This is a genomic window from Pseudomonas sp. PSB11, assembly GCF_014596605.1.
Taxonomy (GTDB): domain Bacteria; phylum Pseudomonadota; class Gammaproteobacteria; order Pseudomonadales; family Pseudomonadaceae; genus Aquipseudomonas; species Aquipseudomonas umsongensis.
In genome coordinates, this window is record NZ_NOIO01000020.1 from 1 (window position 1) to 115,343 (window position 115,343).

Consider the following 115,343-nt stretch of genomic DNA (forward strand, 5'->3'; position numbering starts at 1 on the left):
ACCAGCACCTTCTATGACGAAAAGGCTTACTTGCAGGCTTTGACGCGGCGTGGATCGACGTTGGTAGAAGCGCCGATGGAGGTCGTCACAGGTTGACGGACAGGCTCAGGGCGTGAGGGGGCAAGAAAATCAAAAGCAACAGCCAAAGCAAGGCGGCCTGACAGCCGACCTGTTTGTCGAAGCGTGCGCTTGTGATCGTTCCCACGCGCAGCAAAGAAATGCCGCCAGGGATGCTCCGCGTTCCGCTGACGATGCATGACATGAGCCGTGCGCAACGGTGACGCGGAGCGTCACAGGATGCATTCCTTTGCTGCGCGTGGGAACGATCATCAGGTCGGGGGTAACCGGAAAAGTCAGGTCGGCTTTAAGGCCGCCTCGCTTTTGTTTTTGATCTGGGGCGCCCCGTTAACCACGCTGGCCGAACGCAGGCATTGCGCAGTGGGTAAACCGGCAGGACGCCGGTTTAGCCGCGCTGGGCCAGGGACGGCCCATCGCGGCGACCCACGGAGCAATGCCGGAGAGAGGGCATGCCGAGCCCTAGCGAGGCACCAAGTGGTGGGGCAAAGCCTTTTGCTTCCTTTTTGGCGTTTGAAAAAGGGAGTCGCTGTAAGAGCGAAACCATAAGACGCCGTTACCGCAGCAATGGATATGTACACCCTGTACACCATCAAAATTCCAATCGCCTGACACAAGGCCTTCGCGAGCAAGCCCGCTCCCACGAAGAGCCCAAGACCCGCCCGTGCTTAGTCTCAACGGACGATGAAGCCACGCGCACTGCTTTGCACAATGCTCCCCACGAAACCCTTTCAGCCAACGAGGACCCAGGCATGATCGACATTCGCGGTTTGAGCTATTTCGTCTCGCAGATCGAAAACCTCAGTCATTGGCAGCGTTACGCCGAAGACGTGCTGGGCATGCAGGTGAACCCGGCGCCAGGCGGTGGCCTGTACGTGAAAATGGACGAGCGTCCGTTTCGCATGCTGATCGTCGAAGGCGCTGAAGCGCGTTATTTGGCCTCTGGCTGGGAGTTGGCCAACGAGATGGCATTCAAGGCCGCCCTCGAGCACCTGAGTGCAGCCGGTATCGAATGGCAGCCGGGCTCCGCCGCCGAGATCGAGCAGCGCGGCGTACAGGCGCTGGTCAAGCTCACAGACCCGTCGGGCAACTGCCATGAACTGAGTTGGGGCCATCGCTCAGATTGCCTGCCATTTGTCTCGCCCCAGGGTGTGCCGCGTTTCATCACCGGTGACATGGGCTTGGGTCACACGGTGCTGCCGGCACCGAACTTCGACGCCACCCTGGCGTTCGCCAAGGATGTGCTGGGCTTTGAACTGTCGGACATTTTCAACTTCCGTCCAGACCCGTCCGTGGCGCCGATCCGCATTCACTTCCTGCATTGCCAGAACGCTCGCCACCACAGCCTGGCACTGGCCGAGTACCCGGTGCCGTCAGGTTGCGTGCACGTGATGGTCGAGGTCGATTCGATGACCGAAGTCGGCCGTGCCCACGACCGTCTGCGCGCCCATGAGGTAGCCCTGTCGGCCACCCTCGGCCAGCACCTCAATGACCGCATGACCAGTTTCTACATGAAGACACCGTCCGGCTTCGATCTGGAGTACGGCTTTGGCGGGTTGCAAGTCGATTGGGCCGAGCACTCGGCGTTCGAGTTCACCCGCGTGAGCATTTGGGGGCACGACTTTTCGGTCGGCCAACACTAAGGAATTGTCATGATGAACAAACAACTGACAGCGGCCGATGCGGTCGCTCAATTGCGCGATGGCATGACCATCGGTTTCGGCGGCTGGGGCCCGCGGCGCAAGCCGATGGCCATCGTGCGCGAGATCCTGCGTTCAGAGGTGAAAGACCTGACCGTGGTCGCCTACGGCGGTCCGGAAGTGGGCATGCTGTGCGCCGCCGGCAAGGTCAAGAAGCTGATATTCGGCTTCGCCACCCTCGATGCCATTCCGTTGGAACCCTACTACCGCAAGGCCCGCGAAGCCGGCGAGCTGGAGTTGATGGAGCTGGACGAAGGCATGTTCCAGTGGGGCCTGCGTGCCGCCGGCATGCGCTTGCCGTTCCTGCCGACCCGTTGCGGCCTGGCCACCGATGTGACGCGCCTGAACCCGCAGCTCAAGACCATCCAGTCGCCCTATGCCGATGGCGAGATGCTGCTGGCGATGCCGGCGCTCAACCTCGACGTGGCATTCCTGCACGTCAACGTCGCCGATCGCCTGGGCAACTGCCTGGTGACCGGGCCGGACCCGTATTTCGATCACCTGTTCGCCCGCGCCGCCAACCAGTGCTTTGTCTCGTGCGAGCGCCTGGAAGATCGCCTGGCACTGAGCGCCGAGCAGGCCCGCTTCAATACCTTCGAGCGCTATCTGGTGAGCGGTGTGGTGCATGCACCCCTGGGTGCGCACCCGACACTCTGCGCCCCCGACTACGGCTGGGACATGAAGCATCTCAAGGGCTATGTCGCCAGCAGCCAGGCGGAGAACGGCTGGCAGGACTATGTGCAGACCTACATCGCCGGTGGCGAGCAGGCCTATCAGGCACAGAACGGCGGTGCCGACTCCATGGGCGCCTTGCCCCTTCCCGTGTTCTGAGGATTATCGACCATGTCTGCAACCTGTGATTTCACCCTGGCTGAACTGATGATCGTCGCTGCCAGCGAAGCCTGGCGCGGCAATGGCGAGGTGATTGCCTCGGGCCTGGGCGTGATCCCGCGCCTGGGCGCCAGCCTGGCCAAACTGACCCACAGCCCGGAACTGTTGATGACCGACAGCGAGGCGTTCCTGGTCGAAGAGCCGATCCCGCTGGGCCCGCGTGGCGACTACGTACCGCGTTACTCGGGCTACATGTCGTTCGAGCGAGTGTTCGAATGCGTGTGGGGCGGACGCCGCCACGCGATGATCGGGCCAACCCAGATCGACCGCTGGGGCCAGACCAACCTGTCCTGCGTTGGCGATTATCAAAAGCCCAAAACGGCGATCCTCGGCGTACGTGGCTTGCCGGGCAACAGCATCAACCACCTCAACTCGTTCTTCGTGCCCAGCCATAACAGTCGGGTGTTCGTCAGCGGCGAAGTGGACATGGTTTCCGGTGTCGGCTTCAAGGCCGAGCGCTGGCCCGAAGGTACGCGTCGCGACCTGATGGACATCCATTGCGTGGTCAGCGACCTGTGCGTCCTCGACTTCAACGGCCCGGACCGGGCAGTGCAGGTGCGTTCGCTGCATCCCGGCGTAAGTTTCGAACAGGTCCAGGACAACACCGGCTTTCCGTTGCTCAAGTCGGCGCAGTTGCACGAAACCGCGCATCCGACCCCTGAGCAGTTAGCGCTGATCCGCCGACTCGATCCCCACGAATACCGCGCCACGGCGATAAAGGGCAACCCGCCCGGCATCCGTACGGCCTGAGACAAGGAGGCGAGCATGCACAGCAGCGACAGTGAATTCATCGTCCGCCAGGACAACGCCGTCTACGAGACGGACACCCCGGTGCTGTACAGCGTGGCCGAAGGTATTGCCACGCTGACGTTGAACCGACCGACCTTCAACAACGCGCAAAACTCGCAGATGACCTACGCCCTGGACGGCTTTTTCCGCCAGGCGGTGAACGATGACAGCGTCAAGGTCATCGTCCTCAGGGGCAACGGCAAGCACTTCTCGGCGGGCCACGATATCGGCACCCCCGGGCGCGATATCGACAAGCCGTTCGAGCGCGCGCACCTGTGGTGGGACCACACCAACAAGCCCGGTGGCGAGCAACTGTATGCCCGTGAGCAGGAAGTGTACCTGGGCATGTGCCGGCGCTGGCGCGAACTGCCCAAGCCGACCATCGCCATGGTCCATGGCGCGTGCGTGGCGGGCGGGCTGATGCTGGCCTGGGTGTGCGACCTGATCGTTGCCAGCGACGACGCGTTCTTCCAGGACCCGGTGGTGCGCATGGGCATCCCGGGGGTTGAGTATTTCGCCCATCCCTACGAAATGAACCCGCGGATCGCCAAGGAATTCCTCTTCACCGGCGACCGCATGAGTGCCAACCGGGCCTGGCAGGTGGGCATGGTCAACCGCCTGGTCAGCCGTGATGAGCTGGAGCAGGCCACCTATGCACTGGCCGCCGGCATTGCCCGTCAGCCGCGCATGGGCCTGGCCCTGACCAAGCAGGCGATCAACCACGTCGAAGACCTGCAAGGCAAACGCACGGCGATGGATGCCGTGTTCGCCTGGCATCACTTTGCCCATGCCCATAACGAGCTGTTGTCCGGTGACAAACTGGGCGGCTTCGACGCCAAGGGCATGGCCCGGGCCAATAAGCAGGCCGAGGACAAAAGCCAATGAACCGCTGGCTGGAGACGCCACTGACCGAAGCCCTCGGTTGCCGCTACCCGATTGTGCAGACCGCCATGGGCTGGGTCGCCGACGCCAACCTGGTGATCGCCACGACCCAGGCCGGGGGCTTCGGTTTCCTGGCTGGCGCGACCATCGCGGCAGACGAACTGGAAGGCGAAATCCGCAAGGTGATCGACGCCACTGGCGCCAGCAACTTCGGGCTCAATTTCCATATGTTCCAGGACAACGCCGTGCAGTGCGTCGACCTGGCGATCAAGTACCGCCTGCGCGCCGTGAGCTACGGGCGCGGTCCGGACAAACAGACCATCGCCCGCTTCAAGGCGGCCAAGGTGCTGTGCATTCCCACCGTCGGCGCCCTCAAGCATGCGCTCAAGGCCGTGGAACTGGGCGCCGACATGATCACCATCCAGGGCGGTGAGGGCGGCGGCCATACTGGCGGCGTACCGAGTTCGATCCTGCTGCCCCAGGTGCTGGCGGCGGTCAAGGTACCGGTGATTGCGGCCGGAGGATTCGCCACCGGCCGTGGCCTGGCCTCGGTGCTCGCAGCCGGTGGCGCCGGCATCGCCATGGGCACGCGGTTCCTCATGACCCGTGAATCGCCGACACCGGCCGCGACCCTCGAACGCTACCTGAAGGTCAACGATCCGCAGTTGGTGCGCGTGACCACAGCGGTGGATGGCATGCGCCACCGGATGATCGAAAACCGCTTCATCAATCACCTGGAGCAGGCGGGCCCCTTCGGTCGCCTGCGCATTGCCCTGGGCAGCGCGTGGCAATGGAAGCAGCAGACCGGCATGAGCCTGGGGCACATGGCTGCAGTCTTCATCCGCGCATTGCGTGAAGACCCCTCGCAACTGTCGCAGGTGGTGATGGCCGCCAACCAGCCGGTGCTGTTGCAGCGCTCGATGGTCGATGGCGCTCCGGACGAGGGCATCCTGCCCAGCGGCCAGGTCGCCGCAGCCATTGGCGAATTGCTCAGTTGCCGCGAAGTCATCGAAGGTATCGCCAGCGAGGCCCAGCACTGCCTGGATGCGCTCCTGGAGCGCAGCCAGACACACGCCTTGAATCAACCCGCCAGTATCGGAGAACCCCTGTGAACCAGGCATTTACCACACAACTCAATCAGGGGATCGCTGAACTGGTGATCGCCAAGCCACCGGTCAACGCACTCGACAGCCAGGAATGGCATGCCCTGGCGCGACAGATCGAAACGCTCGGGGCCAATCCCGAGGTGCGGGTGATCGTGATCCGCGCCGAAGGCCGCGGCTTTTGCGCCGGTGTCGACATCAAGGAACTGGACAAGCATCCGGAGCGGATCGTCGAGGTCAACGCCGGTAACTACGCCACCTTCAAGGCCGTGCACCGCAACCCGGTGCCGGTGATTGTCGCGGTCCATGGCTTTGTCCTGGGCGGTGGTATCGGCATCACCGGGGCGGCGGACATCGTCGTCGCCTCCGAATGCGCGACCTTCGCCCTGCCCGAAGTCGACCGTGGCGCCATGGGCGGCGGTGCGCACTTGCAACGGCTGTTCCCGGTGCAAAAAGTCCGCTACCTGTTCTTTACCGGCGACAGCATCGGCGCCCCTGAAGCCCTGCAGTACGGCTTTATCGAACGCATTGTCAGCAAGGACCAGTTGCGCGAAACCGCCTTGGGCATCGCGGCGAAAATCGCCGAGAAGAGCCCGGGCATGATCCGCATTGCCAAGGAAGCCTTGAACGGTATCGAAGACGGCAACCTGGAAGATAAATACCGCTGGGAACAGGGCTTCACCATGCAGGCCTACAGCAGCCCGGACTCCGCGGAAACGCGGCGGGCCTTCGTCGAAAAACGCGACGCCAAGTTCTGAGATAACGCCATGGACCTGACTTATACCTCCAAGCAAAACGCCTTCCGCGCCGAAGTACGGGCCTGGTTGGCGGCCAATGTGCCCCGTGAACCCTTGGCCAGCTACGACACCCGCGAAGGCTTCGAGCAGCACCGCGCCTGGGAGGCCAAGCTGTTCGAAAGCCGCTGGTCGATGGTGATGTGGCCGGCCGAACTGGGCGGCCGCGGCAGCGACCTGATCGAGTGGCTGATTTTCGAAGAAGAGTATTACGGCGCCGGCGCGCCGATGCGCGTCAACCAGAACGGCCAGTTGCTGTTGGGGCCGACCCTGATGGAGTTCGGCACCCCGGAGCAGAAGCAGCGCTTCCTGCCGCGCATGGCGGCCAGCCTGGACATGTGGGCGCAAGGCTGGTCGGAGCCCAACGCCGGCTCTGACATGGCGGCGATCACCAGCAAGGCGCTGCTCGACGGCGACCATTACGTGATCAACGGGCAGAAAACCTGGTCGACCCGGGCGATCTATGCCGACTGGCTGTTCGGCTTGTTCCGCAGCGAGCCGGGGTCGGCCCGTCACCACGGCCTGTCCTTCATCATGGTGCCGCTCGATACGCCGGGGGTGAGCATTCGCCCGATCAAGGCGCTCAACGGCAAGGACGCTTTCGCCGAGGTGTTTTTTGACGACGTGCGGGTGCCTGTGGCCAACCGCATCGGCGCCGAGGGGCAGGGCTGGCACGTGGCGATGGCCACCGCCGGTTTCGAGCGTGGCCTGCTGCTGCGTTCACCGGCGCGCTTCCAGGCCACGGCACGCAAGCTGGTCGAGCTGTACAAGGCCAACCGCGCCAGCGCCGACCGCGATCCGGGCCTGCGTGACGCCGTGCTGGAGACCTGGATGGGTGCCGAGGCCTATGCGTTGTCGGCCTACCACACCGTGGGACGCTTGAGCCGTGGCGAGCAGATCGGCGCCGAATCGAGCATCAACAAGATCATCTGGTCGGAACTGGACCTGAAGATGCACGAGACCGCCATGCGCATTCTCGGTACGCGCGGCGAGCTGGTTGCAAAAGGCGCGCAGGCGGGCGATGCGGCGGGCTGGCTGGAGGGCTTCCTGTTTGCCCAGTCCGGGCCGATCTATGCCGGCACCAACGAAATCCAGCGCAACATCATTGCCGAGCGCATGCTCGGCTTGCCGAAATAAGGAACCGCCATGGACTTCACTTTCAACGATGACCAGCTGGCGTTCCACGAAGCCATCAGTCGTTTCCTGATGACCGAAGCCGCCCCGGAAATGCTCCGGGAAATCTGGGAGACCGATGCCGGGCGCTCCCGCGACCTGCGCAACAAGATCGCCGGCCAGGGCCTGACCGCCTTGTCGGTGCCCGAGGCCGAAGGCGGCCTGGGCATGGACGACGTGACCTGGGCCCTGATGACCCAAGAGCTTGGTTACTACGCCATTCCCGACTCATTGGCCGACACCGCCTATGTCGCCAGCGGCTTGCTCGCCGCTCTGCCGGCGCAGCATCCGGCCCGCGCCGACCTGTTGCCGCGCATTGCCGATGGCAGCTTGCGCCTGGCGATCAGTCATCCGGTCAATGCCCTGGTCAGTGATGCGCAACTGGCCGAAGTGCTGATCCTCACCGATGGCGACGACATCCATGTGGTGCCGCGCTCCGAGGTCGAGGTGGAAAACCAGCCGAGTATCGATGCTTCGCGACGCCTTGGGCGGGTGACCTGGGCCCCGTCGCCGACCACTTGCGTGGCCAGTGGCGAGCAGGGACGGACCTTGCAGGCGCGCCTGCTGGACCGTGGCGCGCTGTCGGTGGCCGGGCAACTGCTGGGGCTGGCGCAGCGCATGCTCGACCTGTCGGTGGACTACGTAGCCCAGCGCAAGCAGTTCGGCAAGCCGATCGGCAGCTTCCAGGCGGTCAAGCATCACCTGGCCGATGTCGCCCGCTACATCGAACAGGCCAAGCCCGTGCTGTACCGCGCGGCCCATGCCTTGGCGCGGGGTGACGTCAACGCGGGCGCCTGGGTCTCGCAAGCGCGCCTGGCGGCCAACGAAGCGAGCTGGCTCGCCGCGCGCAAGGGTATCCAGGTGCATGGTGCGATGGGGTACACCTGGGAGGTGGATTTGCAGATGTTCATGAAACGCGCCTGGGCCCTCGATGCGTCCTGGGGCGACCGCGGCTTTCACAAAACCCGTGTCAGCGACTACCTGTTCGCCGACGCCACCGGCCTGGGGCCGGGGCATACTTTCGAGGAATGAGTCATGGCACAGGCCTACATTGTTGATGCACTGCGCAGCCCCACCGGCAAACGCAAGGGCTCATTGAGCGAGATCCACGCCATTGACCTGGGCGCCCATGTGCTCAAGGCGCTAGTGGCGCGCAACGTGATCCCCGCCGAAGACTACGACGACGTGATATTCGGTTGCGTCGACACCATCGGTTCCCAGGCCGGCGACATCGCCCGCACCAGCTGGCTGGCCGCCGGCCTGCCGCTGACGGTGCCCGGCACCACCGTGGATCGTCAGTGTGGTTCGTCGCAACAGGCGTTGCACTTCGCCGCGCAGGCGGTCATGAGCGGCACCCAGGATGTGGTCGCCGTGGGCGGGGTACAGACCATGACCCAGATCCCGATTTCTTCGGCGATGCTGGCCGGCCAGCCCCTGGGCTTTGCCGATCCGTTCTCGGGCAGCGTTGGCTGGCGTGCGCGGTTTGGCCAGCAGCCTGTCAACCAGTTCTACGCCGCACAACGGATCGCCGATCACTGGCAGATCAGCCGCGAGCAGATGGAAGCCTTTGCCCTGCAGAGCCACGAACGCGCCCTGGCGGCCATCGCCAGTGGCCGATTCGCCCGGGAAATCGTCAGCTGCCAAGGCCTGGCGGTGGATGAAACACCGCGCCACAGCAGCCTGGCGAAGATGGCCGAGTTGCAACCGGTGGACCCGCAGTTTCCGTCGATCACCGCCGCCGTGTCCAGCCAGACCTGTGACGCCTCGGCGGCACTGCTGGTGGTGTCCGAGGCTGCGCTCAAGCGCTACGACCTGACGCCTCGGGCGCGGATTCATCACCTGACGGTGCTCGGTGACGATCCGATCTGGCACCTCACCGCACCGATCGCCGCCACCCGCCGGGCTTTGGCCAAAAGTGGCCTGAGCATGGGCGACATTGATCGGGTCGAGATCAACGAAGCCTTCGCCTCGGTGGTCATGGCCTGGGCCAAGGAGCTCGATTACGACCCGGCGCGCACCAACGTCAACGGCGGCGCGATTGCCCTCGGACATCCGCTGGGCGCCACCGGCGCGCGCTTGATGACCACGCTGCTCAACGAACTGGAATGCAGCGGCGGTCGCTACGGCCTGCAAACCATGTGTGAAGGCGGCGGCCAGGCCAACGTGACCATTATCGAACGCCTGTAGTTTTTCATATGGGCCGCCGCTTCGGGCGCGCGGTCATCCAATATTTCGAGGAGTCAAACATGACGATGTGTGCAGACCGCACCGTAATCATCACCGGGGCCGGCGGTGGCCTCGGTCGCGCCTACGCGCTGGCGTTCGCCGCGCAAGGGGCCAATGTGGTGGTCAACGATATTCGCGCCGAGGCCGCAGAAGATGTAGCGGGGGAGATTCGCGCCAACGGTGGCCAGGCCATTGCCAACAGCGACGACATCACCACCCTGGCCACCGCGCAACGCATCGTCGATGCGGCATTGGCGGCGTTCGGTGAAGTGCATGTGCTGATCAACAACGCCGGCGTGTTGCGCGACCGCATGTTCATCAGCCTCAGTGAAGAAGACTGGGACATGGTCATGCGCGTCCACCTCAAGGGTCATTACTGCCTGGCCAACATCCTCGGCCGCCGCTGGCGTGACCTGGCCAAGGCCGGCACGCCGGTGGACGCGCGAATCATCAATACCAGCTCCGGCGCCGGGTTGCAGGGCTCGGTGGGGCAGTCCAACTATTCGGCGGCCAAGGGCGGAATCGCCTCGCTGACCCTGGTGCAGGCGGCGGAACTGGCGCGCTATGGCGTCACCGCCAACGCGCTGGCGCCGGCAGCGCGTACCTCAATGACCGAAAGCGCCATGCCCGACGTGGTGAAGAAACCCGAGGACGGCAGCTTCGATGGCTGGGCCGCGGAAAACGTCGCGCCCCTGGTGGTCTGGCTGGGCAGCGCGGCGTCGGCCCACGTCACCGGCCAGGTCTTCGAAAGCCAGGGCGGTCGCATCTCCCTGGGCGATGGCTGGCGCACGGGCGTTACCTGCGACAAGGGCGCGTTGTGGAAAGTCGAAGAAATCGGCGCGGCGGTGGATGCAATCCTCGCCGAAGCGCCGAAGGCGCAGAAAGTCTGGGGGAGCTGAGGGGCATATTTGGACGTGACAGTGCCGAGGGGTACGGGGTGATGTGATCGTTCCCACGCTCTGCGTGGGAATGCCGCCAGGGACGCTCCGCGTTCCGCAGACGGCGCATGACATGAGCCCTGCGCAATGGTGACGCGGAGCGTCACAGGATGCATTCCCACGCAGAGCGTGGGAACGATCGCAATTTCTGTAGGCGCGAGCAGGCTCGCTCCTGCAAAGGGATTGCGTCGCGGCCTTTCTACCCCATTTTGACGATGTGCCCACGCAACCCCTTGCGTACAACTGCAGCGTATTGATTTCTTCGGAGGTAGACGCTGTGAAACAAGCCCCCCCTTATGTTCCCGGTCATCAATTGCTGGTCGGCAAGTCGGTGCTGATCACCGCTGCAGCGGGTGCCGGTATCGGTTATTCGGCGGCCCGGCGCAGTGCAGAGGAAGGTTGTCGGGCGTTGATGATTTCCGATGTGCATCCGCGGCGCCTGGAGGAAGCGGTGGAGCGGCTCAAGGCCGAGACTGGCCTGCAGGCGATTTATGGCCAGCTGTGCAATGTCACCGTCGAAGACGAAGTCCAGGCCCTGGTGGCCGCGGCCGAGGAGGCGCTGGGCGGGGTCGATGTGCTGATCAACAACGCGGGCCTGGGTGGTCAGAAACGCGTGGTGGAGATGAGCGACGAAGAATGGTTGCGGGTGCTGGACGTGACCTTGACTGGCACCTTCCGCATGACCCGGGCGATGTTGCCCCACATGCAACGCCGTGGCGCCGGGGCCATCGTCAACAACGCCTCGGTGCTCGGCTGGCGGGCACAGAAGGAACAGGCCCATTACGCCGCTGCCAAGGCCGGTGTAATGGCCCTGACTCGCTGCAGCGCCCTGGAAGCCGCCGAGTTCGGCGTGCGCATCAACGCGGTGTCGCCATCGATTGCCTTGCACGATTTTCTCAAGAAAGCCTCCAGCGAAGAGTTGCTCGCCAGCCTGGCCGGGCGCGAGGCGTTCGGGCGCGCCGCCGAAGTCTGGGAGGTGGCCAACGTGATGATGTTCCTGGCCAGCGACTATGCCTCCTACATGGTGGGCGAAGTGTTGTCCGTCAGTTCACAACAAGCTTGAGGGTGGGCGCATGAGTCACGTTTTCAGCAGTGCCCAGGCGTTGCTTGCGGCCGAGGGCCTGGACCTGGGCCACACCGAATGGCTGACCATCAGCCAGCAGCGTATCGATCTGTTCGCCGAAGCCACCAGCGATCACCAGTGGATTCACGTGGACCCGGTACGCGCCGCCAGTGGCCCGTTTGGTGCCTGCATTGCCCACGGCTACCTGACCCAATCGCTGGCCAACCTGTTCATGCCGCAGTTGCTGATCATTGAAAACATGGCGATGGGGGTCAACTACGGCAGCGACCGGGTGCGCTTCCCGGCGCCGGTCAAGGTCGACTCGCGGGTGCGCGGCAGCGGCCAGATCCTCCGCGCCGAACCACTGGGCGATGCCGTGCAACTGACGGTGCGCATCACCGTTGAAGTCGAAGACCAGGCCCGTCCCGGCTGCGTGATCGACACCATCAGCCGCTACACCTTCAACCCCATTTGCGAGTGAGTACCCATGGACCTGAATGAAGTCGTCATCGTCGCCACCGCCCGTACCGCGCTGGCCAAGTCGTTTCGCGGATCGTTCAACGATACCGAGGCCCCGTTGCTGGGCGGCCATGTGGTGCGCGCGGTGGTCGAACGCGCTGGCATCGAGCCTGCCGATGTAGAGGATGTGATCATGGGCGCGTCGGTGCAGCAGGGCACCCAGGGCTTCAACATCGGTCGGCTCTGCGCCTACACCGGCGGTTTGCCGGACAGCGTGCCGGGCATGGCCGTGGACCGCATGTGCGCCTCGGGCCTGATGAGCATCGGCATGGCCGCCAAGGGCATCATGACCGGCGAGATGAGCATCGCCATCGGCGGCGGCGTGGAGTCCCTGTCGCTGACCCAGACCAAACACAAGAACGCTTATCGCGCCCGATCCGAAGCGGTGCTGCAGGTGATGCCCAGCGCCTATATCCCGATGATCGAGACCGCCGAGATCGTGTCGCGCCGCTATGGCATCAGCCGCGCCGCCCAGGATGAGTATTCGCTGCTGAGCCAGCTGCGCACCGCCGCCGCGCAGCGAGACGGCTTGTTCGACGATGAGATCGTCGGCCTGAGCGTGGATAAATTACTGTTCGCCGATGGCCAGCCCAATGGCCATGAGCGTGTGCAGGTGGTCAAGGACGAGTGCAACCGTCCCAATACGCGCCTGGAAGACCTGGCGGCATTGAAACCGGTGTGGAAGGACGGCAGCTGGATCGAGCAGGGCGAGTTCGTCACGGCGGGCAACGCCTCGCAATTCTCCGACGGTGCCGCCGCCAGCCTGTTGATGAGCCGGGCCGAAGCCAAGCGCCGCGGGTTGACGCCACTGGGCATCTACCGCGGCATTGCCGTGGGTGGTTGTGCGCCGGAGGAAATGGGCATCGGCCCGGTGATCGCCATTCCCAAGCTGCTCAAGCGCTTTGGCCTGAGCGTGAAGGACATCGGCCTGTGGGAGATCAACGAGGCTTTTGCCAGCCAGGTGCTGCATTGCCGCGATGCGCTGCAGATCCCGGCGGAGCGCCTGAACGTCAACGGCGGGGCGATTGCCATTGGTCACCCGTTTGGCATGTCCGGTGCGCGGATGGTCGGCCACGCGCTGCTCGAAGGACGGCGCCGCGGTGTGCGGTATGTGGTGATTGCCATGTGCATCGGTGGTGGCATGGGCGCCGCCGGCCTGTTCGAGCTGCCATGAGGCCAGCGGGACACCGACGTTCGGTCGATTAAATCCATGGGGGTCCGTCAGTCGGGCCCTCTGCTGGGGAATGGTTATGCAAAGTTGTGTGCCCAATGCACAGGTCCTGGCGCAAATGGGCCTGGACTTGGCCGAGTACGAACGGATTATTGGCAACATCTACGATTCGGCGATGGACACCCGCTGCCTGAACGATTCTTTGCGCGAGCTGAGAACCTTGTTCAAGGCCAATTTCGTGACCTTGATTTTGCGGGTCCAGGATGAGCCGCTGTTGTCGCCCATGGTGGTGGCGGGCGATGTCGAACTCGGGGAGGGCGGTATCAACCATTATGCCTACTACGCCAAATCTACCCTGTTCGACGGCCTGCCTACCGATACGGTGTTCACCGTCGATGAGCTGATGAGCGATGCCGAATGGTCCAGTTCGGCGTTCTACCTGTTGTTTTGCCAACCCCACGATTGCTATCACATGCTGGGTGCCGATATCCGCATGCCGGATGGCGGCACGGTGCGGTTGCGGATCAATCGACCCCAGGGGCACCCGGCTTTCAGCACCCTTGAACGGGCCCTGTGCGCCATGTTGTTGCCGCATTTGCGCCGGGCCCTGCACATGCATTCGCTGCTCGATCGCAGCGAGTCCCTGGGCAGCCTGTATTCGCAGACGATCAGCCGCCTGGCGGTGGCAACCTTCGTGCTCGATGAAAACGGCAGTGTGCTGCAACTCAACCCAGTGGCCAGGGAGATTCTCGACAGCCAGGACGGCCTCAAGGTGGTGGGCGGTCGGCTGGAAGCGACCTACCCCAGTGATAATCGGGAGTTGGCGCGCCTGGTTCGCAACGCCTTCCAACGTGCCAGGCAGGGCGTGGGCAAGGGGGTTCAGGTGGCGGAGGCGACGTCGATATCCCGCCCCTCGGGACAGGTCAGCCTGGGCGTGGTGGTGGAGTTGATTCCGTCCCAGGAATTGCTCGAAGGCAACGGCAAGCCCACGGTGGTGGTGTATGTGCGTGATGCGGTAAGCAAGTCGCTGGTGAGCACGGTGCTGACTTCGCAACTGTACAACCTGACCCCGGCAGAAACCACGCTGGCCCTGGAACTGGCCAACGGCCTGTCGCTGGAGGAAGCCTCGGAAATCCTCAATATCCGTCGCAATACCGCGCGTGCCCACCTGCGCTCGATCTTCTCCAAGACCGGCGTGCGGCGCCAGACCGAGCTGGTGCGGATCATGCTCAACAGCGTTGTGGCCCTGGGGGCACCGCAGCCGGCGGTGAACCCGGCCAGTGCCAAAACGCGTTAGTCCGTGCGGACGATGCTGCCGGGTTCCTCGCCTGTCGATACTGGGCAACCGTTGCGAACGTGAATAAGGAGAATAAAAATGAACGGCAGTAATCAGTCCCCAAGCTGGGCCTTGGCGTTGTTGTTGGGATGCTGTGCCATCGGCACGGTGCATGCCGCGCCAGAGGACATCGAGCGCCTGGGCAAGGACTTGACGTGCCTGGGCGCGGAAAAGGCCGGTAATGCCGACGGCAGCATTCCGCCGTTCAGCGGCAAGTGGCTGGGCGTTCCACCCCACGTCGATTTCAAGGGCACCGGCAACCACCCGGTAGACCCTTACCCGGATGACAAACCGCTGTTCGTGATTACCGCGCAGAACATCGCCCAATACAATGACTACTTGTCCGATGGGCAGAAAGCCCTGTTCAAACTGTACCCGGGCACCTACAAAATACCGGTTTACCCCACGCGCCGGGATTTTCGCTTCAACGACGCGGTCTGCCAGGCCACTAAAGAGAACGCCAAGGTGGCGCGGCTGGTCGATGACGGCGAAGGGGTGGTCGGCAAGACCGGCGGCACCGCTTTCCCGGTGCCGCGTAGCGGCCTGGAATTGTTGAAGAATGCCTCGACCTTTACCTTGCGGGCCTGGACCGAGGAGTACGTCTCCGACAACGCCTACGTGCTCAAGGACGGCAATATCAACTGGGGCCGCGTGCATTCACGCAACCTGGCGCCCGGGCTCGAACCGGACAAGATTGGCGATACCACAGGCAACTCGTCGTTTTATCTCAATGAAACCCTGTTGCCACAACGGGACAAGGGTGAGATCAACACCGGTACCGAATTCTGGAACGACAAGACTGAACCGCGCCAGGCCTGGCGCTACGATCCGGGTACGCGGCGCGTGCGTCAGTCGCCGGGGTATGGCTTCGACATGTCGTTCCCGGGCAGCGGTGGTTCCATTACCGTCGACGAGGTGCGCCTGTTCAACGGTTCGGGGCAACGTTATGACTGGAAGATCGTCGGCAAGCGCGAGATGTTCATTCCCTACAACACCTACCGCCTGCATGCCGCCAACCTCAAGTACGCCGACTTGCTGACCCCTGGCCACATCAACCCGGATGCCATGCGTTTTGAGCGCCATCGGGTCTGGGAGCTGGAAGGCACGCTCAAGCCGGGCTTCCGCCATCTGTATGGCAAACGCAAGCTGTACATCGACGAAGACACCTGGTTCCCGATGCTCGCCGACAACTACGACAACCGTGGCGAGCTGTGGCGCACCTCGATGGTCAACTATTTCTACGCCTACGAAAGCCAGCGGCCGCAAGCGGGCGTGGGCCTGTACTACGACCTCAATGCCGGCAGCTACCTGGCGTTCAACCTGATCAACGAACAGCGCAACGGCTACCTGTTGAACAAAACCGGTTTCAGCCCCCGGGACTTCGGCCCGGAGGCCGCTCGCCGCTTCGGCCAGTAATCGTCAAGCGCGGTGCCCTTGGAAACAGGGGCACCGATTGAGATTGGGTCGCGTTTGATCTAGTCCAACTGAACGATGACCTCCTGGCGCGGCTACTCAATGATGTTCGCCATGGGATCACCCTGTATTTCTTGGGGACTTTGCCTGTCCCGAAGTCTGCAATCGAGGAACAACAATGACCAAACTCGCTGAAATCAACATCGAGAACGCCCAGCGTAGCCACCGTTACGCGCGCGGCTGGCACTGCCTGGGCAATGCCGCCGACTACCGTGATGGCAAGCCCCATACCCTGGAAATCTTCGGCACCCGCCTGGTGGCCTTCGCCGACAGCCAGGGCCGCATCAGCATTCTGGATGCCTATTGCCCGCACATGGGGGCCGACCTGTCCCAGGGTACCGTCGAGAACGACAAACTGGTGTGCCCGTTCCATCACTGGAAGTACGACACCGGCGGCAAATGCGTGGAGATCCCCTACTGCAAGCGCATCCCGCCCAAGGCCAAGACCCGCAGCTGGTTGACCTGCGAGGAAAACAACCTGCTGTTCGTCTGGAACAATCCCGAAGGTCGTGCGCCGAAAGAGGGCGTGGTCATTCCGCACCTGCCGGAGATGGACGATCCGGACTGGGTGCATGACTGGAACATCGACACCATGCACATCGAAACCAACCCGCGGGAGCTGGTCGATAACCTGGTCGATGCCCAGCACTTCGGGCCAGTGCACGGTACGCCGACCAAGTACTTCGCCAACGTCTTCGAAGGGCACATCGGCCATCAGATTTTCCATGGTGACTCCGAGCGCCTGGGCGGCGACTTGATCGCGCCATCGGCCTACTACGGCCCGGCGACCCACTTCACCCATATCAGCTCGATGTTCGGCGATGTGCGCATCCACGCCATCCTGCTCAACAGCCACGTGCCGGTGACACCCAACAGCTTCGACCTGCGCTTTGGTTGCATGGTCAAGCGGGTGCCGGGCTGGACCGAAGAGCAGAACCAGGAAGTGGCCAGGGCCTATGTCCAGGGCAACCGCGACTCGTTCTACCAGGACGTGGTGATCTGGAAGCACAAGATCCGCATCGACAAACCGGTACTGGCAGAAACCGACGGCCCGGTCTATCAGTTGCGCGAGTGGTACGAGCAGTTCTTCACCGACGAGGACGACGTGCCCGCGTTCATGGCCGAGCGTCGCGAGTTCATCACGGTGGACGAGCGCTGACAGAGCAACAGGGCGCCTTCCCGAGAACCCCATCCGTCGCGGAAAGGCGCCGTTCCCAGGGCACTGCTAACGCAGTTTCGATTCAAAGGTCATGAGAGCACAGACAATGAAAATAAAAAGTCTTCTCGCCTACTACATTCCTTTTTTGATCCTGTTTTTCCTGGTGTTTACCGTACTGTTTTCCGTGCCGCCGGAACCGGCAAGCGTCAAGGCCTGCAAGCGCTACGCAAGTTGCGTGGCCATGAGTTCGAGCGCCCCCAACTGGATCAATTTTCGCTAGGGGAACTGATCGAGGCGTCAGCTTCGGCAGCCAGTTTCAATCGGTCGGCCTTGCTGATGTATTTAGGCTTTTTCGGCGCCAGTTTGGCGCTGGCCTTTTTGGCCTTCTCCTTGAACAACTGCTTCAGCTTTTTCTGACGGTTCATGTTTTTCCACCTGGCTTGTAAGTTCTTGAATGATATCAGCGTCGCCCTTGCCTTGCCCTCGTTCTTCGCCTGTAGGAGCAAGGCTTGCCCGCGAACCAGGCGCTGTGGTGTATCAGTAATACCGCGTTATCGTGCTTTGCCGCCCGCTGGCTCCTACAGGCCACAGTGGCTATTGCAAATCACCCTGCGCACACATGACAATGCGAGTCATTATCACTCGCGAATTATTCCATCGTCATGTCCGCCAACGATTTATCCCTGCGCAACGCTGTCAATGATCTGTATTGCGACCATCACGGTTGGCTCAAGGGCTGGCTGCGCAAGCGTCTGGGCAATGCTTTCGATGCGGCGGACCTGGCGCAGGACACGTTCGTTCGGGTCATCAAGGCGCGAAACGCGCTGGAGATTCGCGAGCCACGGCCCTACCTGTCGTTGATCGCCAAGGGCTTGCTGATCGATCTGTTTCGCCGCCGTTCGCTGGAACAGTCCTACCTGGAAGCCTTGGCCGCCATGCCCGAATGGCAGCAACCTTCATTGGAGGAACAGGCGATCCTGTTGCAAGCCCTGATGGAAATCGACCGCCTGCTTCAAGGATTGGGGACCAAGGTGAAGCAGGCGTTCATCCTGTCGCAGTTCGACGGGCTGACCTACCCGCAGATCGCCGAGCGCTTGAACATCAGCACGCGCACAGTCAACAACTACATGGCCAAGGCCATGGAGCATTGCTGTTTGATGCAGATTCGGCTGCAACTGGCGTGAGCCTTTCGCCTGCTGAGTTGAAGGCGATTGGCGCCGCTGCCCGGTGGTATGCCCGACTTCGGTCGGATATCGCCACCGATGCGGATCTGGCAGCCTGGAACGACTGGCTGGCTTGCGACCCTGACCATCGCCAAGCCTGGCAGCGCATGCTCGACGTGGGCGAGCAGATGGCCAGTGTGCCGGGCTCATTGGCTGCGCCAGCCTTGCGTGGCGCTGATCGATCCCGGCGCCAGGTATTGCGCAGTGTGCTGGTGCTCGTGTCAGCCGGTTCGCTGGGCGGGCTGGGCTGGCACAGCGAGACCTCGCGCAAGCTGTTTGCCGATTTTCGCACCGCAGTGGGTGAGCGCCGTGAGTTTCGTTTGGCCGATGGCAGCGCGTTGCTACTCAACACCGATACGTCGGTCAACATTCGTTTCGACGGTCGTCACCGTGTACTCGACCTGTTGCGGGGCGAGATACGAGTGACAACCGCGGTCGATCCCTTGCAGCGGCCGTTCAAGGTGCTCACTCGTCATGCAGAAGTGTTGGCGCTCGGCACGCGTTTTATCGTCCGCTGCGATGAGCAGGGCGCTGGCGTGGCGGTAATCGAGAAGGCCGTCGAGGTCCGTTCGGCTGGCGCTGGCTCGACGGTGCGCGTGGAAGCCGGCCAGTCCCTGGACTTCGATGGCCGCTCATTGGGTGTTGTACGGCGCAACGATGCTTCGGTCGGTGCCTGGCAACAGGGAAGCATCATCGCCATCAATCGTCCCCTGGCCGAGTTGCTGGACGACCTTTCGCGCTACCGCCCAGGTGTACTGCGCTGCGATCCGCGAATTGCCCAACTGAAAGTCTCCGGCGCTTTTCCCATTGATGACACTGACCTGGCGCTGGCTGCGCTGGAGAGTGGTTTCGCGCTACAGGTCACTCGGTACAGCCGGTATTGGGTCGATGTGTCGTCGCCTGCCACCACGCTTTCATAGTGAGTTGAAAAAAGTTTGTCAGCGTTTTGCACTATTGATGCACATCGTTCGGCTCATCCCTCAATGAGTTTTTACAGATCGGCTTTGGGGGAGGGGAAGCATGTTACGGGTGTACAAGCCGGGTCGTTTGGCGGCCGCAGTAAAGTTCGGGCTATTGGCGGCAACGACGGCGGGTGTCTGGTCAAGCGTAGCGTTGGCGGTGCAGTTGCCGGCGCAACAGCAAAACTCGGTCAAGTCCTTTGACATCGCTGGTGGCAGCCTGACTGAAGTCCTCAGTCATTTCGCCAGCGCGGCAGGTGCTGCGCTTTCGTTCGATGCGCGACAAACCGATGGCTTGAAATCTCCAGGGCTCCAGGGAGCGTTTGGTGTCAGCGAAGGGTTTGCGCGGATTCTGGCGGGTAGCGGACTGCAGGCCGAACCGCAGGCTAACGGTACGTATGTGCTGCGGCCGGTTCCGCAAGTCGGTTCGGCGCTGGAACTGGGCGCGACCAACATCAATGGCCAGGTGCTGGGCGCGACCACCGAAAACAGCGGCTCGTACACCACCGGAGCGGTCACCATCGGCAAGGGTGAGCACTCGCTCAGGGAAACGCCGCAATCGGTCACGGTGATGACGCGCAAGATGCTCGATGACCAGAACCTGAACACCATCGACCAGGTCATGGAAAAGACCCCGGGCATCACCGTCTACGACTCGACCATGGGCGGCAAGTACTTCTACTCGCGCGGGTTCCGCATGTCGGGCCAGTATCAGTACGACGGTGTGCCCCTGGACATGGGCAACCTGTATGTTCAGGCCGACAGTTTCAGCGGCGACATGGCGTATTACGACCGGGTCGAAATTCTGCGCGGCGCCGCGGGCATGATGAAAGGCGCGGGTGGCACCGCCGGCGGGGTGAACTTCGTGCGCAAACGCGGCCAGGCTGCCGCTCACACGGACATCACGCTGTCCGGTGGCAGCTGGGACAACTATCGCGGACAGGTCGATACCGGTGGCCCGCTGAACGAATCCGGCACTTTGCGCGGCCGGGCGGTGGTCGCGGAGCAGAGCCGGCACTATTTCGTCGACGACGCCAGTCGCAAGGACCAGGTGTATTACGGCGCGCTGGACCTTGACCTGAGCCCCGACACCACCCTCGGCCTGGGTGTCGCCTATGAAGACGTGGATGCCAGCCCTTGCTGGGGTGGCCTGCCGCGTTACAAGGACCGCAGCGACTTGAAGCTCAGCCGCTCGACCTGCCTCGATCCTGCGTGGAACACCTGGCGCAGCCAGCGCACCACGGTCTTCAGTGACCTGAGTCACCAGCTCAACGACGACTGGGCCTTGAAGGTCGCCAGTGTCTATACAAAAAACACCCAGGACATCAAGTACGCATTCGCTTCCGGCGCCGTGACGCCCGGCACCGATACCACCGGCATGCTGGGCAGCATGTACGACTACGATCAGGTCGATTACGGCCTGGATGCCTACGTCGACGGCAAGTTCGACGCGTTCGGTCAACGCCATGAACTGGTGGTGGGTTTCAATGCCAGCCGTTCGAAAAAGAACGACTTCTACTCGGTGGCGTTCCTGCCGCAGCGCCAGAATGTGTTCAACCCCGACAAGTATATTCCGGAGCCGGATGACAGCTACTTCATCGACAATTCATCTCGCGGCGGTCCGGTCGACTCAGTCACCAGGCAGAAGGGCATTTACTCGACACTGCGCTTGAAACTGGCTGATCCACTGACCGTTGTCGTTGGCGGCCGGGTGAGCTGGTACAACTCCGATACCGACTACGACTTCATCAACACAGGCACTTCGGAGCACGCCAGCACCACAGAGACCGGGCAAGTGACGCCGTTTGTAGGTGTGCTGCTGGACCTGAACGAGAACCTGACCGCCTACGCCAGCTATTCGGAAATCTTTACCCCGCAAGGCAATTACCGCTCAGAAGACGGTGCTGCGCTCAAGCCGCTCGTGGGCCAGAGCTATGAGCTGGGGATCAAGGGCGCCTGGTACGACGGTCGACTGAACAGCGCCTTCAACCTGTTCCGCACGATCCAGAAGGACCAGGCGCAGACTGATTTCAACTCGTCCTGCCCGTCCTCCGATGGTTACTGCTACGTCAATGCCGGCAAGGTTCGCGCCCAGGGTTTCGAGGCCGAGATCAGCGGTGAAGTCATCGAGCGCCTGCAAGTGCTGGCGGGTTACACCTATACCCAGACCAAGACGCTCGACGATATCGACACCAGCCTGAACGGCGCAGCGTTCAACAGTTATGTGCCGCGGCATATGTTGCGGATGTGGGGCGATTACGCCCTGAGTGGGTCGCTTGAGCGATTCACCCTGGGTGCAGGGGTCAACGCGCAAAGCGATAACTTCCGTGTTTCACCTTCAAGTGGTGAGAAAATCAGCCAGTCAGGCTATGCGATCTGGAACGGCCGTATCAGCTACCGCATCGACGACACCTGGTCCGTCGCGCTCAACGGCAACAACCTGTTCGACAAGCGCTACTACGCCACCATCGGCACTGAGACCTTCGGCAACTACTACGGTGATCCACGCAACTTCATGTTGTCGGTCAAGGCAAGTTTCTAACGACGGCAGATGCCGCAATCGTGCAGTCGTTGCAGGAAAAGCCCGGGTCGCAAGAATCGGGCTTTTCGATGGGCGTACAGGCCTACACCCTAAGTTGTGAGCCCTGCCGACCGGCGGTCTTACGCCACAGTTGCCGCGCGCTTGCGGCCATTCCAAAGCACCTCGAAACCACCCCCAAGGCAGCGTATGGCGCCGCCCGTCAGCTTTCGATAATCGCCTCCGACACCTCGTCCCAGTCGCGGAGCGCGCCATGCACAACAATAAGAATTTCGCCCATCGTTTTTTACCGGCCTTGATCGCCAGCCTGTCTGCCCTCGGCATGAGTGCCACGGCCGAAGCCGAAATCATGCTGTACGACAAGGACCAGACCACGTTCTCCACCGATGGCTACATCAACGCCTTCTATGTGAACAGCGATGTCGACCGCGAAGGGGATCAGTACGACCGCCGTCAATCGCGGGTGAAAATGGGCTTCCTGCCCAACTACCTGGGCTTCAACATGGGCAAGCAGGTCGATGACCTCAAGCTCGGCGCCCGTGCCTCGTTCTGGGTCACCATCAACGACAGTGAAACCAATGGCACCGACACCGCCATCGATGTGCGGCAGTTCTACGGCACCGTGGCCAACCCCGAGTGGGGGGAAGTGCTGATCGGCAAGGACTTCGGCCTGTTCGCGCGCTCCAACATCCTGCTCGACGAGTTGCTCGCCGGCTACGGTCAGGTCAGCGATACCCTGGGGCTGGTGGATGGTGGCGGGGTGTCGTTCGGCAACATCGGCACCGGTTACCCCTATCCGTTCCCGACCTCGCAGATCACCTACCGCACGCCGGTGATGGACGGTCTGCGCGTGGCGGTGGGGATCATGGACCCGGTGGACACCAATGACAGCAGCCCGACCGGCAAGGCCTACCAGGAGAATCCGCGCACCGAGAGCGAGATCACCTACCAGTTCGACCTCGCCGGGGCGAAGATCTACAGCTGGGTCAACGGCAGCTACCAGACCTCGGACAATACCGATTCCAGCGTCGACACCGTCACCTCCAAAGGCGTCGGTTATGGCGTGCAGGCAAAAATGGGAGGCTTGTCCCTGACCGGGTCGGGCTTCCAGGCCAAGGGCATCAACCCGTTTTTCACCAACAACGCCGGCGAACCGACCCTGCGCAACGTCGACAGTGACGGGTACCTGTTGCAGGGCTCCTACAAACTGGGCAAGAACCGCCTGGCCTTGTCCTACGGCAAGACCAATGACGATGGCAACGGCGTGGTCGGCAGTGGCGCGGACTACGAGACCCGCGGCATCGCGCTGTTCCATGACGTGAACGACAACCTCAAGCTGGTGGCCGAGTACAACCAGTTCGAAATCAACGGCCATGACAGCAGTGCGCAGAATGAAGACACCGATACCGTTGCCCTGGGGGCGGTGTTGACCTGGTAAAGCCGTACTTGAGTCATCTCCCCTGTGGGAGCGGGCTTGCTCGCGAAAGCGCTCCTCCAGTCGATATTCAAGGCGCCTGACACACCGCTTTCGCGAGCAAGCCCGCTCCCACAAGGGGGGGGTGTTTGGGAGTGCTCTGACACAGCTCTCCTCCCATTGAAGCGCCTACCTGCTACCCAAGTAGCATTCGTGGCACTCGGCTGGCTTCGTACACTCGTGCCTCATACACACGCACCTGCGAGGGGCGACTATGCAGCAGGTCCAGAACGAAGGAATCGTCAGTGCGATGTCCCAGGCCACCGATCCGCAGCAGGTGGCGCAGGAGCTGGCGCGGCAGTTGCTGCATCCGCACCTGGGCTTCGTGCTGTTTTTCTGTTCCGCCGAGTACGATTTGCAGGGGTTGGGCCAGGCCTTGCAGCAAGGCTTCGGCGGCATACGCCTGGCGGGTTGCACCAGCGCCGGGGAAATCACTGCGCAAGGATATGGGCGCAATTGCGTGACGGCGGTGGGTTTTGATCATCGGTACTTTTCCATCGCCCTGGAACTGATCGACGAGATGGAGCACTTCAGCCTGATCGACGCGCAGCAGATGGTCGAGCGCCTGGTCAACGGCTGTCGCAGCAACACCCTGGCGCCTATCAAGGGCCACAGCTTTGCCCTGACCTTGCTCGATGGCCTGTCCAGCCGCGAAGAAATGGTCCTGGCCGCCTTGAGCGCGGCCCTGGGCGACATCCCGCACTTTGGCGGCTCGGCCGGAGACGACAACTACCTGACCCACACCCATGTCTACTCAGGCGGCGGCTTTCACAGCGGCGCAGCGGTGGTGGTGCTGGTCAATACCTGGCTGGACTTTGAAGTGTTCACCACCCACCACATTCTGCCGCGAGCGGAGAAGCTGGTGGTCACCGGCGCGGACAGCGCTTCGCGGCGGGTCTTCGAACTCAACGCCGAGCCGGCCGCCGCCGAGTACGCCCGGCACATCGGCGTGCCGGTGAGCGAACTCGACCACCGGGTCTTCGCCGCCCATCCCTTGGCTGTGCGGATCAACGAGCAATATTACGTGCGCGCCATCCAGCAGGTTCATCCGGACTTGAGCCTGAGTTTCTATTGCGCCGTGGAGAACGGCATCGTGCTCACCGCCATGACCCCGGGCCCGCTGCTGCCGAATCTGCAGAGCCTGTTCGACGGCTTGCAGCAACGGCTCGGCGATCTGTTGCTGACCATTGGTTGTGACTGTTTCCTCAGGCGCCTGGAGTTGGAGGACAACGGCAGCCTGGAGCAGATCGGCAGTTTTTTGCGCGAACAGCGGGTGATGGGGTTCAACTCCTACGGAGAACAGTTCAATGGCATGCACATCAACCAGACCTTCACCGGCGTTGCCATTGCCCGCGGCCGGTCCCGTGGACAGCGCTGAACTGCGGGCGCAAATCGCCGTCCTGCAGCACGATAATCAGAAACTGCAACGCATCAATGCGGCGCTGATCGAACGCATCGAGTCCGGCATCACCCGCGGCAACGATCCGTATGCCGCCTTCCAGCATTCGGTGGTGCTGGCCGAGCAGGTGCGTGAACGCACCGATGCCTTGAACCAGGCCATGGCCGAACTCAAGGCGGGTAACCATTTGCTCAGCGACGCCCGCCTGCGCGCCGAAACCGCCCATCGCCACCTGATCGATGCCATCGAGAGTATTTCCGATGCCTTCGTGCTGTTCGATGCCGAGCAGCGCATTGTCTTGTTCAACAGCCGCTTCAAGGCGTTCTGGAGCAACAGCCGGGTGCGAATCAACGCCGGCATGCGTTTGACCGAGGTCAAGCGCCTGATGCAGAGCAACGGGTTGTTTACCGAAGAGCCTCGCGGGCATGCCGACGAAAACCTGCTGTACCGCCTGCAGGACGGTCGCTGGCTGCAAGTCAGCGAACGGCCGACCCAGGAAGGTGGGCGGGTGATCCTGTTTACCGACATCACCGACGTCAAGCTCAGCGAGACCGTGCGCCGGGAACAGGCGGTGGCGCAGAAGTCGCACTTGCTGCAACGGGCGGTCGACAACCTCTCCCAAGGGGTGGCGATGGTCAATGCCGAGGGCATTCTGGAACTGTGGAACCGGCGCTTCCTCGAGCTCAGCGGCTTGGCACCGGTGGCCGCCCATCGGCCCTTTGCCGAAGTCATCGCCGACAGCGAACTGACCCTGCTGACCCCGGCCAGTCGCGGTCCGAATGGGCGCCCTGTGCAGGAGTGCGAACAACGCCTGTGCGATGGCCGGGTCCTGGAAATCCGCACCCATCCATTGCCCACCGGCGGTTTCGTCAACACCTTCACCGACATCACCGAACGCTACCAGCACGCCGAAGCCCTGAGCGAAAGCGAGCGCTGGATTCGCTTGATCACCGACCATGTGCCGGCATTGATCGCCTACCTCAATGCCGATCTGGTCTACGAGTTCACCAATAAGGTCTACGAAGAATGGTACTGCTGGCCGCGCGGCGTGATGCTCGGCCAGAGCCTGCGCGAAGTGCACAGCGAGCAGCATTACCAGCGCCTGGAGTCCTACGTGGCCCGAGCGCTGGCCGGGGAGAGCGTGACCTTCGAATTCGCCGAGACCAACGTCAACAACCAGGAGCGCTACATGTTGCGCTCCTATGTGCCCAATCGCCTGGCCAGCGGCGAGGTGGTGGGGATCTTCGTGTTGATCCGCGACATCACCGAGCGCCGCCGTACCGCCGAGGCGCTGCACCAGGCTTATCAGAATCTCGAACTGCGGGTGCGTGAGCGCACCGCCGAACTGACCCACCTCAACGACCAGTTGCTGCGCGAAATCGACGAACGCCGCCGGGTCGAATCGCGCTTGCGTGAGGCCAAGCTGGAAGCGGAACAGGCCAACCTGTCGAAAACCAAGTTTCTCGCCGCCGTCAGTCACGACCTGCTGCAACCGCTGAATGCCGCGCGGTTGTTCACCAGTGCCTTGCTGGAGCGACGCGAGCCGATTGCCAACGAGAACCTGGTGCGCAATGTCAGCAACTCACTGGAAGATGTGGAGAGCCTGTTGGGCACCCTGGTGGATATTTCCAAGCTCGATGCCGGTGTGATCAAGGCCGATGTTGCGCCGTTCGCCTTGAGCGAACTGCTGGAAAACCTCGCCGCCGAATACACCCAGGTGGCGCGCAGCGAAGGCCTGCAACTGCATTTCATCGCCTGTTCGGCCCTGGTACGCAGCGACATCCAGTTGCTGGCGCGCATCCTGCGCAATCTGTTGAGCAACGCTATTCGTTATACCTACAGCGGTCGCGTGGTGCTGGGTTGTCGGCGTCATGAGCAAAGCCTGTCGATTCAGGTCTGGGACAGCGGGATGGGCATCGCTGAAAATCGCCTGGAAGAAATCTTCCAGGAGTTCAAGCGCGGTGATGTGCAACGCCCGGATCAGGACCGTGGCCTGGGCCTTGGCTTGGCGATTGTCGAGAAAATCGCCGGCATTCTCGGCCACCGCATTCACGTGCGTTCGTGGCCTGGCCGGGGCTCGATGTTTTCAGTGGAAGTGCCGATCAGCGCCACCGCACCCAAGCCATTGCCGAACCTGCTGATGAGCGAGCCGATGCTCGAACGACTGCGTGGCGCGCGGGTCTGGGTGCTGGACAACGACGCGACCATTTGCGCCGGGATGCGCACGTTGCTGGAAGGATGGGGGTGTCGCGTGGTGACCGCGTTGTCGGAAGAGGACCTGGCGCGGCAGGTGGACAACTACCATGCCGGCGCCGACCTGTTGATTGCCGACTATCACCTGGACAACGACCAGAACGGCGTCGATGCCGTTGCGCGGATCAATGCTCGCCGCGCTTGCGCGATCCCGGCCATGATGATCACCGCCAACTACAGCAATGAACTCAAACAGCAGATCCGCGAACTGGGCCATACCCTGATGCACAAGCCGGTGCGGCCGATGAAGCTGAAGGCGGCGATGAGTCACTTGCTCGCAAGGCCCTGAGGTCTCTAGTGTTTGCGAGGGCCTCTTCGCTGGCAAGCCAGCTCCTACAGGATGATGGTGATCCTGTAGGAGCTGGCTTGCCAGCGAAGGGGGCAACACCGTCTCAACGGCGCAGATATGACCCGAAATCGATATCCCCGGCACTCAGGATCGCCTGCACGCGGTTGTGCACGTTGAGCTTGCGCAGGATCGCCGAGACGTGGGCCTTGACCGTGGTTTCGGCGATTTCCAGGGTGTAGGCGATCTGTTTGTTCGATTCGCCCTTGGTCATGCGCTCCAGGACCTGCAGTTGCTTGCGGGTCAGGGCCTGGAGCAGTTCCGGCGGGAAGCTCGGGGCATCGTTCATCCGCCGGTGCGTACTGCTTTTTGCGGTGCGGATGATGTCCGGCGGCAGGTAGACATTGCCGTTGAGAATCTGCTGGATCGCCTCGGTCATCTGCGCACGGGGCGAGGATTTGGTGATGAAACCCACCGCGCCGTAAGTGATGGCTTGCAGGACGATCTGCTTGTCCTGCTCGGCGGAGACGATGACCACGGGAATGGTCGGCGCTTCGTTGCGCAGGTTGATCAGGCCATTGAGCCCGTGCATGCCGGGCATGTTCAGGTCGAGCAGGATCAGGTCCAGGTCATCGTGTTCCTGGGTCAGCGCGAGGGCACTGTCGAGGTCGGCGGTCTCCATCACCTCGCTACCGGCAAAGCCATCGCTGATGACGTTGTGTATGGCTTCGCGAAACAGCGGGTGATCGTCGGCAATCAGAATTTTGTACATGGCCTTTCACCTCATTATTTTGATTATGGTGTGGCAACAACACGCACGCGTAAAGCTCAGGGAAAGGGTTCGGGCTGGGCTGGCGTGACCGGTAGCCTGGCAGCCTGCCAGGCGTCGAGGCCATCGCGATACCAATACAGTGATTTATAGCCCAGGCTGGCCGCGCGTTTGACCGCATTCCAGCTCAACCAGCAATCGGAGCGGCAGTAGAAGACCAGCGGTTGCGTCGGGTTGCCGGCCGTCAGTTTTTTCAGGTTGTCGGCGAAATACGCCTGCCACTGCGGCGTCAGCTCACCGTCGCCCGTGTTGGCCAGCCAATGGCTGCCGGGCAGGTTTTCGTGGGGTTGGTCTTCGATGAAGCGGCCTTGCAGCCATTGGCGGCGGTAGACGTCGATCAACACCGGGCGCGGGTCCTGTTCAAGCAGATTTTGCAGGATGGGTGTATCGATGATGGTCGCGTCCTGCATCACGTCCGGCGTAGGGCTGCGGTACAGGTCGATGCGATAGCCGTCATGGGAAAACAGCGGGGTTTGGGCGTGCACACCGCCCAGCCACAGGCTCAGCGACAACGCAGCGAGTGTGGGACGCAACAGGTGACGTCGGGCACGCGGCATGGGGTAGGTCCTTATAGTTATGAACCCATTACATGCCAGTCGCGCTGCGTTGGGAATGCGACGATAGACAGGTAAAACCAGTACTAAAGTAGTAAGTTTTCTGTGGCGAGGGGATTTATCCCCTCGCCACAAGCGCGCTCCCCCAGGGGATTGATGGAGTCAGCTGGATTTGCGCAGGGCCGCGTGTTGTGGGTTGAAGGTGAGCACGGCGAGCAGGGCGAACAGTAGGGTCAGCCCTACGCATACCGCCAGCGCCAGCGGATTGAATCGTTCGTACAAGGCAAAGCGCACCAGCTCCACCGCATGGCTGAACGGGTTCACCGCGCATAGCCAGTACAACCACTCGCTGGCCTCGCGCATTTTCCACAGCGGATACAGCGCCGAAGACAGGAAAAACAGCGGGAAGATCACGAAGTTCATCACCCCGGCGAAGTTCTCCAACTGGCGGATCGCGTTCGACAGCAACAGGCCCAGTGCGCTGAGCATCAAGGCCACCAGCAACAGCGCCGGCAGGGCAATCAGCAAACCCATGGCTGGCGGTCGTACGCCGTAGAGCCAGGCGATCGCCAGGAAGGCATAGACCTGCAGCAGCGAGATCAGCGAGGTGGCCAGCAGCTTGCTGCACAGCAGGAAGGTTCGGGGCAGGGGGCTGGTAAGCAGTACGCGCATGCTGCCCATCTCGCGGTCATAGACCATCGACAGTGACCCTTGCATGCCGTTGAACAGCAGGATCATGCAGGCCAGTCCCGGGATGATGTAGACCTCGTAGGGAATGTAGGTGTCGTAGGGTTCGATGATGGCGATGCCCAGTGCGGCGCGAAACCCCGCGGCGAAAACCAGTAGCCACAGCAACGGCCGCACCAGGGCGCTGAGAAACCGCGTGCGTTGCAGCACCAAGCGCAGCCACTCGCGCAGCACGATACCGCGCAAACATTGCCAGTAGGCGTTCATTGGGCAGCTCCTGGAGTGGTCAGGCGAGTGAAGGCCGAGCCCAGGTCGCCACCGTGTTCCAGGCTCAGTGCGTCGGCCTGTCCGCTGGCTACCAGGCGGCCCTGGTGAAGGATCAACAAGTCATCGCCGGGCTGCACTTCGTCGAGCAGGTGAGTGGTCCAGAGCACGCTGATGTGCTGCTCGTGGCACAGCGTGCGAATGTGCAGGTTGAGCGCCAGGCGACTGGCCGGGTCGAGGCCGGCGCTGGCTTCGTCGAGCAGCAGCAGGCGCGGTTCATGCAACAGGGCGCGGGCGATTTCCACCCGCCGGCGATGACCGCCATTGAGGTCGCGCACCCGTTCGCCACGGCGCTCGTCCAGGGCCTGGCGAGCCAGTTCCGCATCGACCCGCAAGCCGGTCTGGCGGCGGGACAAGCCATGCAGCGCGGCGTGATAACGCAGGTTCTGCTCGACGCTCAGGTCCAGGTCCAGGGTGCTTTGCTGAAACACCACGCCCAGCTGTTTCAGCGCCGGACGCGGGGCGCTGCGCAATGAACAGCCGCCAACCCGGATATCGCCGTGCTGCAGGTCATAGAGCCGGGTGAGCAAAGCGATCAGGGTTGATTTGCCGGCGCCGTTAGGCCCCAGCAGCGCGGCGAAACGCCCGGGTGCGAGGCTGAAATTCACTTGGCGCAAGGCCTCCCGAGGCCCGTAGGCAAAGCTCAGGTCGCTGACTTCCAGGGCGTTCATGGGGTCACCACCACGCCCCAGGGATAACGTCCGACCTTCACTGATTTGCTGACCTTCAGGCTGTCTACATCGATCACCGAGACATCGCCGCTGACGCCATTGGTGGCGAGCAACTGCTTTTGATCGGGGGTGAAAGCCAGTTGCCAGACACGCCGGCCCACCAGCAAGTAATCGAGAATCTCGAAGGTTTTGGCGTCGACGACCGCCACGTGGTTGGCCGGGCCCAGGGCAACGAAGGCGTACTTGCCGTCGGCGCTGAGCTTGATGCCCACCGGCTGCACTTTGTCCGGGTGCACGCCCTTGATCTGGAAGTTCAGGGTCTTGAGGATGTTGCGGTGGGCGACGTCGAGAATCGTCACCGTGCCACCGATCTCCGCCGAGGCCCAGAGTTGCGAACCGTCGTTGTTGAATTCGACGAAGCGCGGCCTTTGATCCACCAGCGTGCTGTCGGCCAGGGTCTGGGTGCTGGTGTCGATCCAGTGCAGCATGTTGGTGGTTTCGCTGGTGTTGACCGCCCACTTGCCGTCCGGGCTGACGGCCATGCCTTCAGGCTCGACACCGACGTTGATCTGCCCGAGGACCTTGGACGTCTCGGTGTCGATCACCGTGACCAGCGCATCGTCTTCGTTGGAGACGTACAGCCAGCGATTGTTAGGGTGCAGGGCGAATTGCTCGGGGTCTTTGCCCGAGGGCAGTTCCTTGATGATCTTGCGGGTGGCCACGTCCATCACCTGGACCCGGTCCGAGTCGCTGGCGCAGATGTACAGCAACTTGTTGTCATGGGACAGCAACAGGCCACGGGGGCGCTGGCCGACAACGAGGGTGTCGGTGACTTGCAGGGTCTGCATGTCGATCAGGCTCAGGCTGTTGTCCTTTTCATTGGAGACCCACGCGGTGCTGGCGGCGGCATGGCCCGCGGCGAGCAGCAGGGCGCAGGAAATCAGAGTGCGGCGCATGGCAGTTTCCTTGTTGTTGTTGTTGTTGTTGTCGTCAGGGAAAGCGGCAGCTGACCTCGGGTTTGTCGTAACCCAGGCTGTCCATCTCGTTGAAGGGGTGCAGGAAGCCGTCCTGGGGTGAGGTGCTGACCAGGGCCCGCGGCTGCACGATCGGAATCGGTTGGCGCAGTTGGCCGTTCCACGGGCGGTAACTGAGCTTGCGTCCCTTGAAACCGTCCAGTGGCAATTGATCGCTGATTTCCAGGTCGCGGATCGCCATCGGCTCGGTTTGCCGCGATTTGCTGACGGCGCTGGCGATGCTGCGCACGGCGATCCAGGCCGCGAAGTCACGGTCATTCATCCAGCGCCCGGTCAAGGCTTCGAAGCGCTTCTGTAGTTGTGCGGCGCCGTAGGTTTCCACGGTCTTGTGCCAACCCACCGGGGTCAGGCCCTGGGTACCGGCAACCGGCCGCGGGTACCAGGTCTGGTACGGCACGTACTCACCGAAATCGCCGCGCTCATCGGCCACCAGCACCACGTCGTATTCGGCGGTCTGGGTGAACAACGGCATGTCGGCCTGGGCGCTGCGCCGTTGATCGTTATCGAAGCTCCAGTTTTTTTCCGCCACCAGTTGCAGGCCAAAGCGCTTGGCCGCACGGCGCAGGGCCGCAGCATAGGCTTGATCGTTGCCGGTCGGGCCAACGATCAGCAGCGCCCGCTGCCATTTGCGCACTACCAGAAATTGCGCCAACGCGTCGGTGAGCATCGCCCGGCTCGGCAGGCTATGCAGCACGTTGGGCAAACAATCGGTGCTGCGCAGGCTGTCGTCGGGGCTGCCGGCGTTGAACAGCAGGCTATCGGGCAGCGCTGCACTGAGTTGGCGCAGGCTGCTGGCAGGTGCGTTCACCACGAACAGGCGCAGGCCTTGGTCGTGCTGGTTTTTTGCGGCGCTGAGCAAGGCTTCGGGACTGTCGACACTGGCGCTGACCAGGCTGTAGGCGTGATTAAGAAAACGCCCGGTGCTGTTGCTGTCGGTGATCGCCAGTTCGGCGCCGCGCAACCCGGCGTCGCTGGGTTCGGGGATGACGTTCGACAGCAGCGGGCCTGGGGCCGGGCGATAGCCCAGGTAGCCAATCCGTACCTGCAACGGCGCGTCCGCCGCCTTGCTTTGGGTGACCAGCCCGGCGGCGCAGGCAATCGCCAGCAGGTAGATCAGGGCGTAAGGGGCAAGCTGGCGCATAGGGCACTCCATTACAGGTAGCGCCAGCATAGGAAGCCCATGCCGCCGGGGAAATATGCAGAAAGTACCAAGCAGCCAGTACCAAGGTAGTAGCCCGCGCCGGGCGGCGCGGTTTTAGCATGATCAACAACGGCCACTGCTCTGGAGGGGATTGACCATGCGTATCGTCAAGGCACTGCTCCTGCCGTTTTTGCTGATCCTGACCCTGATCGGCGTCGACCGGCTCCACGGCTCGCGTCCCGTGGCGTTGCAGGTCATGCCCGCGACACCGGGGCGCTAGCATGTCAGCCCTGTGGCGGATCAATCTGTGGGTCTGCGGTTTTTTTGCGCTGGTGACCCTGGCGTGCGTGACCTTGCTGGTGCATCAAGCGCTGCAGGACGTGGAGCGTGAGCTGCAATCGGCCGAAGCGGTGGTCGAGTACCTGAGCGAAACCGCCGAACGTGACCCGATCAGCCTGCAACCGCGGCTGACCCAAGGCCTGCGCCACGTCCGCGTACGCTGGCTGGGGCCGGAGGAACAGCCACCGCTAGCCGTGCAAGGCGGGCTCGATGCCTGGCTGGGCCGCCTGCTGTTCGCCGAAGTGCGTCATGACGCCAGAATCCTCGATCTGGCGGATGGCCGACGGGTGCAGATTGCGCTTGATCCACGGGATGAAATCGACGAAGTCTGGGACTCCGTGCAACAACTGCTCAGCCTGTGTGCGATGGCCCTGGTGGTCAGTCTGCTGACCATTCGCTGGGCCGTGCGTCGCGGTATGGGGCTGCTCGATGAGCTGCTGCGGGCGTTGCAGCAAGTGTGTGCCGGACAGCTCACGGTGCGCCTGCGTCCAGAAGGGGGGGCGGAGGCGCGGCAACTGGCGACGCATTTCAACCGCATGACCGGCGCGCTGGAACAGGCCGGTAGCGATAATGCCCGGCTGACCCAGGCCTTGCTGGCGGTGCAGGAACAGGAACGTACCCAGCTGGCCCAGACCCTGCACGACGATCTCGGCCAGTACCTGGCCGGGATCCGTGCGCAGGCGTGCCTGTTGCGCCTGGCGGCTGATCAACCGCAGACAGTCGAACGCACGATGCGCGAACTGGAGCACAACTGCGAACACCTGCAACAAGGCTTTCGTGCCCTGGTGCACAACCTCTATCCGGTGGTCCTGCAACACTTGCCGTTGGCCGAAGCCATCACGTTGCTGGTGGAGCAATGGCAAGGCCGGCAGGGTATTGATTGTCGGCTGCGGCTCAGTGCGCAGTTACCGGCGCTGTCGGGGCCGGACAAAACCCATCTGTACCGCTTGCTGCAGGAAGCCCTGACCAACATCGCCCGGCATGCCGACGCCAGTCAGGTGCGGGTGCGCCTGCAACATCACGGCGCACGCTTGCGCCTGCTGGTGCGCGATAACGGTCGCGGTGCGGAGCAACCACAGCGCCCCGGTGTCGGGCTGTATTCGATGCGCGAACGCGCCCGCAGCCTGGGCGCTGAGTTGCGCATCATCAGCCAGCCCGGCGCCGGTTGGGCGCTAACCTTGAGCGTGCCTTTGGAGGTTTCATGAGTATTCTGCTGGTCGATGACCATGCGGTAGTCCGCCAGGGCTACGCCAGCTTGTTGCGAGCGCTGTTGCCGGCAATGGAAGTACGCGAGGCGGCAACGGGTGAGGAGGCGTTGTCGCGGGTTCAGGACAGCGTGCCGCACCTGGTGATCATGGATTTCGGCCTGCCCGGCATCAGTGGCCTGGAAACCACTCGGCGTCTGCGGCAACGCCTGCCACAATTGCGGGTGCTGTTTTTCAGCATGCACGATGAACTGCCGCTGGTGCGTCAGGCACTGGAGGCCGGGGCATCGGGATATTTGACCAAGAGCTCGGCGCCAGAAGTGTTGATCGAGGCGGTGCGGCGCGTACTCGCAGGCCATGCCTACATCGAACAACCGCTGGCCACTCAACTGGCCTGCCATGCGCAACAGGACGCCAGCGACCCGCGCTTGCAGAGCATGACCCAGCGCGAGCTGGAGATTTTCGTGATGCTCGCCAAAGGCACCCCCACGCGGCAGATCGCCGAGCAGTTGAGCATCAGCAGCAAGACCGTTTCCAATCACCTGACGTTGCTCAAGAGCAAGTTGCAGGTGAGCTCCCATGCCGAGCTGGTGCATCTGGGGATTGATATGGGGGTGGTGCGCAAGGCCGGTTGACGCGCTATCACAGACAACAGAAATCCCTCTGTGGGAGCGGGCTTGCTCGCGAAAGCGTTATGTCAGCCGACACCTGCATTGACTGGCACACCGCTTTCGCGAGCAAGCCCGCTCCCACATTTGATGTATTGTTGCACTCACTTTTCCCATGTCGTCGGGCACCCCGTGCAGCCCTCCATGTTCGCATCCTGGAAATTCGCATAATGCTGGCGCGAGCCGCCGAGGTTGGCGTTTTCCAGGTTGCTTTCGCCCAACTTGGCCTCTTGCAGGTTGGCGTTGCTGAGGTTGGCGCCCTTGAGATCGGCCTTGCTCAGCCAGGTCATCTCCAGATCGGCGGCGCCCAGATTGGCGTTGTGCAACCTGGCCCCGGACAGCCGGGCGAATTGCAGGTAGGCGGCGCTGAGGTCGGCGTTCTCGAAGTGCGCGCCCTGGGCGAACAGCCCCCAGCCCTGGATTGCCACCAGCCTGGCGCCGGTGAAATCAGCCAGGCGCACATTGCTTTGTTGCAGGCTGGCGCGGGTCAGGTTGGCGCCCTGTAGCCGGGCCTGTTCCAGGTTGGCCAGGTCGAGGCGGGCGTGGCGCAGGTCGGCCTCGCGCAGGTCGGCGCCGCTCAGGTTCATGTTGCGCAGGTCCTGGTTGCTCAGGTTGGCGCCTTTGAGATTGGCGCCGGGGCATTGGCTGTGTTCGGCGATGGTGCAGCCGTTGATGATCAGTGGGGTGTCGTCGGCGTACGCTGTGGGAAGGCTCAACAGGAGCACTAGAGGCAGATAGTTCATGGCAAGGTCTCTGGCTTCCCTGTAGGAGCGAGCATGCTCGCGATGGTCTCAAGAACACCGCGGGGCACCAGACACCCCATGTCATCGTTGAGGTCCATCGTCGGAACGCCGCCCGGAGCATGCTCGCTCCTACAGGGATAGATGGGGGGTTACTTTTGCGCGGTCTGGTTATCCCAGCTCGGAATCTTGAACACCCAGAACGATCCGCCCTGGGCCACCGGCTTGGTCAACTCCGCCATGTCGCCGCCCCACAACGGCACCGCGCCGCCGTAGCCCACGGTCACGCCGATGTACTGCTCGCCGTCCTGCTCCCAGGTGATTGGTGGGGAAACGATGCCGCTACCGGTCTGGAACTTCCACAGTTCCTTGCCGGTTTTCGCATCGAAAGCCTTGAAGAACCCATCGCCTGTGCCGGTGAACACCAGGTTGCCCTTGGTCGCCAGCACGCCGGCCCAGAGCGGCAGGTGTTCCTTGTGCTCCCAGACCACTTTGCCGGTGGTCGGGTTCATCGCCCGCAACGTCCCGACGTGATCGTCGTACATGCGCTTGATGCGAAAACCCATGCCCAAATAGGCCGAGCCTTTCTTGTAGTTGACCTCTTCGGTCCAGTATTCCTCTTTCCACTGGTTGCCCGGGATATAGAACAGCCCGGTGTCCTGGCTGTAGGCCATGGGGTTCCAGTTCTTGCCACCGAGGAACGGCGGCGAGACTTCCACCGGCTTGCCCTTGGTTTCCCCCGGCAACGGCTTGGCCGGACGCTGGCCTGCGTTTTCCACCGGGCGACCGGTCTTGAGATCGATGTGGCTGGCCCAGGTGATGTTGTCGACGAAGGGGAAGGCGTTCTGCAATTTGCCGTTGTTACGGTCGACCACATAGAAGAAGCCGTTGCGGTCGGCGTGGCCGGTGGCCTTGACCGTTTTGCCGTCCTTGTCCTTGTAGTCGAACAGCACCAACTCGTTGTTGCCGGAGAAGTCCCAGGCATCGTTCGGCGTGTGCTGGTAGAACCATTTCACTTCGCCGGTGCTCGGGTCGACGCCGACCTGGCCAGAGGTGTAGAGGCTGTCGTAATCGTGTGGGTTGCCGTCCTTTGAGGTGCGCGCCCAGGTGTTCCATGGGCCTGGATTACCGGCGCCGACGATGATGGTGTTGGTTTCGGCATCGAAACTGGCGCTCTGCCAAGGCGCGCCGCCGCCATGGCTCCAGGCTTCGACCTTGCCGGTTTCGGTGGTCGGATCGTTCGGCCACGAAGGCGCCTTGACGTCGCCGGTGGGGGTGCTGTCCTTGCCGTTCAAGCGCCCCATGTGGCCCTCGACGAAAGGCCGCATCCAGACTTCTTCGCCGGTGTCCGGATCCCGGGCGAAGAGCTGGCCGACCACGCCGAACTCGTCACCGGAACTGCCATGGATCAGCAGCACCTTGCCGCTGGTCTTGTCCTTGATCAGCACCGGCGCGCCGGTCATGGTGTAGCCCGCGGCGTGGTCGCCGAACTTCTTGTTCCACACGACTTTTCCGGTGTTCTTGTCCAGGGCGATCAGGCGTGCATCGAGGGTGCCGAAGTAGATTTTGTCGCCATAGATCGCCGCGCCGCGGTTGACCACGTCGCAGCACGGGCGAATGTTGTCCGGCAGGCGATGGTTGTAGGTCCACAGGCGCTTGCCGGTCTTGGCATCGAGGGCGAATACCCGCGAATACGAGCCGGTGACGTAGACCACGCCGTCGCTGACGATCGCCTGGGATTCCTGGCCGCGCTGTTTCTCGTCACCGAAGGAGTAAGACCAGGCCGGGGTCAGCTTGAACACGTTCTTGTCGTTGACCTGGGCCAGTGGGCTCCAGCGCTGGGCGTTGGTGCCCATCCCGTACTGCAGCACGTCCCTGGTGGTCAGGTGATCGTTGGCAATGTCTTCCCAACTCACGTTACGGGTGGCGCTGGCCGGTGCGGTCTCGGCGTATCCGGCAGGGCTCAGGGACAGGCTGGCGACCAGCAAAAAAGCGTGTACGGCGACGGTCAGGGGGGAAAGGGCGGGTAGCGATCTTATTGTCATGGTTGCAGTTCCCAGTGGAGGTTTTGACCTGCACAGGGTGGGGCGCCGGGGCGGACGGCGGATACGGAAAATGTCCCGCCGTTGCCGGGAAAACTTCCCAGGTGCCACCTGATTTAGGTGTCCCTCCAAGGCCTTACTACCAAGGGATTAGGCGCCGGCCACCAAAGCAGCATGGGGTGCGCGCCACGGGGTTTCTAAGATGGCTGCCATAGCCTCTGCCAAGAGGTCTTGCGTGCAATCCTGAGGGCATAACAATGACAACAAAACGCAACGCCTTGCTCGTGACCGGGCTGCTGGCCGGTCTTATCAGTGCGGGTTCCGTCTGGGCCCACGGCAATGTGGTGCCGCAGGCCGTCGCCACCCAGGGCCTGACCCCGATCAAGGATGCCGGCGTACCGCTCGATGCCGATGGCTGGGCGGCGGTGAACCCTTACCGTACTTCCCCGGAGCACGATAAGGCGGTGGAAATCGGCGCGTCGGCCTACAACCAGAACTGCGCGGCCTGTCATGGCCTGGAAGCCAAGTCCGGTGGCATCGCCCCCGATTTGCGCATGCTCGATGTCGCGGATGCCGGTGATGAGTGGTTCGTCGAACGAGTGCGCCACGGCGCGGTGCGTGATGGTCGGGTCTACATGCCGAAAATGGCGGATTACCTGAGCCAGGAAGCCCTGTGGGCGGTGCGTACGTATTTGGACAGCGTCCACGTCGAGGAGTGACCCATGCGCCTGCTCGCGGTATTGATCAGCGCTGTGTGGCTGTGCTGCCAGTCGGTGCAGGCGCAGGTTCGCAACTATGACGAAATGATCGCCGCCGGTGAACTGAAAGTGGCGGTCTACAAGGACTTCGCCCCCTACAGTTTTGAAGACGCGGGCCACCCCCGGGGCGTAGACGTGGAACTGGCCCAGGCGCTGGCCAAGGCCCTGGGTGTGCGTTTGACGCTGATCTGGGCGCCCGCCGGGGAGAAGCTCGACGATGACCTGCGCGATTACATCTGGCGTGCCAGCCCACTGCACAACCAGCAACTGGCCGACCTGATGATGCGGGTGCCTTATGACCGCGATTATGCGCAGAAACGCAACGAATTCGGCGAGATGGAAAACGGCCATGTGGTGATGTTCGGCCCTTACCAGAACGAGCAATGGCAAGTCGCTTACGACCGCCGCCGGCTGGACAAGGTCGCCAGCGTCGCGGTGTTTGAACAGCATCCGATCGGTGTCGAGGTCGACAGCGTACCGTCGTTCTACCTGACCTCGGTGTTCAACGGCATGCTCGCCGGCAAGACCCGCCACTATCCGGGCGTGCCCCAGGCGTTTGCGGCGATGAAGGCCGGTGAGGTCGACGCCGTCATGGCCATGCGTGGCGAAATCGACTGGCAGGTGCACGAAGCCGCCGACCCGCAATTGGCCCTGGCAGAAAACGCTTACCCGAACATGGGCAAGCAACTCTGGGAGATCGGCATGGCCGTCCACGAAAGCAATCGGCAACTGGCCTATGCCGTGGAGGAGGCGCTGGAAAGCCTGATCCGCGAGGGTTCGGTGAAAACCATCTACGGCCGTTACGGCCTGCGCTACGACGTGCCCGAAATGTACCAATAGGAGCAGGCGATGAATTGGCAAAGGAGTTGTCTGTTGGCCTGCTGTTTGAGCCTGGCAGCCCATGCGGGCGCTGTCGATCCCGGCAAAGACCCGGTGCCGTCGGTGATGTGGGCCTTCTATCACAAGCAAATGCTCGGTGAGGCGCCGTTCGTGTTCGATGAGCGGGTCAAAGTGCTGGCGCCACCGTTCGCCGAAGACGCACGTCAAGTGCCGCTGGAAATCGATGCCCGAGCCTTCAAGGGCGAAGTGGTCAGGATCCTCGCCTGGGCTGAACTCAACCCCTTGCCGAAAATCGTCGATTTCCAGCCGCTCAGTGGCGTGCTGCCATGGCTGTCGATCCGCATCCGCGTCGAACAGGCAACGCCTTTGCGCGCGGCGGTACTGACCCGTGACGGCGTGTGGCATGTGGGGTCGACCCTGATCGACGCCGCGGGTGGCGGTTGCACCGCGCCAAGCGTGGTGCGCACTGAGGCGGGTTGGGAAGAGCATGTCGGTGAGGTGCTCGGTGGTCGTTATCCTCGTGGTGAATTCAGCCGCGTGCGCGTGCAGGTGGCACATCCGATGGACAACGGCATGGTCAGTGGCATCCCGGAATTTTTCCTCGAACATGCCGAGCTGCGCGATCAGCACGATCAACTGCTGGCCCGTCTCGAACTGTTCCCCGCCGTCAGCGAAAACCCCAGCCTGGCCTTTGATATCGAAGGGGCAGGGCAGACGCGCCTGTTGCTACGGGATAACAGCGGCAATCAATTCGATGCGTCGATCCCCTGAATTCAAGGAGCCTGTCATGCGTTGGATGCTGCTGTTGTTGCTCGGCCTGGGCCTGCCAGCCATGGCTGATCTGGAGTACTCGCTCAAGCCCAGGCAGATCGCCGAAGACACCTGGTTGCTGGAAGGCAGCACCGATAATTTCGCCAGGGAAAATGGCGGCAACATCGTCAACACGGCATTCATCGTTACCGAGCGCGGCGTGGTGGTGATCGATACCGGGCCGTCCAGACGTTATGGCGAGGCCATGCGTCGGGCCATTGCGGCGACCACCGACAAGCCGGTGATCCAGGTCCTGTTGACCCATCATCATCCTGATCATGTGCTGGGCAACCAGGCGTTTATCGACGTGCCGATCGGCGCCCTGGCCGGCACCACTGAGTTACTGCAAAAGCAGGGCGACGCCATGGCCGAGAACATGTACCGGCTGGTTGGCGACTGGATGCGTGGCACCGAAGTGGTGTTGCCGACGCAGACGCTGACGCCCGGTGAGAAAAGTTTTGGGAATCACGATCTGCGCCTGCTGAGCCTGGGTGGGCATACGGGTGCGGATCTGGCTATTCTCGACCAGCGAACCGGCGTGCTGTTTGCCGGCGACCTGGTGTTTTATCAACGGGCACTGACCACGCCCAACAGTCCGGGGCTATCGGTGTGGCTGGCCGATATCGCGACCCTGCAGGGTCTGCCCTGGAAGCAGATCGTGCCCGGTCACGGCCCGGTTGCCAGCGATCCTCAACCCTTCGCACAGATGCGCGACTACCTGGGCTGGCTCGATCAATTGATGCGCGACGGTGCGGCCAATGGTAGCGACATGAGCGAGATGATCCGCAGCCCCATTCCTGAGCGATTCGCCGGGATCAGCCTGAGCCGCTATGAGCTGATTCGCAGCGTCAGCCATTTGTACCCGCGGTATGAGCGTGCGCAGATGACGCGAGTCGATTCCGCCGCCAACAACTGACCCACCCCAATCCCCTGTGGGATCGGTGCTGGTCAGCATCCAAACCTGTACCAAGGAACTAGAAATCTCCACATTGCGGGCAATTGTTGTCCGGGCGGCGGCGCCCAAGAATCTGCACCAGACCGGGAAAATTTCCCGGAAATAACAAAAACTGCAGAGGAAGCCGTCATGACTCAACCCGCACGTCGCCAGCCCTTCGTCTTGAGCCTGTTGCTCAGTGCCATGCTGTTGTCCGGTCAGGCATTGGCCGGGGTTTCCGACCAGGACATTCTCCAGGACCCGAAAAACCCCGAGCAGGTCGTGACCAACGGCCTGGGTGTGCAGGGGCAGCGCTACAGCCCGCTGGACATTCTCAACGTCGACAACGTCAAGGAACTGCGACCGGCGTGGGCCTTCTCCTTCGGTGGGGAAAAGCAGCGCGGTCAGCAAGCGCAACCGATGGTCAAGGACGGTGTGATGTACATGACCGGTTCCTATTCACGGGTGTTCGCCGTGGATGCACGCACCGGCAAGAAACTCTGGCAATACGACGCGCGTCTGCCGGATGACATTCGCCCCTGCTGCGACGTGATCAACCGCGGCGTCGCGCTGTACGGCGACCTGGTGATCTTCGGCACCCTCGACGCCAAGCTCGTGGCGCTGAACAAGGACACCGGCAAGGTGGTCTGGAGCAAGAAAGTCGCCGACCACAAGGAAGGTTACTCGATCAGCGCCGCGCCACTGGTGATCAACGGCAAGCTGATTACCGGCGTGGCTGGTGGCGAATTCGGCGTGGTGGGCAAGATCGAAGCCTACGACCCGAAAAACGGTACTTTGCTGTGGACCCGGCCGACGGTCGAAGGCCACATGGGTTACGTCTACAAGGACGGCAAAGCCGTGGAAAACGGCATCTCCGGCGGCGAGGCGGGCAAGACCTGGCCGGGTGACCTGTGGAAGACCGGTGGCGCGGCGCCTTGGCTGGGCGGTTACTACGACCCGGAAACCAACCTGCTGTTGTTCGGCACCGGCAACCCGGCACCGTGGAACTCGCACCTGCGCCCCGGCGACAACCTCTACTCGTCGTCGCGCCTGGCGCTCAACCCGGACGACGGCACCATCAAGTGGCACTTCCAGAGCACGCCCCACGACGGTTGGGACTATGACGGCGTCAACGAACTGGTGTCGTTCAACTACACCGAGGGCGGCAAGGAGATCAAGGCGGCGGCCACCGCTGACCGCAATGGTTTCTTCTACGTACTCGATCGCACCAACGGCAAATTCATCCGTGGCTTTCCGTTCGTGGACAAGATCACCTGGGCCACCGGCCTGGATAAAACCGGCCGGCCGATCTACAACGAAGCCAGCCGTCCTGGCGCACCGGGCACCGAAGCCAAAGGCAGCTCGGTGTTCGTAGCGCCGGCATTCCTCGGCGCGAAAAACTGGATGCCGATGGCCTACAACCGCGACACCGGGTTGTTCTACGTGCCGTCCAACGAATGGGGCATGGACATCTGGAACGAAGGCATCGCCTACAAGAAAGGTGCGGCGTTCCTCGGTGCCGGCTTCACCATCAAGCCATTGAATGAAGACTACATCGGCGTGCTGCGGGCGATCGACCCGAAAACCGGCAAGGAAGTGTGGCGGCACAAGAACTTCGCGCCGCTGTGGGGCGGTGTACTGACCACCAAGGGCAACCTGGTATTCACCGGCACGCCGGAAGGTTTCCTGCAGGCGTTCAACGCCAAGACCGGCGAGAAGGTCTGGGAATTCCAGACCGGCTCTGGCGTGCTCGGCTCGCCCGTGACCTGGGAAATGGACGGCGAGCAGTACGTTTCGGTGCTCTCCGGTTGGGGCGGCGCCGTGCCGCTGTGGGGCGGCGAAGTGGCCAAGCGGGTGAAGGACTTCAACCAGGGCGGCATGCTCTGGACCTTCAAGCTGCCCAAGGATCTGGTAGCCAAGCACTAACTCCCCAACCCATCACAACCCCCCTGTGGGAGCGGGCTTGCTCGCGAATGCGGTCTGTCATTAGGCATTTTTGTAGCTGACACACCGCCTTCGCGAGCAAGCCCGCTCCCACATTTGGATTTGTGCAGAACCTACGACCAAATAACGAGAGTCCCTCCTGCCAACGATGCATTCGTCTGGCGTGCGGGGCTCTCTAGTATCGGTTCATCGCCTGCACAGGCATTGACCCAGACAGAGGCCCACCATGATCTACGCCCAACCCGGAACACCTGGCGCCGTCGTTACTTTCAAGCCACGCTACGGCAACTTCATCGGCGGCGAATTCGTCGCGCCGGTCAATGGCGAGTACTTCACCAACACCTCGCCGGTCAACGGTGAAGTGATCGCCGAATTCCCGCGCTCCAGCGCCGCCGATATCGACAAGGCCCTGGACGCCGCCCATGCCGCCGCCGATGCCTGGGGCAAGACTTCGGCCCAGGACCGCTCCCTGGTGCTGTTGAAAATCGCCGACCGCATCGAGCAAAACCTGGAAATCCTCGCCGTCACCGAAACCTGGGACAACGGCAAGGCGGTGCGCGAGACCCTCAACGCCGACGTACCCCTGGCGGCCGACCATTTCCGTTACTTCGCCGGCTGCATCCGCGCCCAGGAAGGCGGCGCCGCCGAGATCAACGAGCTGACCACTGCCTATCACTTCCACGAGCCATTGGGCGTGGTCGGGCAGATCATTCCGTGGAACTTCCCGCTGCTGATGGCCGCCTGGAAACTCGCGCCAGCGCTGGCCGCGGGCAACTGCATCGTGCTCAAGCCCGCAGAGCAAACGCCGCTTTCGATCATGGTCTTCGCCGAGTTGATTGCCGACCTGCTGCCGGCGGGTGTACTGAACATCGTCCAGGGCTTCGGTCGCGAAGCCGGCGAGGCCCTGGCCACCAGCAAGCGTATCGCCAAGATCGCCTTCACCGGCTCGACCCCCGTCGGCGCCCACATCATGCATTGCGCTGCCGAGAACATCATTCCGAGCACTGTCGAACTGGGCGGCAAGTCGCCGAACATCTTCTTCGAAGACATCATGAACGCTGAACCCGCGTTCATCGAAAAAGCCGCCGAAGGCCTGGTACTGGCGTTTTTCAACCAGGGCGAAGTCTGCACCTGTCCGTCCCGGGCACTGGTGCAGGAATCGATCTACGAACCGTTCATGGCCGAAGTCATGAAGAAGATCGTCAAGATCAAGCGCGGCAACCCGCTGGACACCGAGACCATGGTCGGCGCCCAGGCCTCCGAACAGCAATACGACAAGATCCTCTCGTACCTGACCATCGCCCAGGAGGAGGGCGCCGAGCTGCTCACCGGCGGCGCGGCCGAGCGCCTGGAAGGTGACCTGTCCAGCGGCTATTACATCCAGCCGACGCTGCTCAAGGGCCACAACAAGATGCGCGTGTTCCAGGAAGAAATCTTCGGGCCGGTGGTGGGCGTCACCACCTTCAAGGACGAAGCCGAAGCGCTGGCCATCGCCAACGACAGCGAGTTCGGCCTCGGCGCCGGTCTCTGGACCCGTGACATCAACCGCGCGTACCGCATGGGCCGGGCGATCAAGGCCGGGCGCGTATGGACCAACTGCTACCACCTGTACCCGGCACATGCGGCGTTTGGTGGCTACAAGAAATCCGGCGTCGGCCGGGAGAACCACAAGATGATGCTCGACCATTACCAGCAGACCAAAAACCTGCTGGTGAGCTACGACATCAATCCGCTCGGGTTCTTCTAACTCACTGACTGCACATAAACCCCTGTAGGAGCTGCCGCAGGCTGCGATCTTTTGATCTTGGAATTCACAATCAAAAGATCGCAGCCTGCGGCAGCTCCTACAGGGGTTTATGTGTGTTTCATGTATACGTTTACCCCCTACCAAAGCCCCCCCAAACCTCCTTCGAAAGTAGCATTCGGGCGCCCGGTGCCCCGTGCATTAATGGCTCTACCGGAATCGCCCGGCACAAGAAGAGGAATGACCCATGTGGACTAAACCCGCGTTTACCGATCTGCGCATTGGCTTCGAAGTGACGATGTATTTCGCCAACCGTTGATTGACCACCCGGCCAGCCGTTGCGTTGGCCGGGCCTGCCTTCTGGAGCATTGCCCATGCACATCCGCGTTCTCGGCTCCGCTGCTGGCGGTGGTTTTCCGCAGTGGAACTGCAACTGCCGCCAGTGCGCCGGTATGCGCAATGGCAGCCTGCGCTCCCGGCGTCGCACGCAGTCCTCGATTGCCCTGAGCGACAACGGGGTGGACTGGGTACTGTGCAATGCTTCACCGGACATCCGCGCGCAACTCGAGAGTTTTGCGCCGCTGCAACCGGCGCGACGCTTGCGTGACAGCGCCATCGCCGGCGTGGTGCTGCTGGACAGCCAGATCGATCACTGCACCGGCCTGTTGAGCTTGCGCGAAGGCTGCCCACATGCGGTGTGGTGCACCGAGCGGGTTCATCAGGATCTCAGCAGCGGTTTCCCGCTGTTTACCATGCTCAGGCACTGGAATGGTGGGTTGCAGTGGCAACCGGTTGCACTGGATCGCGAACCCTTCAGTATCGGCGCCTGCGCGCACCTGCGGTTTCACGCGATTCCCCTGGTCAGCAACGCACCGCCGTATTCGCCCAATCGCGGTGATCCGCAACCGGGCGACACCATCGGGTTGTTCGTTGAAGACCAACGCAGCGGCGCATCGCTGTTTTACGCACCTGGCCTGGGCCAGGTCGATGATCAAGTGCTGGCCTGGATGCAGCGCGCCGATTGCCTGTTGCTGGACGGCACCCTATGGCGCGATGACGAGATGCGTATCTGCGAGGTCGGTCAAAGCCTGGGCAGCGACATGGGCCATCTGCCCCAGAGCGGTCCCGGCGGCATGCTGGAAGTGCTGCAAGGTTTTCCCCGCCAGCGCAAGGTGCTGATCCACATCAACAACACCAACCCGATCCTCGATGAAGACTCGGCCGAGCGGGCGTTGCTGGAACGGCGGGGGATCGAGGTGGCTTATGACGGCATGAGTATTGAGCTGTAGCTGATGGCCCCATCGCTGGCAAGCCAGCTCCTACAGGTTCGTGTACGCCGCAAAACCCTGTAGGAGCTGGCTTGCCAGCGTTGAGGCCGGATCAGACACCGAAGATTCCCCGGAGACCCGCAATGACCGATACAGCCATGACCCCCACCGAATTCGAGCAGGCCCTGCGTGCCAAGGGCGCCTACTACCACATCCACCACCCGTTCCATCAAGCGATGTACGCCGGCCGCGCCACTCGCGAACAGATCCAGGGCTGGGTCGCCAATCGCTTTTACTACCAGGTCAACATCCCGCTCAAGGACGCCGCGATCCTGGCCAATTGTCCCGACCGTGAAGTGCGCCGCGAATGGCTGCAACGCATCCTCGATCATGATGGCGTGCCCGGCAGCGAAGGCGGTATCGAGGCCTGGCTGCGCCTGGGCGAGGCGGTGGGGCTCGATCGCGAGCAGATCCTGTCACAGGAGTTGGTGCTGCCCGGCGTACGTTTCGCCGTGGATGCCTACGTCAATTTCGCCCGTCGTGCCTGTTGGCAGGAAGCGGCGAGCAGCTCGCTGACCGAGCTGTTCGCACCGCAGATCCATCAATCGCGACTCGATGCCTGGCCGACCCATTACCCGTGGATCGACGTCGCCGGCTACGACTACTTCCGCACGCGACTGAGCCAGGCCCGGCGCGATGTCGAACACGGCTTGCGCATCACCCTGGCACACTACGTCACCCTCGAGGCCCAGCAACGCATGCTGCAGATCCTGCAATTCAAGCTCGACGTGTTGTGGAGCATGCTCGATGCCATGAGCATGGCCTATGAGCTGGAGCGTCCGCCGTATCACACCGTCACCCGGGACAACGTCTGGCATCGGGGGATTGCCCTGTGAGCCTGATCGATCGCGAGCAGTCACCCTCATTGCGCCGGGGCTTTCGCCTGCAATGGGAACCGCGCCAGGACTGCCATGTGCTGCTGTACCCCGAAGGCATGATCAAACTCAACGCCAGTGCCGGGCAGATTCTCGAACTGGTGGACGGCCAGCGCAACGTCGCGGCGATCATCGATCAGCTGACGGCGAGTTTTCCTGACGTACCGGGGATCGACGAGGACGTGCTGGCCTTCCTGGAGGTGGCCCATGCGCAATTCTGGATCGAATGACGCGCTACCGGGACCGCCGTTGTGGCTGTTGGCGGAGCTGACCTATCGCTGTCCGTTGCAGTGCCCGTATTGCTCCAATCCATTGGATTTCGCCCGGCACGGCGAGGAACTGGACACACAGGAATGGATCCGGGTATTCCGTGAGGCGCGGGACATGGGTGCCGCGCAGTTGGGCTTTTCCGGTGGCGAACCACTGGTAAGGCAAGACCTGGCCGAGTTGATCAAGGCCGCCCGGGACATGGGTTACTACACCAACCTGATCACCTCGGGCATCGGCCTGACCGAGCAGAAGGTGCGGGACTTCAAGGTCGCCGGGCTCGATCATATCCAGATCAGTTTCCAGGCCGCCGACGAAGCGGTGAACAACATGCTCGCCGGCTCGCGCAAGGCGTTCGCGCAGAAACTGGCGATGGCCCGGGCGGTGAAAGCCCAGGGCTATCCGATGGTGCTGAACTTCGTCACCCATCGACACAACATCGATGACATCGCCAGGATCATTGATTTGTGCCTGGAACTGGAAGCGGATTTCGTCGAATTGGCCACCTGCCAGTTCTATGGCTGGGCCGAGCTCAATCGCGTCGGCCTGTTGCCGACGCGCGAGCAATTGCAACGCGCCGAGCGCATCACCAACGAGTATCGCGAGCGTCTTGAGGCCCAGGGCCATCCGTGCAAGCTGATCTTCGTCACCCCGGATTACTACGAAGAACGCCCGAAAACCTGCATGAATGGCTGGGCCAACCTGTTTCTCGACATCACCCCGGACGGCACGGCGTTGCCTTGTCACAGCGCCCGGCAATTGCCCGTGCAATTTCCCAATGTGCGTGAGCACAGCATCGAGCACATCTGGAACGATTCGTTTGGCTTCAACCGTTTTCGCGGCCATGAGTGGATGAAGGAACCCTGCCGTTCCTGCGATGAAAAACACAAGGATTTGGGTGGGTGCCGGTGCCAGGCGTTCATGTTGACGGGCGATGCCGAGAACGCCGACCCGGTGTGCAGCAAGTCGCCTCATCACGGGGTGATCCTCAAGGCCCGGGAGGAAGCCGATGCGCCAGGGCTGGGTATGGAACACTTGAGGTTGCGCAATGAGAAGGCTTCCCGCCTGATCTACCGCGGATAAACCCTTGTGGGAGCGGGCTTGCTCGCGAATGCGGTGTGTCAGGTTAAGAATATGCCGACTGGCACACCGTATTCGCGAGCAAGCCCGCTCCCACAAGGGATCTGCGGTGAATCCAGCCATTGGTCTGATTGCATTCACCACTGGATGGGTTAGTGTGGACCTTACCTTCCAAAACAATAAAAAACAGGCTTTCCAATGAGCCAGAGTCTCAGTCAACTGCGTAAATTCGTTTCGCCTGAAATCATCTTCGGTGCCGGCTGCCGGCATAACGTCGGCAACTACGCCAAGACCTTTGGCGCGCGCAAGGTCCTGGTGGTCAGCGACCCGGGGGTGATTGCCGCCGGTTGGGTCGCGGATGTCGAAGCCAGCCTGCAAGCCCTGGGTATCGAGTATTGCCTCTACAGCGCCGTCTCTCCCAACCCGCGGGTGGAAGAGGTGATGCTCGGTGCCGAGCTGTACCGGGAAAATCACTGCGATGTGATCGTCGCCGTCGGCGGCGGCAGCCCGATGGATTGCGGTAAAGGCATCGGCATCGTCGTCGCCCATGGCCGCAGCATCCTCGAGTTCGAAGGGGTGGACACCATCCGCGTACCGAGCCCGCCGCTGATCCTGATTCCGACAACGGCCGGCACCTCGGCCGACGTCTCGCAATTCGTGATCATCTCCAATCAGCAGGAGCGCATGAAGTTCTCCATCGTCAGCAAGGCGGTGGTACCGGACGTGTCGCTGATCGACCCCGAAACCACCCTGAGCATGGACCCGTTCCTCTCGGCCTGTACCGGTATCGACGCGCTGGTGCATGCCATCGAAGCCTTCGTCTCCACCGGGCACGGGCCGCTGACCGATCCCCATGCACTGGAAGCCATGCGCCTGATCAACGGCAACCTGGTGCAGATGATCGCCAACCCGACGGACATCGCCCTGCGCGAGAAAATCATGCTCGGCAGCATGCAGGCCGGGCTGGCGTTTTCCAATGCGATCCTCGGCGCGGTGCATGCCATGTCCCACAGCCTCGGCGGCTTTCTCGACCTGCCCCATGGCCTGTGCAACGCGGTGCTGGTCGAACACGTCGTGGCGTTCAACTACGACTCGGCGCCGGACCGCTTCAAGGTCATCGCCGAGACGTTCGGCATCGACTGCCGGGGCCTCAATCACCGGCAGATCTGCGGGCGCCTGGTGGAGCACTTGATCGCCCTGAAGCACGCCATCGGTTTCCATGAAACCCTCGGTTTGCACGGGGTCAGGACCTCCGACATTCCGTTCCTGTCTCAGCACGCCATGGATGACCCGTGCATCCTCACCAACCCGCGTGAATCCAGCCAGCGTGATGTCGAGGTCGTCTATGGCGAAGCCCTCTGACGAGCAACAACGGGCACTGGCGGGCCTGCTCGGATTAGGCAATCATTCGGCGCGCAAGAGCCATTACCCGGAGCTGGCCGCGCGCCTGGATGAACTGGAAGCCGAGCGCAATCGCTACAAATGGTTGTTCGAAAACGCGGTCCACGGGATTTTCCAGGCCAGCCTGCAAGACGGCATGCGCGCCGCCAACCCGGCGATGGCGCGCATGCTTGGCTATCAAGACCCGCAGGAGGTGCTGTTTTCCCTGGCGGACCTGGCGAGCAATTTGTTTGTCGGCGGTGTGCAGGAGCTGGAAAACATTGGCGAAATCCTCACCCACCAGGGCAGCTTGCACGGCTATGAAACCCAGTTGCGGCGCAAGGATGGCAGCCATCTCGACGTGCTGATGAACCTGCTGCTCAAGCCCGACCAGGAAGGGCTGGTGGAAGGATTCGTCGCCGACATCACCGAACGCAAACTCGCCCAGCAACGCCTGCAGCAACTCAACGACGAACTGGAACAGCGCGTGACCGCGCGCACCGATGAGCTGTTGGAAGCCAACCGCAACCTGCAACAGCAAATCACCCAGCGTAAGCAGATCGCCAAGGCCTTGCGCGACGCCCGTGACGCCGCCCAGGCCGCCAATCACAGCAAGGACAAATACCTCGCTGCCGCCAGTCACGACCTGCTGCAACCCCTCAACGCCGCACGGTTGCTGATCTCCACCTTGCGTGAGCGCAAGCTGCCCGAGGTCGAGCAGGTGCTGGTCGAACGCACTCACCAGGCACTGGAAGGCGCCGAGGATCTGCTCACCGATTTGCTGGATATCTCAAGGCTCGATCAAGCGGCGGTCAAGCCGGATGTCGCTCTGTATCGCCTCGACGAGTTGCTTGGGCCCCTGGTCTCGGAGTTCCAGTCCGTGGCCGAGGCCGCCGGGTTGCGTTTACGGGTGCACATGGGCGACTACGCCATTTGCACGGACCTGCGCCTGATGACCCGGATCCTGCGCAACTTCCTCAGCAACGCCTGCCGCTACACCGACGAGGGCAGCATCCTGCTGGCGGCGAGGCGCCGGGGCGACAAGCTGCGCCTGGAAGTGTGGGACACCGGCCGCGGGATTCCGGCCGATCGCCTCGATTCGATCTTCCTCGAATTCAATCAACTGGACGTTGGCCGCGCGGCCGACCGCAAGGGCGTGGGGCTGGGGCTGGCGATCGTCGAGCGCATCGCAAAAATCCTCAACTACCGGATCCAGGTGCATTCACTGCCCGGCCGGGGTTCGATGTTCAGCATCGAGGTGCCGATCTCCCGTGAAGTGCCGTTGCCCATCAGCCTCACGGTGCCTCAATCGGGCACGGGCAATCCATTGCCGGGCCGGCGCTTGCTGGTGCTGGACAATGAAGTCAGCATCTTGCAGAGCATGGGCGCGTTGCTCGGGCAGTGGGGCTGCGACGTCGTCACGGCCACCGATGAAGCCTCGGCGCTGGCAGCCCTGGCCGGCCAGGCCCCGGAACTGATCCTGGCGGACTATCACCTTGACCACGGCGTGGTGGGATGTGATGTGGTCAGGCATTTGCGTGAGCATTACCGCCAGTCAATTCCTGCGGTGATCATCACCGCGGACCGTACGGATCAGTGCCGGCGCGCATTGCAGCGGCTCGAGGCGCCGTTGCTGAACAAACCGGTGAAACCGGGCAAGTTGCGAGCGGTGTTGAGTCAGTTGTTGGGGGCGCCGGCGTGAACGCAGCTGCACATTTCGATCATTAAGTTGTCAGTTTCGGTCATTGAGTGCCGGCGGTGCGGCTTTTAGTCTGTCGAACATGACTGACGGGGGCCGTAGAGCGCCCGCTTTTTCCGTGATCGCTCGCTGTGGAGTTACCGATGACCGCCGCTCATTACCCGCACCTGTTGGCCCCGCTGGACCTGGGATTCACCACGTTGCGCAACCGCACCCTGATGGGTTCGATGCACACCGGCCTTGAGGAAAAGCCCGGTGGATTCGAGCGCATGGCGGCGTATTTCGCCGAGCGTGCCCGTGGCGGTGTCGGCTTGATGGTCACTGGCGGTATCGGTCCGAACGACGAGGGCGGTGTGTATTCCGGTGCAGCCAAGCTGACCACCGAGGAAGAAGCGCTCAAGCACCGCATCGTCACCCGCGCGGTGCATGAGGCGGGCGGCAAGATCTGCATGCAGATCCTGCACGCCGGTCGTTACGCCTACAGCCCGAAACAGGTCGCGCCAAGCGCCATCCAGGCGCCGATCAACCCGTTCAAGCCCAAGGAGCTGGACGAGGCAGGCATCGAGAAGCAGATCAGCGATTTCGTCACCTGCTCGACCCTGGCCCAGCAGGCCGAGTACGACGGTGTCGAGATCATGGGCTCGGAAGGTTATTTCATTAACCAGTTCCTTGCCGCTCACACCAACCACCGCACCGACCGTTGGGGTGGCAGCTACGAAAACCGCATGCGCCTGCCGGTGGAAATCGTCCGTCGCGTACGCGAGGCGGTTGGCCCGAACTTCATCATCATTTTCCGCCTGTCGATGCTCGACCTGGTCGAAGGCGGCAGCAGCTGGGAAGAAATCGTGCTGTTGGCCAAGGCCATCGAGCAGGCCGGTGCGACGCTCATCAACACCGGTATCGGCTGGCACGAAGCGCGGATTCCAACCATCGCCACCAAAGTGCCGCGCGCGGCCTTCAGCAAGGTCACGGCCAAGCTGCGCGGCTCGGTGAACATTCCGCTGATCACCACCAACCGCATCAACACCCCGGAAGTCGCCGAGCAGATCCTTGCCGAAGGCGATGCCGACATGGTTTCCATGGCGCGGCCGTTCCTGGCCGACCCGGACTTCGTCAACAAGGCTGCGGAAGGTCGCGCCGATGAAATCAACACCTGCATCGGTTGCAACCAGGCGTGCCTGGACCACACCTTCGGCGGCAAGTTGACCAGTTGCCTGGTCAACCCGCGTGCCTGCCACGAAACCGAACTCAACTATGTGCCGGTGCAGCAGGTCAAGAAAATCGCCGTGGTCGGTGCCGGGCCTGCCGGCCTGTCCGCCGCGACCGTGGCGGCCGAGCGTGGCCACGAAGTGACGCTGTTTGATTCGGCCAGCGAAATCGGCGGTCAGTTCAACGTCGCCAAGCGGGTGCCGGGCAAGGAAGAATTCTTCGAGACCTTGCGTTATTTCGGTCGCAAGCTGCAAACCACCAACGTCGAGGTGTGCCTGAACACCCGTGTCGATGTGGCAAAGCTGGTCGAGGGCGGCTACGACGAGATCATCCTGGCCACCGGCATTGCGCCGCGGTTGCCGGCGATTGAGGGCGTGGACAATGCCAAGGTGCTGAGCTACCTGGACGTGCTGCTTGAGCGCAAACCAGTGGGCAAGCGTGTTGCAGTGATCGGTGCCGGCGGTATCGGTTTCGACGTGTCGGAGTTCCTGGTTCACCAGGGGCAGGCCACCAGCCTGAACCGCGATGAGTTCTGGAAGGAGTGGGGCATCGATACGCACCTTGAAGCACGCGGCGGTGTCGCCGGGATCAAGGCAGCCCCCCATGCGCCGGCCCGCGAAGTGTTCCTGCTGCAACGCAAGAAATCCAAGGTCGGCGACGGCCTGGGCAAGACCACTGGCTGGATTCATCGCACCGGATTGAAGAACAAGAAGGTGCAGATGCTCAACAGTGTCGAGTACCTGAAGATCGACGACGAAGGCCTGCACATCCGCATCGGCGAAACCGGTGAGCCGCAGGTGCTGGCGGTGGACAATATCGTGATCTGCGCAGGGCAGGACCCGTTGCGCGAGTTGCAGGACGGCCTGGTGGCGGCGGGGCAGAACGTGCATCTGATCGGTGGCGCGGATGTAGCGGCGGAGCTGGATGCCAAGCGGGCGATCAATCAGGGATCGCGGTTGGCGGCCGAGTTGTAATCCGCAAGCCCCGCGTGCCAATGGCCTTCGCGAGCAGGCTCGCTCCCACATTGGATCTGTGTCGTTCAGAGAACCCTTGTGGGAGCGAGCCTGCTCGCGATAGCTGCTTATGAGCGACTAGAATGCTGACTCTTCATGAGCTCAATCAGGCGCCAATGTTTTCTTCTGCTTCCAACTGGCTACCCCAAGCGCCCCTCGAGTCCCTCCATCTTGACTGGCTCAAAACCGCCGACATCGAAGTCGCCATCCTGCGCCTGGACCAGATCGACCCGCTGATCAGCGGCAACAAATGGTTCAAACTCACCGAACACCTCAAGGCAGCCGACCAGGCAGGCGCCAAGGGCATCATCAGCCTCGGCGGTGCGCATTCCAATCACCTGCATGCGCTGGCCGCAGCCGGCAAGCGTTTCGGTTTCGCCACGGTCGGCCTGTTGCGCGGACATGCTCAACAAACGCCGACGGTGAACGATTTGCAGGCGTTGGGCATGCAACTGCACTGGCTTGGTTATGGCGGTTATCGGGCGCGGCATGAAGCGGGTTTTTGGGAGCCATGGCTGGCGCAGTATCCCGATCTGCTTGCGGTTGCGGAAGGCGGCGGCGGGCTGCCGGGGGCACAGGGTTGCGTGCAACTCAAGGCATTGGCCTGTCGGCAACTGGACGCACTGGGCTGGAGCGGCTACGACGGTTGGTGGCTGGCCTGCGGAACCGGCACGACCTTGGCGGGCCTGGTCCTGGCCGAGGCGGGAGAGCACCCGGTCTATGGCGCCCTGGCGGTGCCCGGTGATCATGGCGTGGCACAGCAGGTCGCAAGGATTGTGGAGGAGGCGGGCGTGAATCATTCGTCTTATGAACTGTTCGACGCCAGCCGTGGAGGCTTTGCCAAGGTTGACCCGCCGTTACTCGAATTCATCGCGCGGACCGAACAAGCCAGCGGCATTGCCCTGGAACCGCTGTACACCGGCAAGGCATTGCTGGCGCTCAGGCAGCAGGTCGAGGCGGGGAAGTTTGCCCCGGGTACGCGGCTGATCTTTATTCACACGGGCGGCTTGCAAGGCCTGCGGGGTTTCAATCCACAAGCCTGATACGGGTGATCTCAAGTGTCCCTGTTCACCCGCTTGGGCATCATCCGCAACAAGGTGTTATCGCCCACCACATAGTGATGATACAGCCCGGCGACGGCGTGCAGGCCGATCAGCCAGTAGCCGATGGTGCCACCGAGTTCGTGCCAGCCCTGGATCTGCTTGGCCAGGTCTTTGTCCTGCGCGATCAAAAGGGGCAGGTCGAAGCCGTAGAACATCACCTGGTTACCTTTGGCGCTGGTGACCAGCCAACCCAGTATGGGCATGACGATCATAAAGATGTACAGCGCCCAGTGCATCAATCTGGCCAGCATGGTTTGCCACTGGGGCGAGGCTGGGAAGATCTGCGGTGCCGGGCCGAGGCTGCGGGCGAACAAGCGTAGCCAGACCAGCACGAATACGGTCAGGCCAAGCATGAAGTGCGACTCCACGATCAGCGTTCGACCACCGCTACCCTTGGGAAAAAGGCCGCGCAGCTCGATGCAGGCGTAAACCAATGCCAGCAGGACCAGCATCAACCAATGCAGCGCGATCGAAACGGTGCTGTAGCGCGAGTCGGAATTTTTCCACGGCATACGGTGTTCCTCACAGGGGGGTGTAACCACCGTTAACTGTAATCCTGTTTCACCGGGTTTGCCTGAGGCTATTTGACGCTGAATGCTCTGTAGGAGCTGCCGCAGGCTGCGATCTTTTGACTTTTTAAGATCAAAAGATCGCAGCCTGCGGCAGCTCCTACAAAGGGGGGCGGTGAGTCAATTGGTTTGCGGCATCTCGCCTTTGGCCAAGCGCTTGTTGATGTCGGCAATCACTTCTGGCAAGTCGGTGATGGTGTCGATCATGTAGTGCGGGCGCGAACCTTCGAACAAGGCGTGGATGCGCTTGCGTTCGCTGTCCAGCGTGTCGCTGTCCAGGGCGCGATAGCCTTCATAGTCCAGCCCCAGCGCGTTGCCCGAACAGATCAGCGCCACGGTCCACATGCCGGCACGACGGCCTTCGAGAATGCCCGGTACGGTGTCGTCGATCTTCACGCAAGCGGCGACATCGTCGATGCCCAGGGCGATCACGTTGGCCAATGCCTGTGCTGGCCATGGACGGCCGTTCGGCACTTCGTCGGTGGCGACCACGTGGTCGGCCACGTAGCCGTTGGTGGCGGCCAGTTCGACGACTTTATCCATGACCTGTTTCGGATAGCCGGAGCAGGAGCCAATCTTGATCCCCTGTTGGCGCAGGTTGGCGATGGTGTCCAGGGCGCCGGGAATCAGCGCCGAGTGTTCGGCGATTTTCTCGATCTGCAGTGGCATGAAACGCTGGTAGATGGCGGTGACGTCAGCGTCGGTGGGCGTACGGCCGAATACCTTGCGATAGCGCTCGGCGACTTGCGGCTGATCGCACAGGGTGCGGATGTGGTCCCACTTGCCCATGCCCATCGGGCCACGGGCTTCTTCAATGGAGACCTGGACGTCGAACTCGGCGAACGCCTCGACGAAAATCTGCGTTGGTGCGAACGAGCCGAAGTCGACCACGGTGCCGGCCCAGTCGAGGATGGCGGCTTGCAGTTTGGTTGGGGTGGTGTAGTTCATGGTGATCAAGTCCTGTGGCAACTGGCTAAATGGAGAGCTGCTTTTTGTGGGAGCGAGCCTGCTCGCGAAGGCGGAGTGTCAGTCGACATCATCGTTGAATGCCAGGACGCTTTCGCGAGCAAGCCCGCTCCCACAGGGGAAAGTGGTGGAGGTTAGATCTCGAGGACTTCCATCTCGCGCAGCACCTCGGCAATCGCCGCCACGGCTTCGCGCATTTGCGAAGGTTGCACATGGCCGATGCAGCCGACGCGGAACGTCTCGACCTGGGTCAGCTTGCCGGGGTAGAGGATGTAACCCTTGGCCTTGACCCGCTCGTAGAACGCCTTGAACTGATAGCGCGGATCTTTCGGTGCATGGAAGGTCGCGATGATCGGCGCCTGGATGGCGGCCGGCAGGAAGCTGCGCAGGCCCAGCGCGGCCATCTCCTCCATCAGGGCCTGGCAGTTGGCGGCGTAGCGCTGGTGGCGGGCTGGCAGGCCACCTTCTTCGTTGTATTGCAGCAGGGCTTCGTGCAACGCGGCGACCACGTGGGTCGGCGGGGTGAAGCGCCATTGCCCGGTCTTGGCCATGTAGGTGTGCTGGTCGTGCAGGTCCATCGCCAGGGAGTGCGAGTTGCCGGCGGCGTTGGCCAGGGATTCTTTGCGGGCGAAAACGAACCCCATGCCCGGTACGCCTTCCAGGCATTTGCCGGAAGCGGCGATCAGCGCATCGAACGGCACCTGTTGCGCGTCCACCGGCAGCGCGCCGAAGGAGCTCATGGCATCGATGATCAGGCGTTTGCCGTGTTGCGCGACCACCTGGGCGATTTCCGGCAGCGGATTGAGGATGCCGGTGCTGGTTTCGCAGTGAATCAGGGCAACGTGGGTGATGCCATCGTCGGCCCGCAGCAGGCGGTCGACGTCGGCAGCGGTGGTCGGTTCGTCTTCGGCGGTCTCGAACGTACTGAACGAGCGGCCCAGCACTTCGCAAATCTTCGCCAGGCGCTTGCCGTAGGCACCGTTGATCAGCACCAGGATCTTGCCGTCGCGTGGCACCAGCGTGCCGATCGCCGCTTCCACGGCGAAGGTGCCGCTGCCTTGCAGGGGCACACAGTGGTGGCTGGCCGCGCCGTTGATGATCGCCAGCAGTTGGTCGCACAGGCTGGCGGTCAACTGGTTGAATCGGTCATCCCATGAACCCCAGTCAACCATCATCGCCTGGCGGGTGCGGGCCGACGTCGTCAACGGGCCGGGGGTGAGCAGGATGGGGGCGGCAGTACTCATTCTCGTGTCCTCGCAATCGATGGGATCAAGCTACGGGGCTTAAATTGCAATTTGCCGAGCTATCAATCAAATTGTTTGTCGTTATGCCAGCCATCAGTGAGACTTATTCATGAACCTGTTTCAGCTCCGTGCCTTCGATGCCGTGGCCCGTGAGGGCAGCTTCACTCGCGCCGCTGCTCGACTGTTCATCAGCCAGCCGGCGGTCACCGGGCACATCAAGGCGCTGGAGGAGCACTACCAGATCACCCTGTTGCGCCGCACCGCGCGACGGGTGGAGCTGACGGAGGAGGGCACCCGACTGGCGGCGATCACCCGGGCGATGTTTGGTCTGGCCGAAGAAGCGCAAGCGATGCTGGAGGCCAACCGGCAGTTATTGACCGGGCGCCTGGAAGTGGCGGCGGACGGTCCGCACATGGTCATGCCGATGCTCGCGAGCCTGCGTGCGCGTTATCCGGGGATCACCGTGAACCTGCGCTTGGGCAATGCCCAGGAAACCCTGGCGGCGTTGTTGTCCGAGCATGCCGACGTGGCGGTACTGACCGAGGTCGAACCGCGCAAGGGCCTGCACTTGCAGGCCCTGAGCGAATCGCGGATATGCGCGCTGGTACCCGAGGGGCATCCCTGGGCGCGGCGCACCAAAGGCGTACCGCTCAAGGATCTGGACCAGGTGATCATGGTGTTGCGTGAACCGAGTTCGATCACCCGGCGTACCTTCGATGACGCCTGCGTACAGGCGAAGGTCAATCCGCGGGTGTTGCTGGAGCTGGACAGCCGCGAAGCGGTGACCGAGGCGGTCGCTGCCGAGCTGGGCGTGGGCGTGGTGTCGTCGGTGGAGGTCAGCCATGACCCGCGGGTGGCGGCGGTGCCGATCATCGGGGAGGGGTTGGTCAATCGGCACATGATGGGGTGCATGGAGCGGCGGCGGGACTTGCGTTTGATCCAGGCGTTTTTCGGCTTGGCGCCTTCCAGGTAGACCGACTCGTCTGCCTTCGCGAGCAGGCTCGCTCCCACAGTGGTTTTGTGTGCGACACAAATCCCTTGTGGGAGCGAGCCTGCTCGCGAAGGGGCCTGGCCTGCCTACACCAGACTTTCGCGAACCATCTCCAAAAACGTCGCCACAATCCGCCGCGAGCTCTGTTCGCGCAAGCACACCAGCGTTTCCGTCAACCGCCGTTTGCAATCGGTGATCGGCAACGCGCATACCCGTGAGTCGGCGCCGAATTCAGCCGCCGAGACCACGCCAATCCCGATTCCCACCACCACCGCCTCACGGGCGGCTTCCCGACCCTCGACCTGGATCGCCGGGCGAATGCGGAACCCCGCCCCGGCCATTTCTTCTTCCAGGGTCTGACGGGTCACCGAACCGATTTCGCGCAATACCAGCGGCGTGTCATCCAGGTCCGCGAGGGTGATGGATTGGCGATCCGCCCACGGGTGATTGCGCGACACGAATGCCACCATCGGGTCATTGCGCAGCGGCAGCGAGATCAATCGTTCGTCGCTCACCTCGCGACCGAGCAACGCCAGGTCGGCCTGGTAATTGAACAATCGGAACAGCGACTCGTCGGTGTTGCCGGTTTCGATCTTCACGCTGATGCCGGGGTAGCGTTCGCAGAAGCGCGCGATCTGTGGCAGTACATGCACTGGCGCATCCACCGCCAGAATCAGGCTGCCGGTCTGCAATGCCTGGGAGTCCTGCAACAATTCCTGGGCCTCGGCTTCGATCACGAACAGTTTCTGGGTGACGCTCAACAAGCGCTCGCCCAGATAGGTGAGGCGTACCGAGCGTTTGTTGCGGTGGAACAGCAAAACACCGTAGCGTTCTTCGAGTTTGCGCACCTGGTCGGAAATCGCAGGCTGGGTGAGAAACAACCGTTCGGCGGCTTTGGTGAAGTTGCCATGCACGGCCACGGCATGGAAGGCTTTGAGTTGGGCGTGGGAAACCGACATGGGAATCTCCAGTAACAAGCTGCGCTTATTTTGGAAATACGATAAAGCGATTTCACTTATTAATCAGTAATTGTTTCTATTCATCTCAGGTTCCGTGACTGCTCGGTCGATTAGCGCGGATGCCATGAGCCCTTGCGTGCAGGACACAGGACTCATCTGACCGGAATCGCCCACAGGGACAAGGTGATTTCGCAGTGCTCAACAATAAGAACACAGGCGTTTTCTTTCAGATCTGCCGGCACACTCATACCCTGAGGTCAGAACCACAATGAACCAGCACATCGGCACCCTCAAACGTTGGCGCGTGCAGATCTTCGCGATCACCTGGCTTGCCTACGCCGCTTTCTACTTCACCCGCAAAGCATTTTCCGTGGCCAAGCTCGGCATCGGCGAAGACCCGACCTTCATGCTCGACAAGATGGCCATGGCCAACCTCGACGCGATCTACCTGGCCGCCTACGCCATCGGCCAATTCACCTGGGGCATCCTGGCCGACCGCTTCGGGCCGCGGGTGGTGGTGCTGGGCGGGTTGCTGATTTCCGCCGCAGCGGCACTGGTGATGGGCAGTTTCGCCACCTTGCCGATCTTCGCCACCTGCATGCTGATCCAGGGCCTGGCGCAGTCCACCGGTTGGTCGGGGTTGTGCAAGAACCTTGGCAGTTTCTTTCCCGCCCAACAGCGCGGGCAGGTGCTGGGACTGTGGAGTTCCTGCTACGCCTTCGGCGGCCTGGTGGCCTCGCCATTTGCCGGTTGGTGGGCCTATACGCTGATCGGCAGCTGGCATGCGGCGTTCATTTCCAGTGCGGCGGTGGTTGGGCTGGTCGCCGTGCTGTTTTTTATTTTCCAACGCAATACACCGCAAGACGTCGGCTTGCCGGCGGTTGAGCCAGAGCCGCAGCTGAGCGTCGAGGAGGCCCATGCCCAAAGCAAGATCAGCCTGTGGGAGCCGTTGAAGGACATCCTGCGCAACCGTACGGTGCTGGTGCTGGGGTTGGCGTATTTCATGCTCAAGCCGGCGCGCTACGCGATTCTGCTCTGGGGCCCGGTGATCGTTTTCGAACAGATGCCCTCGGTGGGCAAGGTCGGCGCGGCGATCATTCCTACCGCGTTCGAACTGGCCGGCTTGCTCGGGCCGATCATGCTCGGCCTGGCCTCGGACAAACTGTTCGGCGCCCGGCGCATGCCGGCCTGCGTGCTGAGCCTGTTGGCATTGACCGTGTCCCTGGGGTTTTTCATGGGTGCGCTGCACAGCGGTAGCGTGGTGCTGGTTGTGGCCTTGCTGTTCGTCATGGGCCTGACGCTCTACGGACCTGACTCGATGATCAGCGGTGCGGCCGCCATCGACTTCGGCACCGCCAAGGCGGGTGCCACGGCAGCGGGGTTCGTCAACGGTTGCGGTTCGGTCGGGGCGATTCTCGGTGGGTTGCTGCCAGGCTACTTCGACAGCGTTACCGTCTTCATCGTCTTTGCCGGCTGTGCATTGTTCTCTGCCGTGGTACTCATCCCGCACTGGAACAGCCGCCCCGCGGGCCAAGGCAGCCACAAGGCCCGCGTGCCCAATCAGGCGATCACCATAAAAACCCTGCGCACCTGAACGGTCACTCGGGGTCGGTGCGATTGATCAGCCAGTCGAGCAGCAGGCGGGTGTCGCTGTGGCGGGTGTCGGTGCGTACCGCTGGCGGGCTGCGCAGCTGCCCACCGCTGGCGCAGAACACCGGTCGGTCGGGGTCGCTGTCGAGAAAACTGACCCAGCCGTCGCTGCCGGCCATTGGCAGCTGGCTCGGTTCCCCGGGGGCAGGGGACATCGCCAGCGCGACAGGCAGCCAGAGGCCGGTGCTCGCCTTGGGATCGACCTCCCTGCCTGGCCACAAAGTCACCAGCAGGCGGCCTTGATCATCCTGTTTTGCGTGCTGCCCAGGCAGGCCATGGACCCGGGCGGGCTGGAAGCCAGGGATGCGCGGCCTGGCCTGGTCCAGGGGTGGGCGAAAAACCGTCGACCAGGGAATGGCCGTGAACTGATTGTGATAACGCCGGGCAATGCTGTCCTGAGACAGGATCGAACCCTGCTGGCCATGATGCCGTGCCTGGCAGACCAGCCATTGGTCGTTGAACCCAGGCACGGGATGCTCGGCTATCTGCACGATGCGTGCGCTGCGTAACAGGCCCTGATTGCTTTTTCCGTGGAGCTGCAATTGCTGGCAACGCATACGCTGCAGGTCGCGGCGCTCGAGTTGATCTCGATGACGTTGCTCCTGGGAAGGGCGGGGTACACAGGTGTGGGAAAAAGCGTGATTGGCCGCGCCTTCATCGATCGCAATTCCACGATTTTTCGCCGCCACTCGTGGGTAAACGGCTTGTGAGTCATGGCGCTGGAACAACTCGCTGATCACAGGCGTGGTGCCATCGCCTGGTTCATCGCCCTGGAAAGGCATCAGCAGCGGCTCCTGGGGAAAGCTCATGTTGTCGTCGGCCAACACCAGTACATGACCGTCACGCCGGTGTTCGAAGTGATAGTGAATGCCTTCCTCCTCGCACAGGCGCTGCAGCAAGGCCAAGTCGGTTTCCTCGTACTGAATGCAAAAAGGCCGCAGGGGATAATGCCCGTCTGCCAGCTCCAGGCGATAGCTGTCGGCGGGCAGGTCATGTTCTTCCAGCAGCTGGCGCAGGATCATCGGCACGCTGAGGTGCTGGAAGATCCGCCGCGATGGGTATCGATCCAGCGCTTGAAGGGCCGGCACCAGGACCAGTTTATAGCTCACCCGTCCTTGCCCCCGGTGTTCGCAGCTGGCGCTGTGCAATACGCCATGAATGCCCTGGCCTTGCCCAAGGTCGAGCAACGCCGATTGTTGCAGCAGCCGTTCAAGGTTGAGGGCCGGTGCCAGGCCGATCACTTCGATATCGAATCGATAGGGTTGGTTGAGGGCCTCGTGCCCACTGAACTGCACAACTTGCAAACTCAGGTGGTCGTCGAGGAGTGTCAGGGTGTAGGGACTTTCCTTGTCGTTGTGCATCGGACGTGTTTCTACCATGGAGTACGGCCACAGAGAGTACGAAACCCGCATGCCTTGTGGACATCGCCAATCGAAATTTCAGAATTGCCCTACAACCATCGGTAAAGATGCCGATCCTTGGATGACCCTGAGATTTTTTGGTCGATTGCCAACTTTAGGCCGTATAAACTTGGCGCCATGCGTCGGCCAATAGATGTTTCGGCGCCATAGACAAGAGAGTGAGTAATGGGCGCACAGTGGAAGGTTAAACACAAAGAAGCGGCAGCCAATGCCAAGGGCAAGATCTTCGGCAAACTGGTGAAGGAAATTACCATTGCTGCGCGCAACGGTGCCGATACCGCCACCAACGCACACCTGCGTCTGGTGGTCGAACAGGCCAAGAAAGCTTCGATGCCAAAGGAAACCCTGGATCGCGCGATCAAGAAAGGCGCCGGTCTGCTGGGCGAAACCGTGCAATACCATCGCGTGACCTATGAAGGCTTCGCGCCGCATCAGGTACCGCTGATCGTCGAGTGCGTAACGGACAACATCAACCGCACCGTCGCTGAAATCCGCGTTGCTTTTCGCAAGGGCCAACTGGGCGCTTCCGGTTCGGTGGCCTGGGACTTCAACCACGTGGGCATGATCGAGGCCTCGCCGGACACCCCCGATGCCGATCCGGAAATGGCCGCCATCGAAGCCGGTGCCCAGGATTTCGAACCAGGCGAAGACGGCGCGACGCTGTTCCTGACCGAACCTACGGACCTGGACGCGGTACAAAAAGCCCTGCCTGAGCAAGGTTTCACCGTGTTGTCGGCCAAGTTGGGCTACCAGCCGAAGAACCCGGTCAGCGGCCTGAGCGACGAGCAAATGGCTGAGGTCGAAGCGTTCCTTGAAGGGCTCGATAACCATGATGACGTGCAGGATATGTTTGTCGGCCTGGCCGGTTGATTTGCGTCCTCACAGCGACTGAGAAACCTGGCCTCACGGCGGGTGAATAACCTGTAGGAGCGAGCATGCTCCGGGCGGCGTTCCGACGATGAACCTGAAAGCACCGAGGGGTGTCAGGTGCCCAGCGTCATCGTTGACGACCATCGCGAGCATGCTCGCTCCTACAGATGCCTGCCCCCAACTCAAACCCCCTCCCTTACCTCCACCAATTGCCCCAACCGGCTGCGCGTGCGCGCCAGGTCTATAGCGTCACCGCCCAGGCTTTCGCGCAGGGAGCGCTGGCTCAGCAATGTCAGGTGCTTGTCCTGGTCATACAAGACGTCGACCAGGTTGATGAAGCGCTGCTGGGCGGCAATCGAGCAGTCGGCGAGGTCGGGCAGGTCGTCGATGATCCAGTGATCGAAGCGGCGGCAAAGTTCCAGGTAATCCATGACCGCTGTGGGGTGGTCGCACAGGTCGCTGAAAGTAAAACCGACGACGCGTCCTTCGCAGTAGCGGGCCGATAGATGGCGAGTGCCAACAGCCAAGGCAATGGCCGATGCGTTCGGCGCCGGCAGGTTCGATGCCTGGCGTTGCGCCAGCGTGGCGGGCCAGACGTAGCGGCCCTGGGTGAACAGCTGGTGCGCATGGGTTCGGGCCTGGCTGCGATAGTCGTGGGGCCCGCCGACTTCCATGACCTGCATGCGCGCATTGATCAGGTCGATCACGGGCTTGAAGCGCGCATGGTAAAGCGGGTTGGGCAGCAGGCCTTCAGGCGGGTAATTGGAGGTGACCAGCAGGAGGATCCCCCTGTGGAACAGCGCCTTGAACAGTCGCGTGATGAGCATCGCATCGCCGATGTCGTGGACGTGAAACTCGTCGAAACACAGCACCCGACAATCGCTCAATAAATCATCCAGCGTGGTCGCCAGCGCATCCGGTTGGTCGCGATGGCTGAACATGCCCTCGTGCAGGCGGGCAAAAAAACCGTGGAAGTGCAGGCGCTGCTTTTGGGCAATGGGGATCGCCTGGAAAAAACCGTCGAGCAGCCAACTCTTGCCACGGCCGACGGCGCCGTGCAGGTAAAGCCCGGGCGGTGTATTGCCCGGCGTGCCTGACAGCCTTGACGCGTGCTGCGCCATGCAGTCGATGACCCGTTGCTGGCTATGGCTGAGGGTGTAGCCCTGGGAACAGGCCTGGCGATGAAAGTAGTCATGAATGACCCGCGCATGCCTGCAGTGGCGGTCAGGCCCGGTCGCTACCTTGCCAAAGAGGCTGCGCAACGCCGGCCAGCGCGGTGTAAGTCGCGAATGTTTGGGTGGTCGAGCGGCCACTGTAATGTCCCCGTGATCTTCAGTCAGGCTCCTCGAGCCGCGGCGGCATAGTTTAACCATTTGGGTAGTTTCGCTTCCAGAGGGTTTCAGGGGCAACGATGGCCGTACGTCAGGCGCAATACCCGACACCATTTGTCAACTAATTACTAAGCAGCCTAACTATTACGTTGACATTGGCTGCCTAGGCAGTAATATCTCGACATGCATTCACTGCCTAGGCAGCTAATCGGTGTTCAGATGAAGCATTTCACGCCAGACGATTTCCATAATTGCCACCTCGGTCTCTTGCTCGGGCGCGCTGCGCTGCTCAAGGACCGGATCATCGATACGCACATGGAACCCCACGGCATCACCGCGGCGCAGTTCAAGGTGCTGATCATCATGGCCCAGTTCGGCGTCGATTCGCCGGGTGAGCTGTGCCGGCACCTGTCCCTGGACAGCGGTTCGATGACGCGAATGCTCGATCGTCTGGAACAAAAAGGTTTCCTCGCTCGCCAGCGCTCCGAGGCAGACCGTCGTCAAATTCAGCTAGTGCTGACCGACGAGGGTCAGAAACTGGCCGATCTTCTGCCGGGCATCGGTTCTGAAGCCATGAATGAACTGGCCGGAGCCATCACGCCGGAAGAACTGAAAACCCTGGAATCCATTCTCAAGAAAATCCTGGTAGCGGCCGGTGACTCGATCACCCTGCAGCGGTTAGGTGACCAATGAACGTGAAAACCTTGCGTACCGGCGTCAGCCTGCTTCTGTTGGCCATGGGCTTGGCCGGTTGCGCCAGTTACAGTGGCCTGACCACCGAAGGTGTCAGCCTTGATGCAAAAAACCTCAAGGCGGGGCAATCCCTCAGCGGCGTGACGCTGTCGCCGGCGGCCTGGCCGAAAAGCGACTGGTGGAAAAGTCTCGGCGATCCGCAGCTCGACGGTCTGATCCGCGAGGCCCTGCGCGACAGCCCCGACATGCAGATCGCCGACGCCCGCGTCCATCAGGCCAGCGCCGCGGCCTATGCCGCCGACGCCGCGCGGATGCCGACACTGGATGCCAGCGCCGGCGTCAGCCGTTCGCGTCTGGCCCGGGACCAGGACCCGCTGGGACAGGGTGGCAATTACTCCACGGTGCGCAACATCAGCGCCATCTTCAATTACAACTTCGACCTCTGGGGCGGTCAGCGTGATGCCTGGGAAGCGGCGCTGGGGCAGGCCCGTGCCGCCGAGGTCGACCAGCAAGCCGCGCAGTTGACCCTGTCCGCTGACGTGGCCCGCGCCTACAGCGACCTGGGGCAGGCGCACATCGTCCATGACCTGTCCGCCGAAGACCTCAAGCGTACCCGGCAAATGCTTGATCTGAGCCAGCGCCGCCTGAGTTCGGGGATCGACAGCCAGTATCAGTTCCAGCAGACCGAAAGCCTGGAAGCCACTTCCGAAGCCAATTTGATCGATGCCGAAAAGCGCCTGCAAAGCGCCAGGATCGCCCTGGCCGTGCTGCTTGGCAAAGGCCCGGATCGCGGCAACGAAGTCGCTCGACCGAACATTCTCAAGCCGGGTGCCGTGGCCTTGCCGTCGGTGCTGCCAGCCGAACTGCTCGGACGTCGTCCTGACCTGGTGGCCGCGCGCTGGCGGGTCGAGGCGGCGAGCAAGACTATCGATGCCGGCAAAACCCAGTTCTACCCGAACTTGAACCTCAGCGCCGCGGCCGGTGCCGAATCATTACTGGGGGATGCGATGTTTGGTTCGGCCAGCCGCTTCTTCAATGTCGCACCGACGATTTCCGTGCCGATTTTTGACGGTGGTCGCCTGCGCGCCGACCTCGATTCCCGCGACGCCGACTACGACCTGGCGGTGGCGCAGTACAACAAAACCCTGGTCAGGGCGCTGGGCGACGTCAGCGACAGCATCAACCAGTTGCGTGACATCGGTCGCCAGATCGCGGCCCAGCAACACGCCACCGACATCGCCCAGGACTCTTACAACACCGTGGTCCAGCGCTACGGTTCCGGCATCGGTAACTATCTGGACGTGCTCAGCATCGAGCAGCAGTTGCTCCAGGCCCAGCGCCAATTGGCCAACCTGAATGCGGAGCAGATCGACCTGTCGATCCAGCTGATACAGGCGCTGGGCGGCGGTTTCCAGCCAGAGGCCATTGCCTCGGCCAATACCGCGCCAGCCACGCTGACCCAATAATTCAAGGAATTTGTCATGGCCACTGCCGATACAACGCCGACCACTGAAAACACCCCGGCCAATCCCGATTCGGGCAAGCGCAAGTTCATGCTGCTGGCCCTGGCGGTGGTGGTCGCGCTGGGCAGCGCGAGCGTCTGGGCCTATCACGAATTTTACGGACGCTGGAGCGAAAGCACCGACGATGCCTATGTGAATGGCAACGTGGTGGAAATCACCCCGCTGGTTACCGGTACCGTCGTCAGCATCGGCGCCGACGATGGCGATCTGGTCCACGAAGGCCAGGTGCTGGTGAACTTCGACCCGAACGACGCCGAAGTCGGTTTGCAAAGTGCCCAGGCCAATCTGGCCCGCACCGTGCGTCAGGTTCGCGGTTTGTACAGCGACGTCGACGGCATGAAAGCCCAGGTCAACGCGCAACAAGCCGAAGTGCAAAAAGCCCAGGACAACTTCAACCGGCGGAAAAATCTCGCCGTTGGTGGGGCGATTTCCCAAGAGGAACTGTCCCACGCCCGTGATGACCTGACCTCGGCCCAAAACGCCTTGGCCACCGCCCAACAAAAGCTCAAGACCACCGCCGCACTGGTCGATGACACCGTGGTTTCATCGCACCCGGACGTAATGGCCGCCGCTGCGCAATTGCGTCAGGCCTACCTCAACAACGCCCGAAGCACCCTGATCGCGCCGGTCACCGGCTACGTGGCCAAGCGCACCGTGCAATTGGGGCAGCGAGTGCAGCCGGGGGAGGCGCTAATGGCGGTGATTCCGCTGGATCAATTGTGGATCGACGCCAACTTCAAGGAAACCCAGCTGCGTGACATGCGTATCGGCCAGCCGGTGGAGATCGAAACCGATCTCTACGGCAGCAGCGTGAAATACAGCGGCAACATCGACAGCCTTGGCGCTGGCACGGGCAGCGCGTTTGCCTTGCTGCCGGCGCAGAACGCCACTGGCAACTGGATCAAGATCGTGCAGCGGGTGCCGGTGCGGATTCATATCAACGCCCAGGAGCTGGCCGAGCATCCACTGCGCGTTGGCCTGTCGACCGTGGTCGATGTGAACCTGCGTGACCAGAGCGGCCCGGTGCTGGCGCAGCAGCCGCCGCAAAAGGCTTCGTTCAGCACCGCCATCTATGACCGACAGTTAACCGAGGCCGATGCCATGATCACGCAATTGATCCACGACAACAGCGCCGCGGTGAGCAAGACCGCGCATCGCTGATACCGAATTTGCGGGCGAGCCTGTGTGGCGAGGGGATTCATCCCCGTTGGGTCGCGCAGCGGCCCCAAAGCCTGCAATTAGGAATGTCAGATATACCGCATGCACTGGCTTTGCGACTGCTTCGCAGTCGGACGGGGATAAATCCCCTCACCACTCAGGCTTGTTCCCACAGGGGGCAGCTGCGCCTGTAGCGGGCGCCGCGCAACTTGAGTATCAAAGGATTCGCGATGAGCAATAACGCGTCATTCACGCCCCCCAGCCTGGTGCTGAGCACCATCGGCCTGTCGCTGGCGACCTTCATGCAGGTGCTCGACACCACGATCGCCAACGTGGCGTTGCCGACCATTTCCGGCAACCTGGGGGTGAGTTCGGAGCAGGGCACCTGGGTCATCACGTCTTTCGCGGTGAGCAACGCCATCGCGTTGCCGCTGACCGGCTGGCTGAGCCGGCGGTTCGGCGAGGTGAAGCTGTTCCTGTGGGCGACCGTTCTGTTTGTGCTGGCCTCATTTCTCTGCGGTATTTCCACATCGATGCCGGAGCTGATCGGCTTTCGGGTGCTGCAAGGCCTGGTGGCGGGACCGTTGTACCCGATGACCCAGACGCTGCTGATCGCCGTTTATCCGCCCGCCAGGCGCGGCATGGCCCTGGCGCTGCTGGCGATGGTCACGGTGGTCGCGCCGATTGCAGGGCCCATCCTCGGCGGCTGGATCACCGACAGTTACAGCTGGCCGTGGATCTTCTTCATCAACGTGCCGATCGGGATCTTCGCGGTCATGGTCGTGCGTTCGCAGCTCAAGGCGCGGCCGGTGGTCACCAGCCATCAGCCGATGGATTACGTCGGTTTGATCACCCTGGTCATTGGCGTCGGGGCGTTGCAGGTGATCCTCGACAAGGGCAATGACCTGGACTGGTTCGAATCGAGCTTCATTCTCATCGGTGCGGCCATTTCGGTGATTGCGCTGGCGGTGTTCGTGATCTGGGAAATGACCGACCAACACCCGGTGGTCAATCTGCGCCTGTTCGCCCACCGCAACTTCCGCATCGGCACCCTGGTGCTGGTGTTGGGGTACGCCGGATTCTTCGGGATCAACCTGATCCTGCCGCAATGGCTGCAAACCCAGATGGGTTATACGGCAACCTGGGCCGGCTTGGCGGTGGCGCCAATTGGCATTCTGCCGGTCCTGATGTCGCCGTTTGTCGGCAAATACGCGCACAAGTTCGACCTGCGCTTGTTGGCGGGCCTGGCATTCCTGGCGATTGGCTTGAGCTGTTTCATGCGTGCCGGCTTTACCAGCGAAGTGGACTTCCAGCGCATCGCCCTGGTGCAGTTGTTCATGGGCATTGGCGTGGCGTTGTTCTTCATGCCGACCCTGAGCATCCTGATGTCGGACCTGCCGCCGAGCCAGATCGCCGATGGTGCGGGCCTGGCGACGTTTCTGCGGACCCTGGGCGGCAGCTTCGCCGCGTCGTTGACCACCTGGATCTGGATTCGCCGGGCAGACCAGCACCATGCCTACATGAGCGAAAGCATCAGCACCTACGAGCCTGCAACCCGCGAGGCCCTGCATGCACTGGGGGGCGCGAGCAACCCGGCATATGCGCAGCTCGACCATGTATTGACCAGCCAGGCATACATGCTCTCCACCGTGGACTACTTCACGCTGCTGGGGTGGGCGTTCATGGGGTTGATCCTGATCGTATGGCTGGCGAAACCGCCGTTTGCGGCGAAGGCGGGGCCTGCTGCGAGCGGCCACTGATCTGGAATGCGGTCAAATGTGGGAGCGAGCCTGCTCGCGATGGCGATCTGTCAGCCAACATCTGTGTTGACTGTCAGGCCCTCTTCGCGAGCAGGCTCGCTCCCACAGGGGGGATTGTGTTTGGTCGTTAGATTGTGGGAGCTGGCAACTGCGGCGGCGGGGTGAAATCAAATGGTGCCAGGGCAAACCCGCTGTCATCCACCTGCAACGCCCAACCCTGTTTATCCCAATCCCCCAGCACGATGCGCCTGGCCGCCAGATCGCCGATCTGCAACTTGTGAATGGCCGGACGATGAGTATGCCCGTGGATCAGGGTTTTCACGCCATATTGCTGCATGATCCGTGGAATCTCTTCGGGCGTGACATCGACAATGTCATTGGCCTTCATGCGCGTCTGCGCCCGGCTTTCACTGCGCAGCTTGCGAGCCAGCTTATGCCGGGTGCTTAACGGCAGATGCCGCAAGATGAACCGGGTGATCGGGTTGCGCAGGTAGCGACGCAGCTTCATGTAGGCTTCGTCGCGGGTGCAGAGGCTGTCGCCGTGCATCAGCAGCACGGGTTCGCCGTTGAACTGCACGACACTCGGATCTTTGAGCAGGGTGCAGCCGGCCTGTTTGCAGAAGGCCTTGCCCAGCATGAAGTCGCGATTGCCGTGCATCAGGAAAATCGCCGTGCCACTGTCGCTCAATTCGCGCAGGGCCTGGCAGATGGAACGCTGGAAAGGGGTCATGGCGTCGTCGCCAATCCACGCCTCGAAAAAGTCGCCCAGGATGTACAACGCACTCGCCGAGCGGGCGCGCCCGGCAAGCAAATCCAGAAACGCCCGGGTAATGTCCGGGCGCTCCTCTTCCAGATGTAAATCTGAAATCAGCAGTATCACGCTTCGATGATCTCGGCTTTCTCGATGATCACGTCGTCTTTAGGCACGTCCTGGTGACCGGCCTTGGAGGTGGTCGCAACGCCTTCGATCTTGTCGACTACGTCGGTGCCCGCAACGACTTTACCAAACACGGCATAACCCCAACCCTGAGCGGTCTTGGCAGTGTGGTTGAGGAAGCTGTTGTTGGTGGCGTTGATGAAGAACTGCGCCGATGCCGAATGCGGATCCATGGTGCGCGCCATGGCGACGGTGTACTTCTCGTTCTTCAGACCGTTGTCGGCTTCGTTCTGGATGCTCGGGCTCTTGTCTTTCTTTTCCTGCATGCCAGGCTCGAAACCGCCGCCCTGGATCATGAAACCCTTGATCACACGGTGGAACACGACGTTCTCGTAGTGACCTTTTTTAACGTATTCGATGAAGTTGGCAGCGGTGATTGGCGCTTTTTCCGCGTCCAGTTCGATGACGATGTCGCCGTAGTTGGTGGTCAGTTTGACTTGAGTCATGATCGCTACTCTTTATGAGGAATTCGTGGATCTGGGACATTCAGCCCCACAACCGGTTCAGCCTGCTTCGGCCAAGGTGCGCAGTTTAGCGTGACAGGCACGAATTTCGAGGCTGTTTTTTTATTTACAGCCTATTAAATGCGACGGTTTACAGAGCGCGCTCTGTCAGGTACTTGACGGCATCGGCTATGATAGCGGCTTTGTTTTGTCCGGCCTTCATTACGGCCACGCACTTGTACGTTCAAGGATCCTATGAGCAAGCCCACTGTCGACCCTACCTCGAATGCCAAGACCGGCCCTGCCGTGCCGGTCAACTTCCTGCGGCCGATCATCCAGGCAGACCTGGACTCGGGCAAGCACACGCAAATCGTCACCCGTTTCCCGCCTGAACCCAACGGCTACCTGCACATCGGGCACGCCAAGTCGATCTGTGTGAACTTTGGCCTGGCCCAGGAGTTCGGCGGCGTCACGCACCTGCGTTTCGACGACACCAACCCGGCCAAGGAAGACCAGGAATACATCGACGCGATCGAAAGCGACGTCAAGTGGCTGGGCTTCGAATGGTCCGGCGAAGTGCGCTACGCCTCGCAATATTTCGACCAGTTGCACGACTGGGCTGTCGAACTGATCAAGTCCGGCAAGGCCTATGTCGACGACCTGACCCCTGAACAGGCCAAGGAATACCGTGGCACCCTGACCGAGCCAGGCAAGAACAGCCCGTTCCGCGACCGCAGCGTCGAAGAGAACCTGGACCTGTTCGCCCGCATGAAGGCCGGTGAATTCCCGGACGGCGCACGTGTGCTGCGGGCCAAGATCGACATGGCCTCGCCGAACATGAACCTGCGCGACCCGATCATGTATCGCATTCGCCACGCTCATCACCACCAGACCGGCGACAAGTGGTGCATCTACCCCAACTACGACTTCACCCACGGTCAGTCGGACGCCATCGAAGGCATCACCCACTCGATCTGCACCCTGGAGTTCGAAAGCCATCGTCCGCTGTACGAGTGGTTCCTGGAGAACCTGCCGGTGCCGGCCAAGCCGCGCCAGTACGAATTCAGCCGCCTGAACCTGAACTACACCATCACCAGCAAGCGCAAGCTCAAGCAGCTGGTTGATGAAAAGCACGTCAACGGCTGGGACGATCCGCGCATGTCCACGCTGTCGGGCTTTCGTCGCCGTGGCTACACGCCGAAATCGATCCGCAACTTCTGCGAAATGATCGGCACCAACCGTTCCGACGGCGTGGTCGATTTCGGCATGCTCGAATTCAGCATCCGTGACGACCTCGACCACAGTGCCCCGCGTGCCATGTGCGTGCTGCGTCCGCTGAAAGTCGTGATCACCAACTACCCGGAAGGCCAGGTCGAGAACCTTGAACTGGCATGCCACCCTAAAGAAGACATGGGTGTGCGCGTCCTGCCATTCGCCCGTGAGCTCTACATCGACCGTGAAGACTTCATGGAAGAGCCGCCAAAAGGCTACAAGCGCCTGGAGCCGAACGGCGAAGTGCGCCTGCGCGGCAGCTACGTGATTCGTGCCGACGAAGCGATCAAGGACGCCGATGGCAACATCGTCGAACTGCGTTGCTCGTACGATCCGGACACCCTGGGCAAGAACCCTGAAGGCCGCAAGGTCAAGGGCGTTGTGCACTGGGTGCCAGCCGCGGCCAGCGTCGAGTGCGAAGTGCGCCTGTACGATCGCCTGTTCCGTTCCCCGAACCCGGAGAAGGCCGAAGACAGCGCCAGTTTCCTGGATAACATCAACCCTGACTCCCTGCAGGTACTCACCGGTTGTCGTGCCGAGCCTTCGCTGGGCAACGCACAGCCGGAAGACCGTTTCCAGTTCGAGCGCGAAGGTTACTTCGTCGCGGATATCAAGGACTCGAAACCCGGTCAGCCGGTGTTCAACCGTACCGTGACCCTGCGTGATTCGTGGGGCCAGTGATTCAAGGATCCTCTAAAGTGCTTTCGATCTACAACACGCTCACCAAGAGCAAAGAAGTCTTCAAGCCGCTCGATGGCAACAAGGTGCGCATGTACGTGTGCGGCATGACCGTGTACGACTACTGCCACCTCGGCCACGGCCGCAGCATGGTCGCCTTCGACCTGGTGACCCGTTGGTTGCGTTTTAGCGGCTATGACCTGACTTATGTGCGCAACATCACCGACATTGACGACAAGATCATCAACCGGGCCAACGAGAACGGCGAGTCGTTCGAAGCGCTGACCGAGCGCATGATCGCGGCGATGCACGAAGATGAAGCGCGCCTGAACATCAAGAAGCCGGACATGGAACCGCGTGCCACGGATCATATCCCGGGCATGCACGCAATGATCCAGACCTTGATCGACAAGGGTTACGCCTACGCCCCGGGCAATGGCGACGTGTACTACCGCGTCGGCAAGTTCATGGGCTACGGCAAGCTGTCGCGCAAGAAAATCGAAGACTTGCGCATCGGCGCACGCATCGAGGTCGACGAGTCCAAGCAGGACCCGCTGGATTTCGTGCTGTGGAAAGCCGCCAAGCCGGGCGAGCCGAGCTGGGAGTCGCCATGGGGCGCCGGGCGTCCGGGCTGGCACATCGAGTGCTCGGTGATGTCCACCTGCTGCCTGGGCGAAACCTTCGACATTCATGGCGGCGGCAGTGACCTGGAGTTCCCGCACCACGAAAACGAAATCGCCCAGAGCGAAGCGGCCACCGGCAAGACCTACGCCAACGCGTGGATGCATTGCGGCATGATCCGCATCAATGGCGAGAAGATGTCCAAGTCCTTGAACAACTTCTTCACCATCCGCGACGTGCTCGACAAGTATCACCCGGAAGTCGTGCGTTACCTGCTGGTGTCGAGCCATTACCGCAGCGCCATCAACTATTCGGAAGATAACCTCAAGGACGCCAAGGGCGCTCTGGAGCGGTTCTACCATGCGTTGAAAGGCCTGCCGAGTGTGGCGCCGGCCGGTGGCGAAGCCTTCGTCGAGCGTTTCACCCAGGTGATGAACGACGACTTCGGCACGCCGGAAGCCTGTGCGGTGCTGTTCGAGATGGTGCGCGAGATCAACCGCCTGCGCGAGAGCGATCTGAACGCAGCGGCCGGCCTGGCTGCGCGTTTGAAAGAACTGGCCAGCGTGTTGGGCGTGTTGCAGCTTGAAGCCGATGACTTCCTGCAAGCCGGCGCCGAAGGGCGTGTGGATGCAGCTGAAGTCGAAGCGCTGATTGCTGCGCGCCTGGCGGCGCGTGCCGGCAAGGACTGGGCCGAATCCGACCGCATCCGCGACCAGCTCACCGCTATGGGCGTGGTGCTGGAAGACGGTAAGGGCGGCACGACCTGGCGTTTGGCTGACTGATTGCTGCAGTGCTTGAAAACAAAACCCGCCTTGTGCGGGTTTTTTTTTATGGGCTAGGCGTAGGTTCGTCGGTGCCACGGCTGACGCCTTCGCGAGCAAGCCCGCTCCCACATTGGTTTTGCGGCGTATTTGAGTATTGAGTTCGACACAAATCCAATGTGGGAGCGGGCTTGCTCGCGAATGGTCTCAAGCCGAGCAAAGCAGATGCGGATACTTTGTCACTCCGCCTGGCGCAATCGCTTGTAAAGGGTATTGCGGCTCACCCCCAGCCGTCGCGCCAGATGCGAAATATTCCCCCCCACCGCCTGCAACTGCCGGTTCAAATCCTCGGCATCATCAAGATCCACCGCCAACGGCTCCGGCGTCTCCACCGGCTCCATCTCCAGATCGACAAAAAAATCATCCGGCAAATGCTCCGGCCGTACCGGTTGTTCCTCGGCCATGGCCAGCGCCACCTGCATGACGCTACTGACCTGCCTTAAATTCCCCGGCCACGGATGACGGCTGAACAACTCCAGCACTTCGCGGCTCAATCCGGCCCATTGGCTCGGCTCGCGATGCTGTTCCCACAAGCGTTTGAACAGCGCCTCTTTATCACTGCGCTCCCTTAATGGCGGCAGTTCCAGGGTCAGGCCGCCGATGCGGTAGTACAAATCCTCGCGAAAGCGCCCCAGTTGTACCTGCTCGCGCAACGAGCGGTTGGTCGCCGAAATGATGCGAATGTCCACCGGGAACAACTCGCTGCTGCCCACCGGTTGCACACAACGCTCCTGCAGCACACGCAGCAATCGCGCCTGGGTCGGCAGTGGCATGTCGCCGATTTCATCGAGGAACAGCGTGCCTTTGTCGGCCTTGCGGATCAGGCCGATGCTGCCTTTCTGGTTGGCGCCGGTGAAGGCGCCTTTTTCATAACCGAACAGTTCTGATTCCACCAGTTCAGCGGGGATTGCCGCACAGTTCACGGCGATGAACGCCTGTTTATTGCGCGAGCTGGCCTGATGAAGCGCTTTGACGAACACTTCCTTGCCGACCCCGGTTTCCCCATGAATCAACAACGGAATGTCCTTTTCCAGCAAGCGCTCGGCCTGGCGCACGGCTTTTTCCACGCGGTTGTCGCCAAAATGCAGGGTGTTGAGGCTGATGGCGGCGGGTGGCGTGACGCTGGGCTCAGTGAACACCCGCGCTTGAACGGGCGCCATCTTTGGCCGCTTCAACAGGCACTGGAATCGATTGCGCCCGCAAGTTTGGAGAGCGAAGGGCAAGCCTTCGGGTTGATTGAGCAGTTCCAGCAAGGAAACCTTGAACAGACTCTCGACACTGACCCGTGACAGGCTCACGCCCAGCAGGTTGTCGGCGCGACGATTGGCGGACAGCACCTGGCCACTCTCATCGAAGATCAGCAACCCGGCCCACTGGCTGTCGAGATTGTTCAGGCCGGTGTTAAACGTCAGTTGGAAATGCTGGCCGTGGAACAGGTTGAGAATCAGCCGGTTTTCCACGGTCTGGCTCATCATCTTGACCATCCCCAGGGTATGGGATGGCGGCAGGTAGCTGTCGCTGGACACATCCAGCACGGCGATGACCTTGCGCTCGGCATCGAAAATCGGCGCGGCGGAGCCGGTCATGAAGCGGTTGGCCTTGAGAAAGTGCTCATCGTGCTCGATGTGCACAGCCTGTTCGCAAGCCAGCGCGGTACCGATTGCATTGGTCCCGCTGCAGCGCTCCATCCAGCTGGCACCAGCGCTGAAGCCACGGGTCAGGCCCGGTTCGATAAACCGTTGGGTGCCCCAGGACGTCAGCACCTGGCCCTGATTGTCGGCGAGCATGATCAGGCAGTTGGAGTTGCTGAGGATGTTTTCGTAGTACGGCAGGACTTCCTGATGGGTGGTCTGCACCAGGGAATGCTGGCTCTCCAGCAATTTCTTGATGCCTTCGGCGGGCAGTTGATCGAATGCCGGGGTGCTCTGATGGTTGAGGCCGAAGGCGCGACAACGTTTCCAGGAGTCCTGGATGATGGCGTCGTGGGATAACGCGGGGGCAGGTACGGCCATTCAAGTCAGCCTCTGAATCAGCATTTTTATTGTTGTTATAGGCACATGCTATCCCCTGTAGGAGCTGCCGCAGGCTGCGATCTATTGATCTTGATTTTGAACAGCAAAATCAAAAGATCGCAGCCTGCGGCAGCTCCTACAGGGGGCGTGAACAGTGTGTAGATTGTTGTTCACTAATGTTCATTGTCAATCGTTGAACTGTTCAGTTGTTCAGTCCCGATTGTTCATTTGTGTTCAGCAATGAACGTGACCCGCTAGTCACTTTTAAGGATTCAGAGCCAAATCAACGACTTATATTTTTTGGCACAGATGTCGCTATACCGCTCAGGTCGCTTGACTCCAAAAATAAAAAGGCCGAGCCATGTCACTAACCCTGGAGCATGTCAGCCGCACCGTCGAGGGCCAGACCTGGATCGACGATGCGTGCCTGCGTTTCGAACCCGGATCTTTCAATGTCTTGCTCGGGCGCACGCTGTCCGGCAAGACCAGTCTCATGCGCCTGATGGCCGGGCTGGACAAGCCTGACACCGGCCGCATCCTGATGAACGGCGTCGATGTCACCCAACGCCCGGTACGCCTGCGCAACGTGTCGATGGTGTATCAGCAGTTCATCAATTACCCGACGATGACCGTCTTCGAGAACATCGCCTCGCCGTTGCGCCAGGCCGGTGTGTCCAATGAGCTGATCCAGAGCAAGGTGCTGGAAACCGCGAAGATGCTGCGCATCGAGAAGTTCCTGCAGCGTTTTCCGCTGGAACTGTCCGGTGGCCAGCAGCAGCGCACGGCCATGGCCCGGGCGCTGGTCAAGGATGCCGAACTGATCCTGTTCGACGAGCCACTGGTCAACCTCGACTACAAATTGCGCGAAGAACTACGCCAGGAAATGCGTGAGCTGTTCAAGGCGCGCCATACCATCGCCATCTATGCCACCACCGAGCCCAACGAAGCCCTGGCCCTGGGCGGCACCACCACCATTCTCCATGAGGGTCGGGTGATTCAGAGCGGCCGGTCGTCCGAGGTTTACCACCAGCCGCAGACCGTGCTGGCGGCCGAGTTGTTCTCTGAGCCGCCGATCAACCTGATGCCGGGGCGCATTGCCGGCAACGAAGTGAGCTTCGCCAATTTCGTGCACTTCCCGTTGAACGTCGACTTGCGCCCGGTGGGCGAGGGCGAGTTCCGCTTCGGCGTGCGCCCCAGTCATATCTCGCTGGTGCCGAGTAACGACGATGACCTGGAACTGGCGGTGACCGTTGAAGTGGCGGAAATCAGCGGCTCGGAAACCTTCCTGCACGTGCGCAACGAGCATTTCCTGCTGGTGCTGCACTTGCCTGGCGTTCACGAATACGACGTCGATGCGCCGATCCGCATTTACATACCGACCCATAAACTGTTTGTGTTCGATGCGCAGGGGCGGCTGGTCCAGGCGCCCGGCCGGCGCGTCGCGAGGGTTGCCTGATGGCCGAAATCCGTTTACAGAACCTCGCTCACAGCTATACCAGTACCCCGAGCGGCCCAGAGGACTACGCGATTCGCCAGATGGACCACGTCTGGGAACAGGGCGGCGCCTATGCCTTGCTCGGCCCGTCGGGCTGCGGCAAGTCGACTTTGCTCAACATCATTTCCGGCTTGCTCAGCCCGTCCCAGGGGCATGTGTTGTTCGATGGCAAAGCCGTCAACAACCTGACCCCGGAGAAGCGCAACATTGCCCAGGTGTTCCAGTTTCCGGTGGTCTACGACACCATGACGGTGTTCGACAACCTGGCCTTTCCGCTGCGTAACCAGGGCATGGCCGAAGCGAAAATTCACACCAAGGTGCGGGAAATCGCCGAGGTTCTCGACCTGCAAAGCCTGCTAGGCAAAAAAGCCAGCAACCTCACAGCCGACGAAAAACAGAAAGTCTCCATGGGTCGTGGACTGGTACGCGATGACGTCTCGGCCATCCTCTTCGACGAGCCGCTGACGGTGATCGACCCGCACCTGAAGTGGAAGCTGCGGCGCAAGCTCAAGCAGATCCACGAGCAGTTCAACATCACCATGGTCTACGTCACCCACGATCAGTTGGAGGCCTCGACCTTTGCCGACAAGATCGCGGTGATGTATGGCGGACAGATCGTGCAATTCGGCACGCCGCGGGAATTGTTCGAGCGGCCGAGCCACACCTTTGTCGGCTATTTCATCGGTAGCCCGGGGATGAACTTGATCGAGGTCGAGGTGCAACCGGGGGGCGTCGGTTTCGCTTCGACGCATCTTCCGTTGTCAGAGGCCATGCAGAAACGCATCGCCGAATCCGAATGGCACACCCTGAAGGTTGGAATTCGCCCGGAGTTCATTCATGTCTGGGACGAACCTTTTGATGACGCGCTGCGTGCACAAGTCGTACACGTCGAAGACCTCGGCACGTACAAGATCATGACCTTGAACCTCGACGGCGTGTCGCTGAAAGTGCGCCTGGCCGAAGACAAACCGGTGCCCGAAGGCACGGCGTATATCAGTTTTCCGGCGCAGTGGCTGATGGTCTATGCCGATGATTTCCTGCTGGAGCCGCAATCGGTAGGTGAGGTGCAGCCATGAACAAAGTGCAGAACAACAAGGCCTGGTGGCTGGTGCTACCGGTGTTTCTGCTGGTGGCGTTCAGTGCGGTGATCCCGATGATGACCGTGGTCAACTACTCGGTGCAGGACATCTTCGACCAATCCAGCCGCTACTTCGTCGGTGCCGACTGGTACAAACAGGTGCTGCTCGACCCGCGTCTGCACGACTCGCTGCTGCGCCAGTTCATCTACTCTGCGTGCGTGCTGCTGATCGAAATCCCGCTGGGTATCGCGATTGCCCTGACCATGCCGACCAAGGGGCGCTGGTCGTCGGTGGTGCTGATCATCCTGGCGATACCCTTGCTGATCCCGTGGAACGTGGTCGGCACCATCTGGCAGATCTTCGGCCGGGCCGACATCGGCCTGCTGGGGGCGAGCCTCAAGGCCATGGGTATCAACTACAACTATGCGGCGAACACCATGGATGCCTGGGTCACCGTGCTGGTGATGGACGTCTGGCACTGGACCTCATTGGTGGCGTTGTTGTGTTTCTCCGGGCTGCGGGCGATTCCGGACGTGTATTACCAGGCTGCACGGATTGACCGTGCCTCGGCCTGGGCGGTGTTCCGCCATATCCAGTTGCCCAAGCTCAAGAGTGTGCTGTTGATCGCCGTGATGCTGCGCTTCATGGACAGTTTCATGATCTACACCGAACCGTTCGTACTGACCGGTGGCGGGCCAGGCAATGCCACGACCTTCCTCAGCCAGACCCTGACGCAGATGGCCATCGGACAGTTCGACCTGGGGCCGGCCGCGGCGTTCTCGCTGGTGTACTTCCTGATCATCCTGTTGGTGTCCTGGCTGTTCTATACCGCCATGACTCACTCTGACGCCAACCGCTGAGGCCATCATGAGCATGAGAAAGCTTGTACCACTGCTGATCTACATCCTGTTCCTGCTGGTGCCGATCTACTGGCTGCTGAACATGTCCTTCAAGAGCAACAGCGAAATCCTCGGCGGCCTGACGCTTTTCCCACAGGATTTCACCCTGGCCAACTACAAGGTGATTTTCACCGACCCGAGTTGGTACACCGGTTATATCAACTCGGCGTACTACGTGAGCCTGAACACGATCATCTCCCTGACCGTGGCATTGCCGGCGGCCTACGCGTTCTCGCGCTACCGCTTCCTGGGCGACAAGCATCTGTTCTTCTGGTTGCTGACCAATCGCATGGCACCGCCGGCAGTGTTCCTGTTGCCGTTCTTCCAGCTGTATTCATCGATCGGCCTGTTCGACACCCACATCGCCGTAGCCCTGGCGCACTGCCTGTTCAACGTGCCACTCGCGGTGTGGATTCTCGAAGGCTTCATGTCGGGCGTTCCCAAGGAAATCGACGAAACCGCCTACATCGACGGCTACAGTTTTCCCAAGTTCTTCGTGAAGATTTTCATCCCGCTGATCGGCTCCGGCATCGGCGTCACGGCGTTTTTCTGCTTCATGTTTTCCTGGGTCGAACTGTTGCTGGCGCGAACCCTGACCTCGGTAAACGCCAAGCCCATCGCGGCGGTGATGACCCGCACGGTCTCGGCATCCGGCATCGACTGGGGCGTGCTGGCGGCGGCGGGGGTGTTGACCATCCTGCCGGGCATGCTGGTGATCTGGTTTGTTCGCAACCACGTGGCCAAGGGCTTTGCCCTGGGCCGGGTATGAGGAACTGATGATGGAATGGATGAGTTGGACTGTCCCCACGGCGGCGTTCTTCAGCGTCATTGCCTTGATCCTCGTAGGCATGACGACTTGGGAATTGCGTTCGCCGAGCATATTGCGACGAGGTTTTTTGCCGATTGCCACCACCCGTGGCGATCGGTTGTTCATCGGTCTTCTCGGCAGCGCCTACCTGCATTTGCTGGTAATCGGCGTGACCGACTGGAGCATCTGGGTCGCCTTCGCGTTGTCCCTGGTGTGGCTGTTGGTGGTGATGCGTTGGGGCTAGTCGAATCGCTCGGCAATGTTGCTCCGAAACTCAATAAGGAGGTCTCTATGTTCGACAAAAACAATAAGCTGCGACATAGCATTTCATTGGCAGCCATGCTGGCACTCAGCGGTTTGAGCGCATCTGCCTGGGCCGATGCCTACGAAGACGCCGCGAAGAAATGGATCGGCAGTGAGTTCAAGCCGTCGACCCTGACGGCCGATCAGCAACTCGAGGAGCTCAAGTGGTTCATCAAGGCAGCGGAGCCGTTTCGCGGCATGAGCATCAAGGTGGTGTCGGAAACCATCGCCACCCACGAATACGAGTCCAAGGTGCTGGCCAAGGCCTTTAGCGAAATCACCGGGATCAAGCTGACCCACGACCTGCTGCAGGAAGGCGATGTGGTGGAAAAGCTGCAGACGCAGATGCAGTCGGACAAGAACATCTATGACGGCTGGGTGAACGACTCGGACCTGATCGGTACGCACTTTCGATACGGCAAGACCGAATCGATCACCGACCTGATGGCCAACGAGGGCAAGAACTTCACCTCGCCGACCCTGGACATCAAGGACTTCATCGGCATCTCCTTCACCACCGCGCCGGACGGCAAGATCTATCAATTGCCTGACCAGCAGTTCGCCAACCTTTACTGGTTCCGCGCCGACTGGTTCGAACGTGCGGACCTCAAGGCCAAGTTCAAGGAAAAGTACGGCTACGAGCTGGGTGTACCGGTGAACTGGTCGGCCTATGAAGACATCGCCAAGTTCTTCAGCGAAGACGTCAAGGAAATCGACGGCAAGCGTGTCTACGGGCACATGGACTACGGCAAGAAAGACCCGTCCCTGGGCTGGCGCTTCACTGACGCCTGGTTCTCCATGGCCGGTGGTGGCGACAAGGGCATTCCCAACGGCCTACCGGTGGATGAATGGGGTATCCGGGTCGAGGATTGCCATCCGGTCGGCTCCAGCGTGACACGCGGTGGCGACACCAACGGCCCGGCGGCAGTGTTCGCCACCACCAAATACGTGGACTGGATGAAGAAATACGCACCACCGGAAGCGGCGGGCATGACCTTCTCCGAGTCCGGGCCGGTGCCTTCCCAGGGCAACATCGCCCAGCAGATCTTCTGGTACACCGCCTTCACCGCCGACATGACCAAGCCGGGCCTGGCAGTGATGAACGCCGATGGCACGCCGAAATGGCGCATGGCACCGTCGCCACGCGGACCGTACTGGGAGGAGGGCATGAAGCTGGGGTATCAGGACGTGGGTTCCTGGACGTTCATGAAGTCCACGCCTGAGAAGCAGAAACTGGCAGCCTGGCTGTACGCGCAGTTCGTGACCTCCAAAACCGTGTCGCTGAAGAAAACCATCGTCGGCCTGACCCCGATCCGCGAATCGGACATCAACTCGCAGGCCATGACCGACCTGGCACCGAAACTCGGCGGCCTGGTGGAGTTCTACCGCAGCCCGGCCCGCGTGCAATGGACCCCAACCGGGACCAACGTGCCGGACTATCCACGCCTGGCGCAACTGTGGTGGAGCCACATCGCCGAAGCCGCCAGCGGCGAGAAAACCCCACAACAGGCACTCGACGGCCTGGCCAAGGACCAGGACGCAATCATGTCCCGGCTGGAACGCTCGAAGGCACAAGCCACCTGCGCCCCGAAAATGAACCCCGAGCGCGACGCGCAGTACTGGTTCGATCAACCGGGCGCGCCGAAGCCAAAACTGGCGAACGAGAAGCCGCAGGGTGAAACCGTGAGTTATGCTGAGCTGCTCAAGTCGTGGGAGGCGGCGCGTAAGTAAAGTGCTGAAGTTGTGACATGCGAACGGCACCGGAAGGTGCCGTTTTCATTTGTGTCTGATAAGGCCTCTTCGCGAGCAAGCCCGCTCCCACATTAGATCGGCGTCGGACTCAAGTTTTGTGGTCACAGCAGATCAACTGTGGGAGCGGGCTTGCCCGCGAAGAGGCCGTCTCTGGCAATCGATATCTAATGGACGGTCAAATGTATGAAGGTTAAAAGATCGCAGCCTTCGGCAGCTCCTACAGGGTGTACCTCGTTCCAATGTAGGAGCTGCCGAAGGCTGCGATCTTTTGAGGTTGACTCAATAACAAAAACGGCACCCGAAGGTGCCGTTTCCATTTGTGTCTGATAAGGCCTCTTCGCGAGCAAGCCCGCTCCCACATTAGATCGGCGTCGGACTCAAGTTTTGTGGTCACAGCAGATCAACTGTGGGAGCGGGCTTGCCCGCGAAGAGGCCGTCTCTGGCAATCGATATCTAATGGACGGTCAAATGTATGAAGGTTAAAAGATCGCAGCCTTCGGCAGCTCCTACAGGGTGTACCTCGTTCCAATGTAGGAGCTGCCGAAGGCTGCGATCTTTTGAGGTTGACTCAATAACAAAAACGGCACCCGAAGGTGCCGTTTCCATTTGTGTCTGATAAGGCCTCTTCGCGAGCAAGCCCGCTCCCACATTAGATCGGCGTCGGACTCAAGTTTTGTGGTCACAGCAGATCAACTGTGGGAGCGGGCTTGCCCGCGAAGAGGCCGTCTCTGGCAATCGATATCTAATGGACGGTCAAATGTATGAAGGTTAAAAGATCGCAGCCTTCGGCAGCTCCTAGAGGGTGTGCCTCGTTCCAATGTAGGAGCTGCCGAAGGCTGCGATCTTTTGAGGTTGACTCAATAACAAAAACGGCACCCGAAGGTGCCGTTTCCGTTTACTACCGAGTGTCGCTTAAGCGATCAACCCGCCAGACCCGATTGCTGTACCAGGTTCAACAGCGGCTGTGGATACAGGCCGAGGAAGAACGCCAGTACCGCGATGGCCAGCAGCATCACGCCGCCTGCACGTTGTTCCCAGTGCAGTTGCGCATCGTGGCGACGCAGGTTCGGTTCGATCAGGTACAGGGTGACCATGACGCGCAGGTAGTAGAACACGCCGATGGCGCTGCCCAGTACCAGGGAGCCGACCAGCCACCATTGTTGCGACTGGACACCGGTGGCGATGATGTAGAACTTGCCGATGAAGCCCGCGGTCAGCGGGATACCGGCCAGGGACAGCATCATCACGGTCAGTACGGCGGTCAGGTACGGACGGCGCCAGAACAGGCCGCGGTATTCGTACAGGGCATCGGCGTCACGGCCGTTGTACGGCGAGGACATCAGGGTGATCACGCCGAAGGCGCCAAGGCTGGTGATCACGTAGGTGACCAGGTATACGCCGATGGCTTCCACGGCCAGGCCCTTGCTCGCCACCAGGGCGATCAGCAGGTAACCGAAGTGAGCAATGGACGAGTAACCCAGCAGACGCTTGAGGTTGCTCTGGGTCAGCGCCAACAGGTTACCGAACAGGATCGACGCGATGGCGATGATGGTCAGCACGTCGCTCAGTACACCGCTGCTCGCCGCTGGCGAGATCTGGAACAGACGCACCATCACCGCGAACACCGCGACTTTGGAGGCCGTTGCCAGGAACGCTGCAACCGGCGCGGGCGCACCTTCGTAGACGTCCGGGGTCCATAGGTGGAACGGTACCAGCGACAGTTTGAACGCCAGGCCGATCAGCATCATGCCCAGGCCCAGTTGTGCCAGCGAGCTTGGCAGGCCGGTGGCCGCCAGGGCCTGGCCGATACCGACGAAGCTCAGGGAGCCGGAGTCGGCATACAGCAGCGCCATGCCGAACAACAGGAACGCGGAACCGGCAGCCGACAGCACCATGTACTTGATACCGGCTTCCAGCGAGCGCTTGTTGAAGAAGGCATAGGCCACCAGGCCGTAGACCGGTACCGAGAGCAGTTCCAGGCCAATGAACAAGCCTGCCAGGTGCTGTGCGCTGACCAGGACCAGGCCGCCGGCGGCGGCCATCAGGATCAGCAGGTACAGTTCTTCACGGTTGCCCGGGTAACCCGAACCGCCATCGCCGAGGTAGGCGTGGGCAAGGGTCACGCAAGCGAGGGTGGCGACCAGGATCAGCGCCATGTACAGGCAGGCAAAAGTGTCGATCTGCAGCAATGGCGTCACGGCCAGGGGCGCGACTTTCAGGGCTGGCAGGATCGACAGCAAAGCCAGGTTCAGACCCGCCACCGACAGCAGGAAGGTCTGGGAGTGGTTGCGGCGCCAGGCAATCGCCAGCATCACCACGATGATCGTGGCGCTGGTGATCAACAACGGCGCTAGCGCGATAAAGTGTTGAGTCGTGAATTCCATAGCGCTCTTACCGGGCCGAAGCGAGTTGAGTGAAGGCGGTGCCGAGCCATTGCTGCACGCCATGCATCGTAGCGGCAGAGGTATCGAGGAACGGTTGCGGGTAGACGCCGATGTAGACCAGCAGCGCTGCCAGGCCGACCACCATGATCATTTCGCGACCGTCCATGCCATGCAGCACCGCATCCGACTTGGCCGGGCCGAAGTACGCACGGTGGATCATGATCAGCGAGTAGACCGAACCGAACACCAGGCCGGACGTCGCGATGATGGTGACCCATGGCGCGATCGGGAAGGTGCCGATCAGGATCAGGAACTCACCGACGAAGTTACCGGTACCCGGCAGGCCCAGGGACGCCGCTGCAAAGAACAGGCTGAGGGCCGGCAGGTAGGCGATCTTCGACCACAGGCCGCCCATCTCGCGCATGTCGCGAGTGTGGGTACGCTCGTACAGCTGGCCGCTGAGGATAAAGAGTGCCGCCGCCGACAGGCCGTGCGCCAGCATCTGCATCACCGCGCCCTGCAGCGCCAGTTGGCTGCCGGAATAGATGCCGATCAGTACGAAGCCCATGTGGGAAACGGACGAGAAGGCAATCAGACGCTTGATGTCGGTTTGCGCGAACGCCAGGAACGCGCCGTAGAAGATCCCGATCAGACCCAGGGTCATGGCGAACGGCGCGAACTCGGCCGACGCATTCGGGAACAGCGGCAGGGCGAAACGCAGCAGGCCGTAGGCAGCGGTCTTCAGCAAGATACCGGCCAGGTCCACGGAACCTGCGGTCGGCGCCTGGGCGTGAGCGTCAGGCAACCAGGAGTGGAACGGTACGACTGGCAGCTTCACCGCGAAGGCGATGAAGAAGCCGAGCATCAGGATGTACTCGGTGGTGGTCGACATCTTGGTTTTCAACAGGTCGGCGTAGTTGAACGTAATCACGCCGGTGTCGTTGAAGTTGACCAGTACCAGGCCCAGGATCGCCACCAGCATGATCAGGCCGGAAGCCTGAGTGAAGATGAAGAACTTGGTCGCCGCGTAGATCCGGGTTTTCTTGCCGTCCGAAGAACTGTGACCCCAGAGCGCGATGAGGAAGTACATCGGCACCAGCATCATTTCCCAGAAGAAGAAGAACATGAACAGGTCGAGGGCCAGGAACACGCCGACGACACCGCCCAGGATCCACATCAGGTTCAAGTGGAAGAAGCCCACGTGACGCTGGATCTCTTTCCACGAGCAGAGTACCGAGAGGACACCCAGCAGGCCGGTCAGCATGATCATCAACAGCGACAGGCCGTCGAGGGCCAGGTGCACGTTGATGCCGAAGCGCTGGATCCAGACGTGCTTGAACTCAAGCGCCCAGGTCGGATCGGCGCCAGGCGCCGGGGCAAACGAATAGTCGCCGTTAGCCCACAGCCAGAGGCCGAGGGCGAGCAACAGGGACATGGTGATCAGCGCAATCCAGCGGGGGAGGGTGGCGCCGAAGCGCTCACCCAGCCAGCACAGCAGGCCGCCGATGAAGGGGATCAGGATTAGCCAAGGCAGAATCATGACGGGCTCAATTCCTTTCGCAAGTTCGCAAGGTTCATATCAGACCGCTACCAGCACGACGGCGCCGATTACCAGCACGGCACCAGCAGCCATCGAGGCGGCATACCAACGCAGTTGACCCGTCTCGGTACGGCTCAGGGCGGTGTGACCGCCTTTGGCCATGCGCGGGATCAGGCCGATGGTCTGGTCCAGTGGGTCTTTGCGCAGGATGTGGCTGATCGCCAGGTATGGCTTGACGAACAGTTTGTCGTAGATCCAGTCGAAGCCCCAGGCAGCGAACCACCAGGCCGAGAGGAAACGGCCGATGCCGCTGTTGGCGATGGCGGTGACGAAGCGACGCTTGCCGAGGAACAGCAGCGCAGCCAGCAGGATACCGGACAGGGCGATGGCGCCCGAGGCGATTTCCAGGCTGTGCTTGGCTTCGCCGCCGGCATGGCCAACGCTTTGCGGCAGTACGCCGTGCAGTGGTGGAACGATCATCGCGCCAATGGCGGTGGACAATACGATCAGCACCGACAGCGGCAGCCAGTGGGCAATGCCGTGACCGGCGTGGGCTTCGGTCTTCGCTTCACCGTGGAACGCGATGAAGATCAGGCGGAAGGTGTACAGCGAGGTCATGAACGCGCCGACCAGACCTGCGTAGAGCAGACCGTGGTTGCCGCTGGCGAACGCTTCCCAGAGGATTTCGTCCTTGGAGTAGAAACCTGCGGTCACCAGTGGCAGGGCCGCCAGGGCCGCACCGCCAACGATGAAGCTGGCGTAGGCCAGGGGCAGTTTCTTCCACAGGCCGCCCATCTTGAAGATGTCCTGCTCGTGGTGGCAGGCAACGATCACCGCACCGGAGGCAAGGAACAACAGCGCCTTGAAGAAGGCGTGGGTCATCAGGTGGAAGATCGCGCCGTCCCAGGCGCCAACGCCCAGGGCCAGGAACATGTAGCCGATCTGGCTCATGGTCGAGTAGGCGAGGATACGCTTGATGTCGGTTTGAACCAGGGCGGCAAAACCTGCCAGCACCAGGGTCACACCGCCGACGATGCCGACCAGGTGCAGGATCTCCGGCGCCAGGGTGAACAGGCCGTGGGTACGGGCGATCAGGTAGACGCCCGCGGTCACCATGGTTGCGGCGTGGATCAGTGCCGAAACCGGGGTAGGACCGGCCATCGCATCCGCCAGCCAGGTTTGCAGCGGCAGTTGCGCGGATTTACCGACAGCGCCGCCCAGCAGCATCAGGGTGGCCATGACCATCCAGAAGTCGCCGGCCTGGAATTTCTGCGGTGCCAGCACCAGCAGTTCCTGGACGTTCAGCGTGCCCAGTTGGGCGAACAGGATGAACAGGCCGATGGCCATGAACACGTCGCCGATACGGGTCACGATGAAGGCCTTGAGCGCGGCGTTGCCGTTGTTGCGGTTGCTGTAGTAGAAACCGATCAACAGGTACGAGCACAGGCCCACGCCTTCCCAGCCGAAGTACAGGAACAACAGGTTATCGCCCAGCACCAGGAACAGCATGCTGGCGATAAACAGGTTGGTGTAGGCGAAGAAGCGCGAGTAACCGGCTTCACCGCGCATGTACCAGGACGCGAACAGGTGGATCAGGAAACCCACGCCAACCACCACACCGAGCATGGTCAGGGACAGACCATCCAGGTACAGCGCGAAGTTCGGCGTGAAGCCTTCCACCGCCATCCACTGCCACAGCACCAGGGTGTAGTGGCCGCCTTCAGGAGGCGCGACGTTGAACTGCCAGATCACATAAGCCGCGACGATGGCAGACAAGCCGACGGAACCGACGCCGATCAGCGCCGAGAGGTTTTCCGAGAGGCGTCCACGGGAGAACGACAGCAGCAGGAAACCAATGAGAGGGAATACGAAAGTCAGATAGAGAAGATTCATCCGCGCATCTCGCTGGCAGCGTCGATATCGAGAGTGTGGAAGCGGCGGTACAGCTGCAACAGGATCGCCAGGCCGATACTGGCCTCGGCGGCTGCCAGGCTGATCACCAGGATGAACATGATCTGTCCATCCGGCTGCGCCCAACGGCTACCGGCCACGATGAAAGCCAAGGCGGAGGCATTCATCATGACCTCCAGGCTCATCAGCACGAAGAGAATGTTGCGGCGGACCATCAGGCCGACCAGACCGAGGCAGAACAGGATGCCGGCGACCGCCAGACCATGCTCCATGGGGATAGCAGGCATCGTCATTGCTCCTTGGCTTCGTTACGGCCCAAATGGAACGCCGTGACGGCTGCGGCAAGCAGCAGCATCGAGGCGAGTTCGACCACCAGCAGGTACGGGCCGAACAGGCTGATGCCCACGGCCTTGGCGTCTACGGTGGTGTGGCCGACGGCCTCACCGGTCTGGTGGGAGAACAGCACATACAGCAGTTCCACCAGCAGCAGCGCAGCCAGGGCGACCGGGCCGCCCCAAATACCGGGCTTGAGCCAGACGCGCTCTTGCTGAACCGAGGCCGGGCCAAGGTTCAGCATCATCACCACGAACACGAACAGCACCATGATGGCGCCAGCGTAGGCGATCACTTCCAGGACACCGGCAAACGGCGCGCCGAGGGCGAAAAACGTCATCGCCACGGCAATCAGCGAAATGATCAGGTAGAGCAGGGCGTGCACAGGGTTGGTGTTGGTGATCACGCGAAGCGTGGACACCACAGCGATACCCGATGCGAAATAGAAAGCGAATTCCATCTTTCTTCCTTAAGGCAGCAAGCTCTTCACGTTGATCGGTTCGGCTTCATTCTGCGCGGAGCCCTTCGGCTTACCGGCAATCGCCATACCTGCAACACGATAGAAGTTGTAATCAGGGTTTTTGCCGGGGCCGGAGATCAGCAGATCTTCTTTCTCGTAAACCAGGTCCTGACGTTTGAACTCGGCCATTTCGAAATCCGGCGTGAGCTGGATCGCGGTGGTCGGGCAGGCTTCCTCGCAGAGGCCGCAAAAGATGCAGCGCGAGAAGTTGATGCGGAAGAAGTCCGGGTACCAGCGACCGTCTTCGGTTTCAGCTTTCTGCAGCGAGATGCAACCGACCGGGCACGCCACGGCGCACAGGTTGCAGGCGACGCAACGCTCTTCGCCGTCGGGGTCGCGGGTCAGGACGATACGGCCACGGTAGCGCGGCGGCAGGTAGACCGGCTCTTCCGGGTACTGCAGCGTGTCGCGCTTGCGGAAGGCGTGGCCGAAAATCATCACCAGGCTGCGAAGCTGGGTGTAGAAGCCATGCACGATGTCAAATATGTACTTCATGATTCTCTATCCTCACTGAGCCGCGACGGCGGGCGTGTTGAGCAACACGATCGCAGCGGTCACCAGCATGTTGACGAGGGTCAGCGGCAGGCAGAACTTCCAGCTGAAATCCATCACCTGGTCATACCGTGGGCGCGGGATCGAAGCGCGCAACAGGATGAACATCATGATGAAGAACGCGGTTTTCAGTGCGAACCAGATGAACGGGATCTGCGGCAGGATGTTGAACGGACCGTGCCAGCCACCGAAGAACAAGGTCACCAGCAGCGCCGAAATCAACACGATGCCGATGTACTCGCCGACGAAGAACATGCCCCATTTCATGCCGGCGTATTCAATGTGGTAACCGTCGGCCAGTTCCTGCTCCGCTTCCGGCTGGTCGAACGGGTGACGGTGAGTCACGGCGACGCCAGCGATGAAGAAGGTCAGGAAACCGAAGATCTGCGGAATGATGAACCACATGTTCTGCGCCTGGTATTCAACGATGTCGCGCATGTTGAACGAGCCCACCTGGATCACGATGCCCATCAGCGACAGGCCCATGAACACTTCGTACGACACGGTCTGTGCCGAGGCCCGCAAGCTGCCCAGCAGGGCGAACTTGTTGTTGCTCGACCAGCCGGCGAACAGCACCGCGTAGACCGACAGACCGGCCATGGCGAAGAAGAACAGGATGCCGATGTTGATATCCGCCACGCCCCAGGTCGGGGTGATCGGGATGATCGCGAAGGCAATCAGCAGCGCGCTCATGGCCACGACCGGTGCCAGGGTGAAGATCATCTTGTCGGCGAATGGAGGCGTCCAGTCTTCCTTGAAGAACATCTTGATCATGTCGGCGGCGATCTGGAACGCGCCGAACGGACCAACGCGGTTCGGACCGTAACGGTCCTGCCAGAGAGCGAGCAGACGACGCTCGACCCAGCTGAGCAGGGCGCCGCAAACCACCACGGCGAGCAGGATCACCACGGCCTTGAGGACCGCGATGATCACGTCGATCACTTCAGGAGTGAACAAGGTCATTGAGCTGCCTCCTGCAGACCGTCAACGGATTTACCAAAGATCGCTGGCGGAATGCCGGCGATGCCCGCAGGCAAGGCCACCAGGCCCGCGCCCAGTTCTTCGTTGATGCGCAGCGGCAGACGCAGGGTCTGGCCAGCCACGTTCAAGCTCAGCATGGCGCCGTCGTTGACACCCAGGCGGTCGGCTTCGGATTTGGCCAAGGCGACGTAGGCGGCCGGAATGCGTTCCTGGACCGGCGCGGCTTTCGAAGAGTTCTCTTCGCTGCCGAACAGGTGGAAGAACGGCACGACCTGCCAGGTGCCCGGGGCCGGGTTGAACGCGCGCGGAACACTGGCGAACCAGTTCAGCGAATCACCGGTGCTTTCGATCAGGCGGGTGCCCGGGTCGCCAGCACGGATGTGACCACCGACTTCGTCCTGGAACTTGTTCCAGGCTTGCGGCGAGTTCCAGCCCGGAGACCAGGCGAATGGCACTTGCTGGCGCGGTTCGGCCGAGCCCGAGTAACCTTCCATCGAGAACGCGAACGCGGTGTCCTTGTCCTGCGGGGTACGCGGTTCGTGCACGCTGATGTCGGCGCGCATGGCGGTACGACCGGAGTAACGCAGCGGTTCACGGGCCAGTTTCATGCCCTTGATGCGGAACGCGGCGGACGGAGCGGCATCGACGATGCGGTTCAATTGCGGCGTGCTTGCAGCCACGGCAGCGGTGACGTGGTCCAGTTGGGTCCAGTCGATCGGCTGGTTCAGCAGGGTCGCACGCAGGGCATGCAGCCAGCGCCAGCCTTCGTGAACCAGGATGCTCGCGTCCATGTACTTCGGATCGAACACCTGGAAGAAGCGCTGGGCGCGACCTTCCTGGCTAACCAGGGTACCGTCGCCTTCAGCGAAGCTGGCGGCTGGCAGGACCAGGTGCGCGCGATCGCTGGTAGCGGTCTTCTGGTGATCAGCCACGATCAGCACTTTGGTGGCGTTCAGCGCAGCGTCGACCTTGGCCTTGTCAGTGCGGGTGTACAGATCGTTTTCCAGCACGACGATGGCGTCGGCCTTACCGTCGATCACCGCCTGCAGGGCTGCATCGACCGATTCGCCACCGAGCATGGCCAGGCCGAGGCTGTTGGCCTCTGGCACGATCAGGCTGATGGAACCGTTCTTCTCGCGCAGCTTAAGGGCCTTGGCGATGTTCGCGGCAGCTTCGATCAGGGCTTTGGAACCCAGGGAGGTGCCGGCGATGATCAGTGGGCGCTTGGCCGCGAGCAGGGCGTCGGCAATGCGCTTGGCCAGATCGAGGGCTTCGGCGTCCAGGCCTTCGACGGCCGGAGCGCTGGCGTCGAGGGCGTGAGCCACGGCGAAACCGATGCGGGCCAGGTCGTCGGGAGCGGCGTGTACGCACTCTTCGGCGATGTCGTCGAGCTTGGTTTCAGCCAGGCTGGCGATGAACAGCGGGTTCAGCGCGTGCTGGCCGATGTTCTTCACCGCAGCGTCGAGCCAAGGCTGGACGCGCATGGCGTCAGCCATGTCTTCGGCCTTGCCCTTGACCGATTGACGCAGGGACAGGGCCATACGGGCAGCAGTCTGGGTCAGGTCTTCACCGAGGACGAACACGGCGTCGTGGTCTTCGATGTCGCGCATGTTCGGCACAGGCAGCGGGCTGTCGTTCAGCACCTGCAGGACCAGACGGATGCGTTCCAGCTCGGCAGCTTCGATACCGGAGTAGAAGTGCTCGGCACCGACCAGTTCGCGCAACGCGTAGTTGCTTTCGAGGCTGGCGCGGGGCGAACCGATACCGACGATGTTGCGACCGCGCAGCAGGTCGGCGGCTTTATCCAGGGCTTCGTCGAGGCTCAGCTTGGCGCCATTGGCCAGCAGGGGCTGACGTGGGCGGTCTTCGCGGTTGACGTAGCCATAGCCGAAACGGCCACGGTCGCACAGGAAGTACTGGTTCACCGAACCGTTGTAGCGGTTTTCGATACGACGCAGTTCACCGTAGCGCTCACCCGGGGAGATGTTGCACCCGCTGGAGCAGCCATGGCATATGCTTGGCGAGAACTGCATGTCCCACTTGCGGTTGTAGCGCTCGGAGTGAGTCTTGTCGGTGAACACACCGGTCGGGCAGACCTCGGTCAGGTTGCCGGAGAACTCGCTTTCCAGCACGCCGTCTTCAACGCGACCGAAGTACACGTTGTCGTGGGCGCCGAATACGCCGAGGTCGGTGCCGCCAGCGTAGTCTTTATAGAAGCGCACGCAGCGGTAGCAAGCGATGCAGCGGTTCATCTCGTGGGAAATGAACGGGCCCAGTTGCTGGTTCTGGTGGGTACGCTTGGTGAAGCGGTAACGGCGCTCGTTGTGGCCGGTCATTACCGTCATGTCTTGCAGGTGGCAGTGACCGCCTTCCTCACAGACCGGGCAGTCGTGAGGGTGGTTGGTCATCAGCCATTCAACAACGCTGGCGCGAAATGCCTTGGACTCTTCATCGTCGATGGAGATCCAGGTGCCGTCGGTGGCAGGGGTCATGCAGGACATGACGATACGACCACGGGTGTCGTTCTCGTCGGTGTACTGCTTGACCGCGCACTGGCGGCAAGCGCCAACGCTGCCGAGGGCAGGGTGCCAGCAAAAATACGGAATATCGAGGCCCAGAGACAGACATGCCTGTAACAGGTTGTCTGCCCCATCGACTTCGAGCGCTTTGCCGTCTACGTGGATAGTGGCCATGGTTCAAAGTTCTTCGTTGGCCCGGTGTCAGCGGGCGTGGCTAATGGAATCTTGTTATCCGCGCGAATCAACACAGCCGATAAAGGCGTCATCGCACGAACAGCGAAGGGCACGGACCCTTCGCCTTGTTTAAGCATTTACGCGCCGACTACGATCGGCCTTGCCAGAGGCGGGACGGCGGCGCTGATGGGCGCGATGCCGGCTTCGAACTCGTGGCGGAAGTATTTGATGGCGCTGCCCAACGGCTCCACGGCACCCGGTGCGTGAGCACAGAAGGTCTTGCCTGGGCCGAGGAAGCCGACCAGGCCCAGCAGGGTCTCGATATCGCCGGCTTGCCCTTCACCGTTCTCGATGGCCATCAGCAGCTTGACGCTCCATGGCAGGCCATCGCGGCAAGGGGTGCAGAAGCCGCAGGATTCGCGGGCGAAGAACTGCTCCATGTTGCGCAGCAGGGACACCATGTTGACGCTGTCGTCCACCGCCATGGCCAGGCCGGTACCCATACGGGTGCCCACCTTGGCGATGCCGCCGGCGTACATTTGTGCGTCCAGGTGTTCCGGCAACAGGAAGCCGGTACCGGCACCGCCAGGTTGCCAGGCCTTGAGCTTGTAACCGTCGCGCATGCCGCCAGCATAGTCTTCGAACAGCTCGCGAGCGGTGACGCCAAACGGCAGTTCCCACAGGCCAGGGTTCTTGACCTTGCCGGAGAAGCCCATGAGCTTGGTGCCCATGTCTTCGCTGCCTTCGCGAGCCAACGATTTGTACCAGTCCACGCCGTCGGCGATGATCGCCGGCACGTTGCACAGGGTTTCAACGTTGTTTACGCAGGTCGGCTTGCCCCACACGCCAACGGCGGCCGGGAAGGGCGGCTTGGAGCGCGGGTTGGCGCGGCGGCCTTCGAGGGAGTTGATCAGTGCGGTTTCTTCACCGCAGATGTAGCGCCCGGCACCGGTGTGGACGAACAGTTCGAAATCAAAACCCGAACCCAGGATGTTTTTACCCAAAAGGCCGGCTGCCTTGGCTTCTTCCACGGCACGGTTCAGGTGCTTGGCGGCGGTGGTGTATTCGCCACGCAGGAAGATGTAGCCACGGTAGGTTTTCAGGGCGCGGGCACTGATCAGCATGCCTTCGATCAGCAGATGGGGCAGTTGCTCCATCAGCATGCGGTCTTTCCAGGTGTTGGGTTCCATTTCATCCGCGTTGCACAGCAGGTAGCGGATGTTGATGGATTCGTCTTTTGGCATCAGGCCCCACTTCACGCCAGTGGGGAAGCCAGCACCGCCGCGGCCTTTAAGGCCGGAGTCTTTCACGGTCTGGACGATGTCGTCCTGGGCCATCTCGGCGAAAGCCTTGCGCGCAGCGGCGTAACCGTTCTTGGCCTGGTATTCGTCGAGCCATACGGCTTCGCCGTCGTCACGCAGGCGCCAGGTGAGCGGGTGAGTCTCGGCCGAACGCTTGATGCGGTTGGCCGGACCGAAGGAAGTCAGGGTCATACGTAGCCCTCGAGCAATTTGGCAACGCCTGCTGGCTGCACATCACCGAATGTGTCGTCGTCGATCATCAACGCCGGCGCCTTGTCGCAGTTGCCGAGGCAGCAGACCGGCAGCAGGGTGAAACGGCCGTCGGTGGTGGTTTGACCCAGGCCGATGCCGAGTTTGCTCTGGATTTCGCTGACCACCGACTCGTGGCCGCCGATGTAGCAGACCATGCTGTCGCAGACGCGAATGATGTGACGGCCCACTGGCTGACGGAAGATCTGGCTGTAGAACGTTGCCACGCCTTCAACGTCGCTGGCCGGGATGCCGAGGATCTCGCCGATGGCGTACAAGGCGCCGTCCGGCACCCAGCCACGTTCCTTCTGGACGATCTTCAGGGCTTCGATCGACGCCGCGCGCGGGTCTTCGTAGTGATGCAACTCGTGCTCGATGGCCGAGCGCTCGGTTTCACTCAAGGTGAAACGGTCTGTCTGGATAAGCGTGCTGTTCATGCTTAGCGGTCCACGTCGGCCATAACGAAATCGATACTACCCAGGTACGCGATCAAGTCCGCGACCATGCTGCCTTTGATCACCGAAGGGATCTGCTGCAGGTGCGGGAAGCTTGGGGTACGAATCCGGGTGCGGTAGCTCATGGTGCCGCCATCGCTCGTCAGGTAATAACTGTTGATGCCCTTGGTCGCTTCGATCATCTGGAAGGATTCGTTGGCCGGCATGACCGGGCCCCACGAAACTTGCAGGAAGTGCGTGATCAAGGTCTCGATGTGCTGCAGCGTGCGCTCTTTCGGCGGCGGCGTGGTCAGCGGGTGATCCGCCTTGTACGGGCCTTCCGGCATGTTGCGCAGGCACTGGTCGATGATCTTGATGCTCTGGCGCATTTCTTCCACGCGCACGATGCAACGGTCGTAGGCATCGCCATTGGCCGCCAGCGGCACTTCGAACTCGAAGTTTTCGTAGCCCGAGTACGGGCGCGCCTTACGCAGGTCGAAGTCGCAACCGGTGGCACGCAGGCCGGCACCGGTGACGCCCCATTCCAGGGCTTGCTTGGTGTTGTAGTCGGCGACGCCGATGGTCCGGCCACGCAGGATGCTGTTGTCCAGTGCGGCTTTCTGGTATTCGTCCAGGCGCTTGGGCATCCACTCGACGAAATCCTTGACCAGTTTTTCCCAGCCACGCGGCAGGTCGTGGGCGACGCCACCGATGCGGTACCAGGCCGGGTGCAGGCGGAAACCGGTAATGGCTTCGATCACCGTGTACGCCTTCTGGCGGTCGGTGAAGGTGAAGAACACCGGGGTCATGGCGCCAACGTCCTGGATGTAGGTACCCAGGAACAGCAGGTGGCTGGTGATCCGGAAGAACTCGGCCATCATGATGCGGATGACGTCGACCTTCTCAGGTACCTTGATGCCGGCCAGCTTCTCGACCGAGAGCACGTACGGCAGGTTGTTCATCACGCCGCCGAGGTAGTCGATACGGTCGGTGTACGGGATGAAGCTGTGCCAGGACTGACGCTCGGCCATCTTCTCGGCGCCACGGTGGTGGTAGCCGATGTCCGGAACGCAGTCGACGATCTCTTCGCCGTCCAGCTGCAGGATGATGCGGAACGCACCGTGCGCCGAAGGGTGGTTGGGACCCAGGTTGAGGAACATGTAGTCCTCGTTCGGGCCGGAACGCTTCATGCCCCAGTCTTCCGGTTTGAAGCGCGCGGCTTCTTCCTCGAGCTGTTGCTTGGCCAGGGTCAGGCTGAACGGGTCGAACTCGGTGGCACGGGCCGGGAAGTCCTTGCGCAGCGGGTGACCTTCCCAGGTCGGCGGCATCATGATGCGCGACAGGTGCGGGTGGCCTTTGAAGTCGATGCCGTACATGTCCCAGACTTCACGCTCGTACCAGTTGGCGTTGGGCCAGATGCTGGTGACGGTCGGTAAGCTGAGGTCGCTCTCGGACAAGGCGACCTTGATCATTACGTCACTATTACGCTCGATCGACATCAAGTGATAGAACACGGAGAAGTCGACGCCGTTCGGCAGCCCTTGACGCTTGGTGCGCAGGCGCTCGTCCACGCCGTGCAGGTCATAGAGCATGACGTACGGCTTGGGCAGGTTGCGCAGGAAGGTCAGGACTTCGACCAGCTTGGCGCGGGCAACCCAAAGCACCGGCATGCCGGTGCGGGTAGGCTGGGCGGTGAACGCCTCCGGGCCAAAACGATTGTTCAGTTCGACGACCACATCCTGGTCGTCTGCCTTATAAGGCGGGATGTACAGAGCACTGCCTGTAGTCATGGTTATTTATCGCTTTCGGTCAACGTAAAGAATGAAGCCAGTTTTTCGTTTCTTTGAAACAGCAGAACTGGATCAGACTTCGTCGGGGCTGCGCAGGTTGGTTACCTGAATACGCTGTTCGCGGCGCTTTTCCTTTTCGGACGGCATCTCGGCGCGATACACGCCTTGATCGCCAACGACCCAGGAAAGTGGGCGACGCTCCTGGCCAATCGACTCCTGCAGCAGCATCAGGCCTTGCAGGAAAGCTTCAGGGCGGGGCGGGCAGCCAGGCACGTAGACGTCCACGGGCAGGAACTTGTCCACCCCTTGAACGACGGAGTAGATGTCGTACATGCCACCGGAGTTGGCGCACGAACCCATGGAGATGACCCATTTAGGCTCGAGCATTTGCTCGTAGAGACGCTGAATGATCGGCGCCATCTTGATGAAGCAGGTACCGGCGATAACCATGAAATCCGCCTGGCGCGGCGATGCCCGGATAACTTCGGCGCCGAAGCGCGCGATGTCGTGGGGCGCCGTGAAGGCGGTGGTCATTTCCACGTAGCAGCACGAAAGACCGAAGTTATACGGCCACAGGGAGTTCTTGCGCCCCCAGTTGATCGTGCCGTTAAGCACGTCTTCGAGCTTGCCCATGAAAATGTTTTTGTGGACTTGATCTTCTAACGGATCGGAAACGGTTTCCCGCTGGCCGATCGGATACTGCTCGTTAGGAGCATCGGGGTCGATCCTGGTGAGATTGTATTGCATTGCCAAAGCCTCATTGTTTCAGCTTCGCTTGCCGCTTGCGCCGAGCTTCCGGAGCCCAGTCAAGGGCGCCCACTCGGAATAGGTAGACAAGACCTGCCAACAGAATTGCTATGAAAACGAGAGCTTCGACGAATCCGGTCCAGCCGCTTTCGCGGACGGACACAGACCATGCAAAGAGAAAGAGGGCTTCGATATCGAAGATCACGAACAGCATCGCGACCAGATAGAATTTGGCTGAGAGCCGCAAGCGGGCGCCACCTGTAGGTAGCATGCCGGACTCGAACGGTTCGTTTTTGCTGCGGCCCCAGGCTTTTGACCCAAGGAGGCTGGAGACGCCCAGCATGAAGGCACAGAGGCCGACGACGCCTAGAAGGAAAATGGCAAAGCCCCAGTTGTGGGCCATGAGTCCTGTCGCTTCGGGCATGCTGGTAATCCTTAACAGAGAGCAAAGGTCTCTGAGCTTGAAAAGGTAACAACGCAGTGACGATATGTCGCAGCAATCAATCCCGCTGATTTTATGGCTAAACACCCAGCAAGTAAAATTCCTATAGCGAAATTATTTATAGGAATAAGGACATAGCGAGCGGCAAAAGCGCCGTAGCCCTTGCGTTGCGGGCATTAGCCGGCTTTTTGGGAAATATGTTTTGTAGGGAATGTAACGAACATAGTTTTGGCTAAATGATAATCAATATTGTTTGAAAACTGTTTATGGGATTTATGGTTGGGAAGTTGTCTTTATTGCGCGTAACTGTAGGAGCTGACGAGTGAAGCAAGGCTACGATCTTTTGATTTTTTTAGCAGCAAGATCAAAAGATCGCAGCCTCGTTTCACTCGTCAGCTCCTACAGGGTTTTGGAGTATTTGTTGGATCGCGCGCAAAAAAAAACGCCCCGAACCAGTCGGGGCGTCAGGTGTGCAGCGCTACGGTTTGCTTTCTATAGAGCCCGCAGCGGCTGATGTCTCAAGCGAAGCAGATCAGTGGAACTGTTCTTCTTCGGTCGAACCGGTCAGTGCGGTCACCGACGACGAGCCACCCTGGATCACGGTGGTCATGTCGTCGAAGTAGCCGGTGCCCACTTCCTGCTGGTGAGCCACGAAGGTGTAGCCCTTGGCGGCGTCGGCGAATTCCTGCTCCTGCAGCTTCACGTAGGCAGTCATGTCGTTGCGGGCGTAGTCGTGCGCCAGGTTGAACATGCTGTGCCACATGTTGTGAATGCCGGCCAGGGTGATGAACTGGTGCTTGTAACCCATGGCGGACAGTTCTCGCTGGAACTTGGCGATGGTCGCGTCGTCCAGGTTTTTCTTCCAGTTGAAGGAAGGCGAGCAGTTGTACGACAGCAGTTGGTCCGGGTATTCCTTCTTGATCGCTTCAGCGAAGCGACGAGCTTCTTCCAGGTCTGGCTTGGCGGTTTCGCACCAGATCAGGTCGGCGTACGGTGCGTAGGCCAGGCCGCGAGCGATGGCCTGGTCCAGGCCGGCGCGCACTTTGTAGAAGCCTTCCTGGGTGCGTTCGCCAGTTACGAACGGCTGGTCGTACGGGTCGCAGTCGGAAGTCAGCAGGTCGGCGGCGTTAGCGTCGGTACGGGCCAGGATGATGGTCGGCGTGCCGGCAACGTCGGCTGCCAGGCGGGCAGCGGTCAGCTTCTGTACGGCTTCCTGGGTCGGAACCAGTACCTTGCCGCCCATGTGGCCGCATTTTTTCACGGAAGCCAGCTGGTCTTCGAAGTGAACGCCGGCGGCGCCTGCCTCGATCATGCTCTTCATCAGCTCGTAGGCGTTCAGTACGCCGCCGAAACCGGCTTCGGCGTCAGCCACGATTGGCGCGAAGTAGTCGATGTAGCCTTCGTCGCCCGGGTTCTTGCCGGCTTTCCACTGGATCTGGTCGGCACGACGGAACGCGTTGTTGATGCGCTTGACCACGGTTGGAACCGAGTCCACCGGGTACAGCGACTGGTCAGGGTACATCGATTCGGCGGAGTTGTTGTCCGCAGCCACTTGCCAGCCCGACAGGTAGATCGCCTGGATACCGGCTTTGACTTGTTGTACAGCCTGGCCGCCGGTCAGGGCGCCCATGCAGTTGACGAAATCTTTCTCAGGACGGAAGGCTGGCTTGGCACCCTGGGTAACCAGGTTCCACAGCTTCTCGGCGCCCATTTTTGCAAAGGTGTGCTCAGGTTGAACCGAGCCACGCAGGCGGACGACGTCAGCAGCGGAGTAAGTGCGTGTCACGCCTTTCCAGCGCGGGTTTTCAGCCCAGTCTTTTTCGAGGGCTGCAATTTGCTGTTCGCGTGTCAGTGCCATGGGAGATAAACCTCGTCGCGTCTTTATGAAAAGTTGTTCTGCGGTGGAAAATTCCTGCGCTCGCTGACCAGAAGCCTAGGTGGTCAAGTCGGGTTCGGCGGGGGTGGCGACGGAATGAACGATGGGCTCGAGGGGAAGTGAGCAGGTAAAGGCGAACTGCGGGCGCATTCGGGCGTCGTGGGCCTTGGTACGAACATCAGTGTGGTGCCGGATTACCTAATTACGCTTCCGTCCCTCGGGACAACTTCGTTCCAGTCGGCAACCTCGTCAAACACACCTTGTGGGCGGTACAGACACGAAGCGGTTCGCGGTGTAGGTGCGAACATCGCCTCGAAGGCCCTTGCCAGGGCCCCTGATTAGCGGGAGCGAGGCCATCATGCCTTTGCTTTTTTGACTCGTCAAACGTTTTGTAGTGCTTTTTTTCAGGCACTACATCTTTGGTCTAATACGACCTGCCAGTCAGTTTTTGGTGTCTTGGTCCAAAGTATCGACTTTCACCCGCAGGGTCATGTCATCGCGCCCCTGGGTCCCGTAGCTGCGGGCCATGCCCTGTTTGTCGGCCTGTGTCTGGCGATTCACGCCAGCCAGCAGGATCCATTCCCCCAGGCGGCCGGTGACGGTTGTGTCGGTGCTTTGCACATTCACTACATCGGGACGTTCCTGGCTCAGGCGGTCACGGTTGGTACTGATCGAAAGGTGAACGATCTCGCCGGTGACGTTGGCGGTGACGTAAAAGCCCTGGGTGACATTGCGGTATTCGGTCTGGCTGCGCAGGTCGCCGTAGGAATCGACCTGGGTGCTGGTCAGCGGCACGCTCTGGCCGACCTGGATCAGCGCCGGCATGCCGTCGGTGGCCTGGATTTGCTGGATGCCACCCTCGCGACTGGCAGTGCTATGGCTGATGATTCGGGTCTGGCTCGGCTTGGCGCCGTTCACCCGATAACCCTGATCGCCCTGGACGTTGTTTTCGTTCGTATCGACCGTGATCAGCAAGCGTTTGGGCGCCGTATCGAGTTGGCTCAATAAAGCTTTAAGTTCGTCGATCTTGCGTTGATCGGCATTGACGATAAGTTGATTACCGTAAGCGCTGACTTGACCATCCTTGCCGATGAAATCCTGCGCAACCGGCAACATGTCCGCGCTTGTGTGGTAGTTCAGCGGCACGATTTCGGTGGCCGCCATGAGCGAAAAACTGCAGGTCACCAGCAGTGTGGTGAGCAGGGTGCGTAGGGACATATCCGTTATCTCCGCAATCAAAGGTCTTGATATTGCCAGTTTGTCGGCCTGGGAGGGGGCAAGTTGAATCGTAGACAGCAAAACGCCCCGGCATCGTATGATGCCAGGGCGTTTTGTGGTGGGCTTCTAGGCCTTTGTGGCGAGGGGATTTATCCCCGTTGGGGTGCGTAGCAGCCCTGAATCTGCAACCGCTGTCCTTCAGGTTTACCGCATGCACAGTGATTGCGACTGCTGCGCAGCCGGACGGGGATAAATCCCCTCACCACAAGGTATCAGCTCGAGTGACGGACCATGTCCACATGCGGAATCCCTGCTTCCAGGAACTCCTCGCTGACCATGTGAAAGCCCAGGCGCTCATAGAACGCCGTGGCTTGCACCTGGGCGCTGAGCATCTGCTGCTTCAGCCCGCGCTCTTCGGCTTCGTCGATCACCGCGTGCATCAGCGCATCGCCGACCTTCAGGCCGCGCCAGTCCTTGAGTACCGACACCCGGCCGACGTGACCGTCAGGCAGCAGGCGGGCGGTGCCGACCGGAAAGTCGCCTTCGAGGGCAAGGAAATGCACGGCTGTGACATCGTCGGCATCCCATTCCAGCTCGGGTGGAACGGATTGCTCGGCGACGAATACCGCTTCACGAATGCGCCGGATCTCGGCGTTGTCCTTTTGCCAATCTGCGACACGTACGTGAATCTTATTCATCGGCAAACCCCAGGCTTCCTTGCTTGACCAGTTCGCACAGCAGGCCGCGGCCATCTTCGTCGGTCAACCAGTCACCGAGGTTGTCGACGTGCAGCGCATCGGCGGCGCAGATCATTTTCAGCAGTTCGCGCAGTTTGCCCGGCAGGTAGCGGCTCTGGCCGCTGGCAAACAGCAACAGGTCGTCATCGACTTCCGACCACGCCAGGCGCGCGCTAGGGTTGCGGATCAGTACGGCGCCTTGCTCCAGCGCGCCGAGAACGTCTTCTTCCTCGAGGTCTTCAGGGCCGACCACCAGTTCCGGATAACGGGGTTCGGTCATGAACTGGCCGAACCAGGTCAGCAGCAGGCGCTCGTCGCTCATGTGCTCGGCCAGCAGGCTTTTCAGGCGATCGAGGGCGTCATGCTGGATCTGGTGCGGATCGATCGCCGGCACGGCGTCGGCGTCGGTGTAGCGCTCTTCGTCCGACAGGAACTGGCTGAGGAAGTCGGTGAAGTGGGTCAGCACTTCAGCGGCGCTCGGTGCGCGGAAGCCTACGGAGTAGGTCAGGCAGTCATCGACCGCCACGCCACAGTGGGCCAGGCGTGGCGGCAGGTAGAGCATGTCGCCCGGTTCCAGCACCCATTCATCGGTGGCCTCGAAGTCGGCGAGGATGCGCAGGTCCGCGTGTTGCAGCAGCGGGCTTTCGGTGTTGCACATCTGGCCGATTTTCCAGTTGCGCTTGCCGTGGCCTTGCAGCAGGAACACGTCGTAGTTATCGAAGTGCGGGCCGACGCTGCCACCGGGGGCGGCGAAGCTGATCATCACGTCATCGATGCGCCAGCTCGGCAGGAAGCGGAAGTTTTCCAGCAGTTCGCTGACTTCCGGCACGAACTGGTCGACGGCCTGCACCAGCAGGGTCCAGTCGCGCTCCGGCAACTTGCTGAACTCGTCTTCGGCAAAGGGGCCGCGACGCAATTCCCATGGGCGCTCGCCGTTCTCGATGATCAGGCGCGATTCGACTTCTTCTTCCAGCGCCAGGCCGGCCAGTTCGTCGGCATCGATCGGGCTTTCGAAATCAGGAATCGCCTGACGGATCAACAGCGGTTTTTTCTGCCAGTAGTCGCGCAGGAACTCGCGTGCCGTGATGCCGCCCAGAAGTTGAAGAGGAATGTCAGGATTCATGTGTAACCTATTGAAAAAAAGCACTTTTCATACGGGAATAAAAACGCCCGGCGCGGCCGGGCGTCTTAAAAGGGTCCAGCGGTCGATCAGATGCGTTTGGCTTGCGCTACAGCGTTACCGATGTAGTTCGCCGGGGTGAGCAGTTTCAGCTCGGCCTTGGCGGCGGCTGGCATGTCCAGGCCGTCGATGAAAGTTTGCAGCGCCTCAGGGCTGATGCCCTTGCCGCGGGTCAATTCTTTCAGCTTTTCGTACGGGTTTTCGATGTTGTAGCGACGCATTACGGTCTGGATTGGCTCGGCCAATACTTCCCAGCAAGCGTCCAGGTCGGCGGCAATCTTCTGCTCGTTGAGCTCCAGCTTGCTGATGCCCTTGAGGCTGGCTTCGTACGCGATCACGCTGTGGGCGAAGCCGACACCGAGGTTGCGCAGTACGGTGGAGTCAGTCAGGTCGCGCTGCCAGCGGGAGATTGGCAGTTTGCTCGCCAGGTGCTGGAACAGTGCGTTGGCGATACCCAGGTTGCCTTCGGAGTTTTCGAAGTCGATCGGGTTGACCTTGTGCGGCATGGTCGACGAGCCGATTTCGCCAGCGATGGTGCGCTGCTTGAAATAACCCAGGGAGATGTAGCCCCAGATATCACGGTCGAAGTCGATCAGGATGGTGTTGAAGCGCGCGATCGCGTCGAACAGCTCGGCGATGTAGTCGTGCGGCTCGATCTGCGTGGTGTACGGGTTGAAGCCCAGGCCCAGTTCGTCTTCGATGAAGGCGCGGGCATTGGCTTCCCAGTCGATCTCAGGGTAGGCCGACAGGTGAGCGTTGTAGTTGCCGACAGCGCCGTTGATCTTGCCCAGCAGCGGAACGGCGGCGACCTGGGCGATCTGGCGCTCCAGGCGGTAAACCACGTTTGCCAGCTCTTTGCCCAGGGTGGTTGGCGAAGCCGGTTGGCCGTGGGTGCGCGACAGCATCGGCACGTCGGCGAAGCGGATGGCCAGTTCGCGGATGGCTTCGGCGGTCTGGCGCATCAGCGGCAGCATCACGTCATCACGGCCTTCGCGCAGCATCAGGGCATGGGACAGGTTGTTGATGTCCTCGCTGGTGCAGGCGAAGTGGATGAACTCGCTGACAGCGGCCAGTTCCGGCAGCTTGGCCGCCTGCTCCTTGAGCAGGTATTCGATGGCTTTTACGTCGTGGTTGGTGGTGCGCTCGATCTCTTTGACACGCTCGGCGTGCTCCAGGGAGAAGTTTTCCGCCAGGGTGTTCAATACCGCGTTGGCTTCGGCGGAGAACGCCGGCACTTCGCTGATGGCAGGGTGAGCGGCCAGGCGCTGGAGCCAGCGCACTTCAACCAGGACACGGGCACGGATCAGGCCGTACTCGCTGAAAATTGGGCGCAGGGCCTGGGTTTTGCCGGCGTAGCGGCCGTCAACAGGGGAAACCGCAGTGAGCGAAGAGAGCTGCATGGGGTGTTCTCGGACAGTCGGGCAACGAAATGGGGCGCGTATCATACATGAAAAAATCCGCCGGTCCGTCGCCAACTGACCGGCGTATTACGCGTATTGCTAAGTTCAGTGCTGTCGATGCGGGTTATTCGTTACGCATCAATGGGTAAAGCTCTTTGAGCAATTTGCGTCGGCTGATCACCAGCTGCCAGCGATGACCACCCAATTGCCGCCACAGGCGTGCCGAACGAATGCCGGCCAGCAACAGGGCGCGAATTTTCGAGGCGTTGCTCGGTTGCTGCAGGTTGCGCATGTCACCGTGCACCTGGATGCGTTGGCGCAGGGTGCTCAGGGTATCCTGGTACAGCGCGCCGCACGCGGCGATCACGTTTTCGTGGGCCGGGCCGAAATGTTCGACCTGGGACTGGATCTGCGGCAGGCGTTTGCCGATCACGTCCAGCATGTCCTCGCGCTTGGCCAGTTGACGCTCCAGGCCCAGCATGGCCAGGGCATAACGCAGCGGTTCGCGCTGCAGGGCGCTCGGGTCGCGTTCGAGGGCGCCGATCAATGCGCGATAGCCTTCGCGCAGGTTGATGTCGTCGCCACCGTAGACTTCCAGGGTGTCCTTGGGGTCGCGAATCAGCAGGCTGCCGAGCATGCAGGTCAGGCCGGCCTCGTTGGTCTGGCCGGTCTTGGCGATCCTGTCCACGAGCACGGCGGCGAGGAATACCCCGCCCAGTGCCGTCAGTTGCTCCTGAGTGGGGGTCATTGAGCCTGGCCCTTGCTGGTGCTCTCGCTTGTCCAGGGCTCTGCCACTTCGATCACGCCGCCGCCGAGGCAAATCTCGCCGTCGTAGAACACCACGGACTGACCCGGGGTGACCGCGCGTTGCGGGTCATCGAAGGTGGCGCGGTAACCGGCGGCGGTCTTCTCCAGGGTGCAGGGCTGGTCGCTCTGGCGATAACGGACCTTGGCGGTCAGCTTGCGCGGCTGGCTCAGGTCGATCGGGTTGACCCAATAGATATCCGAAGCGAGCAGGGCGCGGGAGAACAGGGACGGATGGTTGTTACCCTGGCCAACGATCAGCTCGTTGCATTTGAGGTCTTTGCTCAGCACATACCACGGCTCTTCTCCGGCATCTTTTTTGCCGCCGATGCCCAGGCCCTGGCGCTGGCCAATGGTGTGATACATCAGGCCGTGATGGCTGCCGATGACCTTGCCGGCGGTGGTCTTGATCTTGCCGGGCTGGGCTGGCAGGTATTGCTTGAGAAAGTCGCTGAAGCGGCGCTCACCGATAAAGCAGATCCCGGTGGAATCCTTCTTTTTCGCGGTCGCCAGCTCATATTTCTCGGCAATGGCCCGAACCTGCGGTTTTTCCAGTTCGCCGACCGGGAACAGGGTCTTGGCGATCTGTTCGCCGCCGACGGCGTGCAGGAAGTAGCTCTGGTCCTTGTTCGGGTCCAGGCCCTTGAGCAGTTCGGTGCGGCCGTCGATGTCGCGGCGACGCACGTAGTGGCCGGTGGCGATCAGGTCGGCACCGAGCATCATGGCGTAGTCGAGGAACGCCTTGAACTTGATCTCGCGGTTGCACAGGATGTCCGGGTTTGGCGTACGACCGGCCTTGTATTCGGCCAGGAAGTGCTCGAACACGTTGTCCCAGTACTCGGCGGCGAAGTTGGCGGTGTGCAGCTTGATGCCAATCTTGTCGCACACGGCCTGGGCGTCCGCCAGGTCGTCCATGGCGGTGCAGTACTCGGTTCCGTCGTCTTCTTCCCAGTTCTTCATGAACAGGCCTTCCACCTCATAGCCCTGCTCGATCAGCAGGAGGGCGGAAACGGAAGAGTCCACGCCGCCGGACATGCCGACAATGACGCGCTTCTTTTGTGTGTCAGAAGGGGCTGGATCACGCATAGGGATTCAATGAGTGTCTTGAAAAAGGACGCGATTCTAACAGGCTCCAGCCCGCAAGGCTAAAGAGAAGGGCGGATCAATTCCAGGCCGAAGTGTTTGCCGTCCAGATAATCGTCGATGCAACGCATGATCAGCTCGCTGCGCCAGTTGTCGCGCCGACCGATTAATTCCTCGCGGGTCAACCACTTGGCGCCGACGATGCCCTCGTCCAGTTGATACTCGGGGTGATGTTTCAGCGGTTTGGCGATAAAGCAGACCCGCTGGTAGGTCACGCCGTTGCTTGGGGCGGTATAGAGATAGATTCCCAGTACGCCGGTGGGTTCGACGTCCCAGCCGGTTTCCTCGAGGGTTTCGCGCACGGCGGCCTCGGTCAGGGTTTCGTTCGGGTCCAGGTGTCCGGCGGGCTGGTTGAGCACCACGCGTCCGTGCTTGAGTTCTTCGACCATCAGGAAGCGGTCGTTGTCTTCGACGATGGTGGCGACGGTGATGTGGGGTTGCCAGTCCATGAATTTCCCTCGGTTTTGAATGTTGAAACCCGGTCAAATGTGGGAGCGGGCTTGCTCGCGAAAGCGGTGGGCCAGTCAACAGAGATGTTGAATGATAAACCGCATTCGCGAGCAAGCCCGCTCCCACATTTGATTTGTGTGATGGCTGAAAACACAAACCCCGGCACATGGCCGGGGTTTGTGATGCTCCCTTACAACCTTAAACCAGCGCAGCGATCGCGGCGTTGAAGGTGTTGCTCGGGCGCATGGCCTTGCTGATCAGCTCGGCATCGGCGTGGTAGTAACCGCCGATGTCCACTGGCTTGCCCTGTACGGCGTTGAGTTCGGCAACGATGGTTGCCTCGTTCTCGGTCAGGGTCTTGGCCAGGGTCGCAAACTGCGCTTGCAGTGCAGTGTCTTCGGACTGGGCGGCCAGGGCTTGAGCCCAGTACAGCGCCAGGTAGAAGTGGCTGCCGCGGTTGTCGATGTTGCCGACTTTGCGCGATGGCGACTTGTTGTTGTCCAGGAACTGGCCAGTGGCCTGATCCAGGGTCTTGGCCAGAACCAGCGCCTTGGGGTTGTTGTAGGTCACGCCCAGGTGCTCAAGGGAAGCGGCCAGGGCCAGGAACTCGCCCAGGGAATCCCAACGCAGGAAGTTTTCTTCCAGCAGTTGTTGCACGTGCTTCGGAGCCGAACCGCCAGCGCCGGTTTCGAACAGGCCGCCGCCATTCATCAGCGGAACGATCGACAGCATCTTGGCGCTGGTGCCCAGTTCCATGATCGGGAACAGGTCAGTCAGGTAGTCGCGCAATACGTTGCCGGTTACCGAGATGGTGTCTTTGCCTGCGCGAGTGCGTTGCAGGGTGAACTTCATCGCGTCGACAGGTGCCATGATCTGGATGTCCAGGCCGGCAGTGTCGTGATCCTTCAGGTAAGCCTGGACTTTCTCGATCACCACGCCGTCGTGGGCACGCATCGGGTCCAGCCAGAAGATGGCTGGCGTGCTGCTTGCGCGGGCACGGTTGACGGCCAGCTTGACCCAGTCCTGGATCGGCGCGTCTTTGGTCTGGCACATGCGGAAGATGTCGCCGGCTTCAACCGACTGTTCCAGCAGCAGGGTGCCATTGGTGTCGGTCACGCGGACAACGCCGTTGGTCTTGATCTGGAAAGTCTTGTCGTGCGAGCCGTACTCTTCGGCTTTTTTCGCCATCAGGCCAACGTTCGGCACGCTGCCCATGGTGGTTGGATCGAAGGCGCCATTGGCCTTGCAGTCTTCAATTACTGCCTGGTAGATGGTGGCGTAGCAGCGATCCGGGATCACCGCCTTGGTGTCGTGCAGTTGGCCGTCGGTGCCCCACATCTTGCCGGAGTCACGGATCATCGCCGGCATCGAGGCGTCGACGATGACGTCGCTCGGTACGTGCAGGTTGGTGATGCCTTTGTCGGAGTTGACCATGGCCAGCGACGGACGAACGGCGTAGACCGCCTGGATGTCCGCTTCGATGGCGGCTTGCTGCTCGGCAGGCAAGGCCTTGATGCGCGAGTACAGGTCGCCGATGCCGTTGTTCAGGTTGAAGCCGATCTGCGCCAGCACGTCGGCGTGCTTGGCCAGGGCGTCTTTGTAGAACTCGGCAACGATCTGGCCGAACATGATCGGGTCGGAGACCTTCATCATGGTGGCTTTGAGGTGAACCGACAGCAGCACGCCTTGTGCCTTGGCGCTTTCGATTTCAGCGGCGATGAAAGCGCGCAGGGCGTTTTTGCTCATCACGGCGCAGTCGAGGATCTCGCCAGCCTGAACGCTGGTTTTTTCTTTCAGGACGGTGGTGGTGCCGTCTTGGGCGATCAGTTCGATCTTGACCGCGCCAGGGGCGTCGATCAGGGCGGCTTTTTCGCTACCGTAGAAATCGCCGCTGCTCATGTGCGCAACGTGGGACTTGGAATCCGCAGCCCAGGCGCCCATTTTGTGCGGGTGCTTGCGTGCGTAGTTCTTTACCGACAGTGGCGCGCGGCGGTCGGAGTTGCCTTCGCGCAGAACCGGGTTCACGGCGCTGCCCTTGACCTTGTCGTAGCGCGCCTTGGCGTCTTTGTCGGCGTCGCAGGTCACAGTTTCCGGGTAGTCCGGCAGGGCGTAGCCCTGGGCTTGCAGTTCCTTGATCGCGGCTTGCAGTTGCGGAACCGAGGCGCTGATGTTCGGCAGCTTGATGATGTTGGCTTCAGGCGTAACGGCCAGCGCGCCCAGTTCGGCGAGGTGGTCGGCTACGGCTTTGTCGCCCAATTGCTCGGGGAAGCTGGCCAGGATGCGCCCTGCAAGAGAGATATCGCGGGTTTCAACGGCGATATCAGCCGAGGCGGTGAACGCCTCTACGATAGGCAACAGTGAATAGGTGGCGAGGGCGGGAGCTTCGTCGGTGAAGGTATAGATGATCTTCGAGCGGGTGGGCATATTCGGATTAACTCTCTCTTCTTTGCTAAAGCGTGCGCAGAAACTCGAGGGGCGCCGGGTAAGCGCGTTCGTTCAAAGTCATCCATGAGCCGAATATCGAGATTTCGTTGCTGTGATGTTGGGTGCATCAGTAGGGCGTCAAGCAGACAGGCTGCGGTAGCAGGCCGTCTCATCGGGCGCAAACACTCGTCGTAGAGCTGTTCAGCCTGACGTGACCCTTTAGTCAGCGGCGGCATTATACATAGGTAGCTGGCAATCTGCCGATGGTTCATACACATCTATTGTCGTCCATTGGTCTAAAGGTCGCAGGGACGAGCAGGGCGTATGGTCATTATTCATCCTTGAGATTGGCGTTTTTCCCTTTGCTTTCAGGCTTGTAGGTCGCGCGTTGAGTGGCTTTGCGGCAGATGGATGGAACATAGGGTTTGCGCGCCGATTTAACTGGGTTACGCTCGAACCAAGCCAGATGTTCAATCCAATCAATGGAGTTCAGCATGGGTTACAAGAAGATTCAGGTTCCAGCCGTCGGCGACAAAATCACCGTCAATGCAGACCATTCTCTCAATGTTCCTGATAATCCGATCATCCCGTTCATTGAAGGCGACGGCATTGGCGTCGACGTCAGCCCCGTCATGATCAAGGTTGTCGATGCTGCCGTGGAAAAGGCCTACGGGGGCAAGCGCAAGATTTCCTGGATGGAAGTCTATGCTGGCGAAAAGGCTACACAGGTCTACGACCAGGACACCTGGCTGCCCCAGGAAACCCTGGATGCCGTGAAAGACTACGTCGTTTCCATCAAGGGCCCGCTGACCACGCCGGTCGGCGGGGGTATCCGCTCCCTCAACGTTGCCCTGCGCCAACAGTTGGACCTGTATGTGTGCCTGCGGCCGGTGGTGTGGTTCGAAGGTGTGCCAAGTCCGGTGAAAAAACCTGGCGACGTCGACATGGTGATCTTCCGCGAGAACTCCGAAGACATCTACGCCGGTATCGAGTGGAAGGCCGGCTCGCCCGAAGCCACCAAAGTCATCAAGTTCCTGAAAGAAGAAATGGGCGTCACCAAGATCCGTTTCGACCAGGACTGCGGCATCGGCATCAAGCCGGTCTCCAAGGAAGGCACCAAGCGCCTGGTGCGCAAGGCCCTGCAATACGTGGTGGACAACGACCGCAAGTCGCTGACCATCGTGCACAAGGGCAACATCATGAAGTTCACCGAAGGTGCCTTCAAGGACTGGGGTTATGAGGTGGCGAAGGAAGAATTCGGCGCCGAGCTGCTCGATGGCGGCCCGTGGATGAAATTCAAGAACCCGAAAACCGGCCGCGAAGTCGTGGTCAAGGACGCCATTGCCGACGCCATGCTCCAGCAGATCCTGCTGCGCCCAGCCGAATACGATGTGATCGCCACGCTGAACCTCAACGGTGACTACCTCTCCGACGCCCTGGCGGCGGAAGTGGGCGGTATCGGTATCGCGCCAGGCGCGAACCTGTCCGATACCGTGGCCATGTTCGAAGCTACCCACGGTACCGCGCCGAAGTATGCCGGCAAGGACCAGGTCAACCCGGGTTCAGTGATCCTTTCGGCCGAAATGATGCTGCGTCACCTGGGCTGGACCGAGGCGGCGGACCTGATCATCAAGGGCACCAACGGCGCGATCAAGGCCAAGACCGTGACCTATGACTTCGAACGCCTGATGGAAGGCGCGACGCTGGTGTCGTCTTCCGGGTTCGGTGAAGCCCTGATCAAGCACATGTAAGCAAACGACAGGCATACAAAAACCGCCCGATTCAATTGATTGAGTCGGGCGGTTTTTTATGACTGGATGACGGTGCGGTTTAAACCGTCACGGTCTGTTGCGTGGCAGGCGTTGAGGCTTTCGAAGCATCCACAGGGTTGCCGATATTCACGGCATGCAGGCCCTTGGGGCCCTGGACGATATCGAACACCACGTCTTGCCCCGCTTTCAAGGTTTTATAGCCGTCCATCTGAATAGCGGAATAGTGCGCGAACAAGTCTTCGCTGTCGCCATCCTTGTTGATGAATCCATAGCCCTTGGCATTGTTGAACCATTTGACCTTGCCTTTTACAGTGCCTTTCGCCGACGCTGCATTCTTGTCGCCTGACATACCAACTCCCTCTGCAACAGACTCCATCACTGGAGTATCATCCAGTACATCCGCAGTCACTTCTTAGGAAAAAAGTTGACTCCGCGGACCTTTTTTACCCACTGTGGGCTCTATTGGTTGTAACACCGTTTTGCCGATAGTCAAGGTGACCAGGCAGTCGGAGTTGAAATCGCCCAAGACCGCCCCCACCACTGTATTTGCACAACTGACGAACCTTTCTTTCCATGCATGCAATCAGCCAGATTCGACTAACATTCAATCAGGATCGCCCGACTCTCCAGAAAGATCGCCCGGAGGAACACGACGACGATTCCGCAGGCATTGCTGTTCAGGAGGCCAAGCCTGCTCTACAGGCGCCGCCGATGTACAAGGTGGTTTTGTTCAATGATGACTACACACCGATGGATTTCGTCGTCGAAGTGCTCGAGGTGTTTTTTAACCTGAATCGCGAGCTGGCGACCAAGGTCATGCTGGCCGTCCATACAGAAGGGCGGGCAGTATGTGGAGTGTTTACCCGCGACATCGCCGAGACAAAGGCCATGCAGGTCAACCAGTACGCCAGGGAAAGCCAGCATCCGCTACTCTGTGAAATCGAGAAGGACGGTTAATCGCCGACCACTTGGGTATGAGGTGAAGCTATGTTAAACCGCGAGCTCGAAGTCACCCTCAATCTTGCCTTCAAGGAGGCTCGTTCGAAGCGTCATGAATTCATGACCGTCGAACATCTCCTGCTGGCCCTATTGGACAATGAGGCTGCCGCCACCGTTTTGCGTGCGTGCGGCGCGAACCTCGACAAACTCAAGCATGACCTGCAGGAGTTCATCGACTCCACCACGCCATTGATCCCCGTGCATGACGAGGATCGTGAAACCCAGCCAACCCTGGGCTTCCAGCGTGTACTGCAGCGTGCTGTGTTTCACGTACAGAGCTCGGGCAAACGCGAAGTGACTGGCGCCAACGTGCTGGTCGCGATCTTCAGTGAGCAAGAGAGTCAGGCAGTGTTCCTGCTGAAACAGCAGAGCGTTGCCCGTATCGATGTCGTCAACTACATCGCCCACGGTATCTCCAAGGTGCCAGGGCACGGCGATCACTCTGAGGGTGAGCAAGATATGCAGGACGACGAGGGCGGTGAGTCTTCATCTTCAGGCAATCCACTGGATGCTTATGCCAGCAACCTTAATGAACTCGCGCGCCAGGGTCGAATTGATCCATTGGTAGGCCGAGAGCTGGAAGTCGAGCGCGTCGCCCAGATCCTGGCGCGTCGTCGCAAGAACAATCCGTTACTGGTGGGCGAGGCAGGCGTGGGTAAAACCGCGATTGCCGAAGGCCTGGCCAAGCGCATCGTCGACAACCAGGTGCCGGACCTGTTGGCCAATAGCGTCGTTTACTCCCTGGACCTGGGCGCATTGCTGGCCGGGACCAAATACCGCGGCGATTTCGAGAAGCGCTTCAAGGCGTTGCTCAATGAGCTGAAAAAACGTCCGCAGGCGATCCTGTTCATCGACGAAATCCACACCATCATCGGTGCGGGTGCTGCGTCCGGTGGCGTAATGGATGCCTCGAACCTGCTCAAGCCGCTGCTGTCGTCCGGTGATATCCGGTGCATCGGTTCGACCACGTTCCAGGAATTCCGCGGGATCTTCGAGAAGGATCGTGCACTGGCTCGGCGCTTCCAGAAGGTTGACGTGTCGGAACCTTCGGTGGAAGACACCATCGGTATCCTGCGCGGCCTGAAAGGGCGTTTCGAGACCCATCACAATATCGAATACAGTGATGAGGCCCTGCGCGCCGCTGCCGAACTGGCTTCGCGCTACATCAATGACCGGCACATGCCGGACAAGGCTATCGACGTCATCGACGAGGCGGGTGCCTTCCAGCGCCTGCAGCCGGTGGAAAAACGGGTAAAACGCATCGAAGTGCCTCAAGTCGAGGACATCGTCGCGAAAATCGCGCGGATTCCACCAAAACACGTCACCAGTTCCGATAAAGAGCTGCTGCGTAATCTTGAGCGTGACCTGAAGCTGACGGTGTTTGGCCAGGATGCGGCGATCGATTCGCTGGCGACCGCGATCAAGCTGTCCCGTGCCGGCCTCAAGTCGCCTGACAAGCCTGTGGGTTCGTTCCTGTTCGCAGGGCCTACCGGTGTCGGTAAAACCGAAGCGGCACGGCAGTTGGCCAAGGCGCTGGGGGTCGAGCTGATTCGTTTCGACATGTCCGAGTACATGGAGCGCCACACCGTATCGCGTCTGATCGGTGCGCCTCCAGGCTATGTCGGGTTCGACCAGGGCGGTCTGCTGACCGAAGCCATCACCAAGCAGCCACATTGCGTGCTGTTGCTCGATGAAATCGAAAAGGCGCATCCGGAAGTCTTCAACCTGCTGCTGCAGGTCATGGACCACGGGACGCTGACCGATAACAACGGGCGCAAGGCGGATTTCCGTAACGTGATCGTCATCATGACGACCAACGCCGGTGCCGAAACCGCAGCCCGTGCTTCGATCGGTTTCACCCATCAGGACCACTCGTCCGATGCGATGGAAGTGATCAAGAAGAGCTTCACGCCAGAGTTCCGCAACCGCCTGGACACCATCATCCAGTTTGGTCGCCTCAGCCATGAGGTCATCAAGAGCGTGGTGGACAAGTTCCTTACCGAGCTTCAGGCGCAGCTGGAAGACAAGCGCGTGCAGCTGGAAGTGACCGACGCTGCACGAGGCTGGCTGGCGGCAACTGGCTACGACACGGCTATGGGGGCTCGCCCAATGGCACGTTTGATCCAGGACAAGATCAAGCGTCCGCTGGCGGAAGAGATCCTGTTTGGCGAACTGGCCGACCATGGTGGCGTGGTTCATATCGATCTGAAGGACGGCGAGCTGACCTTCGACTTCGAGACCACGGCTGAAATGGCCTGACGTTCAGAAGCAAAAACAAAAAGGCGCCGAGAGGCGCCTTTTTGCTGTCTGCTGATGATGATCGTTCCCACTCTCTGCGTGGGAATGCAGCCGGGACGCTCCGCGTCCCAAATCCAAAGCCGAACGCGGAGCGTCCGTTGAGGAATTCCCACGCAGAGCGTGGGAACGATCAGCATCCCAGGCAAACAAAAACGCCCGGCATAAGCCGGGCGTCTTGTATTGACCTGATTAGCGAGCGCGGTAAGTGATGCGCCCTTTGCTCAAGTCATAGGGCGTCAGCTCGACGCGCACTTTGTCACCGGTAAG

102 protein-coding genes (1 of these 102 running past the window's edge) are annotated in these 115,343 nt (G+C 61.3%); 59 read left to right on the top strand and 43 right to left on the bottom strand.

The window, feature by feature from the left end:
* Positions 1 to 827 precede the first annotated feature (827 nt).
* From CGA21_RS20900 to CGA21_RS20980, 17 genes are all read left to right on the top strand, one after another.
* The gene (locus tag CGA21_RS20900; protein WP_188264953.1) at positions 828 to 1,718 is read left to right on the top strand and encodes a VOC family protein; all 891 of its coding nucleotides are present in this window, start codon (positions 828 to 830) and stop codon (positions 1,716 to 1,718) included.
* 12 nt (positions 1,719 to 1,730) lie between these two features.
* The gene (locus CGA21_RS20905; protein WP_110755131.1) at positions 1,731 to 2,606 is read left to right on the top strand and encodes a CoA transferase subunit A; all 876 of its coding nucleotides are present in this window, start codon (positions 1,731 to 1,733) and stop codon (positions 2,604 to 2,606) included.
* A gap of 12 nt (positions 2,607 to 2,618) precedes the next feature.
* Positions 2,619 to 3,416: an acyl CoA--acetate/3-ketoacid CoA transferase subunit beta gene (locus CGA21_RS20910; RefSeq protein WP_020796877.1), complete on the top strand. Its 798-nt coding sequence runs from the start codon at positions 2,619 to 2,621 to the stop codon at positions 3,414 to 3,416.
* 15 nt (positions 3,417 to 3,431) lie between these two features.
* Positions 3,432 to 4,340, top strand: a complete 909-nt coding sequence (locus tag CGA21_RS20915) for an enoyl-CoA hydratase (RefSeq protein WP_110755117.1) — start codon at positions 3,432 to 3,434, stop codon at positions 4,338 to 4,340.
* Positions 4,337 to 5,449, top strand: a complete 1,113-nt coding sequence (locus CGA21_RS20920; protein ID WP_110755118.1) for an NAD(P)H-dependent flavin oxidoreductase — start codon at positions 4,337 to 4,339, stop codon at positions 5,447 to 5,449. Before CGA21_RS20915 ends, CGA21_RS20920 begins: the two co-directional genes overlap by 4 nt.
* Complete coding sequence (locus tag CGA21_RS20925) at positions 5,446 to 6,198, top strand: enoyl-CoA hydratase family protein (RefSeq protein ID WP_110755119.1); 753 nt, start codon at positions 5,446 to 5,448, stop codon at positions 6,196 to 6,198. Before CGA21_RS20920 ends, CGA21_RS20925 begins: the two co-directional genes overlap by 4 nt.
* Before the next feature lie 9 nt (positions 6,199 to 6,207).
* Positions 6,208 to 7,371: an acyl-CoA dehydrogenase family protein gene (locus tag CGA21_RS20930; protein WP_110755120.1), complete on the top strand. Its 1,164-nt coding sequence runs from the start codon at positions 6,208 to 6,210 to the stop codon at positions 7,369 to 7,371.
* 9 nt (positions 7,372 to 7,380) lie between these two features.
* A complete protein-coding gene (locus CGA21_RS20935) occupies positions 7,381 to 8,439 on the top strand; it encodes an acyl-CoA dehydrogenase family protein (RefSeq protein WP_110755121.1) in 1,059 nt (352 codons plus the stop codon).
* A gap of 3 nt (positions 8,440 to 8,442) precedes the next feature.
* The gene (locus CGA21_RS20940) at positions 8,443 to 9,594 is read left to right on the top strand and encodes an acetyl-CoA C-acetyltransferase (protein ID WP_020796883.1); all 1,152 of its coding nucleotides are present in this window, start codon (positions 8,443 to 8,445) and stop codon (positions 9,592 to 9,594) included.
* Between the two features lie 59 nt (positions 9,595 to 9,653).
* On the top strand, positions 9,654 to 10,532 hold the full coding sequence (locus CGA21_RS20945) for an SDR family oxidoreductase (protein WP_188264954.1): 879 nt from the start codon (positions 9,654 to 9,656) through the stop codon (positions 10,530 to 10,532).
* A gap of 316 nt (positions 10,533 to 10,848) precedes the next feature.
* The gene (locus tag CGA21_RS20950; protein ID WP_110755123.1) at positions 10,849 to 11,634 is read left to right on the top strand and encodes an SDR family oxidoreductase; all 786 of its coding nucleotides are present in this window, start codon (positions 10,849 to 10,851) and stop codon (positions 11,632 to 11,634) included.
* 10 nt (positions 11,635 to 11,644) lie between these two features.
* Complete coding sequence (locus CGA21_RS20955) at positions 11,645 to 12,115, top strand: MaoC family dehydratase (RefSeq protein ID WP_110755124.1); 471 nt, start codon at positions 11,645 to 11,647, stop codon at positions 12,113 to 12,115.
* Positions 12,116 to 12,121: 6 nt separating this feature from the next.
* Positions 12,122 to 13,327 carry an acetyl-CoA C-acyltransferase gene (locus CGA21_RS20960; protein WP_188264955.1) on the top strand — a complete coding sequence of 402 codons (1,206 nt, stop codon included), beginning with the start codon at positions 12,122 to 12,124 and terminating at the stop codon, positions 13,325 to 13,327.
* Positions 13,328 to 13,403: 76 nt separating this feature from the next.
* Positions 13,404 to 14,621 carry a helix-turn-helix transcriptional regulator gene (locus CGA21_RS20965; protein WP_188264956.1) on the top strand — a complete coding sequence of 406 codons (1,218 nt, stop codon included), beginning with the start codon at positions 13,404 to 13,406 and terminating at the stop codon, positions 14,619 to 14,621.
* Positions 14,622 to 14,699: 78 nt separating this feature from the next.
* Positions 14,700 to 16,076 (top strand): DUF1329 domain-containing protein, encoded by a 1,377-nt coding sequence (locus CGA21_RS20970; RefSeq protein WP_188264957.1) that lies wholly within the window; start codon positions 14,700 to 14,702, stop codon positions 16,074 to 16,076.
* A gap of 175 nt (positions 16,077 to 16,251) precedes the next feature.
* Positions 16,252 to 17,292 carry a Rieske 2Fe-2S domain-containing protein gene (locus CGA21_RS20975; protein ID WP_188264958.1) on the top strand — a complete coding sequence of 347 codons (1,041 nt, stop codon included), beginning with the start codon at positions 16,252 to 16,254 and terminating at the stop codon, positions 17,290 to 17,292.
* Positions 17,293 to 17,398: 106 nt separating this feature from the next.
* Positions 17,399 to 17,572 carry a hypothetical protein gene (locus CGA21_RS20980; RefSeq protein WP_188264959.1) on the top strand — a complete coding sequence of 58 codons (174 nt, stop codon included), beginning with the start codon at positions 17,399 to 17,401 and terminating at the stop codon, positions 17,570 to 17,572.
* On the opposite strand, the gene CGA21_RS20985 is transcribed toward CGA21_RS20980, so the two are convergent.
* Positions 17,559 to 17,717: a DUF2986 domain-containing protein gene (locus tag CGA21_RS20985; protein WP_020801032.1), complete on the bottom strand. Its 159-nt coding sequence runs from the start codon at positions 17,715 to 17,717 to the stop codon at positions 17,559 to 17,561. The genes CGA21_RS20980 and CGA21_RS20985 overlap by 14 nt on opposite strands.
* Before the next feature lie 237 nt (positions 17,718 to 17,954).
* Here CGA21_RS20985 and CGA21_RS20990 point away from each other — a divergent pair, with 237 nt between their 5' ends.
* The 6 genes from CGA21_RS20990 to nahK all read left to right on the top strand — a co-directional run bounded on the left by CGA21_RS20990 (position 17,955) and on the right by nahK (position 27,428).
* Positions 17,955 to 18,476 carry a sigma-70 family RNA polymerase sigma factor gene (locus CGA21_RS20990; RefSeq protein WP_188264960.1) on the top strand — a complete coding sequence of 174 codons (522 nt, stop codon included), beginning with the start codon at positions 17,955 to 17,957 and terminating at the stop codon, positions 18,474 to 18,476.
* Positions 18,473 to 19,435 carry a FecR domain-containing protein gene (locus tag CGA21_RS20995; protein WP_188264961.1) on the top strand — a complete coding sequence of 321 codons (963 nt, stop codon included), beginning with the start codon at positions 18,473 to 18,475 and terminating at the stop codon, positions 19,433 to 19,435. Before CGA21_RS20990 ends, CGA21_RS20995 begins: the two co-directional genes overlap by 4 nt.
* Before the next feature lie 100 nt (positions 19,436 to 19,535).
* Positions 19,536 to 22,016 carry a TonB-dependent siderophore receptor gene (locus tag CGA21_RS21000; protein WP_188264962.1) on the top strand — a complete coding sequence of 827 codons (2,481 nt, stop codon included), beginning with the start codon at positions 19,536 to 19,538 and terminating at the stop codon, positions 22,014 to 22,016.
* A gap of 250 nt (positions 22,017 to 22,266) precedes the next feature.
* Complete coding sequence (locus CGA21_RS21005; protein ID WP_188264963.1) at positions 22,267 to 23,451, top strand: porin; 1,185 nt, start codon at positions 22,267 to 22,269, stop codon at positions 23,449 to 23,451.
* 250 nt (positions 23,452 to 23,701) lie between these two features.
* Complete coding sequence (gene nosP / locus CGA21_RS21010; RefSeq protein ID WP_110754414.1) at positions 23,702 to 24,865, top strand: nitric oxide-sensing protein NosP; 1,164 nt, start codon at positions 23,702 to 23,704, stop codon at positions 24,863 to 24,865.
* Positions 24,795 to 27,428, top strand: a complete 2,634-nt coding sequence (gene nahK, locus CGA21_RS21015) for a hybrid sensor histidine kinase/response regulator NahK/ErcS' (RefSeq protein WP_411157081.1) — start codon at positions 24,795 to 24,797, stop codon at positions 27,426 to 27,428. The genes nosP and nahK overlap by 71 nt, the downstream gene beginning before the upstream one ends.
* A gap of 103 nt (positions 27,429 to 27,531) precedes the next feature.
* On the opposite strand, the gene CGA21_RS21020 is transcribed toward nahK, so the two are convergent.
* From CGA21_RS21020 to CGA21_RS21045, 6 genes are all read right to left on the bottom strand, one after another.
* Positions 27,532 to 28,197: a response regulator transcription factor gene (locus CGA21_RS21020; protein ID WP_008056546.1), complete on the bottom strand. Its 666-nt coding sequence runs from the start codon at positions 28,195 to 28,197 to the stop codon at positions 27,532 to 27,534.
* Between the two features lie 56 nt (positions 28,198 to 28,253).
* Positions 28,254 to 28,811: a PQQ-dependent catabolism-associated CXXCW motif protein gene (locus CGA21_RS21025; protein ID WP_110754411.1), complete on the bottom strand. Its 558-nt coding sequence runs from the start codon at positions 28,809 to 28,811 to the stop codon at positions 28,254 to 28,256.
* A 159-nt stretch (positions 28,812 to 28,970) separates the two neighbouring features.
* Positions 28,971 to 29,762 carry an ABC transporter permease gene (locus CGA21_RS21030; protein WP_188264964.1) on the bottom strand — a complete coding sequence of 264 codons (792 nt, stop codon included), beginning with the start codon at positions 29,760 to 29,762 and terminating at the stop codon, positions 28,971 to 28,973.
* On the bottom strand, positions 29,759 to 30,490 hold the full coding sequence (locus CGA21_RS21035) for an ABC transporter ATP-binding protein (RefSeq protein WP_188264965.1): 732 nt from the start codon (positions 30,488 to 30,490) through the stop codon (positions 29,759 to 29,761). Before CGA21_RS21035 ends, CGA21_RS21030 begins: the two co-directional genes overlap by 4 nt.
* Positions 30,487 to 31,446: a YVTN family beta-propeller repeat protein gene (locus tag CGA21_RS21040; RefSeq protein WP_188264966.1), complete on the bottom strand. Its 960-nt coding sequence runs from the start codon at positions 31,444 to 31,446 to the stop codon at positions 30,487 to 30,489. Before CGA21_RS21040 ends, CGA21_RS21035 begins: the two co-directional genes overlap by 4 nt.
* A gap of 34 nt (positions 31,447 to 31,480) precedes the next feature.
* Positions 31,481 to 32,665, bottom strand: a complete 1,185-nt coding sequence (locus tag CGA21_RS21045) for an ABC transporter substrate-binding protein (protein ID WP_188264967.1) — start codon at positions 32,663 to 32,665, stop codon at positions 31,481 to 31,483.
* A 157-nt stretch (positions 32,666 to 32,822) separates the two neighbouring features.
* On the opposite strand from CGA21_RS21045, the gene CGA21_RS30165 reads away from it, so the two are divergent.
* Genes CGA21_RS30165 through CGA21_RS21055 form a run of 3 tightly spaced genes read left to right on the top strand, consistent with a single transcriptional unit; the run spans position 32,823 to position 34,844 of the window.
* Entirely contained in the window at positions 32,823 to 32,945 is a 123-nt protein-coding gene (locus CGA21_RS30165) for a hypothetical protein (protein WP_020800566.1), read from the top strand.
* 1 nt (position 32,946) lies between these two features.
* Positions 32,947 to 34,209, top strand: coding sequence for a HAMP domain-containing sensor histidine kinase (locus CGA21_RS21050; RefSeq protein ID WP_110754400.1), 1,263 nt, complete (start codon positions 32,947 to 32,949; stop codon positions 34,207 to 34,209).
* Entirely contained in the window at positions 34,206 to 34,844 is a 639-nt protein-coding gene (locus CGA21_RS21055; protein WP_188264968.1) for a response regulator transcription factor, read from the top strand. Before CGA21_RS21050 ends, CGA21_RS21055 begins: the two co-directional genes overlap by 4 nt.
* Positions 34,845 to 34,981: 137 nt before the next feature.
* On the opposite strand, the gene CGA21_RS21060 is transcribed toward CGA21_RS21055, so the two are convergent.
* Positions 34,982 to 35,620, bottom strand: a complete 639-nt coding sequence (locus tag CGA21_RS21060; protein ID WP_188264969.1) for a pentapeptide repeat-containing protein — start codon at positions 35,618 to 35,620, stop codon at positions 34,982 to 34,984.
* A 149-nt stretch (positions 35,621 to 35,769) separates the two neighbouring features.
* A complete protein-coding gene (exaA, locus tag CGA21_RS21065; RefSeq protein WP_188264970.1) occupies positions 35,770 to 37,662 on the bottom strand; it encodes a quinoprotein ethanol dehydrogenase in 1,893 nt (630 codons plus the stop codon).
* A 254-nt stretch (positions 37,663 to 37,916) separates the two neighbouring features.
* Here exaA and pedF point away from each other — a divergent pair, with 254 nt between their 5' ends.
* From pedF to CGA21_RS21140, 15 genes are all read left to right on the top strand, one after another.
* Positions 37,917 to 38,378: a cytochrome c-550 PedF gene (gene pedF, locus CGA21_RS21070; protein WP_110754392.1), complete on the top strand. Its 462-nt coding sequence runs from the start codon at positions 37,917 to 37,919 to the stop codon at positions 38,376 to 38,378.
* A 3-nt stretch (positions 38,379 to 38,381) separates the two neighbouring features.
* Complete coding sequence (locus tag CGA21_RS21075) at positions 38,382 to 39,257, top strand: substrate-binding periplasmic protein (protein WP_110754390.1); 876 nt, start codon at positions 38,382 to 38,384, stop codon at positions 39,255 to 39,257.
* A gap of 9 nt (positions 39,258 to 39,266) precedes the next feature.
* Positions 39,267 to 40,028 (top strand): quinoprotein dehydrogenase-associated SoxYZ-like carrier, encoded by a 762-nt coding sequence (locus CGA21_RS21080; protein ID WP_188264971.1) that lies wholly within the window; start codon positions 39,267 to 39,269, stop codon positions 40,026 to 40,028.
* A gap of 16 nt (positions 40,029 to 40,044) precedes the next feature.
* Entirely contained in the window at positions 40,045 to 40,983 is a 939-nt protein-coding gene (locus CGA21_RS21085) for a quinoprotein relay system zinc metallohydrolase 1 (RefSeq protein ID WP_188264972.1), read from the top strand.
* A gap of 168 nt (positions 40,984 to 41,151) precedes the next feature.
* Positions 41,152 to 42,927 (top strand): PQQ-dependent methanol/ethanol family dehydrogenase, encoded by a 1,776-nt coding sequence (locus CGA21_RS21090; RefSeq protein WP_188264973.1) that lies wholly within the window; start codon positions 41,152 to 41,154, stop codon positions 42,925 to 42,927.
* A 244-nt stretch (positions 42,928 to 43,171) separates the two neighbouring features.
* Positions 43,172 to 44,692 carry an aldehyde dehydrogenase family protein gene (locus CGA21_RS21095; protein ID WP_110754382.1) on the top strand — a complete coding sequence of 507 codons (1,521 nt, stop codon included), beginning with the start codon at positions 43,172 to 43,174 and terminating at the stop codon, positions 44,690 to 44,692.
* Positions 44,693 to 44,936: 244 nt separating this feature from the next.
* On the top strand, positions 44,937 to 45,008 hold the full coding sequence (gene pqqA, locus CGA21_RS21100) for a pyrroloquinoline quinone precursor peptide PqqA (protein ID WP_003253598.1): 72 nt from the start codon (positions 44,937 to 44,939) through the stop codon (positions 45,006 to 45,008).
* 55 nt (positions 45,009 to 45,063) lie between these two features.
* On the top strand, positions 45,064 to 45,978 hold the full coding sequence (pqqB, locus tag CGA21_RS21105; protein WP_188264974.1) for a pyrroloquinoline quinone biosynthesis protein PqqB: 915 nt from the start codon (positions 45,064 to 45,066) through the stop codon (positions 45,976 to 45,978).
* Positions 45,979 to 46,100: 122 nt separating this feature from the next.
* Positions 46,101 to 46,853, top strand: a complete 753-nt coding sequence (gene pqqC / locus CGA21_RS21110; protein WP_188264975.1) for a pyrroloquinoline-quinone synthase PqqC — start codon at positions 46,101 to 46,103, stop codon at positions 46,851 to 46,853.
* Entirely contained in the window at positions 46,850 to 47,122 is a 273-nt protein-coding gene (gene pqqD / locus CGA21_RS21115; RefSeq protein WP_188264976.1) for a pyrroloquinoline quinone biosynthesis peptide chaperone PqqD, read from the top strand. The genes pqqC and pqqD overlap by 4 nt, the downstream gene beginning before the upstream one ends.
* Positions 47,100 to 48,242 carry a pyrroloquinoline quinone biosynthesis protein PqqE gene (gene pqqE, locus CGA21_RS21120; protein WP_188264977.1) on the top strand — a complete coding sequence of 381 codons (1,143 nt, stop codon included), beginning with the start codon at positions 47,100 to 47,102 and terminating at the stop codon, positions 48,240 to 48,242. The genes pqqD and pqqE overlap by 23 nt, the downstream gene beginning before the upstream one ends.
* 195 nt (positions 48,243 to 48,437) lie before the next feature.
* A complete protein-coding gene (ercA, locus tag CGA21_RS21125) occupies positions 48,438 to 49,601 on the top strand; it encodes an alcohol dehydrogenase-like regulatory protein ErcA (RefSeq protein ID WP_046817120.1) in 1,164 nt (387 codons plus the stop codon).
* A complete protein-coding gene (locus CGA21_RS21130) occupies positions 49,585 to 51,321 on the top strand; it encodes a NahK/ErcS family hybrid sensor histidine kinase/response regulator (RefSeq protein ID WP_110754371.1) in 1,737 nt (578 codons plus the stop codon). The genes ercA and CGA21_RS21130 overlap by 17 nt, the downstream gene beginning before the upstream one ends.
* A gap of 140 nt (positions 51,322 to 51,461) precedes the next feature.
* The gene (locus CGA21_RS21135) at positions 51,462 to 53,501 is read left to right on the top strand and encodes an FAD-dependent oxidoreductase (protein ID WP_110754369.1); all 2,040 of its coding nucleotides are present in this window, start codon (positions 51,462 to 51,464) and stop codon (positions 53,499 to 53,501) included.
* A 122-nt stretch (positions 53,502 to 53,623) separates the two neighbouring features.
* Positions 53,624 to 54,583, top strand: coding sequence for a 1-aminocyclopropane-1-carboxylate deaminase/D-cysteine desulfhydrase (locus CGA21_RS21140; RefSeq protein WP_411157082.1), 960 nt, complete (start codon positions 53,624 to 53,626; stop codon positions 54,581 to 54,583).
* 11 nt (positions 54,584 to 54,594) lie between these two features.
* Here the strand turns inward: CGA21_RS21140 and CGA21_RS21145 are convergent, their stop codons facing one another.
* From CGA21_RS21145 to CGA21_RS21155, 3 genes are all read right to left on the bottom strand, one after another.
* Positions 54,595 to 55,155 carry a cytochrome b gene (locus tag CGA21_RS21145; protein WP_033043194.1) on the bottom strand — a complete coding sequence of 187 codons (561 nt, stop codon included), beginning with the start codon at positions 55,153 to 55,155 and terminating at the stop codon, positions 54,595 to 54,597.
* Between the two features lie 177 nt (positions 55,156 to 55,332).
* Positions 55,333 to 56,160: a phosphonoacetaldehyde hydrolase gene (gene phnX / locus CGA21_RS21150; protein WP_110754367.1), complete on the bottom strand. Its 828-nt coding sequence runs from the start codon at positions 56,158 to 56,160 to the stop codon at positions 55,333 to 55,335.
* A gap of 152 nt (positions 56,161 to 56,312) precedes the next feature.
* Positions 56,313 to 57,422 (bottom strand): 2-aminoethylphosphonate--pyruvate transaminase, encoded by a 1,110-nt coding sequence (locus CGA21_RS21155; RefSeq protein WP_188264978.1) that lies wholly within the window; start codon positions 57,420 to 57,422, stop codon positions 56,313 to 56,315.
* 109 nt (positions 57,423 to 57,531) lie between these two features.
* On the opposite strand from CGA21_RS21155, the gene CGA21_RS21160 reads away from it, so the two are divergent.
* Positions 57,532 to 58,395 (top strand): LysR substrate-binding domain-containing protein, encoded by an 864-nt coding sequence (locus CGA21_RS21160; protein ID WP_020800255.1) that lies wholly within the window; start codon positions 57,532 to 57,534, stop codon positions 58,393 to 58,395.
* Positions 58,396 to 58,499: 104 nt separating this feature from the next.
* Here CGA21_RS21160 and CGA21_RS21165 read toward each other — a convergent pair whose 3' ends face one another.
* Positions 58,500 to 59,372: a LysR family transcriptional regulator gene (locus tag CGA21_RS21165; RefSeq protein WP_188264979.1), complete on the bottom strand. Its 873-nt coding sequence runs from the start codon at positions 59,370 to 59,372 to the stop codon at positions 58,500 to 58,502.
* 268 nt (positions 59,373 to 59,640) lie between these two features.
* Between CGA21_RS21165 and CGA21_RS21170 the strand changes: the two genes are divergently transcribed.
* The gene (locus tag CGA21_RS21170) at positions 59,641 to 60,966 is read left to right on the top strand and encodes an MFS transporter (protein ID WP_188264980.1); all 1,326 of its coding nucleotides are present in this window, start codon (positions 59,641 to 59,643) and stop codon (positions 60,964 to 60,966) included.
* A gap of 4 nt (positions 60,967 to 60,970) precedes the next feature.
* Here CGA21_RS21170 and CGA21_RS21175 read toward each other — a convergent pair whose 3' ends face one another.
* Positions 60,971 to 62,383 (bottom strand): type VI secretion system Vgr family protein, encoded by a 1,413-nt coding sequence (locus CGA21_RS21175; protein WP_188264994.1) that lies wholly within the window; start codon positions 62,381 to 62,383, stop codon positions 60,971 to 60,973.
* 225 nt (positions 62,384 to 62,608) lie between these two features.
* Here CGA21_RS21175 and CGA21_RS21180 point away from each other — a divergent pair, with 225 nt between their 5' ends.
* Entirely contained in the window at positions 62,609 to 63,313 is a 705-nt protein-coding gene (locus CGA21_RS21180) for a YebC/PmpR family DNA-binding transcriptional regulator (protein WP_008063883.1), read from the top strand.
* A gap of 182 nt (positions 63,314 to 63,495) precedes the next feature.
* Here CGA21_RS21180 and zapE read toward each other — a convergent pair whose 3' ends face one another.
* On the bottom strand, positions 63,496 to 64,626 hold the full coding sequence (gene zapE / locus CGA21_RS21185; protein WP_188264981.1) for a cell division protein ZapE: 1,131 nt from the start codon (positions 64,624 to 64,626) through the stop codon (positions 63,496 to 63,498).
* Between the two features lie 237 nt (positions 64,627 to 64,863).
* Between zapE and CGA21_RS21190 the strand changes: the two genes are divergently transcribed.
* The 4 genes from CGA21_RS21190 (at position 64,864) to CGA21_RS21205 (ending at position 69,778) form a co-directional block, all read left to right on the top strand.
* A complete protein-coding gene (locus CGA21_RS21190; protein ID WP_110754357.1) occupies positions 64,864 to 65,337 on the top strand; it encodes a MarR family winged helix-turn-helix transcriptional regulator in 474 nt (157 codons plus the stop codon).
* Positions 65,334 to 66,803, top strand: coding sequence for an efflux transporter outer membrane subunit (locus CGA21_RS21195; protein ID WP_110754355.1), 1,470 nt, complete (start codon positions 65,334 to 65,336; stop codon positions 66,801 to 66,803). The genes CGA21_RS21190 and CGA21_RS21195 overlap by 4 nt, the downstream gene beginning before the upstream one ends.
* A gap of 15 nt (positions 66,804 to 66,818) precedes the next feature.
* A complete protein-coding gene (locus tag CGA21_RS21200) occupies positions 66,819 to 68,021 on the top strand; it encodes an efflux RND transporter periplasmic adaptor subunit (RefSeq protein ID WP_110754353.1) in 1,203 nt (400 codons plus the stop codon).
* Between the two features lie 227 nt (positions 68,022 to 68,248).
* The gene (locus CGA21_RS21205) at positions 68,249 to 69,778 is read left to right on the top strand and encodes a DHA2 family efflux MFS transporter permease subunit (protein WP_188264982.1); all 1,530 of its coding nucleotides are present in this window, start codon (positions 68,249 to 68,251) and stop codon (positions 69,776 to 69,778) included.
* A 127-nt stretch (positions 69,779 to 69,905) separates the two neighbouring features.
* Here the strand turns inward: CGA21_RS21205 and lpxH are convergent, their stop codons facing one another.
* A complete protein-coding gene (lpxH, locus tag CGA21_RS21210; protein ID WP_110754349.1) occupies positions 69,906 to 70,658 on the bottom strand; it encodes a UDP-2,3-diacylglucosamine diphosphatase in 753 nt (250 codons plus the stop codon).
* Positions 70,655 to 71,161: a peptidylprolyl isomerase gene (locus CGA21_RS21215; RefSeq protein ID WP_027614639.1), complete on the bottom strand. Its 507-nt coding sequence runs from the start codon at positions 71,159 to 71,161 to the stop codon at positions 70,655 to 70,657. Before CGA21_RS21215 ends, lpxH begins: the two co-directional genes overlap by 4 nt.
* Positions 71,162 to 71,413: 252 nt before the next feature.
* Between CGA21_RS21215 and CGA21_RS21220 the strand changes: the two genes are divergently transcribed.
* Complete coding sequence (locus tag CGA21_RS21220; protein WP_188264983.1) at positions 71,414 to 73,111, top strand: glutamine--tRNA ligase/YqeY domain fusion protein; 1,698 nt, start codon at positions 71,414 to 71,416, stop codon at positions 73,109 to 73,111.
* 17 nt (positions 73,112 to 73,128) lie between these two features.
* Positions 73,129 to 74,511, top strand: coding sequence for a cysteine--tRNA ligase (gene cysS / locus CGA21_RS21225; protein WP_110754345.1), 1,383 nt, complete (start codon positions 73,129 to 73,131; stop codon positions 74,509 to 74,511).
* Positions 74,512 to 74,729: 218 nt separating this feature from the next.
* On the opposite strand, the gene CGA21_RS21230 is transcribed toward cysS, so the two are convergent.
* Positions 74,730 to 76,562, bottom strand: a complete 1,833-nt coding sequence (locus CGA21_RS21230; protein ID WP_188264984.1) for a sigma-54-dependent Fis family transcriptional regulator — start codon at positions 76,560 to 76,562, stop codon at positions 74,730 to 74,732.
* 361 nt (positions 76,563 to 76,923) lie between these two features.
* Between CGA21_RS21230 and CGA21_RS21235 the strand changes: the two genes are divergently transcribed.
* Genes CGA21_RS21235 through CGA21_RS21260 form a run of 6 tightly spaced genes read left to right on the top strand, consistent with a single transcriptional unit; the run spans position 76,924 to position 82,877 of the window.
* On the top strand, positions 76,924 to 78,018 hold the full coding sequence (locus CGA21_RS21235) for an ABC transporter ATP-binding protein (protein ID WP_020801181.1): 1,095 nt from the start codon (positions 76,924 to 76,926) through the stop codon (positions 78,016 to 78,018).
* A complete protein-coding gene (locus CGA21_RS21240; protein WP_110754341.1) occupies positions 78,018 to 79,133 on the top strand; it encodes an ABC transporter ATP-binding protein in 1,116 nt (371 codons plus the stop codon). Before CGA21_RS21235 ends, CGA21_RS21240 begins: the two co-directional genes overlap by 1 nt.
* Positions 79,130 to 79,996 (top strand): carbohydrate ABC transporter permease, encoded by an 867-nt coding sequence (locus CGA21_RS21245; RefSeq protein ID WP_020801179.1) that lies wholly within the window; start codon positions 79,130 to 79,132, stop codon positions 79,994 to 79,996. The genes CGA21_RS21240 and CGA21_RS21245 overlap by 4 nt, the downstream gene beginning before the upstream one ends.
* A gap of 7 nt (positions 79,997 to 80,003) precedes the next feature.
* Positions 80,004 to 80,804, top strand: coding sequence for a carbohydrate ABC transporter permease (locus CGA21_RS21250; protein ID WP_008061967.1), 801 nt, complete (start codon positions 80,004 to 80,006; stop codon positions 80,802 to 80,804).
* A 10-nt stretch (positions 80,805 to 80,814) separates the two neighbouring features.
* On the top strand, positions 80,815 to 81,087 hold the full coding sequence (locus CGA21_RS21255; protein ID WP_020801178.1) for a DUF2160 domain-containing protein: 273 nt from the start codon (positions 80,815 to 80,817) through the stop codon (positions 81,085 to 81,087).
* A 47-nt stretch (positions 81,088 to 81,134) separates the two neighbouring features.
* The gene (locus tag CGA21_RS21260) at positions 81,135 to 82,877 is read left to right on the top strand and encodes an ABC transporter substrate-binding protein (RefSeq protein ID WP_110754339.1); all 1,743 of its coding nucleotides are present in this window, start codon (positions 81,135 to 81,137) and stop codon (positions 82,875 to 82,877) included.
* A 941-nt stretch (positions 82,878 to 83,818) separates the two neighbouring features.
* Here the strand turns inward: CGA21_RS21260 and nuoN are convergent.
* The 23 genes from nuoN to CGA21_RS21375 all read right to left on the bottom strand — a co-directional run bounded on the left by nuoN (position 83,819) and on the right by CGA21_RS21375 (position 110,503).
* Positions 83,819 to 85,282, bottom strand: a complete 1,464-nt coding sequence (gene nuoN, locus CGA21_RS21265; RefSeq protein ID WP_020799549.1) for an NADH-quinone oxidoreductase subunit NuoN — start codon at positions 85,280 to 85,282, stop codon at positions 83,819 to 83,821.
* A 7-nt stretch (positions 85,283 to 85,289) separates the two neighbouring features.
* Positions 85,290 to 86,822: an NADH-quinone oxidoreductase subunit M gene (gene nuoM / locus CGA21_RS21270; protein ID WP_110754337.1), complete on the bottom strand. Its 1,533-nt coding sequence runs from the start codon at positions 86,820 to 86,822 to the stop codon at positions 85,290 to 85,292.
* A 39-nt stretch (positions 86,823 to 86,861) separates the two neighbouring features.
* Positions 86,862 to 88,715, bottom strand: coding sequence for an NADH-quinone oxidoreductase subunit L (nuoL, locus tag CGA21_RS21275; protein WP_110754335.1), 1,854 nt, complete (start codon positions 88,713 to 88,715; stop codon positions 86,862 to 86,864).
* Entirely contained in the window at positions 88,712 to 89,020 is a 309-nt protein-coding gene (gene nuoK / locus CGA21_RS21280; RefSeq protein WP_007946416.1) for an NADH-quinone oxidoreductase subunit NuoK, read from the bottom strand. The genes nuoL and nuoK overlap by 4 nt, the downstream gene beginning before the upstream one ends.
* A 2-nt stretch (positions 89,021 to 89,022) precedes the next feature.
* Positions 89,023 to 89,526, bottom strand: coding sequence for an NADH-quinone oxidoreductase subunit J (gene nuoJ / locus CGA21_RS21285; RefSeq protein ID WP_008061982.1), 504 nt, complete (start codon positions 89,524 to 89,526; stop codon positions 89,023 to 89,025).
* 9 nt (positions 89,527 to 89,535) lie between these two features.
* The gene (gene nuoI / locus CGA21_RS21290) at positions 89,536 to 90,081 is read right to left on the bottom strand and encodes an NADH-quinone oxidoreductase subunit NuoI (protein ID WP_007970449.1); all 546 of its coding nucleotides are present in this window, start codon (positions 90,079 to 90,081) and stop codon (positions 89,536 to 89,538) included.
* 12 nt (positions 90,082 to 90,093) lie between these two features.
* Complete coding sequence (gene nuoH / locus CGA21_RS21295) at positions 90,094 to 91,101, bottom strand: NADH-quinone oxidoreductase subunit NuoH (RefSeq protein ID WP_110754333.1); 1,008 nt, start codon at positions 91,099 to 91,101, stop codon at positions 90,094 to 90,096.
* Entirely contained in the window at positions 91,098 to 93,812 is a 2,715-nt protein-coding gene (gene nuoG, locus CGA21_RS21300; RefSeq protein ID WP_188264985.1) for an NADH-quinone oxidoreductase subunit NuoG, read from the bottom strand. The genes nuoH and nuoG overlap by 4 nt, the downstream gene beginning before the upstream one ends.
* A gap of 137 nt (positions 93,813 to 93,949) precedes the next feature.
* On the bottom strand, positions 93,950 to 95,305 hold the full coding sequence (gene nuoF, locus CGA21_RS21305; RefSeq protein ID WP_110754329.1) for an NADH-quinone oxidoreductase subunit NuoF: 1,356 nt from the start codon (positions 95,303 to 95,305) through the stop codon (positions 93,950 to 93,952).
* The gene (gene nuoE, locus CGA21_RS21310; protein WP_008053447.1) at positions 95,302 to 95,799 is read right to left on the bottom strand and encodes an NADH-quinone oxidoreductase subunit NuoE; all 498 of its coding nucleotides are present in this window, start codon (positions 95,797 to 95,799) and stop codon (positions 95,302 to 95,304) included. Before nuoE ends, nuoF begins: the two co-directional genes overlap by 4 nt.
* Positions 95,800 to 95,801: 2 nt before the next feature.
* Positions 95,802 to 97,586 carry an NADH-quinone oxidoreductase subunit C/D gene (gene nuoC, locus CGA21_RS21315; RefSeq protein WP_110754327.1) on the bottom strand — a complete coding sequence of 595 codons (1,785 nt, stop codon included), beginning with the start codon at positions 97,584 to 97,586 and terminating at the stop codon, positions 95,802 to 95,804.
* A 72-nt stretch (positions 97,587 to 97,658) separates the two neighbouring features.
* A complete protein-coding gene (locus tag CGA21_RS21320; protein WP_007970441.1) occupies positions 97,659 to 98,333 on the bottom strand; it encodes a NuoB/complex I 20 kDa subunit family protein in 675 nt (224 codons plus the stop codon).
* Positions 98,334 to 98,343: 10 nt separating this feature from the next.
* A complete protein-coding gene (locus tag CGA21_RS21325) occupies positions 98,344 to 98,757 on the bottom strand; it encodes an NADH-quinone oxidoreductase subunit A (protein ID WP_003223812.1) in 414 nt (137 codons plus the stop codon).
* A 550-nt stretch (positions 98,758 to 99,307) separates the two neighbouring features.
* The gene (gene aceA / locus CGA21_RS21330) at positions 99,308 to 100,633 is read right to left on the bottom strand and encodes an isocitrate lyase (RefSeq protein ID WP_179054555.1); all 1,326 of its coding nucleotides are present in this window, start codon (positions 100,631 to 100,633) and stop codon (positions 99,308 to 99,310) included.
* Between the two features lie 459 nt (positions 100,634 to 101,092).
* A complete protein-coding gene (locus tag CGA21_RS21335; protein ID WP_188264986.1) occupies positions 101,093 to 101,869 on the bottom strand; it encodes a secretin N-terminal domain-containing protein in 777 nt (258 codons plus the stop codon).
* A 272-nt stretch (positions 101,870 to 102,141) separates the two neighbouring features.
* A complete protein-coding gene (locus tag CGA21_RS21340) occupies positions 102,142 to 102,567 on the bottom strand; it encodes a GNAT family N-acetyltransferase (RefSeq protein WP_188264987.1) in 426 nt (141 codons plus the stop codon).
* Entirely contained in the window at positions 102,560 to 103,729 is a 1,170-nt protein-coding gene (locus tag CGA21_RS21345; protein WP_188264988.1) for a cupin domain-containing protein, read from the bottom strand. The genes CGA21_RS21340 and CGA21_RS21345 overlap by 8 nt, the downstream gene beginning before the upstream one ends.
* Before the next feature lie 86 nt (positions 103,730 to 103,815).
* On the bottom strand, positions 103,816 to 105,186 hold the full coding sequence (purB, locus tag CGA21_RS21350; protein ID WP_020799537.1) for an adenylosuccinate lyase: 1,371 nt from the start codon (positions 105,184 to 105,186) through the stop codon (positions 103,816 to 103,818).
* Positions 105,187 to 105,310: 124 nt separating this feature from the next.
* Entirely contained in the window at positions 105,311 to 105,934 is a 624-nt protein-coding gene (gene hflD / locus CGA21_RS21355; protein ID WP_110754318.1) for a high frequency lysogenization protein HflD, read from the bottom strand.
* Entirely contained in the window at positions 105,931 to 107,076 is a 1,146-nt protein-coding gene (gene mnmA, locus CGA21_RS21360) for a tRNA 2-thiouridine(34) synthase MnmA (RefSeq protein ID WP_188264989.1), read from the bottom strand. Before mnmA ends, hflD begins: the two co-directional genes overlap by 4 nt.
* A 59-nt stretch (positions 107,077 to 107,135) precedes the next feature.
* Positions 107,136 to 107,582, bottom strand: coding sequence for an NUDIX hydrolase (locus tag CGA21_RS21365; RefSeq protein ID WP_020799534.1), 447 nt, complete (start codon positions 107,580 to 107,582; stop codon positions 107,136 to 107,138).
* A 199-nt stretch (positions 107,583 to 107,781) separates the two neighbouring features.
* Complete coding sequence (locus tag CGA21_RS21370; protein ID WP_110754312.1) at positions 107,782 to 110,007, bottom strand: NADP-dependent isocitrate dehydrogenase; 2,226 nt, start codon at positions 110,005 to 110,007, stop codon at positions 107,782 to 107,784.
* A 331-nt stretch (positions 110,008 to 110,338) separates the two neighbouring features.
* Complete coding sequence (locus CGA21_RS21375; RefSeq protein WP_177411678.1) at positions 110,339 to 110,503, bottom strand: hypothetical protein; 165 nt, start codon at positions 110,501 to 110,503, stop codon at positions 110,339 to 110,341.
* Here CGA21_RS21375 and icd point away from each other — a divergent pair.
* Positions 110,502 to 111,758: an NADP-dependent isocitrate dehydrogenase gene (gene icd, locus CGA21_RS21380; RefSeq protein WP_007951441.1), complete on the top strand. Its 1,257-nt coding sequence runs from the start codon at positions 110,502 to 110,504 to the stop codon at positions 111,756 to 111,758. The genes CGA21_RS21375 and icd overlap by 2 nt on opposite strands.
* Before the next feature lie 79 nt (positions 111,759 to 111,837).
* Here the strand turns inward: icd and cspD are convergent, their stop codons facing one another.
* Positions 111,838 to 112,128, bottom strand: coding sequence for a cold shock domain-containing protein CspD (cspD, locus tag CGA21_RS21385; RefSeq protein ID WP_110754310.1), 291 nt, complete (start codon positions 112,126 to 112,128; stop codon positions 111,838 to 111,840).
* A 224-nt stretch (positions 112,129 to 112,352) separates the two neighbouring features.
* On the opposite strand from cspD, the gene clpS reads away from it, so the two are divergent.
* Together clpS and clpA are read left to right on the top strand one after the other, a co-directional pair.
* On the top strand, positions 112,353 to 112,736 hold the full coding sequence (gene clpS / locus CGA21_RS21390; protein ID WP_020799529.1) for an ATP-dependent Clp protease adapter ClpS: 384 nt from the start codon (positions 112,353 to 112,355) through the stop codon (positions 112,734 to 112,736).
* Between the two features lie 30 nt (positions 112,737 to 112,766).
* Positions 112,767 to 115,037: an ATP-dependent Clp protease ATP-binding subunit ClpA gene (gene clpA / locus CGA21_RS21395; RefSeq protein WP_110754308.1), complete on the top strand. Its 2,271-nt coding sequence runs from the start codon at positions 112,767 to 112,769 to the stop codon at positions 115,035 to 115,037.
* A gap of 228 nt (positions 115,038 to 115,265) precedes the next feature.
* On the opposite strand, the gene infA is transcribed toward clpA, so the two are convergent.
* Positions 115,266 to 115,343, bottom strand: partial view of a translation initiation factor IF-1 gene (infA, locus tag CGA21_RS21400; protein ID WP_002553999.1) — the 3' end only. 141 nt of this gene lie beyond the right edge of the window; 78 of the gene's 219 nt are visible here — the last part of the coding sequence; the start codon falls outside the window, past its right edge — the gene reads right to left on this strand; it ends in the stop codon at positions 115,266 to 115,268.

Coding starts and splice junctions, on each gene's coding strand:
- clpA (WP_110754308.1), top strand. CDS start 112,767: ATGTTAAACCGCGAGCTCGAAGTCACCCTCAATCTTGCCTTCAAGGAG.
- nuoL (WP_110754335.1), bottom strand. CDS start 88,715: ATGAATCTTCTCTATCTGACTTTCGTATTCCCTCTCATTGGTTTCCTG.
- phnX (WP_110754367.1), bottom strand. CDS start 56,160: ATGAACTACACCACCCCAACCAAACTGCAAGCCGCCATCCTCGACTGG.
- CGA21_RS20940 (WP_020796883.1), top strand. CDS start 8,443: ATGGCACAGGCCTACATTGTTGATGCACTGCGCAGCCCCACCGGCAAA.
- nosP (WP_110754414.1), top strand. CDS start 23,702: ATGCAGCAGGTCCAGAACGAAGGAATCGTCAGTGCGATGTCCCAGGCC.
- CGA21_RS21215 (WP_027614639.1), bottom strand. CDS start 71,161: ATGACTCAAGTCAAACTGACCACCAACTACGGCGACATCGTCATCGAA.
- CGA21_RS20945 (WP_188264954.1), top strand. CDS start 9,654: ATGACGATGTGTGCAGACCGCACCGTAATCATCACCGGGGCCGGCGGT.
- CGA21_RS21345 (WP_188264988.1), bottom strand. CDS start 103,729: ATGAATCCTGACATTCCTCTTCAACTTCTGGGCGGCATCACGGCACGC.
- CGA21_RS20935 (WP_110755121.1), top strand. CDS start 7,381: ATGGACTTCACTTTCAACGATGACCAGCTGGCGTTCCACGAAGCCATC.
- nuoC (WP_110754327.1), bottom strand. CDS start 97,586: ATGACTACAGGCAGTGCTCTGTACATCCCGCCTTATAAGGCAGACGAC.
- CGA21_RS30165 (WP_020800566.1), top strand. CDS start 32,823: ATGCGTATCGTCAAGGCACTGCTCCTGCCGTTTTTGCTGATCCTGACC.
- pqqE (WP_188264977.1), top strand. CDS start 47,100: ATGCGCAATTCTGGATCGAATGACGCGCTACCGGGACCGCCGTTGTGG.
- CGA21_RS21250 (WP_008061967.1), top strand. CDS start 80,004: ATGAGCATGAGAAAGCTTGTACCACTGCTGATCTACATCCTGTTCCTG.
- CGA21_RS21135 (WP_110754369.1), top strand. CDS start 51,462: ATGACCGCCGCTCATTACCCGCACCTGTTGGCCCCGCTGGACCTGGGA.
- nuoF (WP_110754329.1), bottom strand. CDS start 95,305: ATGACCCTGACTTCCTTCGGTCCGGCCAACCGCATCAAGCGTTCGGCC.
- nuoM (WP_110754337.1), bottom strand. CDS start 86,822: ATGATTCTGCCTTGGCTAATCCTGATCCCCTTCATCGGCGGCCTGCTG.
- CGA21_RS21005 (WP_188264963.1), top strand. CDS start 22,267: ATGCACAACAATAAGAATTTCGCCCATCGTTTTTTACCGGCCTTGATC.
- CGA21_RS21025 (WP_110754411.1), bottom strand. CDS start 28,811: ATGCCGCGTGCCCGACGTCACCTGTTGCGTCCCACACTCGCTGCGTTG.
- pqqC (WP_188264975.1), top strand. CDS start 46,101: ATGACCGATACAGCCATGACCCCCACCGAATTCGAGCAGGCCCTGCGT.
- CGA21_RS21180 (WP_008063883.1), top strand. CDS start 62,609: ATGGGCGCACAGTGGAAGGTTAAACACAAAGAAGCGGCAGCCAATGCC.
- CGA21_RS21130 (WP_110754371.1), top strand. CDS start 49,585: ATGGCGAAGCCCTCTGACGAGCAACAACGGGCACTGGCGGGCCTGCTC.
- purB (WP_020799537.1), bottom strand. CDS start 105,186: ATGCAGCTCTCTTCGCTCACTGCGGTTTCCCCTGTTGACGGCCGCTAC.
- CGA21_RS21175 (WP_188264994.1), bottom strand. CDS start 62,383: ATGCACAACGACAAGGAAAGTCCCTACACCCTGACACTCCTCGACGAC.
- CGA21_RS20970 (WP_188264957.1), top strand. CDS start 14,700: ATGAACGGCAGTAATCAGTCCCCAAGCTGGGCCTTGGCGTTGTTGTTG.
- CGA21_RS21240 (WP_110754341.1), top strand. CDS start 78,018: ATGGCCGAAATCCGTTTACAGAACCTCGCTCACAGCTATACCAGTACC.
- CGA21_RS20985 (WP_020801032.1), bottom strand. CDS start 17,717: ATGAACCGTCAGAAAAAGCTGAAGCAGTTGTTCAAGGAGAAGGCCAAA.
- CGA21_RS21045 (WP_188264967.1), bottom strand. CDS start 32,665: ATGCGCCAGCTTGCCCCTTACGCCCTGATCTACCTGCTGGCGATTGCC.
- CGA21_RS21220 (WP_188264983.1), top strand. CDS start 71,414: ATGAGCAAGCCCACTGTCGACCCTACCTCGAATGCCAAGACCGGCCCT.
- cspD (WP_110754310.1), bottom strand. CDS start 112,128: ATGTCAGGCGACAAGAATGCAGCGTCGGCGAAAGGCACTGTAAAAGGC.
- CGA21_RS21230 (WP_188264984.1), bottom strand. CDS start 76,562: ATGGCCGTACCTGCCCCCGCGTTATCCCACGACGCCATCATCCAGGAC.
- nahK (WP_411157081.1), top strand. CDS start 24,795: ATGGCATGCACATCAACCAGACCTTCACCGGCGTTGCCATTGCCCGCG.
- CGA21_RS20975 (WP_188264958.1), top strand. CDS start 16,252: ATGACCAAACTCGCTGAAATCAACATCGAGAACGCCCAGCGTAGCCAC.
- nuoK (WP_007946416.1), bottom strand. CDS start 89,020: ATGCCTGCTATCCCCATGGAGCATGGTCTGGCGGTCGCCGGCATCCTG.
- CGA21_RS20960 (WP_188264955.1), top strand. CDS start 12,122: ATGGACCTGAATGAAGTCGTCATCGTCGCCACCGCCCGTACCGCGCTG.
- CGA21_RS20910 (WP_020796877.1), top strand. CDS start 2,619: ATGTCTGCAACCTGTGATTTCACCCTGGCTGAACTGATGATCGTCGCT.
- CGA21_RS20900 (WP_188264953.1), top strand. CDS start 828: ATGATCGACATTCGCGGTTTGAGCTATTTCGTCTCGCAGATCGAAAAC.
- clpS (WP_020799529.1), top strand. CDS start 112,353: ATGCATGCAATCAGCCAGATTCGACTAACATTCAATCAGGATCGCCCG.
- CGA21_RS20955 (WP_110755124.1), top strand. CDS start 11,645: ATGAGTCACGTTTTCAGCAGTGCCCAGGCGTTGCTTGCGGCCGAGGGC.
- CGA21_RS21095 (WP_110754382.1), top strand. CDS start 43,172: ATGATCTACGCCCAACCCGGAACACCTGGCGCCGTCGTTACTTTCAAG.
- CGA21_RS21140 (WP_411157082.1), top strand. CDS start 53,624: ATGCTGACTCTTCATGAGCTCAATCAGGCGCCAATGTTTTCTTCTGCT.
- CGA21_RS21020 (WP_008056546.1), bottom strand. CDS start 28,197: ATGTACAAAATTCTGATTGCCGACGATCACCCGCTGTTTCGCGAAGCC.
- CGA21_RS21155 (WP_188264978.1), bottom strand. CDS start 57,422: ATGAGTACTGCCGCCCCCATCCTGCTCACCCCCGGCCCGTTGACGACG.
- CGA21_RS21170 (WP_188264980.1), top strand. CDS start 59,641: ATGAACCAGCACATCGGCACCCTCAAACGTTGGCGCGTGCAGATCTTC.
- CGA21_RS21260 (WP_110754339.1), top strand. CDS start 81,135: ATGTTCGACAAAAACAATAAGCTGCGACATAGCATTTCATTGGCAGCC.
- icd (WP_007951441.1), top strand. CDS start 110,502: ATGGGTTACAAGAAGATTCAGGTTCCAGCCGTCGGCGACAAAATCACC.
- CGA21_RS21075 (WP_110754390.1), top strand. CDS start 38,382: ATGCGCCTGCTCGCGGTATTGATCAGCGCTGTGTGGCTGTGCTGCCAG.
- CGA21_RS20930 (WP_110755120.1), top strand. CDS start 6,208: ATGGACCTGACTTATACCTCCAAGCAAAACGCCTTCCGCGCCGAAGTA.
- CGA21_RS21090 (WP_188264973.1), top strand. CDS start 41,152: ATGACTCAACCCGCACGTCGCCAGCCCTTCGTCTTGAGCCTGTTGCTC.
- CGA21_RS21325 (WP_003223812.1), bottom strand. CDS start 98,757: ATGCCCGAAGCGACAGGACTCATGGCCCACAACTGGGGCTTTGCCATT.
- CGA21_RS20920 (WP_110755118.1), top strand. CDS start 4,337: ATGAACCGCTGGCTGGAGACGCCACTGACCGAAGCCCTCGGTTGCCGC.
- CGA21_RS21335 (WP_188264986.1), bottom strand. CDS start 101,869: ATGTCCCTACGCACCCTGCTCACCACACTGCTGGTGACCTGCAGTTTT.
- exaA (WP_188264970.1), bottom strand. CDS start 37,662: ATGACAATAAGATCGCTACCCGCCCTTTCCCCCCTGACCGTCGCCGTA.
- CGA21_RS21245 (WP_020801179.1), top strand. CDS start 79,130: ATGAACAAAGTGCAGAACAACAAGGCCTGGTGGCTGGTGCTACCGGTG.
- mnmA (WP_188264989.1), bottom strand. CDS start 107,076: ATGCGTGATCCAGCCCCTTCTGACACACAAAAGAAGCGCGTCATTGTC.
- CGA21_RS21080 (WP_188264971.1), top strand. CDS start 39,267: ATGAATTGGCAAAGGAGTTGTCTGTTGGCCTGCTGTTTGAGCCTGGCA.
- nuoI (WP_007970449.1), bottom strand. CDS start 90,081: ATGAAGTACATATTTGACATCGTGCATGGCTTCTACACCCAGCTTCGC.
- nuoE (WP_008053447.1), bottom strand. CDS start 95,799: ATGAACAGCACGCTTATCCAGACAGACCGTTTCACCTTGAGTGAAACC.
- CGA21_RS20905 (WP_110755131.1), top strand. CDS start 1,731: ATGAACAAACAACTGACAGCGGCCGATGCGGTCGCTCAATTGCGCGAT.
- CGA21_RS21060 (WP_188264969.1), bottom strand. CDS start 35,620: ATGAACTATCTGCCTCTAGTGCTCCTGTTGAGCCTTCCCACAGCGTAC.
- CGA21_RS21205 (WP_188264982.1), top strand. CDS start 68,249: ATGAGCAATAACGCGTCATTCACGCCCCCCAGCCTGGTGCTGAGCACC.
- CGA21_RS20990 (WP_188264960.1), top strand. CDS start 17,955: ATGTCCGCCAACGATTTATCCCTGCGCAACGCTGTCAATGATCTGTAT.
- CGA21_RS20980 (WP_188264959.1), top strand. CDS start 17,399: ATGAAAATAAAAAGTCTTCTCGCCTACTACATTCCTTTTTTGATCCTG.
- CGA21_RS21030 (WP_188264964.1), bottom strand. CDS start 29,762: ATGAACGCCTACTGGCAATGTTTGCGCGGTATCGTGCTGCGCGAGTGG.
- CGA21_RS21165 (WP_188264979.1), bottom strand. CDS start 59,372: ATGTCGGTTTCCCACGCCCAACTCAAAGCCTTCCATGCCGTGGCCGTG.
- CGA21_RS21000 (WP_188264962.1), top strand. CDS start 19,536: ATGTTACGGGTGTACAAGCCGGGTCGTTTGGCGGCCGCAGTAAAGTTC.
- CGA21_RS21375 (WP_177411678.1), bottom strand. CDS start 110,503: ATGCTGAACTCCATTGATTGGATTGAACATCTGGCTTGGTTCGAGCGT.
- CGA21_RS21085 (WP_188264972.1), top strand. CDS start 40,045: ATGCGTTGGATGCTGCTGTTGTTGCTCGGCCTGGGCCTGCCAGCCATG.
- pedF (WP_110754392.1), top strand. CDS start 37,917: ATGACAACAAAACGCAACGCCTTGCTCGTGACCGGGCTGCTGGCCGGT.
- nuoN (WP_020799549.1), bottom strand. CDS start 85,282: ATGGAATTCACGACTCAACACTTTATCGCGCTAGCGCCGTTGTTGATC.
- nuoH (WP_110754333.1), bottom strand. CDS start 91,101: ATGACCTTGTTCACTCCTGAAGTGATCGACGTGATCATCGCGGTCCTC.
- CGA21_RS20915 (WP_110755117.1), top strand. CDS start 3,432: ATGCACAGCAGCGACAGTGAATTCATCGTCCGCCAGGACAACGCCGTC.
- CGA21_RS21160 (WP_020800255.1), top strand. CDS start 57,532: ATGAACCTGTTTCAGCTCCGTGCCTTCGATGCCGTGGCCCGTGAGGGC.
- ercA (WP_046817120.1), top strand. CDS start 48,438: ATGAGCCAGAGTCTCAGTCAACTGCGTAAATTCGTTTCGCCTGAAATC.
- CGA21_RS21200 (WP_110754353.1), top strand. CDS start 66,819: ATGGCCACTGCCGATACAACGCCGACCACTGAAAACACCCCGGCCAAT.
- aceA (WP_179054555.1), bottom strand. CDS start 100,633: ATGGCACTGACACGCGAACAGCAAATTGCAGCCCTCGAAAAAGACTGG.
- CGA21_RS21320 (WP_007970441.1), bottom strand. CDS start 98,333: ATGCAATACAATCTCACCAGGATCGACCCCGATGCTCCTAACGAGCAG.
- nuoJ (WP_008061982.1), bottom strand. CDS start 89,526: ATGGAATTCGCTTTCTATTTCGCATCGGGTATCGCTGTGGTGTCCACG.
- CGA21_RS21340 (WP_188264987.1), bottom strand. CDS start 102,567: ATGAATAAGATTCACGTACGTGTCGCAGATTGGCAAAAGGACAACGCC.
- CGA21_RS21050 (WP_110754400.1), top strand. CDS start 32,947: ATGTCAGCCCTGTGGCGGATCAATCTGTGGGTCTGCGGTTTTTTTGCG.
- CGA21_RS21145 (WP_033043194.1), bottom strand. CDS start 55,155: ATGCCGTGGAAAAATTCCGACTCGCGCTACAGCACCGTTTCGATCGCG.
- CGA21_RS21035 (WP_188264965.1), bottom strand. CDS start 30,490: ATGAACGCCCTGGAAGTCAGCGACCTGAGCTTTGCCTACGGGCCTCGG.
- CGA21_RS21255 (WP_020801178.1), top strand. CDS start 80,815: ATGGAATGGATGAGTTGGACTGTCCCCACGGCGGCGTTCTTCAGCGTC.
- CGA21_RS20965 (WP_188264956.1), top strand. CDS start 13,404: ATGCAAAGTTGTGTGCCCAATGCACAGGTCCTGGCGCAAATGGGCCTG.
- pqqB (WP_188264974.1), top strand. CDS start 45,064: ATGCACATCCGCGTTCTCGGCTCCGCTGCTGGCGGTGGTTTTCCGCAG.
- CGA21_RS21055 (WP_188264968.1), top strand. CDS start 34,206: ATGAGTATTCTGCTGGTCGATGACCATGCGGTAGTCCGCCAGGGCTAC.
- CGA21_RS21040 (WP_188264966.1), bottom strand. CDS start 31,446: ATGCGCCGCACTCTGATTTCCTGCGCCCTGCTGCTCGCCGCGGGCCAT.
- CGA21_RS21365 (WP_020799534.1), bottom strand. CDS start 107,582: ATGGACTGGCAACCCCACATCACCGTCGCCACCATCGTCGAAGACAAC.
- nuoG (WP_188264985.1), bottom strand. CDS start 93,812: ATGGCCACTATCCACGTAGACGGCAAAGCGCTCGAAGTCGATGGGGCA.
- CGA21_RS21370 (WP_110754312.1), bottom strand. CDS start 110,007: ATGCCCACCCGCTCGAAGATCATCTATACCTTCACCGACGAAGCTCCC.
- CGA21_RS21190 (WP_110754357.1), top strand. CDS start 64,864: ATGAAGCATTTCACGCCAGACGATTTCCATAATTGCCACCTCGGTCTC.
- CGA21_RS21195 (WP_110754355.1), top strand. CDS start 65,334: ATGAACGTGAAAACCTTGCGTACCGGCGTCAGCCTGCTTCTGTTGGCC.
- CGA21_RS21235 (WP_020801181.1), top strand. CDS start 76,924: ATGTCACTAACCCTGGAGCATGTCAGCCGCACCGTCGAGGGCCAGACC.
- hflD (WP_110754318.1), bottom strand. CDS start 105,934: ATGACCCCCACTCAGGAGCAACTGACGGCACTGGGCGGGGTATTCCTC.